Source organism: Flavobacterium sinopsychrotolerans (genome assembly GCF_900110375.1).
GTDB classification, from domain to species: Bacteria; Bacteroidota; Bacteroidia; order Flavobacteriales; family Flavobacteriaceae; genus Flavobacterium; species Flavobacterium sinopsychrotolerans.
The window spans coordinates 500,429-615,771 of sequence record NZ_FODN01000002.1 but is presented as its reverse complement, the minus strand read 5'-3'; the positions used below and the strand labels follow the sequence as shown (position 1 = coordinate 615,771).

Here is a 115,343-nt window from a genome sequence, read left to right as displayed (position 1 = left end):
TTGTAAAATTGAATTAAAAACGTTTCATTGTGAAATTGTCATTAACCATGATGCGCTAAAAAAAGAAGAAAATCATTATAAAGATATTGCCATTATTAGAAAGATTGATACTGCAATGGTTCAGCGTAATTACCTGCAGGTAAAACAGGATGTTCTAGAAATCATGCAGTCTGAAATGGAACGTTTGTTAGGTGATCCCAGTCTGACTTATTTGATGTTAAAGAAGTAACTTTTCCAAAGAATAGAATTGCCTAAAATAATGTTTTACATAGACAGAAAAATACGTACAAAAGCATAGTGCAACTTCCGTCAAGAAGGCAAAAATACTGCTGCATTAGCTGTCACAATAAATATTTTAAAGTCACTTTCTTTGGAAAAGGAAATTTTATAGCTTTAGTACTCTTGCAGGAAGTTATATACTAAAGGTATCTACTATTTTTAATTGTGATTCTATGGCTTAATAATCAAGACCGACGGTGTATTGTTGAGCCATATACTTTGAGAATCGATCAGTTTTTTCCAACTGCCTAAACTGATAATCATCAAATCCTGATTTTCTAAAAACTCTTTTTTAATTGTTCTTTCCTGCATCATCATAATGTGGTTTGGCGCTATTTGTTCTATAGAGCGCACAACTTCTTGGATCTCCCTATTGTTTCGCTTTTGTCCAATGACATCCAAAACTGTAATTTGAGAACCATTATTATGAATCAATTTTTGGGCAAATTCGATCAAAAAAGCATCCTCATCACTGAAAATAGGGATAAAAACCCGATTGATTTCCTCCAATTTTTTATCGACTAGAATTCCAACAGGCATTTTACTTTTGGCGATAATTTGTCTGGTTCTTTCATCAAAAGGAGAATTTTCAAACAACCCTTCTTTTCCGGTGAATTTATCAATCAAGCGATCCGGATTAATAATTCTGGTTGTGAAACCAAGGACTTTCCCCAGCAAGGTACCTTCGAAAATAGATTGTCCCAAACCTACGAGCAACAAATCATATTCCCCGTGGTTAGCTGTATCCGTGATGTCAGAATCAATATCATTTGAGGCTTTAAAAAGGGTTAATATTTTTTGATTCAAATTTTCCGATTCGGAAATAATTGGCAAAAATGTTTCTCTTTCGTAATCTTTAATACCAAAGAAATGCATCTCTGAACTTAATGATAAATGCATTGCAGTAACCACCGTATTCCCGCTTTGTTTTTTGACAAAACTATTGGCAACTTTCAATAATGTTTTTCCTTTTTCGGGAGTAGAAAAAGAAATCAGCACCTTATACTTACTTTTATTGCTAATTTCTTCCGGTACAATACTGTCTTTGGTTTTGAAAATATAATTGATTAAATCCAAAGCCGGACCCGTCATAAAGGTTGTCGCCAATGCCATAATAACCATCATGGTGAAAATTTCGGTGGACAAAACCCCTAAATCGTATCCAATATTCAGCACCACCAATTCCATCAAACCCCTTGTATTCATCAGTGTTCCAATGGAAAGACTGTCTTTCCAATTATGTCCTACGAACTTTGCTGCAAGTGCGCTACCAAAAAACTTACCCACAACGGCAACTAAAATAATCAAACCAGTAATTTTCCATAAATTAGGATCGTCAATCAATCCTATTTGAGTTCTTAAGCCTGTAAAAACAAAAAATAAAGGAAGCAAAATTACTACAGAAACATCTTCAACCTTTTCGATAAAAATGGAACGGAATTTATTATTTTCGGGCATAATTGCTCCTGCCAAAAATGCGCCAAATAAAGCATGAATCCCAATTAATTCAGCTACATAAGAAGATAATAACAATGTCAAAAAGAAAATAGCGACAACCGGTTTGTTCAGACTTTCTTTTGTAGCATTTAAATCCCCAACTCTTTTTAGGAAAGGCCGAACCAATTTTAGCATCAGCATTACATAAAATACTGCCAATGCCATAACATACAGGGAACTGGTGAATGAACCAGCTTTTACAATGGCAATTACTGCTGCCAAAATACACCAAGCCGTTATATCATCAGCAGCGGCGCAGGTAATTACAATTGCCCCTAATTTTGTTTTATGAATTCCGCGTTCCCTGACTATCCCAGCCAAAACCGGAAAAGCAGTGATGCTCATCGCAATTCCCAGAAACAATCCAAAAGAAAGAAATTCAACCCCAGGAGGCGCAAAAGAATGGTATATAAAATAAGCAAGCCCTAAACCTAAGGTAAAGGGGATTATTATACTGGCATGACTAATAACCACAGCATCGTGCGCTTTATTTTTAAGCACTTTCAAATCGAGTTCCATTCCAATAACGAACATAAAAAAGATTAACCCTATTTGGCTTAAAAACTGCAGATTACCTAAGGAATCTTTTGGGAACAACATTGTTGAAAATTCAGGAAAATACATCCCGATCAAAGAAGGACCTAAAACAATTCCAGCTATCATCTCTCCAATTACGGTAGGTTGTCCAATTCTTCTGCAAACCCACCCAAAAAATCTTGCAACTAGAATAATGGTAACAATTTGCGCCAGAAGAATGGCTAAAGGATGTTGCAAATTGTGACTCATCGCCGTTATAAAATCATTCCAATGTCCGTTCTCTTTTTGGTGAGAGACAATATTTTGTCCTACTTCCAACATTTTCCCCTTCAGAATAATCCAATACATTAAAGCTGAAGAGACCCCTATAATTATCAAATAAAAAAATGAATTTTTAATACTTCTCATGTACCCTTTTTTAAATTATCATTGCTGTACGATGCAAATATGGGAAGTGATTTTTTAGAAATAAAGAGAAACACACGCTAATTTTCGTCGAATGTAACAAGATGGGAAAACTTTGTAATAAGTTAGATTTTCACTTTTATCAAAAAATCAGAGCGATAGGTTTCGCTCAAAATTAATATCGTGAATTTCCCATCCTTTTCCTGATGACTGAGTGTGATTTCATTGTGGTTGAAAAACTTTACCGCTGTTATTGCGATGATTTCTTTTTTATTCACCCTACAAAAATCAGTATGAGGAAGCTGGCTTAAAAGGGTATCGAAATTAATATTTTTCAAAATCATAGAAGTACCATCAACCAGAAATACTTCTTTATCTCTACTGTCTGTCATGGCAGTTTTGATATATTGAATCTGATGAAAATACAGTAAGGCCCTCCCTTTACCGGTATTTAAATGAATAAATTTTTTAGTAGGTATAGCAATATTAAATCGTTCCAAAGCCTTTGCAACAGCTTTTTGCAGACGCTCTTTTGTAACTGGTTTTGTAATGTAATCGATGGCGTTTATATTAAATGCCTCGGCAGCGTAATCTCTATATGCTGTAGTAAAAATGATTAATTTATGCTGTAGTAGACCCGCAAGAGTCAAACCGTCTATGCCGGGCATTTCGATATCTGAAATACACAAGTCAAAATCGAGCTCCGAGAGTTCAGCCAGTAATTTTTGCGGATTATTGAATGCTTTTACGATTTCTAATTCCGGAATTTGCTCACAAAGCATTTTCAGGTACGTCAAGCCTGGTAATTCATCGTCCAGTAGCAAGCATTTGAGTTTTGTATTCAAGTAGATTGATTTTTAAGTGCGCAATATATACGTCATTTTCGACAAATTTATCCAGTTTGAATTGATTTTTATAGATAATTTTCAAACGTTGCTCTAATGTAGCTGCTCCTATGCCGCTACGTTCTTTCTTTAGTATTTTTTTATCTGATATTTTGTTCGAAACCGTCAAATAAAAACAATTCTCTTTGAATTCAAATAGCACCGAAATAAAGGCGTCGGCACTTTGTAAATCAGCATGCTTAAAAGCATTTTCTATTAAATCTATTGAAATCAAAGGAGCAAGGAGCCTTTGTTCATAGAGCATTTCGTCTTCGTTGATTTTAGTTTTTACTTTCAATTCAAAAAGCGGACTTAGTTTAATTTTATTTATTTCAATGAGATTCAGTGCAAATTCAATTTCTTCTTTTGGAGAAACAAACTTTTTTTGACTTTCATATAAAATGTAATCCAGCACATTCGCCAATTTATCCAAAGCAAAATACGTTTGGTAGGCGTGTGACTGAATTGAATTGAGAATATTTTTGAAGAGGTGCGGATTGAGTTTTGATTCTAAGGTTTCCAACTGCAAATTATTTACTTTCATTTCAAGAAAATGAAACTTTTCTTCAACCTTCTTTTTGCTCTTTCCTAATTTGATCAAAAGATATACAAGATAGCAAAGTACTACTATGAGGATTAAAATAATACCTAGAAACATATAAATCATAGTATTGTTATCTTGAATTTGATTCATCTTTTAGATTTGATTCAAAAGTACTGAAAAATAATTATTACAATATCTTAATTCTTTTATTAAACACTATGTTGAAATTGACCAAATAATTATGTCCGTTATTTAATTGAAAAGGAATCCTTGCAAAAAACACAAGCATCCTTATTTATAAAAAACATACACAGTACCTCTGTTTAAAACTCTTTCAAATTCACCATTCATTAAAAAATTTTCCTTTGCAACTCTCACTAAATTTTTACCAATATAAATGGTGGCAAGACCAAACAGTGATCAGAACGATTTGGAAAAATGATGCAAGACCAAGAAAGCCTATCGATAAATAGTCTGGCACCTCGATCAGCTGTTCCAAACAATTAGAGTCGGCCGTCCCTCCTTCTAAAATTTCCTCTTTAAGTTCCGGTGAATTTGTAGGCATGGTTGCCGATGATCCTAACTGCAAAATTGAATTAAAAACGTTTCATTGTGAAATTATCAACGACCACGAAGGGCTAAAAAAAGAGGAAGATCATTATAAAGATATTGCCATTATTAGAAAGATTGATACTGCAATGGTTCAGCGTAATTACCTGCAGGTAAAACAGGATGTTCAAGAAATCATGCAATCTAAAATCGAACGTTTGTTAGGTGATCCGGGGTTGTTGCACCTTGTGTTAAAAAAATGAAATACGCTTGCGTTTATTTATAGTAGCATTTTTAAGATTTAAACGTAAAAGCCATGGGTTTTAAATGCTTCAAGCATCTAACTGCTTGAAACAAGTTTAATTTTTTAAATTTACCTATACGACTACTTATCAGTATAATACTGTATTTAAAATTGATTTTATGCTGATACTTTACTTTAAGAGAATCATTTTAATATTATTTAATAGTGCATCATAATGCACTTAGTTACAAACAAAAGCTGTCTGTAGAGTAAAAAACATCGAATAGTGCATTTTAATGCTCTTTTTATTGAATTTAATAAAATATAGTTTATATATACATAAAAAAGAGCCGTATAATGCACTTTGAAGAGTTAATAAAAACAATAAAAGAACGTAGAGAAGTACTGCAGGTAACGCAAGAGCTTTGCAGAATTATCTGGCGTTGGCTTAAGAACCCTAAAACAGTTTGAAAGCGGAAAAGGAAATCCTACTCTACTTACTTTATCAAAGTTAGCGGATGTCCTTGGCATGGAAGTTAATCTAAATGTTAAAAAACTATCCCGTAACGAATGAGAAAGGCAAAAATAGTATACAAGAATGAAGAAGCTGGTGTGCTAACCCAACACTATGATGGTTCTTTTACATTTCAGTATCATGATTCTTGGATGGCTGACAGTACTAAACCAGACATAAGTCTTACTTTGCCTAAAACCACGCAAGAATTTCATTCAAAATTCCTATTTCCATTTTTTTTCAACATGCTACCGGAAGGCTCTAACAAACAAGTAGTCTGTAAATACAATAAAATTGACCGAGATGATTATTTTGGATTACTGATGACTACCGCAAAAAACGATAGTATTGGTGCCGTTAGAGTTAGGCTCCCACTTCTGTACCACCTTATCCATATGATTCCACAGTAAGGAATGATTTTATAGTTCTTCCAAAACCTTCAAAAGACTGCATTCATAGAGGTGCTACCTGATAACGCCATTAGATGAACAGATTTTATACAGCAGCGTGATACCAGCCACTATAGAGGCATCACTATTAACGGATTTATTGCTGAAAATTTCAACCACAGATTAAGGGCCGTCGCCCCGAAATCTCACCGTACTTCGTCGGACTCTTTTCGGGGCGCTTTTGCTTGAATCAATTTCTATTATATCAGAGATTATTGTAAAATAAGCCGCAGACTGCTACAATATCATGATTTCTAAATCTCATCATTTTTTTCAGAATATTTACTTTTTACATTTACAAAATTAATGGAGCGTCTGACGCTTTAAAGTGAAGACCAGACAAAAGTTTAAAACCGTCCGAAAGTTTGCTATGGGATTTTACTATATTGATACTACTAAAATCTGAATAAGAATTTCAAACAAATGAGAATAATAAATTGCATTAAACAGATCAAAAACTTATTTTTAAAAATTTATATTATGTATTAAAGTAAGTATTATACACCCCCTACTCTGCTACAAAATCAATACATAATTCCTGATATAAAGGAATAATTGTGATTATAAAAGAAAGCTAAAGGAGCGATTTTAAGAAACTTATTTTCGAGAAAAACAACCAGAAAAAAAAGATAAAATTTATACCTAGATACTACATGAATTCAATTGCTGTTTTATAAAAAAGACCGCCAAAAAGAACTAAATTTGAAACACATTATTAAAAAATACTGTTATGAAAATTTTTTTGATGCTCTTAATATCAATTTTCTTTTTTTCTTGTCATCAAAAAGAAAAGGAGAATGCTGCTGATGCTGCCCCATATCCAATTGTAAAAAAGAAAAAGAAAGAAGAGAACAAACAAATTGGCGACACCATTCACATGAATTTTAGAAATAAAAAAGGCTCCTTTACAGGGGAAGGTTCCTTAGATTCTATTCATTCAAGAGTATACATCAAATTTAAAAATGAAGATTTAGGCGCGTTGCAAGCAAGGATTGTTCCAACTACAGGTCAAGGAAACATCCGTTTCAACCAAATTATTTTTCCCGATAATTCCTCAGATGGCCCCTTTGGAATGGATTTAAAAATCCCACTCAAGCAAAAAGGAGATTATATTTTAGTAATTGGACACTCGCTAATGGCGGACAATCCTTATTGGGGTAAATTCAAGGTGGAGCTTGAGAATAAAAAAGAATAATTTGTGTCTATTCCTAATGGGTCTAAATCATTAGCTATAAAAAACTATTGATTGTACTAATGCAATAAATGACGCTGCAAATAAAAACCTTGTTGATGCTGTAAATTACATGTATTAAAATGATAATGGTAAATTATTATTTTTTAATTTTTAAGATAAGGCAAAATGTAGTTCTCAAAAATTATTTCTGGCTGTTGTGTTTTTCCATTTCTATAATTTCCTGAGGTTATAACAATCACGCTTTTTAAACTTGGGATAACAAAAATATATTGGCCGCCAGCGCCTCTTGCTTCAATAGATTCTACACCTCTTCCGTTAACGTGATAGGTATTGTGCCACCATAAATAACCGTAGCCATTTTTGTCTTTAGTGTTTTCTAAAACACGATAATTTTTAAAGGAATCCATTATCCACTTTTTAGACAGAATACGATTTGATTTCCATCTTCCATTGTTCAGATAGAGTTCACCAAATTTCAACATATCCCTGGAATTCAGGTACATTCCTCCTCCAAAATAGGGTTTTCCTTTAAAATCAGTAAACATAACGTAATTTGAAATGGCTAATTTTTGAAATAGATTCCCGTCTATAAATAATTCTAAAGGCTCCGAAATAACTGAATCCATTGCAACTCCAAGCAAATAAGGATTTGCCGAACCATAATTAGCTGTTCTGTTTGGATTGTTGATCATTGGAGTATTCAATATTGTTGCTATCCAATCCTTTGACTTTTGATAGTTATCTTCAACTGCTGGAGATTTCAGATTTGCATTACTTCCATAATCAATAGCATCTAATCCTGAACTCATAGTCAATAGACTTTGAATATCAATTTTAGATTTCAGACTGTCTTTTAAAACCTGATAATTTATTGGCAAAAAATCAAATATAGATTGCTCCACACTTTTAAACAATGCCTTATCTTCTGCAATTCCAACAATAGCCGATGAAATACTTTTGGATGCTGAACGCAAATCGTGTGGAACATTCTCGGTGTAACCATCAAAATAATTTTCATAAATTAATTTGCCATTTCTGGAAATTAAAACAGAATGGGTATTGGGTAATGAATCTTTAGAAATGAGGTTTTCTAATTGGCTTAGTTCTAGAATTGATCGTTTATTATCTGATTTAAAACCTCCAATCTTCCAATCTATTGTAGATTTTTTCAGCGCTATTTCCGTAATTAAAAGATTTTCAAGATATATTTCTAATTGAATATTATCTGATTCTAATTTTCCTTTAAATTGTAATCCGGTCTTAAAATCAGAAAAGGATATAAAATCATTTTCTTTTTTAAAATTATAGCACCATGTACCTGTAAATCGATTGTCTCCCAAAATTGGATATGCCTCAAAATTGTCATTTGAACCATTTTCTACACTTAAATAGAAGTCGTTTGATTTTAATTCATCTACCATCAAAATATTCCAAAATCCTGTAAAGGAAGTATTTTTGGATTTCAATAGTTTTACATGATAAAACAGCAATCCAGATTTAATAAAACCATTAATCTCGTTTTGATTTTTAGAAAGAACTCCTTCAAAAAATGAATTATCACCAAAAGGTATTTTTATAAAATTACTATTTTTTCCATTAAAGGGAAAATCAAGGCTTTCTTTAGAGCTATAAATTTTGAAGACTGCATTTTCTAATCCTGCATTTTCAATTGCTACTTTTAGGCTAAATATTTTGGAATTTTCTATTTTCCCTTCCCAATTGTCTGTGTAATCTGCCATATTTTGAGCTTTAACAGCAAATGAAAAGAGAAGCAGTAATGCGATTTTGATTTTTTGAAGTTTCATTTTTTTGATCGATTTATGATGAGTAGCAAAGATGAGATTTCGAATCTTCTCAAAATTGTATAAAATTAACATCATCCTATTTTTCTAATTAATTTTGTTGGTGTAGTATTATAAAATCGTTTGAAACTAGAAATAAAATGACTTTGGTCGTAAAATCCGCATTGATAACAGATTTTAGTCATCGAAATTGTATTGGAAGCGATTAAACAAAAAGCTTTATTGACTTTTAATAGTCTAATATAATTACCCAGATTTGTTCCAAAATATCTATTAAATTCTCTGGATAAATGAATCGGATGAATTCCTAAGATGGAACTTAAAGTATTTAAAGAGTAATCAATTTGTTCTTCCAATAAAAGCTCTTGAAGTTTATTAACCCAATCGGGTTTAGCAGTACTTATTTTCTTATTTTCTTTTATGGTACTAAAAATATCAATAAGTAACGACTCTATTGCCAAATTAGAATAGTCATCATTAATTTTAGATTCAATAAACACTTTATTCATTAAGTTTTTAGTCAATGGATTTTTGATATGGATGCTACCTTCAAAATCTAGTATTTGAATATCATTATTCAAAAACCAATTTTCATTGAGTTCAATATGAAATCCTCTTGTATATTCAGGTGGTTTTATGTTGTAATGAGCATCTTGCCAATTGTGAAACAACAAACTTCCGGGTTCTAAATAATAAGATTCTTTTTTGTTCGATTCCAAGAGCTTTCCCTGAAGTAAATAGGTAAAATAGGGATTTTCGTGATAATGCCAATCTACTTTACTGTGGGTATATTCAGTATCGGTGATAATGATATCTTCAAAAGCAGTTTTTTGGTAATGGGTTCCGTAAAATTCTCCTGTATTAAGTTTTTTCATTGGATTCTTTGATTTCTGCTCAAAATTAATCACCAAGTTTAAAGTGTTGAATCACTGTTTAGTATAAGACGGCAAATTAGTATTGTTGTTACTGTATTGGTTGTTCAATTTCTATTACTATTAGAGTTTTGTGGTTTTAAACTGTACTTACTTTTGTACATTAAGATTGATTCTTAGCTTTCTGTGATTACTAAGTTAGCATGTCCAACTACAAAAAGTAGTGAATTATATAAAAAATAAATAGAATTATACAACACGTTCAGCGATGAAAAAAAGAAATTTGCACCTACAATATACATACCCTATTTTATAAATCCAAAGAAATGTCTACATCAAAAACTTCGAAAGATCTTAAAGAGCAATACGTTCCTACTGCAGAATTTTACAGCCAAATAATTGATAGTTTACAGGACTATTCCATTTTTACGGTTGATATAGATTTAAATATAAATAGCTGGAATTCAGGAGCAACAAATATATTTCAATATGAAACAGATGAAATTATAGGAAAGCCATTTGAGACCATTTTTACGAAAGAAGATAAAGAGAAAGGAATTCCACAAGATGAAATTGATCTTGCTTTAAAAAATGGAAGATCTGTAGATGTGAGGTGGCATGTATGTAAGGACGGGAAAACATTTTATGCAGATGGATTAGTATTTCCATTAAAGGACATAGCTAATAAAGTTATCGGATATGTAAAAATATTACGCGACATTACCGCCAAAAAAGTGTCGGAGGACGCACTAAAAAAAAATGCAAAAGAACTTGAAGAACTTAACACACATAAGGAAAATGTACTTGCGATTTTATCTCACGATTTAAGAAGCCCACTTGCAGGTATTATTCAGGGTGCTGATTATTTAAGATCAAATTTCGATACAATAGATCCCACTTTTGCAAAAGATTTGCTAAAAGAATTTCATACTGCAGTTATAAATGAAATGAACATGTTGGACTATCTAGTAGAATGGGCAAGGATTAAGTATGCTTCCGAAGCGTTTAAACCTACTGATATGGAACTTATAAACTGCGTGAAAAAAGTTTTTGAATCTTTAAAAGAAACTGCAGCGATCAATACCATAAATCTTCTCAATGAAATAGAAGAAAATTGTAGTGTGTTTGCCGATGAGAAAATGCTGCTTTCTATTCTGCAAAACATAGTTTCAAATGCGATTAAACATTCGCATAAGGGAGGCCAAATTACGTTATCAGCCAGGCAAAGTGATGACCTGATGATTGTAGCTATCAAAGATTCAGGGAAGGGCATGTCAAAAGAAATAATGGATACGCTCTTTGCCCCACAAGTAAAATCACTTTCTAAAGCGGTTGAAGAAAATAAAGGAGCAGGAATCGGTCTATTATTGGTGAAAGGATTTTTAGAAAAAAATAATGGTGAAATATGGGTTGAAAGTGAAGAAGGTAAAGGATCTTCTTTTTATTTTTCATTACCCATCAAACAACCCGAAAATAGTACTGCTCTTTCGGAAAAAGAAGCTTATGTTTAGCGGATCAACAGGTAAATTACAGTAAAGAAATAGGCATTACATTTTTCTGCTAGACAACCCAGCAGGTGTAATTCATTTTTTTTTTGTGCCTGAAAACATATTTTTATAACCATTTCGGGTAATTAAATTTAAGTGTAAAAAGTTAAACATTGCATCATTAATTTGTAATGATTTTGTCATTTTAAGCAACGAGAGTTGAGCGGCAACCAACAGAAAAAGTAAATTTTATTTTATGAATTATTCATTTGAGTCTCCTTTATGGCAATGAAATAGTACTGAATGCAGTAAGGTTCTCAACCATAAATGCACTTCGATCTGCGCAGATGTAAACATAAAAAGAATTAAATTACCGCATCCTTGGGCTCATGTAATTTTGATTTTCTATAAAAAAGTAAGCCTTCTCAAATTTTACAAAACGTATTTCGGTATTTTAAAATAGTAAACGTATAACTAATATTCAATGTTTTATTATGCTGTATTACTATTTTTCAAAAAAAAGATTTGTCAAAGATTAGCAACGATTAATTTGTCACCTAGCTCTAAAATCTTTTTTTTTCTCTTGCTAATCAATACTAAAACTAATTTAATAATTGCTACGCTACAGCTTTTTTTTGCGCTTCATCTGTTTGTCGACTTATTTTTTAACGTTACCCAAATCAAAACGATAAATAGCTTCCAACTTCAAAAGAAGTGTATTTGATTTATTTTTTTAATACTTAGGTTCGGTTATCCCCTAAATTTTAATGCCAGAATTTGTAAATCAAGTTTTTGATCTATTGGATACACATTAAACTAATTTAAAAAGTATCCCATTATTAGTCGCAAAAATATTTTTTTGTCCAGGACGCTTCGTTGTAAATCGATCGAATTATTTTCGACATAATTAGCACGAACGCCATCGGTATTCAGTTTGTAACTGTTTCCATGATCCAGAAAATCCACGTCTACACTTGTTTTTATCAGTCAAACTATAATTGATATCAGCTTCATTTGGCATAAAGAAATTTATTTCAAAACGTTTATTGGGACTACGATAATAGAAAACAACAATGGGAACTATGGAGATGCCGTAAGCTTCACTACTGCCGTAAAGCCCCAAACCACAGCCAAATTTTTTGTTTCTTTTATATCTTAATAAAGTCAATTCGCCCAAGTAAATAACTTCATTGCTGAGATTGACATGAACAGATGCCACTTTTGGGAGAAAAAAGGTAGACTCCACTCCAATGTCGGAATGGTTGATACTTTAACCCGCTCTTAAATTCGTGGAGTATAAGTGATTGTTATCAGAATCAGTAAATAATTGTAAGTTGTAGCTGCTGAAATTTACATTGGTAACAAAAATATATTTTTCATTTAAAACAATGGGTAAAATAAGATTGGTTTGAAACGTGGTTATGGTGTTAATCGATGAATTTTCGAAAGTTTCTTTTTACGATTTCCCTCAATTGATGGAAAATAGATCGCTGTATTCTTGCGCGCTACATAAAAAAGGCAGTAATAAAAATTATAATAGTATTTTATTTTTTTTACAAAGTTGATCAATTATTTAAAAATATTTTGGAATGCGCTTTTCATTTTTGACAACGATTTAAAGCAATCTATTTTAAAGCTAAACAACAGCACAAATGTATTTGCATCACTAGCACTTGATGGCGCAGACGCAAAAGTTGCTGTTGATTTACTTGTACTCCCAGTTGCACTCGCTAGCATGCGATACGCTACTACTCTTATTCGGATTGCAGAACTAAATCATGCTGTATTTTCTTTTTCTATTTGTTGTTCCACATAAGCAATCGTATTTTGAATGTCATCAACACACACAAAAATAAATTCTCCTCTTTGCGCATGATCGATAGCATATTGGATAGATTCTATTTCATTAGAGACGATAGTTACTTTTACATTGCTATTAATTTCACGAATACCTTCAGAAAGCAACCTGCTTAGTTCTTCTTCAGTTCTGCCTCTGTTATCTCCGTGTCTTATTATTATCTCATCAAACATTAGCGCAGCATAACGGCCAATATTTTTTATATCTTCTACCCGACGGTCGCCGGTAGCTGAAATAATTCCTGTTTTTTTTATTGCATCAACTTGTTCCATGAATTTCTTCATCTGAATGTAGCCATCCGTATTATGAACATAGTCAATCATCAATCGGAAATTTTTAAATTCGAAAATATTCATTCTTCCAGGTGTCAATTCTGGCGAGGGGATAAAAGATTGAAGCGCAGCCGCAGTTGTTTCGACTGGAAAATTACTTATTGAAGCTGCTAATAAAGCCGGTAAAATATTTTTAATCATAAACTCACAGGTACCGGAAAAGGTAAGAGGCACTTGATTTACGGCTGCTATTTTCGTTTTCCATTCCCCTTTTCTGAGGATAAAATAATTATCTTCAACAAAAGCCGCTAATCCGCCTTCACTACAATGTTTTTTTATCCGTGCATTATTGGCATCCATGCTGAATAATGCGATAGAACAAGTAAGCGTATCTTTCATTTGATAAACCAAATCGTCATCCGCATTTAGAATTGCAGTTCCGGTATCAAAAGTGCTTCGCGGAACCACTGCTTTGACCCTTGCCAATTGTTCTATGGTGTCAATGTCGTTTAAGCCCAAATGATCCTCCGTAACATTGGTTACCACGCTGATGTTGCATTTATCAAACCCTAAGCCGGCCCTGAGTATTCCGCCTCTGGCACATTCGAGCACGGCAAAATCAACAAGTGGGTCACGAAGCACGGTAGCTGAACCGCCGGGTCCGCTGCAATCTCCTAAACGAATTGTAGTTCCATCGATATAGATTCCATCCGTTGTCGTATATCCTGTATGATGGCCGGCTGCTTGAGCCAAATGGGCAATCAATCGAGTAACCGTAGTTTTGCCATTGGTACCGGTTACGGCAACTACCGGAATACGCCCGCTGGCATTATTAGGGAAGAGCATATCTACCAAAGGGGCAACCACGTTTCTGGGTGTACCTTCGGTAGGAGAAAGATGCATTCTCAAACCGGGACCAGCATTTACTTCAATCACAGCTCCATTTTCTTGGGTGATGGAACCAGCAACATCTTCTGCCATGATATCGATACCACAGATGTCTAAATTCATCAGACGCGCAATACGTTCTGCCATGAAAATATTCTGCGGATGCACCATATCCGTTACATCTGTTGCTGTTCCGCCCGAGCTTAGGTTGGCAGTATCTTTTAAAAATAAAATTTCTCCAATAGATAAAACCGAATCCAATCTAAGTTCCTTTGCCGCTAAAATGGATAATGTTGCCGCGTCAATTGATATTTTGGTAAGTACTTTTTGATGACCTTCTCCTCTTTTTGGATCACTATTAGTTTCATGAATCAGTTCTTCAATAGTGCTCCTACCATTGCCCGTCACTAAAGCCGGTGTTCGTTTGGCTACCGCTGCCAGTTTGTAATTGATAACTAGAAAACGATAGTCATTACCTGGTATAAAACGCTCGATTATTACGTCTTCGGAAATTTTTTGAGCAGCATAAAACCCCTTTCGTGCTTGGTCTAAAGTTGTTATTTGAGTAGTAATTCCTCGGCCGTGATTGCCATTTACAGGCTTGGTTACTAGCGGAAATCCAATATTTTTTACAGCTTCTTCCAGTTCATTTATATCGTCGATTAGCATACCTTTAGGTACAGGAATGTACGACCGGGATAATAAGTTGCGGGTAGCATCTTTATCAGAAGCCAAATCAACGGCGATGCTGCTTGTAGTTGATGCAACAGATGCACGGATAATTTTTTGACTGCGTCCTTGTCCCAGCATTAATAAAGAATCATTGTTTAGTCTGGTGTAAGGAATGTTTCTACTTTGCGCTTCTTTTACAATGGCAAACGTACTAGGACCCAATTTTTCGCTATTGTACAGGCGTTGCAACTCTTGTATAGCAACATCCAAATTATAATCTAATCCGATCAGCAGATTCTCCACTAAATCAACTGCAGCTTTGGCAGCATATTTCCCAGCTCTTTCAGTACTATACGAAAATACAACGTGATAAATACCCTTTACATTAGTAGAACGCGTTCGTCCGAAACCACATTCCATGCCCGCAAGGCTTTGCAATTCAAGGGCAATGTGTTCTATCACGTGGCCCAGCCAAGTGCCTATTCGTACATGCTCAAGAAACCCGCCTTCAACTCCTTGTGAGCATCGGTGACTTTTCAAAGATGGCATTAGACGTTCCAACGCTCCACCAAAACCATTAATTGTGTTAGTTGGCCGTTGCTCCCAATCTCCAATGTCAAGTTTCATGACAATAAGTTTTTCCCTGTTCCCAGACCAGTAATTGGCCCCTCGCATCACCTTAATCTCTATTATTTCCATTGTCTTTTACTATTTTTTAAAACGTATTGTATTATTAAAATCAATGCGATGCTACTATGATCTGCTTTCAATTTCCCTGCTATAAAAAAAGCGAATTGCATTTAATCCACTGATAAATAGCTTCAGTTATCTCTTCCAATTTTATTTTTTCTTGACTGATAATTTTCGTACTCAATTATTTTTGTTTTTAGCCTGCATAGCTCTTCGAAGTATTTATGGTTTTAAAACAACGTTAACGTAAAACTATTGGTTTATATGGCAATGATATTTATATAATAATGTAAAATATTTATACAATTCATTCATTTTAAAGCAAGATCTGCACGCATACCTATTTTTTTGTATCAATCATTACGTTGTTTTTCAAAGTGCATTTCGGTATTAGAATAACGGTGGAAATCTTAGCATATATTCGTTAACGAACGTCTCAGGAATTTCTGTCCCAAAAATCCTGAAGGCGGTCCACATGATTCTGCCTTCAAGCAACAAGACACAAGTGATTACCGAGCTGTCTTTTGTTGATTTTATTTTATGGATATTGTAGGTCTGTGGAAAATCGGCACCAGTGGCGATAGCAGCACCGACCAAACCCAGTATCTTTCCATACTCCACAAATTGCCAACTAAGATTTAAATAGTCTGCGCAGTTCTAATGCATTTAAAACTCCGGCTGCACTTGCGGTATTATTGAAGTAAATAAAGACTTCTTCGAACAAGTGTTTATTAACAATAGTTTCATGTAGATTCATTAGATCGGTGTGGCTGTATTCAGAATAAAACATTTTTGGATTTCCGTGAAGCCTGAGGCAGCCAACGAAAGTGTTGGCAATAATATCGGATGGCATCGTCGGATGGCTGACGCTGCAAAAGATGATGTTGTTTTTTGCCAGCTGGTCATACACGTCTTTAGACCACCAACTTTGGTGTCGGAATTCGACCGCTGTTTTAAAATTGGGATTGAGGGATTCTATTATAAGATTGAGCTTTTCAGGGCTGTAATGAAAACTCGGAGGAAGTTGGAATAGGATACAGCCCAGTTTATCGCTAAGTCCTTGTTTGCAAAGCGCATACAATTTATCGATTTCGGGTCTGCATTCAAGGAATTTTTTGATGTGCGTTATCACTTTTGGGGCTTTAACGGAATAGATAAAACCATCGGGGCTTTTCTTATACCAGTTTTCCAGAACTCGCAAGGTTGGGAACTTATAAAATGTAGCGTTGATTTCGAAAGTGTTGAAATGTTGGCAATAAAATTCAAACCATTTGGCCGAAGGTATATTCTCGGGATAAAAAATATTTTTCCATTTGGCATTGTAGAAGGAGGAACAACCAATATGTATGTTTTTTGCGGACATAAAAATAAGGATTGCGTTTATAAAAAGAAAGAGGTCGCCGTTGCAAAGTTGAATTTGTACCATCTCTTAACATCAAGTATAAAAAAGATAATAATTCCAAAAAAAGACTAAAAACACAAGCGCCCAAATCTTTGATCCGGGCGCTTTGATATCAAGATAAAGCTGTGCTGGAGAACTACTATTTATTTATGGCCTTCTTGAGCAGCATCAACATTGATATGGGCCATAGCGATTTCGGTTAACTTTACGTCAGCGTTTTTCTCTTCTTCAAGTGTTTTTGCAAAAAGCAAGGCTGCTTTTGTTTCACCAAGAGTAACTGCATAAACACGCAAAGTGCCATAAGTGGCTATCTCATAATGCTCTACTTTTTGCGCTGCGGCAATCATAGCTGCATCACGTACATCCCCAACTTTAGTTTCTTCGATTATTCCGTTCGCCTCATCAAGTAATCCTGCCATGGCGTCGCATTTCTTGCCAACAGCTTTAAGACCCAAAGATTCAAATACTTTTTCCAGTCGAATAACGTGTTCTTCAGTTTCTTTCAAATGATGCTCAAACGCATGAATTAATTGTGAAGCCGTTGCATTTTTGGCCATTTTAGGCAGAGCTTTTGTTAATGCCTTTTCTGCCCAGTAAATGTCTTTTAATCCATCTTCAAAAAAATCTCTTAAGTCTTTCGCAGCATCAGGTTTTGCCTTTACCACACCTTTTTTAGGCTCTGCGGTTTGTTTCTTAGCTGCTGTTCCTACTGTTTTTTGGGACGGCACGCCCGCTTTTGTTGGCTGATCTTTTGTCGTTTTCATAACTTTTGATTTTAGAAATTAATTATGTTATTAAATGAAAAACAAATTTAAAAATTAGTAAAATCTATTACATACAAAATTATTATAAATATTTATAAAATTCACACATATCTATATTTAATTAACTTAAACTTTACAAGTATGATTATCTTTTCGATATAATTAGCAAATATGCTAAATGATAAAAAAGAGTAAATCATGCAAAAAAAATCAAAAACAGCCTTACTTTTAAGAGTAAAGATAACAATGTGCAGTTGTTCACTAGATATGTCCGCTGTGGTTCTTTCGGTGGTCTACAACAACAATAAAAATACCGCTTTATTACATTTAAATGCTCCATTCCAGAACTAACTCGTCTGCGATTCTTAGGATTTTCCCCTTTGTCCCAAATCAAGGAGTGCAAAAGGTTCAACTAGTATTTACATGCGCTTAACTCTTTTTCTTCCTTGATAATTTTTACTTTTTTTTCTGATTAAGCTTTTGTAAATAGCTACGCTTTAAAATAAATTTTACGCCATAATTACTTTGTTCCGCTATAAAATAAATAATTTTAAGGTAGTTCCGGTTTCGTAAAAATGAACTTAAAATTTTATTTTTAAGATATTTATGATTCTAAAAAAGGGAAAGAAAATTCAGTAGACAAATGCATTTTATCAACTTTTGACCGTGAATAAAATCTAAATTGTATTTTTAATTTATGCCTTGGTCAAGATGAATTGATATTAAAATTCCATTTCATTTGGAACTAATTATTTGTAGCTATTAATACAGTTTTGTAATCAATACATTACATATCATGTACTCAATAGCGTTAATTCCCTTTCCTTCTTGTCATGATAAATTTTATATCTAAAATACTTTTAATACAAAAACATCTGCACTGGGTACAGATGTTTTATTACATTAGAAATCAGTAGTAAAAATAGGAACGATGACCCATGATAATTACTATTCAGCCGCTTCAATATTAACGATATTGAGTGCAATGTTATTGAGCAGACAGTCTGCCTCTTTTTCTTCAGCCAGCGTTTGTGTTAATAATTTTGCAGCATCATTTTCGCCAAGTGTTTTTGCAAAGGCAGACAAGGTACCATAAGTTGCAATTTCATAGTGTTCAATTTTTTGCGAAGCAGCAATTATACCAGCATCCCTTACAGGCCCTAACTCGGTTTCTTCAAGAATACTGTTGCCTTCTTTTAACAGTCCAACCATAGCCTCGCATTTTTTTCCTTCTGCTTTTTCTCCAAGAATATCGAAAACTTTTTCAAGTCTTGTAACTTGATTTTTTGTTATTGTAAGATGTTCTAAAATTGCACTCGCAAGGCTGGCCGATGTAGCATTTTCAGCCATTTTAGGCAAGGTATCAACAAGTGCGTTTTCTGCCCAATAAATATCCTTAAGACTATCAATAAAAAAGTTTCTTAAATCAGTAGCAGCGTTTGACGAAGGCGTTACGGTATTATTTTTATTGTCCTTCGCACTAGGTTTACTTTCAATATTTTTTTCTGAATTTTTCATCTATCTAATTTTTTGAGGGTTAATTGTATAAGTTTATCTCACGCTCCCAAAAACGATGATCGCCCATAGCAGCTATAAAATCTTTAGCAAAAGTTTCGTTTGCCACATCGTTCGTTAATAGAATACCGCCATCATCCTTGCTTATTTTCGAAGCAAATGGTGCTGTTAATATCAATTCTGTTGCTTTTCCATCAGCACCAATAACTTTACAATGTTTATAGGCATCGCTCAGGAATTCCATAACATCATCATTTTTCATTAGGGTACTAAATCCCAATCCATGCGGAATGTAAACAGCGTCAAATAGAACTGATGATGCGGTCAGAAAACTAAAGTCAGCAGCAATCGCCCCTTCTGTATCAGTGAGAACTGATCCTAGATGTGGTGCAATTATTAACCCTACGGCATCTTCTTTTACAAGAGCATTTTTCATATTCATAACAGCTGCTTCCGAAACTCCATGGGCACAAATAATTGCCACTTTTCTCGAAGCAATTGTAGCTGAATTGGTTGGGTTTTTAAGCATTGAAAGGGCGTCAGAAGATACAACTGACGACTCCACAATACGTGGCTCCTGCTGACCTTTTATTTCATTTTCTGGTGAAACTCCTCTGTTTAAAGGGGTTTCAAGTACAGTCGGGACAGTAGCGCCAAGACCAATAGCAACTTTTTCTGCCAGTTGAGTGTCTACTTGAGATAGAAGCCCCAACATTCGGATTCTGATGGCGGTCGTTTCAACTTTACCGAGTTCAAAGCGCAAAGCTTTTACGATATGGCTTTTTTCTGTTGGTGTCTGACTGTTAAAAAATAATTTAGCCTGACCAAAATGGTCAGCAAAACTTTCGCTTCTTTCTCTAACTTTATGCGAATCGACACGCTCGTTGAAACTTGAAAATCCTCCTTCACTAATTTTGGCTTGGTAAGGACATCCTCCACCAAGTGAATTAGGATGATAACTGACACGCCCTACATTGATTTCCTGACGCATATGTCCATCACGTTGATTGTTATAAACTGGCGCTATACTTCTATTGATTGGTATCTCATGAAAATTAGGACTACCCAATCGGGATAGTTGTGTATCAGTGTAAGAAAACAATCTTCCCTGAAGCAACGGATCATTGGAGAAATCAATTCCTGGCACAACATGTCCCGGATGAAAAGCAATTTGTTCTGTCTCGGCAAAGAAATTATCAGGATTTTTATTTAGCACCATTCGACCAACAACAGTAACTGGTACAAGTTCTTCAGGAACGATTTTCGTTGGGTCAAGTAAATCAAATTCATATTTGTGTTCATCTTCCGCTGGAATTATTTGTATCCCTAATTCCCATTCAGGAAAATTACCCTTTTCAATCGCTTCCCATAAATCCTCTCTGTGAAAATCAGGATTCTTCCCTGAAATTTTTTGTGCTTCGTCCCATGCTACTGCATGAGTTCCTAATTTAGGTTTCCAATGAAATTTTACGAAACTAGACGTTCCAGCTTCATTGATTAATCTAAAAGTATGAACTCCAAACCCTTCCATCATGCGATAGCTTCTAGGAATCGCACGGTCAGACATGACCCACATAATCATGTGCATGGATTCTGGCATGAGAGAGATAAAATCCCAAAAAGTATCGTGAGCAGAGGCCGCCTGTGGCATTTCATTATGAGGTTCCGGTTTTACTGCATGAACAAGATCTGGGAATTTTGAGGCATCTTGAATAAAAAATACTGGAATGTTATTGGCCACAAGATCATAGATTCCATCCTGCGTATAAAACTTAACAGCGAATCCTCGGGCATCTCGGGCAAGATCAGTAGAACCTCGGGAACCCGCAACTGTTGAAAATCTTGCAAAAACCGGAGTTCTTAATCCTGCCTCTTGCAAAAATCCAGCTTTCGTTAATTCAGGTATCGGATTACTTACTTCAAAGAAACCATGTGCTCCAGAACCACGCGCATGCACTATTCTTTCAGGAATTCGTTCATGGTCAAAATGTGTGATTTTTTCTCTAAGAATAAAATCTTCAAGCAGAGAAGGTCCGCGTTCGCCCACTTTGAGTGAATTGTTATCGTCATTAATACGGACACCTTGATCGGTAGTCAGGAACTTATTGGTCCCATCTGATTTGTTAATGGACAAATCGCGCTGTTTTTCATCTTGCAAATTTTTCATTTAATAAAATTTATTAGTTAAAATACTTTGAACCTGCCAGAACATTTCATGATTATTAATTTATTACTAACACATTTAGAGTAAGTTACAGTCTTGAAATCATCTGGAATATCAAAGTTAATTAATATTTAATTATCGCTCTTGCATAATTATTTTATAATATTGCACAATTGCCACTTTTATCTACAATTTTTATAGTAAACTATTTTAAAAATTAACTTCGTGATGGTGTATCCGTCTTTTCTCTTATTTCACGTAGACGAATTTTGCTCGTGAAGACCCAATCTTCGTAGAGAAATAGAAAAAAGGCGCTTTTCCAGTTTGGAAAAGATTCACAATCAGACTCCCCTATCACATATAAAATCATACACGGATTCCATAGCCACTCCCTTTCGCGATAATTACTCCTTTTTATCCTATATGCTGCCATAAAATGAGCTTTAAAGGAGATCATTAATAACAGCACAACGGTGAGGAAATATTTTTAAACTGCGGAATCTCATCTACTTTTTTTACACCCCAAGGCACTCTTTTTTGCGTAGCGTTTAGCGCTCTGTCGACTTCTTTTTCTTTGCCTAAATTGTTTAATTCTGAAGAACCTTTTAGTATTAAGAAAATGGTACATATTACGAGAAACGCCATTTTAAGGAATTCACTTTTCGACTTGGTGGTAAAATGTTATATAATTTTTCTGTTATTTACCGCTTTTAAACGATGCGCGATAGCCAAGGTTATCAAATTTATCGGTATGTTTAGAATGTATCTGCCTATGTTATTCATGGACAGAAAACAAATACTATCCAGCCAAAAAACGATAGGTATTTTTGTCGTAGCCGTTGCGGTGAACGTACTCATAACCTGGCCTTGAGCAAGGGTAAACAAATAATTTATGTTTGTTGCAGCCAAATGATAATACATCTAGCCTTTCTTTGAGATAGTTAACAATTATATTTTGAAAGTCAGGAAACCCCCATTTGTAAATATCATTTTATATATCCTTTCATTTAGTAGCATTATCACAAAGGCAAAGGGGGATCTTCTCCATTGAAATTTAAACCTCTGATAAGTATTGGGAGTTTCATGATTTTATATAATATGTGTTATATCAGACACTTATGATATTTAAAGACAGTGCTTAAGCTAAAAAATTTAAAAAAACAGAAGTATTTAAAAGATATAATATCCCTTCTCAAGGAGAAAAAACATATATCATAAGGCAAAGTGACGCTATTATTTTTCTAAAATTGTGTTAATTGATTTAATAATAGAATTAGAAGATGAAGCCTATTAACAATCAACAATTATTTTGTTGCAAAAATTTCATAAAAAAGACTAATTATCTGTCTCTGTGGATGATAAAACTTTGCTTATTCACAAAGAGTTAATAGGCAAGATTTTACGAAGTAATGATCCAATCTTTTCCGGTAAATAGATAATATTAGCATGCAGCACTTGAACATTTATTCCATAACAACTTAATAATATGTAAATTACATAACTTTTTAACAAAGTTTTGTAACATATTTTAACATTATAAATCGAACTTTACATTTCAATAACAAAGACATTAGCTTAATTTATTATCGTATGCTCTTGTTTTTAAAAAAAATTTAAAACATGAAATCGTAATTGCTTGTAAAAAATAAATAATAATATCTTTTTTCTTGCAGAACAGTCATTGGTTTTACAAAAACCAATAAAAAAAATTGCGCAATTATCTTAACCTACATTTAAACTCAGATTGCTATGGGAATGGAAAGAAAAAGTAATCGATGTATTTTTCGCTGTTATTACAGCAGTATGTAGGAAATGCATTTTACCTCTATTATAGCCATGCCAACGAATGATTAGGCTGTGCATCTGTTGATTGATTTTAATTTCTAAAAGAGTGACTACTTAATACTAAAAAAATGAGAAATAGAATCACCTGTAAAAGTTCAAATACACCAACCAAAGGAAGTCAAAAAAAAAGGTCTTCTGCTGTGTCAAATACTAAATATCTCCCCGAAACTAAAGATAAGTTGCCCGAAATTTTATTTATCACTTCGCATCCTCCTCGCGAATGTGGCATTGCCACTTATTCTCAGGATTTAATTAAGGAATTAAATAATAAATTCAAACATTCGTTCACGATAAAAATATGTCCGCTGGAATCAAACAATGAACAACATGTTTACTCCTCACCGACACAATATATTCTGAATACTGACCATATAAATGCTTTCCGCAGTTTAGCAACCAAAATTAATCAGAACGATGCTATTGAGATTGTATTGTTACAACACGAATTTGGACTTTTTAGAAAAACTGAGGCCGATCTTATACTGTTTTTAAATACGGTAAAAAAACCTGTCATCATTGTTTTTCACACCGTACTGCCTAATCCAAATGAATTATTAAAAGAAAACGTAAAAAAAATAACCGGATCGGCACATTCAATTATTGTAATGACCCATTCGTCCGCAAAAATTTTAATAAATGATTATGGAGTTACTCAGGAAAAAATTACCCTTATTGCGCATGGAACGCATTTAGTTCCTCACGCTGACAAAACAGTTTTGAAAGAAAAATATAAATTTACGGGTAGGAATGTACTTTCGACTTTTGGTTTACTAAGCTCCGGAAAAAGTATTGAAACGACCTTGGATGCATTACCGAGTATAATCAAAGAAAATCATGATGTACTGTTTTTAATTATTGGAAAGACACACCCATCAGTCCTTAAAGAAGAAGGAGAAAAATACCGGTTGATGCTTGAAACAAAAATTGAAACCTTGAAACTGCAAAATCACGTACAATTTATAAATTGTTATTTATCCTTATCCGATCTACTGGAATATTTACAGCTTACCGATGTTTATTTGTTTACTTCCAAAGATCCAAACCAAGCTGTGAGTGGTACTTTTTCTTACGCCATGAGTTGCGGTTGCCCTATCGTCTCCACTCCTATTCCGCATGCCTGCGAAGTATTGCGTGGTGAGTCCGGAATTATTATAGATTTTGGAAACGTTCAACAATTAGGCGAAAAAGTAAACCATTTGTTACTTAACGAGCAGTTGAGAAAAAAAATCCGTGCCAATACGCTGCACAAAATAGCACCAACCGCATGGGAAAATGCCGCAATTGCTCACGCTTTATTATTCGAAAAAATTGCGAACGATACGCTTTCTTTACATTATGAAATCCCCAAAATTAATTTGGATCATATAAAAAAATTAACTACCTCTTTTGGAATGATTCAGTTTTCAAATATCAATCAACCAGATATAGGTTCCGGTTACACATTAGATGACAATGCAAGAGCCATGGTTGCAATGTGCCAACATTTTGAACTGACAAAAGATATAACCGATTTAGAATACATCAATATCTATTTTTATTTTATCAAATACTGTATGCAGCCCGCAGGAAATTTTTTGAATTACATAGATGAATACCAAGAATTTACAGATCAAAATAATACAACAAACCTATCTGATTCCAATGGAAGAGCAATATGGGCTGTGGGTTATTTGATCGCAATAAGTGATTTGATCCCCGCAGATTTAGCGAAAGAGGCACATAAAATAATGAATACTGCTTTGTTGAATGTAAATAAAATTCATTCTACAAGAGCGATGGCTTTTGCAATTAAAGGCATTTATTATAGCAATACAAAAAATAAATCAGAACAAAACATAGGTTTAATAAAAGAATTGGCTAACCGATTGGTTCAAATGTACAGACACGAATCCGACAAAGATTGGAATTGGTTTGAGAGCTATCTTACTTATGGAAACAGTATTTTGCCCGAAGCCTTATTGTGTGCTTGGTTAACAACAGGAGATCTTATTTATAGAAATATTGCGAAATCTTCATTTGACTTTCTTTTGTCAAAAATATTTAGGGAAAATACCATAAAAGTAATATCAAACAAAGGATGGCTGCAAAAAGAAAATGAGTCTATTAAGACACCAATAGGCGGCGAACAACCAATCGATGTAGCTTACACAATTATAGCACTGAGCAAATTTTATGAAGACTTTAAAGAACATGCGTATTTAGAAAAAATACAAATTGCCTTCAGCTGGTTTTTAGGAAATAATCATTTGCACCAAATTATATATAACCCATGTACTGGAGGATGTTATGATGGGCTGGAAGACACTTACGTCAATTTGAATCAAGGAGCAGAATCTACCGTCAGTTATTTAATGGCAAGACTAACAGTTAAAAAAAACATTCACAAAAAACCCTAGACATTCCAGAACTCCAAAAAGTCAAATGAAACTTCATTTGAAATTGCATTGCAAAAATCAATTTTCATAATATATTTTTGATATCAGAATAATGACTACACTTATCGTGTAGTTTACACATAATCAAATAATTGTATTAAAACATACCTTCTCAATATATTGAGATGGCTCTATCTTTCTAGTGTTTGAGCCTGTAAGTACTCGAAATCAATATTTGAAATTCAATTCCTATCAATTACCAGTTCTAAAAAAGCATTGCTATTGTAATCCGAATAGAAACATTTTATTATTTTTTATATTTTTGAAACAGTAGCTTATCTAAAGTTTTAGCTTATAAAACTAACACCTTTTAATGTGATTCTTCAAGAAATAGGTCAAGATTGAAAACAGTAACGAAATCGTTTCAGAATAAAAAATAAAATTTTGCTATTTAAGAATTTTATAATTTAATTTTCTAAATTAAACAAATGAATTGGTCGTGAACTCTCTTTTAACAAGTGGGGAAATCAAAGTAACTCGAAACGAGAATCAATGGTTTTCAAACAAATGTCCTTGCGGATTTATCTAAAACATAAATTAGGGAGGAAGTAACATCCCTAAACGATTTTTTATCATTATATAAAAAATCGCACTTATTTTATTATAATTTAAAAATAAAGCTATGCGAGTTCCTGTAATCCGAAAAAAAATAACATTTATCCCTGATTCAAAGAGAGTTGTCGCTCGGTATTTTATCAATGGCGATCAGAGGACACAAAAAATGGTCAGCCATATTATGTTGTTGAATGAAAAACAAGTCATAAATACCTTAGAAAATACACTTCGTGAGTTTGCCAGAAGACATCGAAATATTTCAAACATATTTTTTAGGCATTGCGAAAAAATTAAGGGCATAATAGAAGGGATGCAAATCAATTATGATGACTTGTCACAGGAACGAAAAATGCTTATCGGTTCCTACTGTACAATGGAGTATGCAATCGAATCCGCCGCCATTTTTAATCCTTCTATTGTGGAAGATTTCGATCAATCAGGTCTCGAAAAAGGCGAAAAACGGGTCATCCTTTCTTTCCGTGCCACCGGTGAAGGTCACATCTCGTCAATTGTATTTAGAAGGGGAATCCTAGATATGAATAACAATCTCCAAGTGATGAAAATTGGTAATAACATTGATAAAGCAGAAATAGTACACAAAACATTATACAACAAAGAACGATTTTTGATGAAATTGGCAGAAATGCATACTTCTGACAAATACTCAACCCGCATTATGCAGGACCTGCCGCAGGAATTTGAATATGCCATATTAAAAAATATGGTAAATAAAGCTTTATGCGATCCAATGATTCGTCAGGAGAGGAGAACGGCGCTGGAAGAAGTGATTTGGTTGGCGGATTCATTTTATGATTTACAATTCAAACATGATTCTGATATCACCGAACGTGTTATATTTCCAATATCAGATTCTGAAAGCCGTGGTATTGAAGATGCTCGTTTTGTACGCTTTGTGGATGATGATAAATCAGAAAAAATATTTGCAACTTATACAGCTTACAATGGTCATGTTATACTTCCGAAGCTTATTTCTACTGAAGACTTTTATACGTTCCGTGTAATGCCCTTATATGGAACTGGTGCTCAAAATAAAAATTTGGCATTATTCCCAAAAAAAATCAAAGGCAAATATGCCATGCTTTCCAGAATTGATGGGGTTAACAATTACCTAATGTATTCCGATAGACCTACCCAATGGAATAATCCCGTTATCATTCAAGAGCCCCGTTATCCGTGGGAATTTACACAAATTGGAAATTGTGGATCGCCTCTTTGGACCGAGGAAGGCTGGTTAGTAATTACTCATGGTGTAGGTGCCATGAGACGATATTGCATCGGTGCTTCGCTTTTTGATCTTGATGATCCTTCAAAGGAAATTGGAAGACTTAAAGAGCCCTTGCTTTCACCGCTCGAAGATGAACGAGAAGGCTATGTACCTAATGTAGTGTATTCTTGTGGTTCGATTATTCACAACAACAGCCTTATATTACCTTATGCCGTATCAGACTACTCCTCTACTTATGGTGTGGTAGATATGGTAGAATTAATCGAAACTTTGAAGAAAAGTAAATGATAACTTAGAGAGTTAATCTCGTTCTTATTTCATTGAGTAGAGGTGAAATTATTTTAATCATCGTATAAAAACTTACGAAATTAAAATCATTTATTGCTAAATACGATTTTTAGAGATTTTATAGTACCAGCTTCCATTAAGAACCTAAAAAGCTTCAAATTCAAAGAACTTTGAAGATCAATACTTTTTGTTAGACCAAGGGAACTATTTACCTAATTTTTCTTTTAAGATTTAAAGAAGCGAGGTATACCTATTACCGAGTCAGTGTTATAATTATATCCGTTTCCTACAATGTCAATTCAAATAATTTACTTTGAAAGAAAAATAAATTAAAATTCAAAGTACGAGATTAGTTTATCAGGAATTTTATTTCCTTAAGAAATACTACCACTGATAATTCACAATAAGCATACGCTGCTTTTGCTTTAAAAGTAGACTCAATTTGTAATTAAGGGAATAAGATTAACTCTGAATTATTCTATTATATTTTAATATTCAAATAATTCTATCATCCAATATGTAATTTAAAATAAAAAGTACTACCCAGACCCAATTCACTTTCTACTCCAATAGTTCCGTTTTGCGCTTCTATAAATTCTTTACTTATAGCTAAACCGAGTCCAGTGCCAGACTTATGACTTCCTGGAACCTGAAAATATTTATCAAAAACTTTAGTTTTATAACGGTTATCAATCCCTTTTCCGGTATCAATTACTTGAAAAATAACCTGATTATTTTCATTTTTAAGTTTTACAATTACCTTGCTGTTTTCTGATGAATACGCAATTGCATTGGTTAAAAAATTAATCAAAACCCAAGCACTTTTTTCACTATCCGATTTTATAGCAGGTAAATTTTGTTCGGTCTCGGTAACTAGCTCAATTTGTTTTTGTTCTGCTTGCACTTTTACCGCTTCTATAGCGTAATTAATAATTTCATAGGGATTACTCTTCTCCATATTCAGCTTAATATTCCCTGTTTCTAACTGCGACAATTCCAACAACTCCCCAGTAATTTTTAATAACCGCTGACTATCGTCTTTTATACTTTCGATTAATTGCTGTTGGTCTTCATTAATGTTGCCTGTTTGTGCTTTTTCAAGCAATTGTAAACTTAATTTTATGGATGAAATTGGGGTTTTTAATTCGTGTGAAACAGTAGCAATAAAATTAGTTTTAGCAAAATCCAGTTCTTTGAAAACAGTAATATTTCTCAAAATAATAACATCGCCAATGTCAATAGTTTGTTCTTCTCCTGTTGGTTTTATCGTAATATTTACTGTTTCTTTTTCGAAATAACTTTCTTTTCCATCAGCAAAAATTTTCATAGGAAGCGATTTCTGTTTTTCGTTAGACAAATCATTTATTACAAGCGATTTCATCAAATCATTTGTCAGAGCAAGAGTTGTTGCCAATTTTCCAATTACTTCTTCCGTTTTTAATCCAATGATTTTCAATGCTTCATCATTTGCAAATAAAACCAATCCTTGATTATCCAACCCAATGATTGGATCATGCATATTATTGATTAAGGTTTCTAGTCTTTTCTTTTCAAATGACAGTTTATAAAGATTACTATTGTTATACTCCTGCAGTTTTTCTGTCATGATATTGAATGATTTGGCCAAATCCCCAAATTCATTGTGATTCATAAAATTCACACGTTGCGAATAGTTTTTGTTGGCAATTTGCTTGATACTGTCTGTGAGTTCTTTTATTGGATTGGCAATATTGTTGGGCAAATTCACTAATAAATTGAATGCAATCAAAAAGCAAAGTGTTCCTGTTACTGCAATCCAAAAATTAGCGGTCTCTGCTGTGTGTTTTGCAATATCACTTTTTTCTTTTATTGCATTCATATTCAATTTCATAATCTTGAAAATGTCTTGACGGATTTGGCTTTTCAAGGTTTCATCTGTTCTATTTTTTTTCAAGAAATCAAAATTTTTCTGTAAATTATAGGTCGCTTTATCTTCGCCAGCCTCCGTAATATTGGCAATTTGTTTGGTAATATTAGTTTCAAATATAGTAATTGCCTTTTCTTCATTCCCATTAATTTCATCTAACGAAAGAAGCATATTACGAGAATATTCCAGCGTGTTGTAATTAGCTTTCAGAATATTTTCCGTGTCTTTTTTTATGGAGAATATATAAAATGCCGCTACTAATGAAAGAATGATTATCATTAGAAAAAGCAATCCAACGCCCAGGTTTAATTTGGTTTTAATTTTCATTTTAAGAAAGTATTACAAGGTCAATATTGGATGACGTTAAGTTGTTAAGCAATTTATTGAAAATAGTTGTCGATAAAATTACTTTAAATAAACTCAAATGCGGTTTCCCAATACAAACGGTGGTGATTTGTTTTTGCGAGACGACCTCTAAAATTGCATCTGTAATATGAGTATTCTCTACTTTAATTACTTCGGCACCCAGCTGTGTAGCTAATTTAAAATTATTAATCAGATGTCGTTGTTTGTCGAGCGCAATTTTGTCGCTGCTTTCTTTTGGCGTTTCTACATACAAAACATACCATTTGCTATTGTAATAACTCGCTAACCGAGCCGTTTTTCTTATGATTGCCTTGGCAATTTTGTCGTTACTGCTGATACAAGCCAATAATTTTTCATGTTTTGTTGTGACGTTTTTGGGTACTTCACTTTCCACTTTCCGATTCACCTGACTAGCCACTTCCTTTAAAGCCAATTCGCGCAATTGCAATATTTGATCGGATTTAAAAAAATTATTCAGCGCCGTAGGGATTTTATCTGCAGTATAGATTTTACCTTCTTTCAAACGGGCAATCAATTCATCTGAAGTCAAATCAATATTGACCACCTCATCTGCTAATTTCAAAACGCTGTCCGGAATACGTTCCTGAACGTCAATATTCGTAATGCTTTTGACGTTTTCATTTAAACTTTCAATATGCTGAATATTTACTGCCGAAATCACATTTATTCCCGCTTCCAGAATCTCCAGAACATCCTGCCACCTTTTTTCGTTTTTGCTTCCTTCTATATTCGTGTGCGCTAGTTCATCTACAATAACTACTTCAGGACGCAAATTGATAATGGCTTGTAAATCCATTTCTTCAAGCAGTTTCCCTTTATAAAAAAGGGTTCGCCTTGGAATCACAGGCAAACCATCCAACAATTCATGTGTTTCCTTGCGAAAATGCGTTTCAATATACCCAATCTTGACGTCGATACCGGTTTTCAACAACGTATGCGCTTCCTGCAACATACGAAAAGTTTTGCCTACACCGGCACTCATACCGATGTAGACTTTAAACTTTCCTTTACGTGATTTCTGAATTAAATCAAGAAAGTGTTTGACATTATTTTCTTTTTCGTTGTCCAATTTAGTTTTAGGATTTTATATTTTAGAAAAAATTAAAATGAAATAGCTAATGACGTAGTTAAAAATACATTTTGATTGCTTGGCAAATTGTCTTTCAAAAAGATCTCGTCTTTACTATTTAAAGTTCTTGCCTCTATTCTGAACATGACATTATCAGTCGTTAAATAATCGAAATTAGCTGAAAAACCGTAGGTTTTAAATCCATTTGGAGTTCCTGTTGCAATAATAACTCCTTTTTCATCACCATAATATTCACCTCTTGCTGCCAATTGGATTTTACTTGTTGGTTTGTATTGCGCTATTAAAATCGGTGAAAACCAAACATCATACTCCTCACTTTCTGTTACTTTTTGTTGCGCTCCAATATCAAAACCAGCTGTTAAACTTGTCTTTTCGGATACTTTAAATTGTCCGTAAAAATTGTTGAAATAACGCCATTTTTTTAAATTATCCGGTTGTTCATTCCCTACATAGGTACTCCAGTTTAATGTGGTTTTTGCAGTAGGTTTATAGGTTACTTGAGTACCAAAAGCCGGTGTTTGGTTGCCATCAATTTTCTGAATGCGTTGCCATCCGTTTAAATACATGGCAGCTAAATACCATTTTTCATTTTTTGACGTAAATCCAATTTTCACTCCTGCTTCATAATACGGGGAATTATCAGCCAAAATACTTCTAGTCAAAGTGGCACAATCTTTACCAATCGCGCTTTCAAAACCAATATGTGATGGCATAATTCCCGCATCAATCCACAGATTGTAGTTTTTAGAAATTTTCACACCTACATTAGCTTCATATACGTTTTTCAGTAAATCCTGTTCTGCTGCCAAATTGTATTCGGCATACGTTCCGGCCATTAGGGCAAAATTCCCGCGAACATTGTCCTTGACATAATTTACTTTCGCCAATCCTAGATTCAAATTGATTTCATTATGCTTGTTATGACTGTAAATAAATCCAGGTCTTACATGATTGTCGGGTTCGCCAAAATCATAACTGTAATATGTTTCTATATAACCCGAAAACGTGAAGGGACTTTGTGTTTTTTCAGTTTCTTGTGCACTAACTGTTGTTATCCCAAAAGCTATTAAAGCTGTAACTATTATTTTTTTCATTTTTTCAATTATTACAACCCTATCAGGGTTTGAAACCCTGATAGGGTCAAATTTTTAAATATTATTTTTATTTCAACTCATCCAAAGCCGCATTCAGCTCTAAAACATTTACTGTTGCGGTTCCTATTACTGCTGGTGAATTGATTTTGGTTTCCACCAAAGCTTTTACTTTACTTTCAGACAAGTTTCTCGCTACAGCTACTCGTTTAACCTGAATCAAAGCTCCTTGCGGTGAAATATTAGGATCTAAACCACTTCCAGAAGCCGTCACCATATCCGAAGGAATCTCTGATTTTTTCAGATATGCATGCACAATCAAAAACGTATCAATTCTTTTTTGAACCAAAGCCAGATAATCCGGATTGCTCGGCCCTTTGTTGCTTCCTCCACTTCCCGCAGCGTTATAATCTACAGCGGAAGGTCTTCCCCAAAAGTAGTTGGATTTGTCGAATTTTTGTCCGATTTTTTGATAGCCCACCACTTTTCCGTTTACGGTAATTGTTTCTCCTTTTCCTTTATTGGGAGCCAATTGTGCTATCCCAAAAATTGCCATTGGATAAATAACTGCTAATAAAACGACCATAAATAAGGTCAATTTTAATATTGAAAATATATTTTTCATTTCTTTATTTTTTAGACCTAACCCATTTTAAAAGCGGTTTAGGTATTATTTTACATGAATAATGCTACAAACAAATCGATTAATTTAATACCGATAAATGGAACAATCAATCCTCCTAAACCATAAATCAATAGGTTTCTTTTCAAAATGGCACTGGCACCGATTGGTTTATAATCAACTCCTTTTAGCGCAAGCGGAATCAATATCGGAATGATAATCGCATTGAAAATCACAGCTGATAAAATGGCACTCTCCGGACTGTGCAATCGCATAATGTTCAAACCTTCAAGAGCAGGAATTGCCGTAATGAAAAGCGCAGGAACAATCGCAAAATATTTGGCCACATCATTCGCAATTGAGAACGTGGTGAGCGTTCCTCTGGTCATCAATAATTGTTTCCCTATTTCTATGATTTCAATTAACTTGGTGGGATCATTGTCAAGATCGACCATGTTTCCGGCTTCTTTAGCCGCTTGTGTTCCGCTGTTCATGGCCACACCAACATTGGCTTGTGCCAAAGCGGGTGCATCATTAGTTCCGTCACCCATCATCGCTACTAGCTTGCCTTGTTCTTGTTCATTTTTGATGTAATTCATTTTATCTTCCGGTTTGGCTTCGGCAATAAAATCATCTACACCAGCCGCTTCAGCAATAAATTTGGCTGTCAACGGATTATCTCCGGTTACCATCACCGTTTTTACTCCCATTTTTCTCAAACGGTCAAAACGTTCTTTCATTCCCGTTTTGATAATGTCCTGCAATTCAATAACACCTTGAACCTGGCCATTTTTAACGACCACCAATGGCGTTCCACCTTTTGATGAGATATCAATCACTGCTTGTGCAATATCCTCCGGGAAAATTGTTCCCGCTTGCAGTGCAATATTTTTTGCTGCATCCTGAGCACCTTTTCTAATATCTGTTCCGTCTTTCAAAACAACACCGCTGGTCCTCGTTTCGGCAGTAAACTTGATTAAAGTGGCTCCTTCAATAGATAATTTGTTCGCTACTCCAATTCCTGCCAGCTCCACAATACTTTTGCCTTCGGGCGTGTCATCGGCAAGTGAACTTAAAACTGCTGACTTGATAAAATCGTCTTGCGAGATTCCTTTTGCTGGATAAAAATTGGTTGCTTTTCTGTTTCCAATCGTGATTGTTCCTGTTTTGTCCAAAAGCAATACATCAATATCTCCGGCAGTTTCGACCGCTTTTCCTGATTTGGTAATAACGTTAGCTCGCAAAGCCCTATCCATTCCAGCAATTCCAATGGCTGATAACAAACCACCAATTGTCGTTGGAATCAAACAAACAAAAAGAGAGATGAAGGCAGCAATGGTTATCGGAGCATTCGCATAATCGGCAAAAGGTTTCAAGGTCACACAAACAATCACGAAGATTAAAGTAAACGCTGCCAACAAAATAGTTAAGGCAATTTCATTAGGCGTTTTTTGGCGGCTTGCTCCTTCTACCAAAGCAATCATTTTATCCAGAAAACTTTCTCCTGGTTCATTAGTCACAATCACTTTGATTTTGTCTGATAATACTTTTGTTCCTCCAGTTACCGATGATTTATCACCTCCAGATTCCCGAATAACAGGAGCACTCTCACCGGTAATCGCACTTTCATCTATAGTCGCCAATCCTTCGATGATTTCACCATCAGTGGCAATTAAATCCCCTGCTTCACAGATGAAAACATCACCTTTCTTCAATTCAGAAGAACTGATATTTTTGATTTCACCATTAGCTAAAACCTGTCTAGCCGGAGTTTCTTCACGTGTTTTCCTTAAACTGTCCGCTTGTGCTTTTCCTCTGGCTTCGGCAATAGCCTCGGCAAAATTCGCAAACAAAAGCGTTGCTAACAAAATTAAAAATACTATGAAATTATAAGTAAAACTGCCTTGGTCTTGTGCTCCAAATAAAATGGCGATACACACCGCAAGCATAATAGCAGTTCCGATTTCAACGGTAAACATTACCGGATTCTTGAACATTATTTTCGGATTAAGCTTCACAAAAGACTGCACTAAAGCGTCTTTGACTTGCTTACTTTCGAATAATGAATTGGATTTATTGTTATTCATTTTTATTATTATTTTAATGTAAAGTACTCCGCTAAAGGTCCAAGTGCTAATGCCGGGAAGAAAGACAAGGCGGCAATAATGGCAATTACGGCAAAAACCATAACTCCAAAAATGGTTGTATCTGTTTTTAAAGTACCCGCACTTTCAGGAATGTATTTTTTATTGGCTAATAATCCTGCGATAGCCAAAGGCCCAATGATAGGAAGGAAACGACTCAATAACAACACGATTCCTGTGGTAATATTCCAAAAAGGATTATTGTCACCTAAACCTTCAAATCCAGAACCGTTGTTTGCAGCGCTTGAGGTATATTCGTATAACATTTCTGAAAATCCGTGGTGACCAGGATTGTTCAGCCAACCTGAAGCATTACCGCTAAACCAATATCCCATTGCAGTATCATTTGCTGCAAAATAAGAAGCCAATGCGGTGCCTGACAAGATCAATAAAGGATGAAGAATAGCAATGAAAGCAGCTATTTTGACTTCTCTAGCTTCTATTTTCTTCCCTAAAAATTCAGGTGTTCGCCCCACCATTAAACCCGAAATAAAGACGGCTAGAATGATGAAAATATAGAAGTTCAAAAATCCTACTCCGCAACCACCATAAAAGGCGTTGACCATCATAGCCAGCAATTGCATGGAACCAGAAACCGGCATCGCACTATCATGCATACTATTGACCGAACCCGTGGAAATTACCGTGGTAGCAATACTCCAAAATCCGGAAATAGCAGGACCGAAGCGAACTTCCTTACCTTCCATCGCTCCAGTTGCTTGTGTAATTCCCATTTTTTCGATCGCAGGGTTTCCGTTGAGTTCACTGACAACTGTGGGAGTCACTAAAAGTAAAAAACCAATAGTCATAACTCCAAAAACGACATAGGACAACTTTCTTTTTTTGAGGTAAAAACCCAAAGCAAAAATCATTGCAAACGGAATGATTAATTGCGCCCATAGTTCAACCGCATTGGTAAAATAAGTTGGGTTTTCTAATGGATGGGTCGAATTGGCTCCAAAAAATCCTCCGCCATTGGTTCCGATATGTTTAATACCGATAAATGCTGCGGCAGGACCGCGGGAAACTGCAACACTGTCACCCTGTAAAGTGGTGATGCTGTCTTTTCCTTCAAAAGTCATTGGTGTTCCGCTAAATAACAAAGCGATGGCTACAATTGCAGAAAGAGGCAGTAAAATACGGGTACAGCTTTTGATAAAATAATTATAGAAGTTGCCCAATTTATCAGTAGTTCTTTCTTTCATTGCAGTAAAAACCACTGCTGCGGCTGCCATCCCGACACCTGCAGAAACAAATTGCAGGAACATTAAAACCATTTGCGATAGATAGGAAAGACCTGTTTCACCGGAGTAATGCTGCAAATTGCAATTCACCACAAATGAAATAGCCGTATTGAAAGCTAAATCCGGAGACATATTGGGGTTATTATCAGGATTTAAAAATAAAGATCCTTGGAATAATAAAATGAAAAAACAAAGGAAAAACCAAACCATATTCACACTCAAAAGTGCTTTTAAGTGTTGTTTCCAGTTCATTTCTTCGGTGGCGTTTATACCACTTATTTTGAAAATAAATTTTTCAATTGGATTGAAAATCGGGTCAAGTAATGTTTGATCTCCCATAAAAACTTTAGCAATATACCTTCCTAAAGGAATAGCTAAAAGTATAGAGAGGATAAAAATACTGATGACACCAAATAATTCTGTGTTCATAAAAAATTAGTTTATTGAGTTAAAATTTTTCGGGCTTGATTAATACATAAATCAAATAGCCAAAAACGGCAAGTGCAATAATAAATAGTACTGTCATGGTTTAGATTTTTTCAAAAAATTCGACTGCTTTAAAACAAATCGCAAATAACAAAACGGCTAGTGCGATTAAAAGAATAGTTACTATCATGGATTAAAAATTAGGGTTAAACTCCGCTTGCATTAATTTGCTTAATGTATTCTGCCTTCAACGATTTTGGAAACAGATTGGAAATGTTACAGTGACGTAATTCCATAAAAGAGGAAACTGAAAAAAGATAAACATTCGAAATAGCAATTTTTGTTTCGTTGCTTCCCGTTATCAATAATTGTTCAGCAAGTGCCAAGCATTTTTTTGCTCTGGAAATATTTCCCGTAATAATTGCAGTCTTGGTGATTTCAGCAAAGCGTTCTGCTTGTTTGTAAATTGTAGTAACTTGATTTTTCATATGTATTTAATATTTGTTTTTTTTAGGAATATGGTATCGCCATTCTTCGGTTTTATTTCTAATTTGAATCATGGCGATTTCATAAGAATGTTTTTTTATGTTCTTCATCGCTTATGCCAAAATACATTCCAAAAAGTCTTCATGACCATCAAAGGCTTGTCAATTAAAACTTTGTGATTTATCTGTAAAAAAAAGCCATAAAAAAAGCCTATCAAAATGATAGGCTTTTCTCAAAATAATATGATTTTAATGAATGTTGTATTCATCTAATTTCCGATAAAGTGTTGCAATACCTATTTCAAGTAGGCGCGCTGTTTCGGCTTTGTTGCCTTTGGTATAATTCAATACTTTTTGAATATGTAATTTCTCGACACTTCCCATGGAAAAAGCGGATACTATTTTATTGACTTTGTCGGTTTGGTGTTGTATTTCGTAAGGTAGCAACTCTTGTGTTAAAAGTTCCCCATTAACCAAAATAACGGAACGTTCAATCACATTTTTAAGTTCCCGGACATTTCCCGGCCAATGATACGTTTCTAATTTATGAAGAAATTCTGGATCAACAGATAAGGATTGCTTGTTCGTTTTAACTGAAAATTGAGCTGCAAAACTATGAGCCAATGGCGCAATATCTTTTATCCTTTCTCTTAAGGGTGGAATTTTAATTTCAAAAATATTCAACCTGAAATATAGATCCAAACGAAAACGGTGTTCTTCGCTTTCGGTTTTTAAATCGCGATTGGTTGCGGCAATCAGTCTGAAATTGGACTTTCTTGGGGTAGTATCACCAATCTGAATATACTCGCTGGTTTCCAAAACCCTTAATAATTTGGCCTGTAATTCTATTGGCATTTCACCGATTTCATCCAAAAATAAGGTTCCGCCATTAGCTTCTTCAATAAATCCTTTTTTATCTTTTAAAGCACCGGTAAAAGCCCCTTGCTTGTGTCCGAATAATTCACTTTCGAGGATTTCCTTACTAAAAGTGCTACAATTCAATGCTACAAAGGACTTCCCTACCCGATTGCTATTTTCATGAATGGCTTGCGCAAAAACTTCCTTTCCTGTTCCGGTTTCACCCATTAAAAGTACGGTGGAATCTGTTTTGGATACTCTTTTAGCCAAATCAATTACCTGTTCCAATCCCTTTGACTTACCGATAATACCATCGAAGGAATATTTATCAGAGATTCTTTTTTCGAGTTGTTTGACTTTCTTTTGCAACTGCACTTTTTCCAATGCTTTGTATAACAGCGGAATGATTTTATCATTATCATCACCTTTCACGATATAATCAAAAGCCCCGTTTTTCATGGCTTGAACACCATCGGAAATTTTGCCATAAGCGGTTAACAAAATGACTTCTGTTAAAGGAAATACCAGTTTAATTTTTTGTACAAAATCAACGCCGTTGCCATCTGGAAGTTTGACGTCACAAAGAACTACATCAATATCCTTGATTTCCATTTTTTTGAAACCCGATTTTAAATCCGATGCTTCAAAAACTTCATATCCTTCTGATTTTATAATTCTAGCGAGCAGTCCGCGAAGTTTTTCTTCGTCGTCGATGATAAGGATGTTTTTCAAAATGGTAGAAATGAAATTTTATAATACAAAAATACATTTTTACTTAGTTCAAAGTACTTATTTCCGAGATAAATATTAATGTATAAAAAAACTCCTTAAATTCTTTAGGAGTTTTTGAGTTCCTTGTGAATCATGTTAGTGCAATTTAAATTCATTTGCTATTAAAATAGCAATAAGTGCTTTCTATTCTCCTCCAATAAATTAAATCCATTGCTTTTTTATAACTTTATCCTATAATGACGTTAGTACATCAAACTCTTAAAAGCCTCAACACGATACATTGTGCTGAGGCTTTTTTCTGATTTCTAGCAATGGCTGAAAAAGCTGTGTAGTGATAAAACTACAAGCACTTCCAATAACTACTACAAAAGAAACTACAGAGTCAACATACATTTGCAGTGTTCAAAAGGAACAAAAAACAAGATAAAAAAACCCAAATCTATACTATCATGAAAAAACAAATCGTTATCGCAACATTAGCTCTTGCAGCATTCGTATTAGGAACTACTACTATTCAAGCTCAAGCTACTACATCTACAACAGTAAACATTAAATTATCCGACGTTATTTCAATCGATGCAGGAAGTGTTGCTACAAACGGAATTGTAGGTTTCAATTACGCTACTTCAACGGATTATAATTCCCCTCAAAATGTAACGGTAGCCAATAGTTTAATTGTAACTTCATCTAACAATTTTAATGTTAAGGTAAAAGCTGAAGGCGCAAACTTCATGAATGGTTCAAATGTTATTCCAGTAGACGTATTACAAGTAAAAGCAGTAGCTGCTGGAGGAACAATGGTTGGAACTTTTAAAACTATCGCTTTATCTGCAACTGATCAAGAATTAGTTTCTAACGCAACTTTAGGTGCTAAAAAGTCTTTAAGCATTGACTACTCTATTTCTGCTGATAAAGCATCTACGGTGCTTTTAGGAAAAGAGCCTGGAACTTATACTCAAAAAGTAATATATACCGCAACGGCAATATAATCTACAATCAAAACATAAATTTTCACAAAAGCCTCAACACGATACATTGTGTTGAGGCTTTTTTATGTTTTCTAACATTGAATAAAAAAGCGCTGTAGTGATAAAACTACAGGCACTTCCAATAACTACTACAAAAGAAACTTCAGAGTCAACATACATTTGCAGTGTTCAAAAGGAACAAAAAACAAGATAAAAAAACCCAAATCTATACTATCATGAAAAAACAAATCGTTATCGCAACATTAGCTCTTGCAGCATTCGTATTAGGAACTAACACCATTCAAGCTCAAACTACTGCATCTACAACAGTAAACATTATATTATCCGACATTATTTCAATCGATGCAGGGAGTGTTGCTACGAACGGAATTGTAGGTTTCAATTACGCAACTTCAACGGATTATAATTCCCCTCAAAATGTAACGGTAGCCAATAGTTTAATTGTATCTTCATCTAACAATTTTAATGTTAAGGTAAAAGCTGAAGGCGCAAACTTCATGAATGGTTCCAATGTTATTCCAGTAGACGTATTACAAGTAAAAGCAGTACCTGCCGGAGGAACAATGGTTGGAACTTTTAAAACTATCGCTTTATCTGCAACTGATCAAGAATTAGTTTCTAACGCGACTTTAGGAGCTAAAAAGTCTTTAAGTATTGATTACTCTATTTCTGCTGATAAAGCATCTACGGTGCTTTTAGGAAAAGAGCCTGGAACCTATACTCAAAAAGTAACCTATACCGCAACGGCAATATAATCTGTAAGCAAAACATAAATTTTCACAAAAGCTTTCAACACGATACATTGTGTTGAAAGCTTTTTCTTTTATATGATAACTGTGGGGGTTAAACTAGAATCCGTTCTATATAATACTACATAATTACTTTTAAAACGTATTTACATTTGTAGTGATTAAAAGAGCAAACAAATTTACATTACCATGAATAAACAATTCATAATCGTTGCAATAAATTAGGCAACGTTCATTTTAGGAACTAAGAGTATATAAGAGCAAACATAACAAAACGGCGAATACTAGTTCTAGATGACGTCATTTCGATTGACTTTGCAGTGGCTGTGTATATATCAATAGATTTTAAGTGTCAGTTATTCAATTTCTGCTCAAAAAATAGCAACTGTACTTCTTGATAAACCTGTAGGAACTTACGCGTAGAACGCAACTTGTACTGCAACAGCTATTTAGATTGTATTTAAGGTAGATTACTTATTATTTTCTAAATTATCACACTGTGAATTAGGAGATTAATTAAATTATGCATATTTTAGTAATCAATTCACTTTACATTACTCCGGTATCAAAGTAAACACAGTTTCAATTTGTAGAATCACCCAAAACGCCACGACAATTATGAAAAACGATTTGATTGTCCAACTAACAAACTTCCAAAAAAGTTTATCTGTAACGATAGCGTTAAAAACTATCGGAACAAGAATTTTATTAATTATCACACTATTTTTAGCTGCTACTTTTGCTCAGGCCCAAGAAGCATCAACCTCCGTAAATATAAATCTTATGGATGTTTTATCAATAGATACCGAAAGTGCTGCCAATGGAGGAACTGTTGATTTTAGATATGAAACGGTGGAAGATTATAATTCTCAAAAGACCACAACTATTCCAAAAAGTCTTGTTGTTACTTTTAGTAAAGCTTTTGATGTTAAAGTAAAGGCTAATGGAGAATATTTTATAAATGGCAGCAACTTAATTCCAATTAATGTCATCACTATACAAAGAAATCAATCGTCTACATTAGCAGGCAGATCGGCTCCTGTCGTGCTATCTACAAAAGATCAAGTACTAGTAGGTGGTGCTGCTTTAGGCAGTAAATTACAGTTGGATTTGGATTATATAATTCCACAATCAAAATCATCTTCGAATGATATCTTAGGAAAACCTTCAGGAACTTATACTCAAACTGTGACTTATACCGCCAGTGCATTATAATTTATTTTTACAAAAAAGTACATTCAATTACCTACTTAATTAATCTTGCAACATAACAATTTAAACCCCAACGTACAAATGTACAAGTACTTAAATTTTGCCTTAACATTTATATTTTTACAGCTATTTACACCATTTGGATTTGCACAAGGGGTATCAATGTCTCCAACACGCTTATTCTTTACAGGAAAACCTGGTGAAGTTGTAAGTCAAAATGTAGTAATGCATAACGGCTCTGAGAATGATTACATATTTAATATTAACCTTAAGGATTGGAAACGCGAAGAAGATGGCACGAAAGTATATTTTGAACCAGGGATTTTGAAACAATCTAGTTCAGCTTGGATTTCAACTTTAGAAACTAATATTAATTTACCGGCTAAATCAACACAAGAAGTTTTGGTAACCATGAGGATTCCTGCAGATGCGTCCACTGTAGAAATTTCAAATTCAATGTTGTTTTTCACACAAATTGGAAAGCAAAAAGATGAATTAAAGTTAGATAAAGGAATTGGAATTATAGCTTTATTTGAATTTGGACTGCATGTTTATTACACACCTCCCGAGAGTAAAACGATAAGTCTGGATATTATAAGTATTGAAACATTGCCCAAACAAGCCGACAATTCTCAAGCGGTAGCCATTCGTCTTTTTAATGATGGTACTGTTGTCAACGACGCTTCAGTAGAATTGGAGTTGACAAATACGATTTCTGGTGAAGAAATTAAATTAATGCCAATAAACATATCGATGATGCCGGGGACACACCAAACCATCACTCATAGATTACCAGAACACTTAAAAGGTAAATATTCAGGTGTTGTCATTGTCAAAATGGCGGGATCTAATGATTTGCGAGTAGGTGAAAAAGATTTTGAGTTTTAAATTTTTTAGTTGAAAATCTTACAGTATATGCACTTTTTTGTTCTTACAAAAACTACCCTTCTATTTTTTATTCTGTTCCTATTTGTTTCAAATACATATGGTCAAACTACTGTTGAGGATATCGAATTTTACTTTGAAACCGATACAATTCAGGTTACACAAGGCAAAACATTTAATAACTTTCTAATTATAAAAAACCCAACAGATCGTAAATTGACTATTAAAAGTTTGATAGCAAGCGAAAATTACCCTGGAATACTACTTTTGCCTAAAATGCCATCGGATATTGTTCCTGGTGGTCAAGAAAAAGTTTTTGTTAAATTTATTGCAAGTACAGCGTTTCTGAAATTGAAATCTGATGCGATCATTTTCGAATTAGTGTCTGCTTTAGAAGGCGGTAAACAAACAACTGAAAAAGCTGCTTTTTATAGACAAAGAAATGAGGACGAAGATGTAGTTGTATATCCTATTGCCAACGAAAATTTTATTGATCCTTTACTTGCCGAGTCTAGTATTTCTCTGTTTGTAGAAAATACAGGATATGGAAGCCGTTCAATGCAATTGCAGTTTGAGTCCGATTTTGCAGGGTTGAAGGTAATGCCCAGGCAAGTCCTCGTAAATCTAGAAGGTAAAGAAAAACAATTGATCGAACTAAAACTTTCTATGCGTCAGCAAAACATGTATTTTCCTAATTACAACATTCAAGTTAAAGCTATAGACTTAAAAAATAACAAAATAGTGAATGTGAATAATGTAAAGGTGATGGTATTATCCAATAGCACTCAGGTTATGCGCAATTCAAGCATTGCCACCGACAAAAACTATATGGAAATGACTTATAACCAATTAAGCAATGGATTTGATTATACGCAATTCAAGGCTAATTCAGAATTAAAACTAGGTAATGAAATTCGTAGTACTTTTAATACTGCGATTGATTATTATAATAATGACAATACTTTCAGTGTCTATAGCACCTATCTTGATTTAGAACGCAAAGGTTCATCTTTAAGATTAGGAAATATTTATGGAAATGATTATGATTATTCTGTTTTTGGACGAGGGGCAAAAGTTGTGGGAAACTTAGGTTCTAATAGAAATATTGAAGCCCTGGCCATTGATAAAAATTACAATATTTATAGTAATTATACAACTGAATTACAAAGTTCAAAAACCATTGCAACAAAATATAGTTTTGGAGAATTTAAGGCGTTCAACGGGAAAGTATCTTATCTTTTTGATCATGATCCTCGATTATCTATAGATTCTCACATAACCCATTTTAGTTCTGCTTTTCAAGTCGCTAAAAATCATAGTTTTCGAGTAGAAGCTGGCGCGAGCCATGAAGAAAGCTCAGTTAATAATACCAAACAAGATGGATTTATGTCCAGTATTAATTATGATTATAGAAACAAGCATTGGGATTTAAATTCACTTAACAATTTTGCTTCTAGTAATTATGTTGGAATGAATAGAGGCTCTTTTAATTTATACCAAAATATTGGCTATCGCTTAACAGATAGTCAGCGTTTGTTTTTACAATATCAAAATTCCCAATCAAAACCAGAATACCTGTACAATCAGTTTGTTCCGGATTATACTGGACAAGGTTTTGTTAATTCTTATAGTTTTTACAGTACACACGCTCTGAAATCCGGAATTCAAATTTCGAAAAAAAATTGGAATTTCACTTTTTCTCCACAAGTAGAAAAGCAAAAAAACATTAATAATTATATGAATGAGGGTTTACTTTCCTACCGTTTTCGTGCCGATATGGGTACTTCTTTTAAATCACATAAAATAAACCTGACTGGAGAGTATTCTTATTCTGAGTCTTCAAAAAAAATGTATCGATTTTCAAGTTTTAAAACCATGTTAAGCTACAGTTTCAAAAACTTTTCTATGAATGGAACCGCTCAGTACAATCCGAATACAATTTATGATTTGAATTATTTTTCTGAGACAACTAAAAACTTCATTAATTACAATGTGTATTCTTCATATAATTTTAAGGCACTGCAAAACAAAATAACAGGCTATTTATCTGCCGGAGTAAATTATTCCGAGCTTTACAACAATATAAATCAAAACGTTAATGCCAATTTAGAATATAGAATTGCACAAAGTTGGGCTGGTATGGCCTACGCTAACTATTCTAATTATGAGTCCTTAATAGCAAATAGTTTTAAAGGAGAGAATTATCAATTTAAAATTGGAATTAAAAAATACTTTTCCAATGGAGATTCTGGAGCTTATCACACAGTTAATTTACAATTTTTTCAAGATAAAAACTTAAATGGTATTTTAGATAAAGGCGAATCTTTAATGGCTAACGAAATTGTCAAATTAGATACTTACATTGCTAAAACCGATAAAAATGGTAAAGTAAGTTTTAAAAATGTTCCAAATGGAAGTTACAAATTGAGAGTTAACGAAAGTATAGGCGTTCGTTTAATGCAAGATCCTGCTATTTTGGTTAGTAAAAGTATGAACTTAAAGATAGGATTAGGGAAAAACAATAAAGTAAAAGGCAAACTTGCAGAGGTGAAACAAACGTATGACGATTTGGAATCCGATGTTAGAGGAATCGTTGTTTATGCTGAAGACGAGCAGGGCCAGAAAGCCTATACTGCTGTGGATCAAAATAATGAATTTGAGTTTTTTCTAAAAAATGGAACCTACCGTATTTTCATCGAAAACAACACGTACGAATATGTTAAATCGTCACAAATTATACAACTTGACAACGCGGATTATTCTGAAACCTTACTTTTTAAATATATGAAGAAAGATAGGCAGATTAAAGTCAAAAAATTTTAAATAAAATAGTATGAAAATATTTTGTAAGTTTCTTTTAGCACTACTCTTTCTACTTAAAAATGCAAATCCTACCTATGCCCAAGAGGTGTACATCAACCTTCCAACATCTTTTATTTTTAATAGATCTGAGTTTGCAACTGTCCAAAATGTTATGAATACACAGCGTAATACTTCGTGGCGATTTTCCGATAGAGATCCCAGTATCAGATCTAACTCTGGTAATTTTTTTTCGCATACTAGTTTGAATTCAGTCTTTTTACCTACCTCGGTTTTACAATGGCAATTAGCTAGTATTGGAGGAAAAATACCTATATTTAGTAATTACGATATCCTGCCTGGTTATCAATGGTTTACTTCCTCGAACCAAGTTTGGTACAGACCTTATTTTTTCTCATATTACAATGCAGGAAACGTAGACTTTAGTTTTCGCATACCGTCCAGTCAGATTCAAGCGAATGCATTCTATGCAGGAACCTATAAATTACAGGTCACGCAAGATTATGGTCCTAGCTGGTTTTTTTCAGGCTTCACTCCAGAAAATTTTAATGTGCTTATTTCTGTCCCAGAAGATATCAGATGGCTTACAAGTTCCAATACAAAATATGTAATAGTAAACTCTTTAAATCAATTCCGTTCTAGTGGTTCATCATTACAAATAAATTTGGATCCAATGGAGGTTGGTCATACGCTGCCTTTTAATTTATTTGCAAAAAGCGATAAAAAAGAGGTTCTATTTAAATCCTTAAATGGCAAGGATAGAAAAATTAATGTTTCAGTGGTGAAACTCGGCAGCACCAATTCTAAACTAAATACCTTACCATTAGAAAAAAATTGGAAAAATCATTCCACAGCTGGAGAATTTACAGTGGAGCCTGGCAACAGGAGTAATTTAAACCTACAACTGTCAATTACGAGTGAAGATTTTAAAAATTACTTTTTTGAGGCAGGCACTTATACTTTCCAAGTTGATTTAGAAGCAAGAAGCACCAACGGCTCTAAAGATTCGGATCAAGAAATAGATGTAACTATAGTAGTTCCTATATTATCTGAAATCACTATTCCTGGCGGCAATAACGAAGTTAATTTTAACTTCAATACTATGCAGCACTACAATGAGGGACAAAGTAAGAGCATTCCGAATCAATTACGAGTATCTAACAATGAAAACTATGAACTATACGTAAAATCAAATTCGAACTACTTTAATTCCAACGGCATTCAATCAAATATAAACGCATCCATACTTGAAATTGGTATCGAGGGGAATTCCCAAAAGGTAACGCTGTCTACTAATTCACAAAAATTAATGAGTAACGGTGCTCCGGCAATAGACAAAAATTTAAATATAAATTATACTATTTCACCAAATGCAGCACAATCCTTAATACCAAAAGAAAAGAAAACGTACAGTATAAATGTGGTTTATAGTTTTACTGCCCTGTAATCAATACTTTTACATCATGAAAAAAACACAAAATTCCGATAACATAAATATGAAAAATACAATGCATAAATTGCAAGTGTTTCAAAATCGATATGGAGAAGCTTTTGATTTTTTGATTTGTTCAATCGTTACCATAACAGATATTGCACTATGCACCGTCACTCTATTTAATGAAGACAAGGCATATCTTATAGCAAGTAATGACCATACGTTACAGAAAACATGGCCTTTGCGAGAAAAAGTTCATTTATTTGCAGACGACCAAAATCAAATGCTTACTACTCATGAGGCAAACCATTTAGACATAAAATTTAGTGCGTCGTTTCCTATTACTGACTCGAATAATATTATTATAGGAAGTTTAAATATTTTTGACACAAAAGAACGAGTGCTTTCCGCTGAGCACACTATTTATCTTAAAAAAGCGATCGAGCAGTTGAATCGCTGGGTGAAAATAAAAGAAAAAGAACAACGCTTAGCCAATCAGGATCACCTCTTTGAGTTTTCGGATGATTTGATCGGCATATTTTCTATTGATGGAAAATTTATAAAAATCAATCCAGCGTTTGAAAAAACACTAGGATGGACAGACAAGGAATTTACTCAGTCTAATTTCATTGATTTTGTTCATCCAGATGACCGGCAGAAAACGGTAAATGCTCTAAACGCGCTTATCAAGGGCGAAAGTATTCGTAATTTCACCAACAGGTACATTACTAAATTAAATACTATAAAATCGATCGAATGGACAAGTTCGCCGGATCTTGACTCTAATCAAATATACACAATTGGACGGGATGTCACTGAGTATGTCGAAAAAGAAAAACAACTCATTCAAAGCGAATTAAAATTCAGAAAGGTATTTGAAAATGTAAGTGGTATTCTCAGTGTTTTTGACTTAGAAGGAAATTTTATTGACGTAAATAAGGCGGGATTAATTGCTTCCGGATTTTCTAAAGAAGAAATGAGAAACTCATCCATTTTTGATATTATAGAACCACAAAGACACAACAGAATCGCATTGTTTTTAAAAGAAATAAAAAAGCAAGGTTTTGCTAATGGCGAGATGGAAATCATTAAAAAAGATGGCAGTCAATTGACATGGTATTTTATGTGTTCGTTGGATGAAGATCAGGATGGTAATAAACAAATTTTTTCTAATGTAATCGATATTACAGAACGAAAACAAATGGTTGATGAACTAAAAAAAGCAAAGGAAGTTGCGGAAGAAGCATATCTAGCTAAATCCGAATTTGTTGCTAACATGAGTCACGAAATTCGCACACCCCTCAACGGAATCATCGGATTTACAGAACTTACGTTAGCAACCAACTTAGACGAAACCCAAAAACAATACTTAAAAATTATAAATCAATCGGGGATCTCACTCTACAGCATCATTAATGACATTTTAGATTTTTCAAAAATGGAGAAAAATCAAGTAAAATTAGATATTGACAAGATTGATGTTGAAGAAGTTATATCAGAAGCGTTTAATATTGTCTCCTATAGTGTGAACAAGAAAGGGCTTGAAATGTTAATTGATATTGATCAAAATGCACCACGATACATTTGGGGTGATGGTATGCGTCTCAAACAAATCTTCGTCAATTTGCTAAGTAACGCTCTTAAATTCACTGAAAAAGGGGAAATAAAAGTTTATATAAAAGTTCTAAAAGATTACGGGGGTAATAAAATGCGATTACGTTTCGGAGTTCGTGATACAGGAATAGGAATCCATAAAGACAAACAACAAGAAATTTTTAACGAGTTTTGTCAAGAGGATGCTAGTATTACCAAAAGATTTGGTGGTACTGGTTTAGGATTAACAATTTCTAATAAATTATTAGCATTGTCTAATAGCGCTTTGCAACTGGAAAGTGAACAAGGCAAAGGAAGTCACTTCTTTTTTGACAATGATTTTGATACCGAAACGGAAGAATCTGATATGGCACTTGAAGGTATTAAAAGTGTTCTAATTGTTGATGATAATGATAATAACAGAATGATTCTTAGAAGAATGTTAGAAATTAAAGGTATAGCAGTTACTGAAGTTGATAGTGGCTTAAAAGCTTTACTTACCATAATAGAACACAATAAATTTGATGTTATTATTATGGATTATCACATGCCAGTAATGGATGGTATTGAAACGATCAGAAAAATTAAAGATTTGAATAAAAAAGCTCCATTTATTGTATTGTATAGCTCTTCTGATGATGAAACCTTACAAAAAGCGTGCGTAGAACTCGAAGTAGATAATAGGTTAGTTAAACCAATCCGAATGAATTCGATGTACAAGATCTTATCTAAACTTAAAAATGACATAAAAACTCAGCCTGAGAAGATTGACATAGCAAAAATCTATTCAGAAGATATCAATTATAGCATAAAAATATTAGTCGCAGAAGATAATCCTATTAATATGTTTTTGACAAAAAGCTATCTCAATGAGATCATTCCAAACTCTCACATCATTGAAGCTTCAAATGGAAATGAGGCCATAGAACAATATAAAAGAGAAAAACCCAATCTTATTTTTATGGATATTAGAATGCCCGAATTAAATGGAATTGAGGCAACAAAAATAATCAGAAGTTTAGAAAGAGATATTGAGATTCCCATCATTGCATTAACAGCAGGAAGTTTACCCGGTGAGAAAGAAAAATGTGTGCAAGCAGGTATGAATGATTTTCTGGCTAAACCATTATTAAAACTGACTATGGCAAATATGCTTAAGAAATGGATTGGTGACGAGAAAAAAAACTAGATCACCACTTTTACAAATTAACAAAAAACAGGTACAAAAATAACATCTGATGAAAGATAAACTGGAAACATTGCAGCTGGAAAACCAAAGACTTAAAAATGAAAATAATCTTTTAACAAATTGGATGTCTCTTATTTCTCACGATACTAAGCAAATATTTGGAAATATTAAATGGATAATTGAAGCTTACGAGGACAACATGATTAATAAAGATGATTTTTTTAAGTTGTTACCACAAATTAAAAAAGACGCTATAAAAAATTTCAGTACTGCTCAGGAGACCGGTGAATGGCTAAAAACTCAGTATGGTGATTTTAGTCCCAGACAAGATGTTTTAAATGGTTTTGATTTATATGAGCACATTAAAAAAGAACATGAAATTAAACTCCTAAATAAAGATTTATCCTTTGAATTTAGTGGAGATCCTGATCTTTTTTTAATAACGGATAGGATTTTATTACTATTTATTCTAACAAAAATAGTAGATAATGCTATAAAATATTCGCATAAAGAGAGTAAAATACTATTTAGCATTTCAAAAAACAGTACCAATTATATCCTATCGATTATTGACTATGGTATAGGAATCAAAGAAAACAATCTAAGTTCGATTTACTCTTTCGAAAATTCAGTCTATGAGGGGACATCTGGCGAAATAGGTGTGGGGTTAAGTTTGAAGATTGTGCAAAGTTTTGTATCTTTGTTGCACGGTAATATAGAACTCAAATCTTTTGAAGATCAAGGAACAACAGTGTCTATTTACCTCCCCCAAATCTATAAATAACAAAATATGCAAAATGGTGATCGCATTTTAGTTGCGGATGATCATGAAATTGTGCGCATGAGCTTAATTCGGATGATCAAACAACTGAAACCTCAAGCACATTTAAAAGAAGTAAATGATTTTAAAACATTATACAGCGCAGTTTCAAAAGATCCTTATGATTTAGTCATTTTAGATGTTAATATGCCCAACGGTTCTTTTCAAGAAGCCGTCAGTTTCATAAAGCTAAAACAACCAGATATTAAAATTCTTGTTTTCTCTTCACAGGACGAGCATATTTATGCAATACGATATTTAAAGATAGGAGCTGATGGATATTTGACTAAGGAATCTTCAATGGCTAAAATTGATCAGGCTTTGAATGCTATGCTTACTTCTGGAAGATTTATCTCTGAAGAAGTGAAAGATGCGATGATTTCAGATTCATTAAAAGGAACTTCACAAGTTACACCTATAGCTTCTTTATCGAACCGGGAATTACAGATTGCAAATAAGTTAGTCGAAGGTATTCCTCTCAAGGAGCTTTCTCACACTTTGAATCTGCATTCATCCACAATTAGCACATACAAAAATAGATTGTTCGAAAAATTAAATATACAGTCCATACCAGAACTTGTAGAAATTCTAAGACTTTACAAAGAGTAGAACCTCTGGCTTCTAATTGATATTAAATCGGTAATCAGCATAATTTTTAAGAAGTATTAACTGTTATATATACAGTTATATGTAAATAAAAAAGACAAATCAGAAATTTTCAGGTTTGTCTTTTTTTTGATCCTTATGAAGCTCTAGAGTTCATACCTAAAAATGAACCTAGAAGAGAAGACCTTTGGAGTTTAAAACAGGAAAATGCAAAAAAAGCAATCTTATACATTAGAATTCCAGTTCAAGGCTTTATAACTATGTACTGCACACTGAAACTCGATACGGGCTGCTCAGTAACTGGCTAGAAATGCGGAAAATATGAGGAGATAAAAAAAAACAAGTTGACGATAGAAGGCTCGTCAATAAAGTGCAACACACTACATGCAATAAACACCTAGTACTAAAAAAGCTGAGAAAGGAACTTTCAGAAGTAAAGCTGGAAAGGGAGATATTGGAGAACGCCGGCAGCTTCCTCTTCAGTGGCGCAGGTGAAATTTGAATTTATAAGACAGCACAAATACTGTTATCCCGTCGAGAGCATGTGGAAGGTACTTAGCGTGAGCAAGAACTGAAATTAAAATTAGAATGACAGGAAGCCATCGAAAAGAGCACTGAACAATCTTGCCCTGATCCAACAGATAAAAATCATACATTACCGAAGCAAGAAAAGATACGGTACCAGAAAACAGGCTTGACAGGGCATTCACCTTGAGCAGGGAAAATGAGGTCTGGTCATCCGACATAACATATATCAGTACGGCCAAGAGGTAGCTGTACCTGACAGCGGTAATCGACCTGTTCGACAGGAAGGTAATCGCCTGGGCACTGTCCACTACGATTACTGAAAGAAATACCAATATCAGCACCCTCAGGGTGGCCCTTGCCAGCAGGCCAATCACCAAAAATTCTCCCCGAGTTTTCCACTCTGACCACGGAATACAATACGCCTGTGCTGAATTTGTTCGTGAAATAGGAAGTCATAATTCAGTTACCAGAAGCATGTCAGAAAATGGAAACTGCTGGGACAATGTAATGGGCTTATCGCCAAATTACGAAACCCAATTATCCGTATTCAAAACGTAAAATCCAAATTACCAGCCACTAATGACTGTGATTGACAAAATGAATAAAAGTTACGGCACCAACAAAATTAAGTTTTTTTCACAATCACTTGGCAGACAATTGAAAATGAAACAAGAAAAACTATCCCCATCTTTTACTACAAACAATTAGGAAATTATTTTGATTTAATTGTAAAAGTGTACTAAAAGTAATTTATCTTAGGTCGAGAATCTAAGAAAAGAAAACTTCGTTACTCTTCCAATAAAGGTAGAGGGGGCGGTTAATTTACTCTGTTTTATTTCGCCTATATTCAAGATCGTATGCTATTTACTCAAAAAAATCATAAAGAAAATGTTTGATATTCTTGAAAAATTTTTAAAAAGAAAAACTGATCTCGATGATCTTACACTTAAAAAAATAATTTCATACTTTAAAATTATACATACAAAACGCAACCAAATTCTTCTCAACAGCGACGAAATATGTAAAAATTATTATTTTATAAACAAGGGATGTATTCGGCTTTTTACAACTGATAAAGAGGGTAATGAAAATTCAAGATATTTTGCATTTAAAGAAAATTTCGCCACCGCTTTACCAAGTTTTATTGACCAAAAGCCTGCCGAAGAATACCTGCAAACAATTCAAAAATCAGAATTACTTTATATTTCAAGAACTGATTTTTATTATTTGGTTAAAACTGTGCCGCAATTCGCAAAAATATATACTGAAATTTTAGAGAATGGGTTCATAATGGCACAAAAACGAATTTACGGATTTCAAGGATTTGATGCTGCGGAAAAAGTTAAATGGATTATTAAACACCAACCAGAATTATTATTAAATGTTTCCAATAAAATGGTTGCCTCCTATTTGGGTATATCGCCTTCAACTTTGAGCAGAATAAAATCTAGATTATAAAAAACGTTGACATAGAACAACTTTTTTGAAATATGAATAAATTATTTTTGTAAAAAAAACGAATGAAAATTTTATTTATATTTCTTACTCTTATTCCTATAGTAAGTAATGCACAAAAAAACACCGAGATAAAAGAAGTCTTACTTGAAAAAAATAGCTACATCAAAACTATTGATAATTTAACATTAGACGCTGCGTATATTTTGACTAAGCGAGCTACTGAAAAAGCTACTGCACTAGGTAAAAAAGTAACAATAGCAATTCTTGATGCTTCTGGAAATATCATTTTACTAGTTCGAGCAGATGGTGTTGGAATTCATAACACTGAAGCAGCCAGGCGAAAAGCTTATACAGCATTATCAACTAGAACTCCAACACTTGAATTATTACGAAATGCAGAAATAAATCCTGACACTAGAAATTTGAATACAATACCAGAACTACTACTTTTAAGTGGCGGTTCACCAATTTGGTATAAAGGAAACGTGGTTGGAAGCATTGGAGTTGCTGGCGGTGGCGGTCCTGATAACGATGATTTAATAGCTAAATCAGCAATACTTAATGAAATTGGAATTACTACAACAAAATAATTAAAATAAAAAAAAATGAAAAAATTAATCCTTACACTGATTTTAGGGCTATTGACAACTATTATGTTCGCTCAAAAAAACAATTTCCAACTTTCAAGTCATATTTTAGACGTTTCTAAAGGTACACCAGCAACTGGTATATCTATTAAATTAGAAAGGTATAATGAACTAACCAAAATCTGGACATTTGTAGATGAGAAAAAGACTGATTTGAACGGAAGAATAACTGATTTTTTAAATTCAGATAAATCAAATTTAGGTATTTATAAATTAACTTATTTCACAAGTGATTATTTTAAAAAAGATAATATTGAGAGTTTTTACCCTTTTATAGAAGTTGTATTTCAAATTAAAGACCAGAATCATTATCACGTTCCAATTACACTTTCTGCATTTGGATATTCAACTTATAGAGGAAATTAAAATACAAAAAGACATGCAATCGAGTGCGCGGCTCCGCTATAAAACTAACGGAGCTTGACTCTCCCACTACCTTACTTAAGATTTTTCGTCTTCGAAGGAGCAGCGAAAGTTATTATTGAAGAAAATCACAAAAAGAGGCGATATTTAGAATCAGGGAATTTTTTCCTAAGAAAAAAACCTTTGACACAAGCCGTTAAGAGAGATAGTTTTATTATCAGCTACCCCAAAATTCGAAATTTTGTTGATCCCTAGCTGAACCGTCATTATAATATTCACTTCTATCATAATCCATTCCCTATTTTTGATTCTTTCAATTCAAAAAATTCGCTTGTGGAATATCTAATGACTCAAACCTTACAACAACATACGGAAATTTTTTCTTGATTATTTTTTTTTAGCTTCCGTGAAACAAAGAATAAGTTGACGTGCTTAATGCATCAATCAATATAATTCTGATAGCATTTACAACTTCTATTGGCGTTAGTCCATTGCATTATTAGTCCTATTTTTTACAATAGCTTACGCTATTAATTTTCGTCTACCAAAGGGAATCATTTATAATAAATGCGAATATGAATTCGGTTTTCATTTATCGACTTTTTCATTATCAAACTGTTTGTTATGGTCAAAAATGATTTAAATCATTGAGTAAAAAAATTATAGTAAGTTTGTAAATGAATTCCATCGAATTTTTTATAAAAAATAACAATAATGAGTTTAAAAGATTTATTAGACAGTAGTAAAGATAAAAGCCTATCTGGCCAAAAGTGGCATATGCTAAGACAAGCAATCGTAAAACGATTATTGTCAGCTGGTAATGCTACAATAGCAGAATTAAGTTCTGAATTACAATCTAGTGTTCCAACGGTCACTAAGGCTGTTAACGAATTATTGTCAGAAGGATATGTAATAGATCTTGGAAAAATTACCAATAGTGGAGGAAGACGACCTTCTTTATATAGTATCAATCCAACTTGCGCCTACTTTTTAGGGGTCGAAGTTAGTATTGCCAGTATGTCTATTGGTTTACAAAATATTAAAAATGAATTTGTCAGTATTGAATTAGGAACTTCCTTTGCTTTACAAAATACTCAAGAGTCTCTATTGGAATTTTGTACTTTGATAAATTCATTTATAGAAGATAGTGTGGTCGAAAAAAAGATGATTGTAGGTGCTTGCATCAACTTTTCAGGACGCATTAATTCGATGGAAGGATTTAGCTATAATTATTTCTTTAGCGAAAACAGACCTTTAACAGAAATCATTTCAGAGCAATTGGATTTGCCGGTTCATTTAGAAAATGATACCAGAGCGATGACTTTTGGTGAATATTCTGAAGGTGTGGTTGATGATGAACAGAATATAATATTTGTAAATTACAGTTGGGGTGTCGCTATAGGAATGATAACTGATGGTAAACTTTATTATGGAAAATCCGGTTACTCCGGAGAATTTGGTCACAGTACAATCTTTGACAACGGAATTATGTGCCAATGCGGTAAACTTGGATGTCTGGAGACTGAAATTTCAGGATGGTCCTTAGTAAACCAGTTCAAAGCGGCTCTAAAAGAGGGAAAACAATCAAAAGTAGTACTTGATGAAAATTCTTCTGCTTTACAACACCATACTATTATTTCCGGAGCTTTTAATTTAGAAGACACTTTATGTATTGATTTAGTCACTAAGCAGAGTGAAAAAATGGGACGCTACTTGTCTATTCTACTCAATATCTTTAATCCTGATTTATTGGTAATTGGAGGCGATTTTGCTCAATTGGGTGATTACACACTTCTACCTATCCAGTCAGCATTAAAAAAATATTCATTGGGTTTAGTTAACCGCGATATGAAACTTAAAAAATCAACTTTAGGCCGTCGCGCTGGTGTCATTGGCGCCTGTTGTGTCATAAAAGAAAAAATGTTATCCCCATTAATTAATAACTAAAATTACTTCTAAATTTTAGTTATTAAAATAATTTAATAACTATGTTGCATTTATTAAATTAATTTATATATTTACAACGTGATAATAAATCAACGCGGAAAACATTCTATTTAAAATTTTATTTTACACTTCTTGCATTTCTCCAAAAGGGTAAGTAAACCAGTTTATTTCAAAAGAAAAAAACCGTACCAAATTACTATTACAAAAAATAGATTGGATCTTTTAAGAGTACTAATCCTATATGTATTTCAACTGTATTATCTTGTATTACTATGATTTTTAACTTGTTAAAAATGGTTCAGAGAAATTGAAGCAAGAACTTATACTTATAAATTGCAAACAAGGTTTTCACTATTGTTACTATAAAAACAACAAAATTAGGGAATACCCTTTTTTATAAAATATTAATTTGTTATCCATAAAAAAAGCCAGCACATGCTGTAAACATTGCTGGCTGGTTCTTAATAAAAAGAACTGTGGTTGGATAACAAATAAATAAACCAAGAAGGAAGAATTATTATTAACCTAACCATTACAAAAGTATGAATTTATTACCAAAAAGCAAGCCAAAAAATTATTGGCTTACCCCAGACTTCGGGAAAGCTATGAAATTAACATCCTTATTTCTAGTCGCTTTTACCGCACAAGCATCAGCCTCAGCGTTCTCAGGAACAGATGCTTTTTTAGAAAAAAAGGTTACCATTACAAAAGCTACAAACAACTTAACCCTAATCCAAAAACAAATTACCGGAAAGGTAACTGATGAAAAAGGAGAATCTTTACCTGGTGTTAATATTATTGCTAAAGGCACTAATATTAGTACACAAACTGACATAGACGGGAGATTCACTATTGAAGTTCCTGACAATGTTACAACATTAATAGTTTCTTATATAGGTCTGCAGGAACAAGAAGTAACTATTGGAAACACTCCTCTTAATATTGTTCTGAAAGAAGTAGGACAACAAATGAATGAGGTTATCGTTGTTGGTTATGGTTCACAAAACAGGAGAACCTTAAGTACATCAGTTTCTAAATTAGATAAAAAAGTTTTAGAAAACGTTCCTTACTCAAATGTGACGCAATCCTTACAGGGAAATGTAACTGGTTTGGTAGTACGCACGGCATCGGGACAACCAGGAAAAGCATCTAACATTTTGGTGCGTGGTGGTACTTCTATTGACAATCCAGCGGGTGCAACTCCATTATATATTGTTGACGGAGTTCTAAGAACCCAAATTGATGATATCAACTCTTTAGATATAGCCTCTTTACAAGTATTGAAAGACGCTGCTGCGACTTCAATCTATGGAGCCCGCGCATCTAATGGTGTAATTATTATTACAACTTCAACCGGTAAAGCGGGTAAAACCAAAATCACGTACAATGTTTCGACTCAAAACAGTCAAATTGGAAAAAAATATGATTTTCTAGACGGTGGTGACTATATCAGACTACAGCGTTTAGGGTTGTATAATGCTGCCGAAATCGCTGGACTTACAACAACAACAGGTATTGCAAGACTTGGGCAATTAACAGGCGCTACTCCTGCCGGTACCGGAAACAACTTATTGAATAACACGCCATTCGCTACTTTATTAAAATCGAATTTATCCGCAATAACTATTGGAGAATTACAAGCTAAAGGCTGGCAGGAAATGGCAGATCCCCTTAATGCTAACAATACTATTATGTACAAAAGCACTGATTGGAATGATGTTTTATTTCAAAATGCAATTACCCAAAACCACACTTTAGGTATTAGCGGCGGTGGAGATACCGGAGTTTTTGATTTAAGTTTAGGCTATCTAAAAGGGGACGGAATCACTATATTTACTGGTTATCAACGTTTTACCAGTAAACTGAATGCTTCTTTGAAAGTAGCTGATAACTTTACAGTAAACGGTAGAGTATTGTTTTCCAAAGCTAGTAATAACCAAGTAGTTGCCAATAGTGTGGTCTTCAATAGATATTTAGGAAACGCTCCTACAACAAAATTATATTTAGAAGATGGTACTTTGGCTCCAGGGCAAAATAATATTAATGGAAATCCATTATATCAAATGGGTAAAGTAAAAGGGATTAATGAAAATAATAAATTGCAAATGGGTGTGGATGGTGATTTGAAAATCACTAAAGATTTAACTTTTACACCTTCATTATCTCTTTACAATGAAAATGAAAATGGAAATACTTTTCAACAGGCTTTTTTGAGTGGTAGCAATGGTTTGGTTGATAATACCCGTACCGCTACCCGATTAAGCAATCAAACAACGCAAATACAATATGAAGGAGTATTTTCTTTTGACAAATCTTTAGAAAATTTAGGCGATTTTCAAGCAAAATTAGGAGCTTCTAAATTTGACAGAACCATAAAAACATTTAATGCTTCTGGAAAAGGAAGTCCTTCGGATCTTGCGCAAACATTAGATTCATCTCCAATACCAGTTTCTGTATTCAGCAATAATACAAGATTAATATTAAACAGTGTTTTTGGACGTGTAAATTATGATTACAAAAGCAGGTATTTTGCAACAGCCTCTTTCCGTTATGATGGTTCATCTAGTTTAGGCCCGGATAATAAATATGGTTTTTTTCCAGGATTATCAGTAGGTTGGAATGCACATGAAGAAAATTTCTGGTCCGCATTACCCGAAGTTGTTTCCTCTTTTAAACTTCGTGGAAGTTATGGTGTAAACGGAAATTTAGGAACCTTGGGTGATTTTCAAGCCGGAGGATTATATTCTGGAACAACAAATGGATTTGCCAATAGCTACAATGGGCAATCCGCAATTGTAAATTCTCAAATTGCAAATCCAGGTTTGAAATGGGAACAATCACAAACTATAAATGGAGGTTTTGATTTGGGCTTTAATAATGATAGAATTAGGATAATTGGAGATTTCTACAATAAATTAACCTCTGATCTATTAACGAATTTAACGCTTCCTTCTAATAGTGGTTTCTCTACAGTCCTAACAAACTTAGGCGGATTAAGAAGTAAAGGTTTTGAATTAGAATTAAATGCAAATGTGTACAACAATAATGATTTAAAAATTAATGTAGGTGCCAATGTTTCGCACAATACTAATGTGATTGAAAAATTACCTTCAAATGGGAATTTAAACAATCGAATTGGAGGGACTGAAATCTGGGATGCCAGCAGTGGTTCTTATAAATTTGTAGGAGGTTTACAGGAAGGTCAAAAAATTGGAGATTTTTATGCTCACAAACAATTGTATATCCTTTCTACACAAGCTGAAGCAGATGCTTACAATCTAACCACACATGATAACTATGTAAGTAAAACTGGTGCAACAGGTGGTAATCCAACTGGTAAGAAATTTGCTGGAGATGCCGTTTTCTTAGATGCTGATAACAATGGAATTATTGACAGCAGAGACAGAACTTTCATGGGTAATATGTTTCCTAAATTTGTAGGCGGATTTAATTTTGATGCTAATTATAAAGGATTCTCTTTAACTGTACGAACAGATTACTCTTTAGGAGCTACCATTTACAATGAATCAAGAGCACGTTTTGTTGGTCAATTCCAAGGAAATTATGGACTATTGGCAGAAAGCTTACAATCTTGGCAAAAAGAAGGTGACATAACTGATGTACCAAGATACCGCTGGGCTGACCAGACCAACCAAAATAACTTATTCCGTTCTGAAGCTAGTGGTGCGGCTTATAATACCAATATGTTTCAAGGAAATAGCCGATATTATGAAAGTGGAGATTATTTATGTCTGAGAGAAGTTACGATCAGTTATACAATTCCTGAATCAATAGTTAGCAGAATAAAATTATCTTCTGTACGCGTTTATTTGACAGGAAGCAATTTACATTATTTTACTAAATACAGTGGCTTAAGCCCCGAAGTACAAGGTATTGATGGAGGTTCAAGTCTTGGATTAAATGATGCAGGGGCAAAAGGTACCTATCCTGTTCCAAAAAACTTTATCCTTGGTTTAAACATTGGTTTATAATTTTTAATAATAAATATCATGAAAAAGAAAATTCTTTTATTCACTATACTTTTTACAGGACTTTCACTATTCAGCTCCTGTGAAGATGATTTAAACTTACAATCTGAAAGCGTAATTACTTCTGCCAGTTTTTGGAAAACAGAAGATGATGCGAAAGCAGGTGTAAACGGTATGTACTTCAATTTTAGAACCCAAACCCAACAAAATTATTATTTATTGGGTGGTGCTAGAAGTGCTGAAATAACAAGCGGTGTTCAATCACCTCTGAATTTGGCAAATTATTACAATAACAACTTAACAGCACAAAACATTGATGTGGATTGGGCTGGTTTGTACACCGTAATTCATCAAGCGAATTTAGTTTTGAAATATGTACCTACTATTCCATTTAGTCCAACAACTGTGAATGAGCAAAAGAGGTACATCGCGCAAGCGCATTCTATGCGTGCTTTAGCTTATTTCATTATGGCCCGTTCTTGGGGTGGGGTGCCAATTGTAACTGCACCAACGGAAAATACAAATCAATCCGAATATATTGTTCCTCGTAATACAATTGAAGAAACTTTTGCCTTTATTAAATCTGATATTGAATTGGCAATTGCTAATTATCCGGATGCAACAAATAATAAAGCACAATTATCTTTAGCATCAACTTATGCTTTAAAAGCAGATGTGAATTTATGGACTGCGAAACAATTAGGTGGTGGAAATACCGATTTAAATATAGCTTTGGCAGCAATTGATGCCATTCCTACTGCACCAGTATTATTAGCCAATTTCAAAGATGTTTTTGGTTACACGAATAAAGGTAATGCTGAGGTTCTTTTTGCAGTTCGTTATTCATTAGCAGATGTTCCTTCATCGTTATCAGACAATTGGAATTCTTTCATGTTTGTGGGACCAAGTGACTTTGCACCGCTAACGGCAGCAACAGCAACAGCAACTTTTGGAACCTTGGGAGTTGGTACAGGAAATGCAGGTATTTCAAGAGTGCAACCAGATATTACCCGTTTCAACTTTAGCAATACAGATACCCGAAAAACAGCTACTTATTTAACTTTATTCAATGGAACTACTCCGGTTGTAACAGGTTTGGTGAAATATAACGGAACAGTAGACGGCGCTACCAGAAGATTTGTTAGCGATATTATTATTTACCGTTGGGCAGATATATTATTAATGAAAGCAGAAATTAAAAATGCTTTAGGTCAGGATCCAACTAATGAAATGAATCAGGTGATGCAAAGAGCCGATGCTTCTTCTTCATTTACAAATGGTTCTCAGGCGGCTAATAATGATGCTATTTTAAATGAACGTTTAAAAGAACTAGCTTTTGAAGGTAAAGCGTGGTGGGATTTAGTTCGTTTCAATAAAACAGATATTGTTCCATCGATGGCAGGTAAAAAGATATTGTTTCCAATATCTCAAAATACTATTAACTTTAATCCTAAAATCACTCAGAATCCATAGTGAAAAACTGGATTTAAGAAGTATAGTTTAAATAATAAGCCGGGAATATTTAAGTTCCCGGTCTATTTAAACAACATAAACAAAAGACAATTTAAAAAAATACCTCATGAAAATTGAACATTTACAAGGGCTTATCTCAGCTCCTTTTACACCCTTTGACTCCAACGGAAAATTAGATGTTAGTCTAATTCCAGCTTACTATACTTTTCTAAAACGAAACGGAATAACTGGTGCTTTTATTAACGGATCTACCGGGGAAGGTGTTTCAATAACATTAGAAGAGAAAAAAGCAGTTGCTCAAGCTTGGGCAGATTGTTCCAATCACGATGCTGATTTTAAAGTAATGGTATTCTTAGGCGGAACTTGTCTTACGGATTGCATTGATTTGGCTAAACATGCATATGAAATCGGGTTGTATGCTGTTTCACTAACGGCTCCATTTTATTTCAAACCTGCAAATGTTGATATGTTGGCGCAAGCCTGTATCGAAGTGGGTGAAAGTGTTCCTAACATGCCTTTTTATTATTACCACATTCCAGTATTGACAGGCGTAAACTTACCTATGTTTGATTTAGTACAGGCCTTAGACGGGAAACTTCCAAATTTTGCAGGAGTGAAATATACGCACGAAGATTTCATGGATTTCCAAAGTTGCATGAGTTATGAAAATGGCAAATTTGATATGCTTTGGGGACGCGATGAGAATATGTTATCTGCATTAGTACTAGGAGCGAAAGGTGCTGTAGGAAGTACTTTCAATTATGCAGCTCCGTTATACTATGATTTAATTGCGGCTTTTAATGCAAATGATTTGGTTACAGCGCGTGCTTTGCAGCAAAAATCAATCAACATGATTCGCTTATTGGGTAAATATGGCGGTATTTCAGTAGGTAAAACCTACATGAAAGTGGTAGGATTGGATTTAGGTGAGTTTAGATTGCCTGTTAAAAACATGAGCGCTGACCAATTTGAATTATTCAAAAAAGATGTCGAAAACCTACATTTTGAAGATTTCAAATCAAAATAACTTCGTTCGTTTTATTTTAAAATAAATACTATGAATAACTATTTTTCTTATCTAATCCTTTGCTTACTTATTATGTCGACAACAGATGCCCTTTCTCAAAAAAAAGCTGTAAACCATATTGAATGGAAAAAAGCAGCACAACTACAAAATGCTGATGGAAGTATATCATTGGGCTTTGCAGGTGCAATTAATGGTATTACTAACGATGTTTTAATTGTTTCAGGAGGTGCTAATTTCCAAGATAAAATGCCTTGGGAAGGTGGAAAAAAACACTATTCAAAAGAAATTCATGTATTGCAGAAATGCAACAATATATATAGCTGGAACAAAGAGGTAAAAAGTACATTACCCGAACCTATCGCCTATTGTGGTTCTACTTCAACCGATTTAGGAGTGGTATATGTAGGTGGTGAAAATGAAAATGGACTTTCCAATAAAGCGTTTATCTTAAAGTGGAATGCATCTAAAAATGAGGTTGAAATAAAATCGCTACCTAATTTTCCGATAGCTATTACAAATATTGGCTTAACACATATTGGCAATGTAGTGTACGCCATTGGTGGTGATGAGGCGACTAAATCTTCTAATGATTTTTTAAGCCTTGATCTAAACAGCAAAAATCCGGAATGGATAACACTACCAAAATTACCTATCGCTCTGGCAAATTCAGTTCCGGTAGTTCAAAAAGACAAAAACGGAATTAATATTTATGTGATTGGCGGAAGAACCAAAACACCTACGGGCATCAGTGATTTACACAAAACCACTTTTGTTTTTAACATTAAAAAACAAATATGGGAAAGTCGTGCAAACATATCTGATGGAAAAAATACAACCAACTTTTCTGCAGGTGCAGGTGTTGCTGTAGGCAATCATTCTATCGTAATTGTTGGTGGTGATAATGGTGAAACTTTTCATAAAATCGAAACCTATTTGTCCCAAATTGCAAAAACTGATTCTCCGGAAGAAAAAGCAAAACTATCCGTAGAGAAGAATAAGTTGAATACAAATCATGATGGTTTTTATAAGGGAATTTTGGTCTACAACACCCTTACAGATTCATGGTCTACCATTGGTGAACTGCCCTTTCTTGCTCATGTAACTACAACAGCCACACTCTGGAATGACGACATTGTTTTATCAAATGGGGAAGTAAAACCAGGCATTCGTACTCCTGATGTTATGTTAGGAACAATAAAATAACGACACAAACAATTGGTTTTAAATTTTTTTGATGTTAAAAAAGAAGATTAAAACTAAAAAAAATAAAATATGAAAAACACAAAGCATTATCCTTGGATTGTAGTTGGTTTACTCTGGCTGGTAGCATTGTTAAACTATATGGACAGACAAATGTTGGCCACGATGCGTCCGTCAATGGAAGCCGACATCCCTGAATTAGTATCCGGTGAAAATTTTGGACGCTTAATGGCTATATTTCTTTGGATATATGCTTTGATGAGTCCAATATCTGGAATTATTGCTGACAAATTAAACAGAAAATGGCTTATTGTAGGCAGTTTATTTGTGTGGTCAGCAGTTACGTATGCTATGGGATATGCAACAACATACAATCAGGTGTATTGGTTAAGAGCACTTATGGGAGTGAGCGAAGCCCTTTATATTCCAGCTGGTTTATCGCTAATAGCCGATTATCATCAGCAAAAAACAAGGTCTCTTGCTATTGGTATTCACATGACTGGACTTTATGTGGGTTCTGCATTAGGAGGTTTTGGAGCTACCATTGCTGCTACCTATTCTTGGCATACCACTTTTCATTATTTTGGAATCGTTGGTGTTTTGTATGCTGTAGTTTTGGTTTTCTTATTAAAAGAGAAAAAAGCTACTGAAATAAAACCTATTGATTTGATAACAACAAATGAAAAAAGTTCACTGTTTAAAGGTTTAGCACTGCTCTTCACAAACATTTCTTTCTGGGTTATCTTATTCTATTTTGCCATAATAAGTTTACCGGGTTGGGCTACAAAAAACTGGTTGCCTACCCTATTTTCAGAAAACCTAGCAATTCCAATGGAACAGGCCGGTCCATTAGCAACCATTGCCATCTCCTTTTCATCCTTATTAGGAGTGATTTTCGGAGGTATTTTATCAGACAAATGGGTACAAAAAAATATAAAAGGCAGGGTTTATACCAGTGCGATTGGTTTGAGTTTAACGATTCCTGCATTATTGTTAATTGGTTTTGGAGATTCATTATTCAATGTCGTCGCTGCTGTACTTTGTTTCGGTATCGGTTACGGAATGTTTGATGCCAATAACATGCCTATTATATGTCAATTTGTTTCTTCAAAATACCGGGGAACGGCCTATGGTGTCCTAAATATGACCGGAGTTGGTTGTGGTGCATTAGTAACTTCATTATTAGGCAAATCATCCGATAGCGGGACTTTAGGCTACGGTTTTGCTTTGATGGCGGGAGTTGTTGTAATTGCTTTAGTAGTTCAAGTCAGTTTTCTGCGTCCAAAAGTGAATGATTTTGTCGATGCCTAAAATACATTAGTATCGTTTACTAAGTTCAAAAAATTGTTTTAAGTTGGTTTTTGGTTTTTATCTGTTAAGGCGGAGCCTTGTGTTCCGCCTTGCGGATAATTTATGCCCATTTTTAATAATTTCTGAAAAAATAAAAACATGAATACAATGAAAAGGAATCTATTCTTAGTGGTCTTTTTGATTTCAATAATCATTCATTTTGAGTCATTTGCACAAAAAACAAAACTCAAAGTAGCTTGCATTGGAGATTCCGTTACAGCTGGTTATCTTCTGTCTGATGCTACAAATGAATCCTATCCTTCGCAACTTCAAATCTTGATGGGCGGACAATATGAGGTAAAAAATTTCGGGCATAGCGGAGCAACACTTTTGAAAAAAGGAAGTACACCCTACTTTAAAACTAAAGAATTTGTCGATGCCATTTCATACAGCCCTGATATAGCCATTATTCATTTGGGCTTAAACGATACCGATCCTAGAAATTGGCCCAATTACAATGCAGAATTTGATGCTGATTACGCTTGGTTAATAGACACTTTAAAAAAACAAAATCCGGCAGTCAAAATTTACATCTGTAGATTGACTCCCATATTTAATGAACATCCTCGTTTTAAATCAGGAACCAGAGATTGGTTTTGGCAAATTCAATCTCATATACCAGATATTGCAAAAGCAAATCAAGTGGGTTTAATTGACTTACATGAAAAATTATACCATCGTCCCGATCTTTTTCCCGATGCTTTGCACCCTACAAAAGAAGGAGCAACTATTCTTGCCAAAACCGTTTATAAAAACATCACTCAAGACTTTGGCGGATTAAAATTAGCAGCAGTTTTCACGGATAATATGGTTTTACAGCGCAATCAACCCATTTCAGTTTATGGAACGGCCAATGGAGGCGATACCATAGAAGTGACTTTTAAACAACAAAAAAAGAACGTCATTGCCGACAAATATGGAAAATGGAAAATTACTTTTCCTGCTATGACACAAGGTGGGCCTTATGAAATGACTATTCAATCTAAGGAAACAAAAATTATTTTAAAGAATATTCTGGTTGGCGATGTTTGGTTTTGTTCCGGACAGTCGAATATGGCATTTCAACTTCAAAATTCAGAAAATGGTGCAGCAGAAGTAAAAAAGGCAATCGCAAATTCTACTATTCGATTATTCAATGCTAAAGCGATACGGGAGACTGATGAAACGGCTTGGGATTCTATAACATTAGTTAAAACCAATCAGCTGCAATTCTTTTCCGGAAGTTGGTCCGTATGTGATTCGATAAGTGCCAAAGATTTCTCGGCCATTGCCTATTACTTTGGTAAAAACATCGCACACGAAGAAAATGTACCTGTGGGATTAATTCAAGTTGCCGTTGGAGGATCACCAATAGAATCTTGGATAGACCGAAATACCTTGGAACATGACGACAAAGTAGTTGATGTATTGACCAACTGGCGCAAATCTGATTTTATCATGCCTTGGGTTAGAGAACGTGCCAATTTAAATTTGAAGAATGCTAAAAATTTAAAACAACGCCATCCCTATGATCCTTCCTATAATTTTGAAGCTGGAATGGAAGCTTTTACAAAATTTCCAATAAAAGGTGTGATTTGGTACCAAGGCGAAAGCAATGCACACAACGTTGAATTATACGAGCATCTCATGCCAAAATTAGTCGAAAGTTGGCGCAAAGCTTGGGACGCTAACCTACCCTTCTATTATGTGCAATTATCAAGTATTGAGCGACCAACTTGGCCGGCCTTCAGAGCTATGCAAAACAGATTGCAAAATAAGATTCCTAACAGCGGTATGGCAATTAGCATGGATTATGGTGATGCGCTAAATGTGCATCCTATTAAGAAAAAAGAAGTGGCCGATCGTTTGGCGCTTTTAGCCTTGCGCTACACCTATGGAAAAGCTGTAATTGCAAATGGTCCTTCCGCTGTGAAAGCCATACAAAAAGACGACAACATTCTAGTTTCGTTTGCATTTGCAAAACAATTAACTACGTCAGACAAAAAGGAGTTAATTGGTTTTGAATTAGTAAACGATAAGGGAAATCGCTTTCAAAGTAAAGCCGCAATTGTAAAAAATCAAGTCATTATTACTATCCCTAAAGGAGAAAAAATAAAGACTGTTTTATATGCATGGAAACCTTTTACTACAGCCAATTTAGTGAATGAAGCTGGCTTGCCTTGTTCGACTTTTAAACTTGAACTCCATGCAATTACCAAAAATTAAAAGAGATTCCATAGATACAGTCAAATGTGTTTGACTGTATGATATACAAATTAACCCTAGTACAAAATAAAATATAGTAGTTACATAACATATAGTAAAGAAAATGAGTTATTCAAAAATAGATCTTCAAAACCTCAGAAACTTTTATCAGAATCAATTGTTAAATGACACCGTTCCCTTTTGGTTTCCACGCTCCATTGATACCGATTTTGGAGGTTATTTATTAATGCGTGATCAAGACGGAAGTTTGATTGATGATGACAAAGCCGTTTGGATACAAGGGCGTGCCGCTTGGTTATTGGCTACACTTTACAATACAGTCGAGCCAAAACAAGAGTGGCTGGAAGGTTCTAAAACTGGTATCGATTTTTTAAACAACCATTGCTTTGATACTGATGGACAGATGTTTTTTCACGTAACACGCGATGGACAACCCATACGCAAACGCCGTTATTTCTTTTCGGAAACCTTTGCGGTTATTGCCATGTCAGCTTACGCCAAAGCTAGCGGAGATGAAACAATAGCTGAAAAAGCACGGTTTTTGTTCGGAAAATGTATAGAATATTCTACTAATCCTGATTTATTAGAACCTAAATTCACCGCAACCCGGCCGTCAAAAGGAATTGGTACACCTATGATTCTCATAAATACAGCGCAACAGTTACGTGACAATATTGGAGATCCGCGTTGTGATGAATGGATTAGCAAATGGATTGCAGAAATTGAAACCTATTTTGTAAAAGACGATATTAAATGCGTGATGGAGCAAGTAGCTCCAGATGGTTCTATTATTGATCATATTGACGGTCGCACCTTGAATCCTGGTCACGCTATTGAAGGTGCTTGGTTTATTTTACATGAAGCAAAATACCGCAACAATGATCCTCATTTAATTGAATTGGGCTGTAAAATGCTGGATTATATGTGGGAACGCGGATGGGATAAGGAACATGGCGGTATCCTCTATTTCCGAGATGTATATGACAAACCTGTACAGGAATACTGGCAGGATATGAAATTTTGGTGGCCACAAAACGAAGTAATTATCGCAACACTGCTCGCCTATACTATGACTGGCAATGAAAAATATGCAACATGGCACAAAATGGTACATGATTATGGGTACAGTAAATTTCATGATGCAGCAAACGGAGAATGGTTTGGTTATTTACATAAAGACGGAACCATAGCTCAAACCGCAAAAGGAAATATGTTCAAAGGACCGTTTCATTTGCCAAGACAGGAATGGTATTGTTTGCAGATTTTAAATGAGTATCTAAAAGAGAACAAGAACGTTGTCGGTAGCGAACTAGATTAAATACACTTAAACTATAAGAAATGAAAAAAGCTATTATTAACGGGATCGTACATACAGGCGAAGAAATAAATAATGATGTCATTATTATAGAAAATGAAATAATTATTTCTGTCCAAAAAGAAATTCCTACTGATATTCCGTTGATTGATTTGAAGGGAAGTCATATTTCAGCAGGTTTTATTGACATACAAATAAACGGTGGAGAGCGACTTTATTTTAGCCAAAATCCAACAGAAGAAACCATTCAGGACATATATGAAACCAGTTTAAAATATGGTACAACACATACACTTCCCTGTCTGATATCATCTTCTAAGGAAACCATTCTTCAAGGAATTGAAGCCATTCGCAATTATAAAGCAAAATACAATAATGGAGTATTGGGAATGCATCTGGAAGGGCCATTTTTAAATTCTTTAAAACGCGGTGCACATAGCATTAATCAGGTTCGTAAACCTACTAATTCCGAGCTGGGAGAAATTATCCGTTATGGCAAAGACGTGATAAAGGTAATCACAATTGCCCCGGAATGTTTTACCGATGAACAGTTGGATATGCTCTTAGAAAGTGGTATTGTTATTTCTGCGGGACATTCGACGATGACCTACAAAGAAGCCCAATATTATTTTTCTAAAGGGATTAAACTCGTCACCCATTTGTTTAATGCGATGACGCAATTTGGGCATCGGGAACCGGGTTTAGTCGGAGCAACATTTGAAAATGAAAGCGTTTATGCTCCTGTTATTTTAGATGGTGCGCATTGTGATTATGCCGCAGCAAAATTGGCATATAAATTAAAGCAGGATAAATTCTTTTTAATTAGTGATGCTGCCTTTTTAGGACGAAAAGTTTCCAGTTTTAGGTGGGAAAATTTTGATGCTCATCTGGAGAATGGTTTTTACAGAAATGACGAAGGTAATCTAGCCGGCGCCAGCATTTCGATGAAAGAAGCGGTTCAAAATGCGTTCACTCATTTGAATGTTTCGGCTGATGAAGCCATTAAAATGGCTACTTGCCGAGTAGCAGCAGCTATAAAAATGGAAAATCAATTGGGCAAAATAAAACCCGGATTTCCGGCAAGTTTTGTCACTTTCAATGATGATCTATCAAGAATAGAAACTGTAAATTATAATCCGATCTAAAGAATCAATATTAAAAAACAACTACACAAATAACTCTAATAAAAATTAAAATGAAAAGTGTTTTAGAAATTAAACCTGACATCAGTTATAAAAGTGCCGGCAAATTTGAAGAAACGAGATTCGAAAAAATTCACAATGAAATTTTCAAAAATTCGGTTGAAGGTTCAAAAATTGTTGCTCAAGAAATAGCCACATTAATTAGATCCAAACAAGCCAAAAATAAATCTTGTGTTCTTGGTTTAGCCACTGGTTCTTCACCTATAAAGGTCTATGAAGAATTAGTTCGAATGCATAAAGAAGAAGGATTGAGCTTTAGTAATGTAGTCACTTTCAATTTGGATGAATACTATCCAATGACAAAAGAAAACAACCAAAGCTATCACTATTTCATGCATCAGCATCTTTTTAATCATATCGATATTAAACCGGAAAATATAAATGTTCCAGACGGAACAGTAGCAATTAATGAGCTAAATCAATATTGCGTTGATTATGAACTGAAAATAAAAAATGCCGGCGGACTTGATTTCCAATTATTGGGAATTGGTCGTACCGGACACGTAGGTTTCAATGAACCAGGCTCCCACATCAATTCAGGAACCCGAATTATCACTTTGGATCATATTACCAGAGTAGATGCATCTTCGGATTTTAACGGAATTGATAATGTTCCAAAAAGAGCCATTACCATGGGAGTTTCTACCATTCTAAGGTCTAAAAGAATTGTATTAATGGCTTGGGGCCAAAATAAAGCTTCCATTATCAAGAGAACTATTCAAGGAGAAATAAGCTCTGAAGTTCCTGCTACTTTTTTACAAAATCATACCAACGCTACTTTCGTTTTAGACCAATCTGCCGCTTCCGAATTAACTCGTTTTGAAACACCATGGTTGGTAGGAGAATGCATTTGGACTAAGGAATTAAAAAATAAAGCTATTGTTTGGCTTTGCCAAGAAACAAAACAATCGATATTAAAGCTGACCGACAGGGATTACAACAATAACGGAATGTCAGATCTTTTGGCACAAGAAGGTTCTGCTTATGATCTGAATATAACTATGTTCAATCTATTGCAACATACCATAACAGGATGGCCGGGAGGAAAACCCAATACCGCTGATTCCCACAGACCTGAAAGAGCAAATCCTGCAAAGAAAAGAATTATCCTTTTTAGTCCGCATCCAGATGATGACGTGATTTCTATGGGAGGAACTTTTTCGAAATTAATCAAACAAGGACATGATGTTCATGTAGTATATCAAACTTCTGGAAACATTGCCGTTACAGACGATGAAGCCTTGAAATTTGCCGAAGTCTGTAATGATTTTATTGGAGAAACAGAATGTGATGTAGATTTTCCTGCAGTAATCAATTTCATTAACAATAAAACAGAAAATCAAATTGATTCTCTTGAAGTTCGAAAATTAAAAGGATTAATTAGACGTCGCGAATCGTATGCTGCAACAAGATATATTGGGCTAAAAGATGAAAACACACACTTTTTAGACCTTCCTTTTTATGAAACGGGCCGAGTAAAGAAAAATCCATTAGGTGCAGATGATATCGCCATAGTTGCAGCTATTATTTCAAAAATAAAACCGCATCAAGTTTTTGCCGCAGGAGATTTAGCAGATCCACACGGTACGCATGAAGTTTGCCTGAATGCAATATTTGCCGCTATGAAACAACTCAAACCGGAACCTTATATGAACGATTGTTGGTTATGGTTGTACAGAGGTGCTTGGCACGAATGGGATATCCACGAAATAGATATGGCTGTTCCCTTAAGTCCTGATGAGGTTTTGTTAAAAAGACATGCGATTTTATACCACCAATCCCAAAAAGACAGAGTAATGTTTCAAGGGAATGATTCTAGAGAATTTTGGGTACGAGCCGAAGATCGTAACAAAAATACAGCAAAACTGTACGACGATCTAGGATTAGCAGAATATGAAGCGATTGAAGCTTTTAAACGATTTGATTACTAACCCTATAATCCTATTCATTAAATTTTTTAAAAAACTATCAATGACATAAGGATTTAATAAGGATATTGATAGTTTTGCATTTTATAAATAACCCCCAATTTTACTTTCAAACCTACATGATAAAAAAACATTATTTATTCGTATTAACACTTTTAGCCAGTATCACTATTGGATGTAGTCATGACGAAAACCAAGGCACTGCATACCAACCTAATTATTTACCTAGTCTTGACGCTACAAATTTACCCGTAGGAAATCGACCTATAACAATGTTTGAAGATGACGAGAATCCGTCAAAAATGTATGATAAAACAGATCGTTGGTTTCGAGTAAATCAACCACTTCAAATAATCCAAAAAGGAAAAGATTCGGTACAAATATCGCTATATTCCCCTGTCGGACTGAGTGATGTAAAAATCTATGCTAAATTACCCAACTATGAAAAGCGATTTCTAATTTACAATTTTACAAAAATACCTGCTTTTCATCGTTCATCGCACCAAATTCCATTAGTAACTGGGAAAAATGATTATTTACTTGAAACAGGTAATACTGTTACGATTGATAAAATTGAAGGTTTTTCTACTGGTGCTATTGAATTTTCAGTAGAATCAACAGATCCCTTATTCGCTAAATTAAAAAAAATAAAATCTTCGCGATTGGTTCAGTTTAATGATGCCTATCATGTGAATGAACTCGGCAAATTTTTACCAATGAATCCCGTTTTAGCCAAAGAAGCCATAACAATGATTATAAATTATTCTTATGCATTGAGTCATCCTATATATTATGATACTTTCACAAATTTTGACAAATACAAACAAGAGCAAGCTACTCTGGCTGGTACTGCTGTAGATGGTGCATTAAATTGGCATGGTAATGCTGAAGATGTTGATGGGGTTTATGATTATTTTTCCAAAGCAGTAATTGAAAAAACATACATAAATTACATCGACAATAGAACGGTTTATTTGGCAATGGTAGGTGGAGCGGCAGCTTTAGGAGGCGGACCTTTGGCTTCTCAATGGGAATCCGGATATGTAGCTGGACATTGGAGAGGAGATATGTCGGTTTGGTCACACGAATATTCACATCACAGTGGTTACGGTCATAGCAGCAATTTAGCAAATAGTGGTCAAGGTGGTGGTCAGCAAGAAATGCTAACTCAATTTTATAAATACTTAATACACTTAGACGATCTTCCTTTTACTAATCCGGATGTACTTAAAGGCTGGACCAAAACAAAATATCTGACAGGGACTTATAGTAAACCTATTTTTACTATTAACCCCAAAAACCCTTTTTTATTAAAATATAAAGGAACAGGAAAATGGAATTAACAAATATAATCAAAATGAATAAACTCCCTTTTTTCATAGTACTACTTTGCCTCTTTACAAATTGTAGCAAGGACACTTACGATACAGAACCAACAAATTATATTTATCACTACCCAACTGAAGAAGCAACAATCACAGCTAGCCAAATCGGAACAGGAAACGGAACATTAGAACCTAAAGGAATCGCGATTTCGAACGAAAAATTATATGTATGTAATGGTGATGTCCTTGAAGTTTTCAATGCCATAACTTTGGAATACATAAAAACAATTACGAACTACACAAAAGGAAATACGATAATCCCGCTAACTAATCTTTCGTCAGTATGCATTGATAAAGGACGCATCTACCTTGGAAGTGTTGATTCAAGACTTTTTGTAATTGATGAAAACACCAGCGCAGGAATAAGTACCGTTGGAAATGGACAATGGTGGAATACATTTGTACACGTTTTTGGAGTTGTTGTAAAAGATGGTTTGGTATTTGTCAAAGAAAAAAATACCACAATTAAAGTTTTCGAAACAGCCCAAATTACCGACACCAGCAATTGGAATTTAGCACCTATTGCCAAATTAAATACCTTAAATGGCGGTACTGAAATCTATTCCATGGATATCGATTTTGGAAATTTAGTGGTAGCGGGAAGAGACGCAAAAAGCTTTTTGTATTATAAAATCGATGATATTCGCGCCAATGCCACAAATTCACTCACAACCCCTATAAAACCTGTAACATATATATTTTCAGATAGTAAGCCTATTTCTATCAGTTTTAGTACTGATTGGGCTATCACAACGGAAAACACCGGAAGTTTATATTACTTGCGTCTTTATCCTAAAGAAGAGTTTAGTACTAAAAATTACAATTCACGAGTTAATGCTTCTGACATTATGGGGCAAAATCCTTTTGGAAACATTATTAGTGCAGCACAACTTAACAATCGTATTTTTTTAGCAGACAATACAAATAAAAAAATAAGAGTTATTAAAATTAATCAATCTACAATCGCTGAGCAGAAAAATTAATAATTTAACTCCAATGACAACATTGAAAAGAAACTCCATTCAGTAAGTCTAGACTGCCCTCCAAAAGTTTAAACGATTTTAATAATAATGAGCTCTAATATATCATCGGGCTCATTATTTTTACATTTAGAGGATTCTTTCGTTATTGTAATATTCTTTACTTTCTGGTTTCAAATCGTTTATACCCTTAAAATGGATATCCTAATTTAGCGAGTAGGTATAATTCAGAAAAAAATCTGCAGATACAAACAAAAATACTGCCTAACAGTTTCTCTACTTTTTGTTTGCACATCCAATAGGAATAAATAACCTAAATTAGTAGAATTATGTTATGAACAAGAAGAACGTTCGGGAAGGATTTCGATAAATAAAATATAGGAGATGAACCGCATTATTCAACAAAATAATGCGGTGTAAAAAAAGCCATTAAAATTGGTTAATCAAACAATTCATTTAACCAATGTTTTTTCTTGTGTTCCTTATAGTAGCCATGCTGTGGCTGGCTATCAGGAGCTTGTCTACTGAATTGAGGATTGTTCTGCGTTTCAATTCCCGACCTTTCTATTATTTTATCAAGCTCACCTCGATCTAGCCATATTCCACGACATTGCGGACAATAATCAATCTCAATTCCTTGTCTATCAGACATAACAAGCGGAACTTTACAACTTGGACAATTCATAGTATTCAATTTTAGTTATTTATTAAATCTTTATTTTTTGGAAAAGCAACAGAAAGTAAAACAGAAATAAGCAATATACCAGATATTACCATTAAAGAGTGGACAATTGGTATTTTATAGAAACCAACAATTGTCATTTTTACTCCAACAAAAACTAATATTACCGATAAACCATATTTTAAATAGTAAAAATATTTTGTAATTCCAGCCAAAGCAAAATACAACGCTCTTAAACCCAATATTGCAAAAACATTAGAGGTAAAAATGATAAACGTATCATTTGTAATCGCAAGTACCGCAGGTATTGAATCGACAGCAAAAATCAAATCAGTAAATTCTACAATAAGAAGCACAATAAATAATGGTGTTGCAAATCTTTGATCTTTTAATTTTACAAAGAATTTACCTCCATGTATTTCTTCTGTAACGGGAAAGAATTTTTTAAATAACCTTACTAATGGATTTTTATCCGGTTCAATCTCTTTGTCTTTATGAAAAATCATTTTAATACCCGTATAAATAAGTATCGCCCCGAAAACGTATATAATCCAATGAAACTTACTAATGAGAGCCACCCCTGCGAAAATAAAAATGCCGCGCATTACCAAAGCTCCTAAAATCCCCCAAAATAATATTTTGTGCTGGTACTTTCTATCTACATTGAAATAGGTAAACAGCACGATAAAGACAAATAAATTATCAATACTCAATGATTTTTCAATCACATAAGCTGTTAAAAACTCAATTGCTTTTTCTTTGCCCATGAAAATATAAACACCATAATTGAAAATTATGGCAAGGGATATCCATACAGCGCTCCAAATAAGAGCTTCTTTAATTTTTACTTCATGAGATTTTCGATGAAAAACACCTAAATCTAATGCTAACATTGCTAGGACAAACCCTAAAAAACAAATCCATACAAAACTATCTATTATCATTTATTTTTAAATTACGTATTTAATTAAAACAAAACTATCAACTAATAAAACATCTACCTTATCTCTCCACTTTCGCAAATTAATACAACCTATTCTTTGCCATTCCATAGTTTGTTTAGAAAATTAATCGCCTCATCTAACACTCCTGAAAGCCCATTTTGAGCAATAGTATCGGTCATAGATGAAATTAAAGAAAAGAAAATGGTAATTATCCCAATTACGAGAACTATTGCGAGAATCAAAACAACAAGGAAAACGATCTTGAGTTTCTTATTGTTTCTTAAACTATTGATAAATGCAATTGCGTTAAAACTTCCATGACCACTGGAATAGGTCTCGTATCTATAATCATCATTTTGATAATAATTATGCAATGCATGTTTTTTATGAGGCTTGCCTTTTTTTTTCAAAAAGTATTCAAAATCCATATTGATGTATTTTAGTTAATAAACATATTTTTTTGGCATTACTGCATAGGATAGTAATGCTGTTTGAGTGGATGAACAATTTTCAAACACTAAACAAGAGATTATGGAATATTAACTAAGCTTTGGCGGTTGCCAAACGGAGTAAAATGGTTGAGATGATCTACTGGTAAAATAAAAATGGTTGTGTTGGGTATACTTTTCAACCATTAAGAAAATTTCCAATCCGTAAATAATTTGGTCTTCTTCGTTTATTTCCAAATCAAAGTCTACAAAATTAGGAGATACACTTTTTTCAGAGTTTAACTCCACTAATGAAGAAGTATCACTTTGTTGAAAACAAATATTATAACACAATAACATGCTCACGAAGAGCAAAATGCTATTGACTAAATTTTTTCGACAAAGATTCATGCGGCAAAAGTAATTAAAAACTAATGTATATGCATTTCGAGATAAATAATTTAGATTAATTTAACACCAAAGAAGCATACAGCAGAATTGTTACCAAAATTAAATTGGCATGTGCAGTATTAATGAAAATTTAACACTTATAGAAAAGCTACAGATACTGTACTTTATAACTTTGTAACTGGACATACTAAGTTAAAGTGGATATGGGCTTATGAATAATTTTAATGTTTCTCATTGACTTTATTAAATGGCAGACAGCATACTCAAATGCATTGAATCTAGCAGAAAATAGTTCAAAAATCATCCCGACAGGGTCACTCTTAAAATCATCAAAAACAATGTTAATCAATAGTTTAATGGTTTTATATTTGTAAATTTGTACGATTTTCGTACGGTAGCTTTAAAGTTGTATTTTTAAAGTACATTTCTACAATAATAAATGTTTTGTTTTCAAGTGTATACTTTACACACTTTACATTATCAAATTAGATAGTGGTTTTAATTTTTACAACTTCTTTAGGTTCTCCTCCGTACTTTTCAAACTATGGCACTGTTAAGCCCCAAAACATCTAAATAGACAAATTTTATACGATACGCAGTACGAATAGATTTTAACTATATTTCTGCGTACTTTTTGCAATGCCTGTAAAATTACTGATAAAGAAAAAAATTCTTAAGTTTGGTTTAAATTTTTCTTAACTCGCCATTCAGTATTTATTTCTATATCCACTATTTCCAAGATAAATATTAATGCATAAAAAAATTCCTTAATTCTTTAGGAGTTTTTGAGTTCCTTGTGGATCATGTTAGTGGATCAGGAATTAATTATCTGAAATATTTTTCAAAAACTTTCAAAAAAAATGCGGGGAGTATGCAACAGGAACATAAATCACTGAAGTAGCTTTGATTCCCTACAACAATTAATCGGCATCAATAATTAAAATTTGTTCGTAGTAAATAATCAGACTATTTTTTTTAACACTGAAAAACAAACACTTACAATTATTTCATTGTTTTTTTGTAATTTTGAATATAACGTTTTATTGAAGTTTCAGCTTCCAAAATTTCGAATTTTTTAAAGTGTTTCGTCCTAAATTGTAGGTTCATCTAAAATAGAGCCTAGCTGTGAAGCGACAGTACCGAACGGCTTTTATCACTACATAAAAAAGCGTATTTATTTTATTATAATTTAAAAATAAAGCTATGCGAGTTCCTGTAATCCGAAAAAAAATAACATTTATCCCTGATTCAAAGAGAGTTGTCGCCCGATATTTTATGAATGGTGATCAGAGGACACAAAAAATGGTCAGCCATATTATGTTGTTGAATGAAAAACAAGTCGTAGATACCTTAGAACATACACTTCGTGAGTTTGCAAGAAGACATCGAAATATTTCAAGCATATTTTTTCGGCATTGCGAAAAAATTAAAGGCATAATCGAAGGAATGCAAATTAACTATGACAAGCTCTCATTGGAACGAAAGATGCTTATCGGATCTTACTGTACTATGGAGTATGCAATAGAATCCGCAGCCATTTTTAATCCTTCTATTGTGGAAGATTTCGATCAATCGGGTCTCGAAAAAGGCGAAAAAAGGATTATCCTTTCTTTCCGTGCCACCGGTGAAGGTCATATCTCGTCAATTGTATTTAGAAGGGGAATCCTAGATATGAATAACGATCTCCAAGTGATGAAAATTGGCAATAACATTGATAAAGCAGAAATAGTACACAAAACCTTATACAACAAAGAACGATTTTTGATAAAATTGGCAGAAATGCACACTTCTGACAAATACTCAACCCGTATTATGCAGGATCTGCCACAAGAATTTGAATATGCCATATTAAAAAGTATAGTAAATAAAGCTTTATGTGATCCAATGATTCGTCAGGAGAGGAGAACAGCACTCGAAGAAGTGATTTGGCTAGCGGATTCATTTTATGATTTACAATTCAAACACGATTCTGATATCACCGAACGTGTTATATTTCCAATATCAGATTCTGAAAGCCGTGGTATTGAAGATGCTCGTTTTGTCCGTTTTGTTGACGATGATAAATCAGATAGAGTAATGGCTACCTACACGGCCTATAATGGTCATGCCATACTTCCGAAGCTTATTTCTACTGAAGACTTTTATACGTTCCGCGTAATGCCCTTATATGGAACTGGTGCTCAAAATAAAAACCTGGCATTATTCCCTAGAAAAATTAAAGGCAAGTATGCTATGCTATCTAGAATTGATGGTGTTAACAATTACCTTATGTATTCCGATAGACCGAACCAATGGAACAATCCCGTTATCATCCAAGAGCCGCGTTATCCATGGGAATATACACAAATTGGAAATTGTGGATCGCCACTTTGGACCGATGAAGGCTGGTTAGTAATTACTCATGGTGTAGGTGCCATGAGACGATATTGCATTGGTGCTTCGCTTTTTGATCTTGATGACCCTTCAAAGGAAATTGGAAGACTTAGTGAACCCTTACTCTCACCACTGGAGGATGAACGGGAAGGCTATGTTCCTAATGTAGTGTATTCATGCGGTTCGATTATTCATAACAGCAGCCTAATATTACCTTATGCAGTCTCAGACTATTCATCTACTTATGGTGTAGTCGATTTAGTAGAATTAATCGAAGCTTTGAAGAAAAGTAAATCCTAACTTAAAGCTAAGGCGTTAATCTTGTTACTGATTTCATTGACAAGAGGTGAAATTATTTGAATAATCGTATAAAAACTTATAAAATAGCTTGTCGGTTTATAAATTTTTGGTGAGCATTACAAAAATATTCTCAATCTTTCCTACAATAATTAAATAATTTAGCCATAAAATTTAGTCTTTATTTTTAGAACCGATTCTTTCTCAACAGATTTATTTTCAAGTCAATGTATTGTAATTGAAGATCATTTTTCAACACTTCATACTCAGCTGAAAGAGATTGATTTTTAACTGAGGAATATAAAATGGCTTCCACTTTACCGCTTATAAATTTAGCTTGCGTAGTGGCTAGAGAAGCCTTAGCATACTTTTCTTTCTCCATCAATTTATGCTGAAGTTGTAAATAATTCTTTTTATTTTGTTCTTCCAATGCGACTTGTTTGTCTAACAGTTGTTTTTCCTTTTCTATGGCGAGTTTTGTCTGATCACCTGCTATTTTTGATGCACTGATTTTTTTGCTATTTCTAAAGCCATTGAAAATTGGAACGCTCAATTGCATACCAACTTGTTGGCTTTTATTATCTTCTAATTGATTGAAAAAAGAATCTGTGTTGGCATTTGCTTGTTTTATATTTTTATAATAAAAAGTAGAATACCCATAATAGGCTGACAGTACCGGATAATTACTAGCTCTTTCTAAACGAATCGACTTTAAACTGTTTTGATGATTGAGCTCGGCAAGTTTTATTTTAGGACTATACAACTCATTATCAGAATCTATAGTTCGTTCATTTAAATAAGGTTCTAATACCACTTCATCGGTCGCCACATCCGTAATATTCATCAATTGGAATAACTGTATTTTTTTAATAGCATACAATTGTTCGGTTTCCAGATTTCGGTTTTCTTCCTCCGAAAAGCTCAATTGCATATCATACAAATCACTTTGAGGTTTACTGCCAATAGTCACTTCTTTAGTTATTCTGTCCAGGTTGAATGAAGCTTGCTTGAATTGCTCTTTTTGGATTTTCAACAATTCCTGTGCGTAAAGTACTTGATAATAGCTTTCCAAAATCTGCAATTTATATTCGTTTTCTACTACTTCTTTCTCTGCTTTTACTTGCTCAATATTGATTTTATCTTTTTGAGCATTCGCAAAAGCACTAAAATCAATCAGATTCGTTCTTGCATTCAGGTAGAAATTATCATTCTGAATATTGGAACTTACTCTTCCATTAGTCGAAGGATCAATGGTGGAACCAAAATTATAGCCTTGTTCACCATATAAATTAATAACCGGTAACATTCGATTTAAAACCGAATTTTGTGATTTCTGGATTCTTTTTATTTCAAGTTGCCTAATTTTTATTTCGATATTATTTTGCAAAGCCATTTCCATACACTTTGTAAGCGACCAAGGGTTTTCTTGGCCGCTTGCTAAAGCACAAAACATTAAAAATAAAACTGTTATAACTATTTTTCTATTCATATTTTAAATATTTCAAAACATCTGTTTTTGTTGCCTGATAAGCTTTTGAAAGTACAATTACCAATGTCAAAATTAATAGTATGATGAATCCAAAAATGAATGGAAATACAGTCATGTCAATCCTAAAGGCAAAATTTTCGAGCCATTTGTTCAACAAATAATAGACCGGAAACAAAGCGATTAAAAACCCGATTGCGCAATACAAAATATACTGTTTTGATAATTCTTTCAACAAAGTATTGGTTTCAGCACCCAAAGTTTTCCGGATGGCAATTTCTTTCATACGACTTTGAATAGAATAAGAAGCCAAAGCAAACAGCCCGAAAAGCGCAATACCAATTACAACAATATTTAACAATGAAAAGAGGTTCTTTTGTTTGACGTAAGTTTCATATGTTCTAGCATACTCTTTATCAACGAAATCATATTTGAAAGGGTATTCCGTATTCACTTTAGAAGCCCATAATTTCTCGATATCGGCAATGGTATTTTCCATATCATCCCCTTTTAGTTTTACGTACACTCGACGAATGGCCGAGTAAGACATATTGAAGGAAGTAGCATGAAAAATTGTCATTGGCGGAACTTGGTCTTCTGGACTAAATAGATTGAAATCTTTTACGACTCCAACTATTTTTAATTTTTTCCCAAGCAATTCAATTTCTTTTCCTAACGGATTTTTCTCTTTCATCATTTTGAGAGCCGTTTCATTTATGATAACTGAATTAATTGTGTCACTAGCAAATTTTTCGTCAAGACCTCTGCCCTTTATGACTTTAATTTTCATCATGTCAAGCATACCAAAATCAACGGCCATATTTTGTCCTTGAAAGTTTACCTCTTTATATGCAACGTTTGAAGACATTGCACCATCACCAAACTTAACTATACCTGTCGAAGCCTGTTCAACACCTTTAATCTTAGATAATTCCCGTTTGATAGTAATATATCTATTGAATATATTTTGTAATAAAGGCGCTTCCTGATAATAGTCTGAAGCAGGAGGAGTAAATGTTATAGACATTACTTGATCTCCCTTAAATCCAAGATCTTTATTGCTTAAATAGTTGACTTGCTGATAGACAATATGAGATCCAATAATAAAAAATGTCGCAATAGAAAATTGTAAAACCAGCATACCATTGCGTAACCAAACGCCACTTTTACTTCTTCCGAAATTCCCTTTCAATACTTTTAAGGTTTCAAAATTGGAAACATAAACCGCTGGAAATATCCCTGCAACCATAACTGTAATCATAAAAATCACAAGTAATTGCAAATAAAATTCACTTCCTTTTATTATTAGTTCTTTTTCTAAAAATTCATTGTAATAAGGCAATCCTAATTCTACAATTACCAATCCCAATAAAATTGAAAACGAACTCATAAGGATCGTTTCGAAAATGAATTGACTAATAATATTGCCTCTTGATGCACCAACTATTTTACGCACACCCACTTCTTTGGCTCGTTTTATGGCATTGGCCGTAGCCATATTGACATAATTGACAATGGATAAGATGAGAATTAAAACAGATAAACCAGCCATTATCAGTAGAAACTGATAGTTGCCTCTCCCCTCTGGATAGCCATCAACAACGGAGTGTAATCTGGCTCTAGAGAGCGGTTCCAAAATAATTTTAATACGCCCATCTCTTTTAATTACTTCATCGGGGGTAATTCCTTGTTCTTTCGCATTGTTTAACGTTAACTCATTGTAATATATTTGTTCAATCTTCTTTTTGATGTCCTCTGCTTTAGAAGGATCTTTTAGTTTTAAAAACACTTTAAAATTAAAAATATCTCTTTGAACTTTATTTGAATCAAAATCCCTCCCTATCCTGTCAATCAACAGCTCTGGAGCAATAGATGAATTCCCAGGAATCTGGTAGACTGCGCGAACAACAAACATCCCATAAAATACTTTTACTTGTTTACCAATAGGGTTTTCGTCACCAAAAACTCTCTTGGCAATATCTTCCGAAATGGCAATACTAGTTTCATCTTTTAAAGCTGAAATAGCGTCTCCTTTGATAATTTTAAAAGGAAAAAACGAAAAGAAAGTACTTTGTACATTAATGATTTTATCAAGCTCTACACTCTTTTCGTTATAGTAAATCCGGTCATTTACATAATCCCCTTTCGAAAATAAAATAGTTTCAATTTCAGGATCTTGTTCTAACAAAGATTTTAATATTGGTGGTTGATTAGCTAAGACTTTACCATCAGCCATTTCAACCAATACTTGAAATATTTTTTCTTTTTCAGGATTCCAAGCGTTATAACTTTGCTCATCGTTCCAATACAGCAAAGCAAAAATCAATCCCGCAATTCCTATTGCCAATCCTAAAACATTCAAGGCAGCAAATAGCTTATTATTTTTGAGGTGGTATAAAAATATAGTTATCCAATTTTTTAGCATTATTTTAGTTTTTAGATTCCGTTACTAATACATCCACGTTCCTGTTATTAACTTTTTCTGAAAGTATCATTCCATCTTTCATCAAAATGGTTTTTTGAGAAAAAGACGCATCATAATCAGAGTGCGTTACCATCAGGATTGTGGCTCCATTGGCATGTAAATCGGTTAAAAGTTCCATGACTTCATTTCCGTTTTTGCTGTCTAGATTTCCTGTAGGTTCATCGGCAAGGATGATTTTCGGATCGTTAATTAAGGCTCTTGCCACGGCTACACGCTGTTGTTGTCCTCCGGAAAGCTGTTGTGGATAATGTTTTAATCGGTGTAAAATCCCTAATTTATCGGCAATTGCTAAAACCTTTTCCTTTCTTACAGAAGAAGAAACCTTATTGTAAATCAATGGCAATTCAATATTATCATAAACCGATAATTCGTCAATCAAATTGAAATTCTGAAAAATAAAGCCAATGTTCTCTTTTCTGGCTTTCGATTTTTCTTTCTCTTTTAGCCCAATCATTTCTTGGTTTAGCAATTGATAACTTCCATTGGAAGCGCTGTCGAGCAATCCAACTATATTCAATAAAGTAGATTTTCCGCTTCCCGAAGGTCCCATGATGGACACAAAATCACCTTGATTAATGGTTAAAGAAACTTCACTTAATGCTTTGGTCTCCAATTCTTCGGTTCTGAATACTCTTGAAAGATTTTTAATTTGAATCATACTATTATTCATTTTTTGATTGATGCTATTTTTATCTAGTTATTTATTGCTATTTCTTATTCTAAATTTAATATTTCCGCCTGTTTATAATCTTTGTACGATGACGTGATTACTTTTTCGCCAGCTTTCAATCCGCCAAGGACTTCATAATATAACGGATTTTCTCTCCCCAGTTTGACTGGTCTTCTTTCTGCCTTATTTCCGTTCGCCACAAAAATCCATTTCCCATTGGTTTCTTCATAAAAACTTCCTTTGGAAAGCACTACCGTCTTTATTTTTTCCGATAGATTTAATTTAACTCCAAAACTCAATCCTTGTTTTAAATCCAGTTTTTCAGAGGAAACAAAATCCAATTCCACTTGAAACCTTCCGTTTTTGATTTCGGGAATTACTTTGGTTATTTGAACTTCGATGACTTTGTTTTCAAAATCCACCGTTCCTTTTTGTTTCTCTGCAATTCTGTCCAAATAAAACTCATCTATATCAGCTATCAATTTATAGCCTTTCCTGTCATCAATAGAACCAATACTTGTATTTTGCGCATAGGTTTTCCCGAGTATAGGTTCAAAGGACGAAAGTCTTCCGGAAATTGGTGCTGTGATTAGGAAATTCTTTTTATTCATTCTCAAAATTCCCAAACTTTTATTGATGATGCCAATGGATTGGTTGAGTTGCACGATCTGAATTTGATTCGCCAGTTTTTCTTTTTTGACACTTTGTTTGATGATATTCATCCGCTCCTTTTGAAAACGATAGTTCTCTAGGGTCTTTTCCCATTCGTTTTTAGAAAGTATTTCTTGTTCAAAAAGTTTTTTATTTAAATCGAATAAATTTTTAGCATCAAGATAATCGTGTTCTATTGCGATCAAATCTTTTTCTAAATTTAATTCCTGATTTCTCAGATCGAGTTTGGCTTTGTTCAAATTATTAATTTGTTCGATAATCGCTGTTTCCTGTTGCATATACGCTAGCTCTGCATTAGGATTGTATAATCTAGCGAGTGGTTGGCCTTTTATAACCATATCTCCATTTTCCACAAATATTTCCTGAACGGCTCCACCTTCAATGATATTAATTAACATTGAATTTAAAGGAACGGCTTTTGCCTGAAAAGACATAAAATCTTCAAAAAAACTATTTTCAACCGTCTTAATCGTAATTTCAACTTTTTTTACATTCAAACTTCTTTTTTTGGTCGCAGAAGTAAAGACAAAATACCCGATGACTAAGATAATTGGCAAAGCGATTAAAAGATACTTATTTTTGTTAGTTTTACCTTTGATTACGGTGTCCATTGTTGATGATTTGTCTACCATAAAGGGATTTTTATGCCAATAATTTAAACTTTGTAACAGCCTTATTTTTAAGTTTTTATTTTTAATGAAATTTTAAAGGTGTTCATTATCGAACACCTTTTGTCCGAAACCGAACAGTCATGAAATCATTTGGATTCCAAATTAAAATTCAAAATGAAGAAAAATGATTCCATTTTCCAAAAAAAAACAAATATTAGCCTCGAATGAAAAAGACCAACGCCTCAATTTTAATCATAGACGACCAAGAAGACATTCTTTTTGCTTCCAAAATGCTCCTTAAAAAACATTTTGAAAACATATATACGCTCAATAATCCGAAAAATGTAGTTGAATTATTAGCAAAAAAGACCATTGATGTGGTTTTACTCGACATGAATTACAGAATTGGGTTTGAGGATGGTAAAGAGGGTTTGTATTTATTAAGAGAAATAAAAACGCTTTCACCAAAGACTGTAGTCATTTTGATGACTGCTTTTGGCAAGGTTGAAACGGCCGTGGAAGGTTTAAAAGCAGGTGCTTTTGATTATATTTTAAAGCCTTGGGAAAACGAAAAATTACTTAGCATTGTTAAGCAAGCTGTTGATAAAAGCAGGAAAGAGCGTAAGAAATCAAATGATATTGGGATTGTAGACGAATTCTTTGTTGGTAATTCAGACGTTATAAAAAAGGCGTATTCATTGGCAGATAAAGTTGCCAAAACCGATGCTAATGTTTTAATCCTTGGCGAGAACGGAACCGGTAAATTCGTGTTGTCACATCATATTTATTGCCAATCGGAGCGGAAAAATAATCCTTTTATTCATGTTGATTTGGGTTCTTTGAATTCCAATATTTTTGAAAGCGAATTATTTGGTTATGCCAAAGGCGCTTTTACAGATGCCAAGATCGATACTCCCGGACGTTTTGAGATGGCTCAAAACGGAACTATTTTTTTGGATGAAATAGGAAATGTCCCATTGCATTTACAATCTAAACTCTTGCAGGTTATTCAAACCAAAACAGTAACCCGATTAGGAGAATCAAAAGCGAGACCTTTAAATGTCCGCATTATCACGGCTACAAACGCGGATTTAAAACAAGAAGTTACCGATAAAAATTTTCGTGAAGATTTGTATTATCGCATCAACACTATGGAAATCATCTTGCCTCCATTGCGAGAACGAGACGAAGATAAAATCCCATTGGCACACTATCTCTTGCAAAAAATGATGGCTAAATACGGACGGGATGAAATCACTTTTGACGAAAAAGCATTGGAACAAATCGAAAAACATGCTTGGAACGGAAACATCCGGGAAATGGAGAACCGAATAGAGCGTGCGGTGATTCTTTGCGAGAACAATCGAATTACTGTATCGGACTTGGATTTGGAGCAAATAACAACTTACGAAGAAAACCAAGACGATATTCAACTTTCGGCTGTCGAAAAAACAGCCATCGAAAAAATATTGTTCAAGAACAACAACAATATCAGTAAAACCGCTGAGGAATTGGGATTGTCCAGAGGCGCATTATACCGACGTTTAGAAAAATATAACATCAACTAATATGTTTAAATTCTTGAAAATCTACCAACTTCTTTTTCTTAGATTAATTTTTATTCTTTCCGTTGCTGGAATTTCCATCTTTCTTTTTCAAAAAGGATTGGTGTTCACAGCTGTATTTGGTCTTTTTATGGTTTTCTTACTTATAGTAGAAATGTATTTTTATGTTAAAAATGCCTTTCTGCTTTACGACAGAACAATTGCTTCCATTTTGCAAAATGATTTCACCTCGGATTTTTCCAAACATAAATCGTATCAAAATTATTCTAACTTATTCAAGTTGTATGAAACGCTGAAAAGTAAAGAAAACGAACAGGTTTCAAAAGATATTGTGTATCGTTCTATTCTAAATAATATCGAAACGGGAATTATTATTCTGCAAAAAGATAGAAACGACTGGAATATTTTTTTGATGAATGACTATTTTTCTAAACATTTTGATGTACCAAAAGTTTCTAAATGGAAATACTTGAGAAATCAGTTGCCTTCTCTATGTGAAATTATTGAACAGCAGGATTTTCAAGAAATTAAAACGTCATTAGAAATACGTGTTAATCAGCAAGACACACAAACATTTCTGATGCAGACTTCCAGAAGTGAAATTTACAATCAGGATTATTTTATTGTTTCACTGGATTCAATTCAGAATGTAATTGAGAAAAAAGAGAAAGAAGCCTGGAGCAATTTGATGAAGGTGATCTCGCATGAGCTTTTAAATTCGATTACTCCTATTCGATCACTTTCTCAAAATTTACAAGATTTAGTTCAACAGGAAACCATTTCAGCGGAAGATTTAGATGATATGAAAAGCAGTGTTACCACAATGTTGAGACGAAGCGACCATTTACAGCAATTTGTAGAAAGTTATCGCAAACTGGCCATGTTACCTTCTCCTAAAAAAGAAAAAACAGAATTATCAAAATGGATTGAAAACAGTTTTCAAATCATGGCTTCAATCTTCAAAAAAGAACAAATACAAGTTATAAACACGATTTCTTTCGACCGCTGGCTAAATGTTGACATGCAACAAATGGAACAAGTATTGATTAATCTTTTGACTAATTGCATTCATGCCTTGACAGATACAGAAAAAAAACAGATTGTTATTTCGGCAGAAGCCAAAGAAAAGAGAATTTTTATTATGATTACCGATAATGGAAAAGGCATCGAAAAAGAAATAGAAAATAAAATATTCTTACCCTTTTTCACCACTCGTAAAGAGGGTGCCGGAATTGGTTTGACTTTATCCAAAAGCATTATAGAAGCTCATGGCGGTTATCTAGCCTACAGAAAGGAAGATGGAAAAACCACTTTCCTAATTTGTCTCGTTGATGATTAATCTAAAAACAGAAAAAATATAGGGCCACAAAACTCCATTAGAACTAATAGCGTTTTTTGTGGTCCTTACGAACCTGTTTACAAAACATTTTTCTACAGGATTTGAAGAAAATTTCAATAAAATAGCGCTTAGAAATCCTTTCTATTTCAATTTGAAAAAAGTAGTCTTGCGTTGCTAATCTTTTGTCTTAAACTTGCCCAACTGCCACAAGTGCCAAAATGCTAAAAAAAATACGGATTATGGATAACAAAACAGCTGATCTGAGTAAAATTAGAAAAGCAATTAAATTCTTTTGTAACGGAAAAAGTAAGGCATTTATAAGTCCTAACTTATCTCTTTCAAGAAATACGTTAGAGAAGTATTATTTTTATTTTGAAGTTTAAAAAATCCACCTCCATTGAAATAATTAATAAAAACTACTTTTTTATTAATTATTTCAATGGAGGTGGTCATTTTGAATTGGAATTGGGTGGTCAATATCATTGCAATTTACACACTGGCTGCGGAATTAAACGAAATTCCTGTGCGCAAATTGGTAAATAAAAATAAGAATAATAAAAAGAGGAGTAATATTTTTTCATGTTCATCTCTTTTTAATTTTCTTTATAAATTAGATACTGCTTTCTTATTTTTTTGAAGCTTTCTAAACCTTCTTTCCAGCTGTTTCTAATCTCTTCTTCAGAAATTCCTAACTCAATTTGCTGTTGTAATTTTTCATTTCCAGCTCGTATGGAAAACTTTCTTTTGTCGAAAAATTTTGATTTATCCGCAGTTGTTTGATACGCTTTAATGAGCCATTTAATTTCCAGTTTGTTAATTCTGGGTATTTCGGATAAATCCTCACCATTACATTCTACATTATTATACAAAGGCGCTTTGTCTCCAAAATTGGGTTTGGGAGTAAATGCAAAATCGCTTTTTGGTAAATAGGGCGAGCCATAAATTTGAAATTGTTTTTCAGTTCCACGCCCCATACTTACATTAGTACCTTCAAAAAGACATAGGCTAACATATAAATTGATCGATTGATCATTGGGCAAATTAGGAGAAGGCCTAACAGGTAAACTATAACTCATGCTTCTGTTGTAGTTCAGACATGGAATAACAGTCAATTTACATTGAATTCCATCTTTTAGCCATTTTTCTCCATTAATCATTTTAGCTTCTTCGCCTAGAGTCATTCCATGAAGCAAAGGAGTTCGGTGCATACCAATTCCACTTTGAAAAGCAATATCCAAAACCGGACCGTCCACAATAGCAATATTTGGATTAGGGCGGTCCATTATAATTAGCGGAATATTATTTTCAGCACACGCTTCCATTATTCTATGCATTGTAGAAACGTAGGTAAATAACCTTGTTCCTACATCTTGTAGATCAAAAACCATGACATCAATATTTTTCAATTGTTCTGGACTTGGTTTATTGTTTTTTCCATAAAGGGAAACAATCGACAGACCTGTTTTTGTATCGATTTCATCAGATACTTGCTCCCCAGCATCGGCAGTACCCCTAAATCCGTGCTCTGGAGCAAAAATGGTTTTTATCTTTATTTTTTTTTCGATCAAAAAATCAACCAAATGGGTATTATTGTCAATAATACCAGTCTGATTGGTTACAACACCAATGTTTTTACCTTTCAAAAAAGGCAAATATTGGGTATAATTCTCTGCTCCTGTTTTTATTTTTTGTGCAAAAGAAACTGTTGTAATTAATACGCAAATTAATATTAGTTTTTTCATAGAGTCAATCCTTTTATTTGTTTATTCTCCCTCATTATACTTTTTTAATTGTTTATTTGTTTCCAAATTTTTGAAGAAAAATCATCTTTATACATTAGCCTGTTGGTTCGAGAAGGATTTACACGATTGGTAAGAATAATCAAAAACTTATTGTTATTGGGATTCAAAAAGAAAAAAGTCCCTGTATACCCCGTATGCCCAAAATCACTTTTTTTATAAAAGGCATCTGGTTTTCGTTTATCAAAACCAAGCCCTCGATAAATTCCTTTTTTGGCAAGAGGAGATTTTGTAAACGCTGCAACAACCTTTGCTTTTAGAATTTGTTTTCCATGATACTTCCCATTGTTAAGTAACATCTGGCAAATTACCGAGATTGATGCTGCGTTTGCAAATAAGCCTGCGTTTCCAGAAACTCCTCCTAAAATGGCAGCAGCCTCATCGTGTACAAATCCCTTAATGGTATCTTTCCTAAAAAAATTGTCAATTTCGGTTGGTATTACATTTTCCTCAGAAGTCCATTTCAACGGATTGTATCCAATTTTTGAAATGCCTAATTCGCTATAAATTTCTTTCGCCAGTTGATCCAGTGTTATACCAGTTTTTGCCTCCATCATTTGTTGTACAAGAATCAAATTCAAATCACTATACAAGTAGTTGCCGCGAGGATTGTTATTAGCCAAAGCTATTCTTCCATAAACCGTTTTATAAAACTCAGGATTTAACCACATATTTTTATAAATCTGAACATAATTCTCCTTTGGTTCAAAAGCAAGGTATTTTGTATCGTAAACAATGTTTTTATTTACATACATAGCATCAAATGAATTAGGATAACCAGCCGATTGTTGATTGCTTAACAAAGGTGACCCATCGGTTGTAGACAGCAAGCTTTGATAAAAAGTAATCCCAGATTTTAGTCCACTAGTATGGGTTAGTAATTCAAAAAGGGTTAAATCGGCAATAGCCGTATTTTTGTAAACAGCAACTACCTCTCCTAATTTATCTTCTAAATTTATTTTATCCTCTCCAACCAAACGCATTGCTACAAGGGTGGCTCCTAAAACTTTAGACATAGAAGCCAAATCATATACGTTATCTGTTTTAACTAATTGCTTTTTTGAGGTGTCATGATAGCCATAATTTTTTAATATAAAAACAGAATCTTTACTCCCCACAACAATCTGAGCTCCCGGAAAAAATCCTTTTTCCAGCGCATTATTCATCATTGAATCGATGTAAACTTCCTTTTGTTTGGTATCGAAATATTTTTTTGAATTCTTTAGGGAGCGACAACCGATTCCCAAAGAAATCAAAAAAACAAGTGTGAGTCTAACTGTTATCTTTTTCATTTTTTTTAAGGATTAATTCTCAAATCTTGGGCAGCCATAAGAGATTCGTTGTTTGTCCCTGTGATCATGATCCTAACTGCCTTTACTGGTTGTTTTGGATAAATTGATGCGTTTCCGTAATCAAAAATATCTCCTTTTTCAAAATCTACACCGTTATATGAATATTCAACATAACCATCATTAACAATAAATCTTGGGTGGTGGGGAATTCCAGTTAACACATCAATTTTAGAAGAAGCAACAGGTTTTGTGAAAGTGTATAAAATCCAGTCACCACTTACACATGGAACATCGGTACGCAAATAAGTCTCTATGTTATAATCCTCTAATCTTGAAAGTGGAAATTTAGGGTTTTCAGCCATCGATGAGGTAACTTTCACTTCAGGTTCCTGATACGGTGAACAATTGAAATTTACCTTAGCAGAAGATTCTTTTGCTTCTTTATTATCAACAATAAAATCCAAACGATAGTTATTTTTTTCGTTGTAATTTTCAATCAAAAACCGCAGGCGTGGTTTTGATTTCAGTGTTTTTTCTTCTGGATATGTTTGTATCAATTTATCATTTTCAAAAAGTGAAACTGTTCTAACGATCCCACTAGTGGCTGCATCAGTTGTAGGATTAAAAGTTAGGTACCAAATCCCATTTTTATCAACATTTTCGGAAATATTCTCCGAAATAGTCAACGTTTCAACTTGAGATGTATTCCAACTTGCAACTGGTAGTTTCTCTACTTTTACAGCAGGACTTGCTGAATCTTCATTAAAAAAAGTACGGAATCGGTATTGCTCGTAACTCTTTGTTTGAATTGGGTTTGTATATAAAGGCGATAGTATTGTAGGTTCATTTCCTTGCGCATCATAGCGTACAACAGCCCCTTCATAAGGCTGTGTCACTGTAATGATCCCGCTTTTATAAGTTGCGGAAGGTGGAAAATCCCTGAAAGCAATTCCCATATTAACCAAACGCTGTAAATGACTATTTGTTAATCTTCCATAAAAATCATCCCAGTTTTTATCTTCTTTTTTAGACCAAGCAATTTCTGATAAGGCACTAATTCTTGGATAACTTTGGTATTCCATAAATCGTGTTGGACGGTCAAGATACTCGCTCCATAAAGCACCTTGAACTCCTTTTATCAATTTTTGCTGCTCGGATGTTAGATCGTTTTCAGGAATGGGTTCAAACGAATAAACTCTTTTTGTATCTGTAATGGCAGCCCAGCGATGACCACGTTCATTTTCAGATTGTGCCATATCAAAATAAGTATATTGCCCAGGAATCATAACTGTTGGATGTCCTTTTTTAGCAGATTCTATTCCGTAACCTATGCCTTGCCATGCAAAAATTTCTATATTTGGATTCATCTCTCCTCCTTTAAGTATTTCGTTCCAACCCGCAGTTTTTCTGTTGTATTTTTCTACGATTTTTTCAACACGCTTAAAGAAATAATTCTGAAGTTGAAAAGTATCTGTATACCCTTCTTTTTCCATCAAAGCTTTACATTTTGCGCATTGTTCCCAATTAGCTCTATTAACCTCGTCTCCTGCAACATGGATGTATTCAAAAGGAAACATTTCCGTAAACTCTCTAATAATAGAATCTAAAATTTGATAATTTTCTTCACGACCTACACACCATACATTTTTTACTTCTCCTTGAACACTTTTTGTTTCCTGAGTTGTAACACAACCAATTTCTGGATAAGCGGCCGTTACTGCACGAGAATGTCCCGGGATTTCAATTTCGGGCATAATAGAAACTCCACGATCTGAGGCATAGGCCACCACTTCTTTGATGTCGTCTTGAGTATAATAACCACCATACCGCTTATTTCCGGAACCGTATGATGGTAACAATACTTCTCCTGGGCCTCTCCAAGCTCCTTTTAAAGTCAAATCTGGCATTGATTTGATTTCGGCTCTCCAACCATTATCATCTGTAAGATGCCAATGAAAAATATTCATTTTATGTGCTGCCAGCCAGTCAATATAATTTTTGACCGTTTGTTTATCAAAAAACTGTCTTGAAACGTCAAGCATCATTCCTCGCCATTCAAAACGAGGATAATCTTCTATTTTCACGACTGGAATTGTTCCTTTTTGCACCTCTTTTGCGGAGCAGATTTGTAATAAGGTTTGAAAACCATTCAGAACTCCGTTTGGAGATTTCCCTTTTACACGAACTCCTTTTTTAGTTACAATCAATTCATAACCATCATTTGGAAGATCTATTTTTTCATCTACCAGAAATAATATTGCATTTTTTTTATGCTTGTTTCCAATAGAGAGTATCGGAACAATACCTGTATTTTTTAAAAAATTGCTTCCTATATAATCGGTACTTTTCTGTAATTTTTTATCAACAATAATTTGCACCGATGAAGGAATTACAAACACTTCTTCTTTTTGTTCTATTTTTACGGGCTTTGGAATTATATCCAGTTTCTGAGCTTGTAACGCATTCAAGGAAATCAAGAAAACTGCAAGTAGTAGTATACTTTTTTTCATCTTTTTATCTTTATTATTTTGTTATAAATTCTATTGGGATGCTTTCGGTTTGTGTTTGACTCAAAGCTGTAATGGCATAAGTGTAATTCTTAAAATTAGCATCGGTCACTTCAAATGTTTTAGCTGTTGTTACATAATAAATATTCTCAGAATTGGAAAAATCAGTTATTTTTCCTTTAGTAAATCTATAAATCACGAATTTCTTATTGTTCAATCTTGCCTTCCAGGTCAGATATGCTTTGTCTCCTTTTTGGGTAATTAAAGCGTTTATTGGCGGCTGTGGTGTTATCCTTGTAATTCTATTTGCTTCAGGTGTTAATGCGATATATTTATATTGTTTTCCAATAAGAGGTTTTCTAAGCGTATCTCCTTTTTTTAATAAAGTAGAAGCTGTAAAATGCATAGAACCGTCTATTAAAGGTAAGGACCGTATCATTTCTATTTGCTTGACAATTTGGTCCGGACTCCTCCATTCTACTTCTTTAGCGGTTTTCGAAATCTTATAATCACCATGACCAACATAAACATTTGCTCCGTATTTATGTGTTGCCCACCATTTTGCCAAAACTTCAAAATTGGCTCTGTCAAAACCAATATGCCAATACAGTTGTGGAGTTACATAGTCTATCCAGTTTTCTTTTTGCCATTTCAAAATATTAGCATACAAATCATCATAATTTGTAACTCCTGCCACAGTATTTGAACCTTCCGAATCCTTAGATTTATTTCGCCACACTCCAAAAGGTGAAATTCCAAATTCGACCTCTGGTTTATTTGCAATTATGGTGTCTCTTATTTGTTTGATTATCAAATCGACATTGTCTCTTCTCCACTCCTCTTTGTCTTTAAATTGGCGTGGTTCTTTGTCAAACGCTATTTGGTCGGGAAATTCTTGTCCTGTAATTTTATAAGGATAAAAATAATCGTCCATGTGTATCGCCTGAATGTCATAATTTCGAACTATTTCGCCCACTACAGATGAAACAAAATTCCTAGTTTCTTTATAACCAGGGTTAAAATATCTGGTTTTTCCATACGTAACAAATAGCTCTGGTTGCTTAAAATACAAATGTGTTTTTGCAAGCACTTCTTTGGTCGTATCTTTTTGTACACGATAAGGATTGAGCCAAACATGAACATTCATTCCTCTTTTTCCGGCTTCATCAATCATTAATTGGAGCGGGTCAAAACTAGGAGCAACTCCCTGAATTCCGGTGATCCAATGTGATGCAGGTTCTTTAGTCGATTTGTAATAGGCATCGGCAGTAGGACGGATTTGAAAAATTACGGTGTTCAAATTATAAGACCGCATATTATCCAAAAGCGTTATCATCTCATCCTTCATTTCTTGGTCTGATAAGCCTTGTTTTGAAGGCCAATCCATATTGTCTACGGTAGATATCCAAACTGCCCGCATTTCTCTTTTTGGCGATTGCTGGCTAAAAAGATTCGTTTGAAACAATAACAATAGAATTAAAATTTTTACACTATTCATAAATACTATTTTTGGTTATTTAATACTCTTTAAAATTATCATAAACTGTGACTAAAAAACAATTTGACATATAAAAACAGGATTTTCGTCTTTTTCACACTTTTTAAGCTAGGTTTCTATCTATTAAAATATACTACCAAATTACTCTAATAAATAAATTCCTCCTTCTATAAGCGACGTCCACACGTTGCCTTTATCATCCACCGAAAATCCATTTACACTGGAACTTCCTATACGAATTTCTTTTATAACCTGAAATTTTTCAGAATCAACAATAACAACCTCCCCTTTTCGACTTCCAATATATATCTTGCCGTTATTTTCTAATATTGCTGCAGGATTATGTTCATATCCAAGTTTTAAATCCAAAAGCTTACTTTGGTTAATCAAATTTTCTTCGGTCAATTCTAACTCATCATTAAGGGGCAATCTCAAAAGTTCCCCATTCATTGTTTTAGCATAAAACCACTTTCCGTCCTGACTTTTCCCCATGGATTCTCTGACTTTCCATTTAGAGGTTCTCAAAAGTGTTTTACCCGTTACTATTTCTAAAATTGTCAAGAACCGTTCGGGAGTAACAAAATAAAGTCTGCTCTTTGATGAAACTACATTTACGTTTCCAGCCGAATACAAGACTTGCTTATCATTACCGTTATTCCACTTCCAAATAAGTTCTCCCGTATTTTTATCCAAGCAATAAAGATTGGTGTCCCATGTTCCAAAAATAATTTTATCGCCTTCTATCAAAGGGGTTCCTTGTGAATATGACAACGGCAATTTATTTTGCCAAATAACTTGTCCACTACCGGCATCGATGCAAATAAACGCTGTAGAACTCGCTGTATAAAGTGTATTGTTTTCGACAATTGGCGAACCTACCAAAACTCCACCTACAGGAATCTTCCATTTTTGCTTGCCCGAATCTTTATTAAATCCTAGCAAATTTCCTTCTATTGTTCCAATAACAAGGGTATTCTTTACAATTATTGGTGAAAAATAAATTGAATTCACTGTTTCTATTTTCCAATTTAAGGTCTTCTTTTTTAAATTAACTGATTGTATCTCCCCAATAGAATTAGTAAAATAAACATTCTTTTTATCAAAATAGGGAACATTATAAATTGACGCAATATCTTTTATAAAAGGAGGGAAATCAGTTCTTAAATTATCATTTATAATTTCAATTTTTGAAGGTTTAGATGGAACTGAAAATTTAAAAACACTTGGTTTTTCTATTTCTTTTTGATAAATACTAATACTATCGTTACTTATGATAACCTCATTATAACTTTTTGTCTTTCCATCACGCGAAGTAATAGATGCTCCCATAATACCGCTCAAACCAGAGAAATCATATTTTTTCAACGTGTGCCCATGACCACAAAAACTAGCAACAGTAGGGTGTTTTTCTAAAACAGAAAGTACCTCTTTATAATTACTGACACTATTGTCCAATGGGTAATGTGCAAAATTCAAGACTTTTTTATTGCTATTTGTAAGGCTGTCTTTTAATGTTTTATCGAGCCAAAGTACATCTTCATGCTTTACAAAACCATCTCCCATTTTCATGTAAGGCCCACACGGAAATCCTATAAAAAGATACTCACCTTTTGAGAAAACAAATCTATCGTTACCCCATAGTTTTTTATACGTCAAACCAGCGCTTTCGCTCCAATTCGTCTCGTGATTTCCAGAAATTACATAATATGGGATTTTTAAATTTGCAAGAATGGAATGAACCTGTTTTAGTTCATCATCAGCACCACGATTAGTCAAATCCCCAGTTACTACAATAAATTCATGATCCGAATTATTGATTTCTTTTACAATATTTTGCAACAAAAAATCATTTTCGTTCCCCACAGAAACATGCAAATCAGTAAGTTGTACAAACTTGATATTTCCAGATTTTTCTATTTTTTGAGAAAATCCAGATGCGATTATGAAAATCAATAATATTTTGGAATATAGATATTTCATGAGTACTTATTTAGTTTGTTTTTACCGTATCGTTAAAATAGTTATAAAAAAATAGCATTTGAAACTTTAAAGCGTTTTCCCAATATTCAATATTGTGTTTTCCTGGACGTTCTATATAATCATGATTTATTTTTAAAGCAAGCATCTTTGTATGAAGTTCCCTGTTTACATCAATAAAAAAATCATCAACACCACAATCAATAATAAGTTTTAGATTGTTGCTTTCTAATAACCCAAGCATATTAACAACTGTGTTTTTGTCCCAATTTTCAGGGAACTTAGTTATTGTACCCAGACGCTTTTTTATATCCCACTTTTCAGGAAACGGACGAATATCAACACCTCCGCTCATACTACCTGCCGCTCCAAATACATCTTGATGCTTGAGCGATAGATACAGCGCTCCATGACCACCCATACTAAGTCCTGATATTGCTCTACCTTCTCGATTAGCAATGGTTTTGTATTTTTGATCAATAAAAGGAATTAATTCATCAATTACGTACGTTTCATATTTAAAAGTGGGATCAATTGGACTGTCAAAATACCAACTGGAGTAATTTCCGTCCACACCAATGGCTATAAAACCATATTTATCAACCTGTATCGAAACGTCTTTAAAACTTTTTACCCAAGTTGCATAATTTCCGCTATAGCCATGAAGAAGGTAAACCACTGGAAACTTTTTCTTGTTTTTTTTATAATTATCGGGAACTATTACGCAGGTCTTTATGTTTTTTTTCATCGAAGCGCTAAAAACTTGTATGGTGTCAACCTTAGCAGCTTTGGCAGAAAAAAATACTAAGAATAAGAGTACTATACAGATTGTTTTTTTCATAGAATCAGGGTAACTTTTGTTTAAATAAGGTAATAAACTCTCCTCAAAATGCATGAAAAAATAAAATTTATAATACATTTTGAAAGAAAAAATGAAATGAAATTCAAAAAAATTATTTCAAACAGCTCCTCAAAATTGTCACCGGATGCAAGGCTTTTCTGTTGGTTCCATCAAAAATCTGGTGGCGACAACTCGTTCCTGCTGCTGCAATAGCCGTTGTGGGTTCAGTGGCTCTAATTTTTGGAAACAACGTATCTTCTCCCATTTGCATGCTGATTTCATAATGTTCTTTTTCATATCCAAAAGAACCTGCCATGCCGCAACATCCCGAATTATAAATAGTAACCGAACTGTTTTTCGGTACATTCAACATCGCAAAAGTCGCTTCCATCGTACTCAATGACTTTTGGTGGCAATGTCCGTGAATTTTTATTGTTTTCGCCTCCTCAGAAAATTGTTCTGCATGAATTTTTCCTTTTGTAATCTCATTTTTGAAAAACTCTTCAATCGTAAATACATTTTTGGCTAATTTTTCAGCACTTTCTTTATCGTCAGCCAATCGAATGTATTCGTCTCTAAAGGTCAATATTGCCGAAGGTTCTATTCCTATCAAAGGAAAATCTGCAGTAATGTAATCCGAAAAAACAGCCACATTTGTATTCGCAATTGCTTTTGCTTCTTCGAGAAAACCTTTCGTAATAAAAGCTCTTCCACTTTCTTCATGGTCCACCAGAATTACTTCGTATCCTAAGGCTGTCAATAATTCATACACATCGATTCCAACAGAAACATCATAGAAATTAGTGAATTCATCACAAAACAAACATACTTTTCCGTTTACAAATGAATCACCTGGCGCCTGATTCCAATTTTTCTCGTACCATTTCCTGAACGTCTTTGAAGCCAAAAGCGGCACTTCTCTTTTGGATGCAATTCCCATGCTTTTTTTTACCAAAGGCAAATTCACCATGAAATTCGTGAACCTTGGAGTGATACTTCCCAGACCATTCAATTTCGCATTAAAAGCAAATATTTTATTGCGCCATGAAAATCCATTTGCTTTTTGATATTGGTACAAAAACTCCGATTTTAAGGCAGCCACATCCACATTACTGGGACATTCGCTGGCGCAAGCTTTGCAACTCACACACAATTCAAAGACTTTATACAATTCTTCGTGGTCGAATTTATTATCTTTCTCTGAATGTGTCAGATATTCTCGCAGCGCATTGGCTCTGGCACGCGTCGTATCTTTTTCATTTCGGGTCGCACGATAACTTGGACATAAAGTCCCACCTGCCGAAGGTAATTTTCTGCAGTCACCAGAACCATTGCATTTCTCCGCGGCACGCAAAATCCCCATACTATCGGAGAAATCCTGAATTGTTTGTATATTTGGTTCCACTCTGCCCGCTTCCACTCTCAGATTTTCATCCATTTTGAAAGCGTTTACGATTTTCCCAACGTTCAAGATGGTATTGGGATCAAAAGCATGTTTGATTCGTTTCAACAATTCATAATTCTGGTCTCCAATCATGAAAGGCAAAAACTCGCCACGCACAATTCCGTCGCCATGTTCTCCGCTCAGCGAACCTCTGTATTTTTTGACCAAAATAGCCACTTCAGTTGCGATGTTTCTAAATTGATGCAGCCCTTCTTTTGTTTTTAAATTTAAAACCGGACGCAAATGCAATTCTCCAGCTCCGGCATGTGCGTAATAAATCGCCTCTTGTCCGTGTTTTTTCATCATCGCTGAAAATTCGGCAATATAATTGGGCAAATCACTCAATTCAACAGCCGTATCTTCAATAGAATCCGCCGCTTTATTATCGCCAACAATACTTCCTAAAAGTCCGAGACCTGCTTTTCGCAACTCATTTATTTTATCAATATCAGCGCCGTAAATTTTAGGTAAAGCATAGCCGAAATTATTTTTTTCAAGATCTTCAATCAACTCATTTGCTTGCACTTCGGCATCTTCCATACTATAATGAGAGGCCACTTCGAGCATGATAACCGCTTTTGGTTCGCCTTGAATGAAAAATCGGTTTTTGGCTTGCTCTCGGTTGGTTTTGGTACAATTCAGAATCGTATCATCCATCATTTCGCAGGTGTACAGATGATGTTTCATCGCAGTCACAACCGCTTCAAGACTTTCTTGAATGGTATGAAAATGCGCTACCACCATCACACTGTTGGTTGGCGGTGTTTTATCTACTTTCAGTGTGATTTCGGTGGTAAATGCCAGTGTTCCTTCGCTTCCGCAAAGGAGTTCCCCTAAATTTATAGTATTTTCCGTTCCTCCAAAAAGTTCCGATTTCAATAATAAATCAATCGCGTAACCCGTGTTTCGTCTGTGAATTTCAGGTTTCGGAAATTCCTTTATAATCTCCTTTTGGTTTTCTGTATTCGAAAGTTCCTCATAAATCGTTTTGTAAATAGAACTTTCGAGCGTGTTTCCTTTTGTTTTTTCAATGAATTCGGCCGACGTCATTTCTTTAAATACTGCCGAAGTCCCATCACTCAAAACCGCTTTGATTTCCACTATTTTATCTCGGGTAACTCCGTACCGAATTGATGTGGTTCCCGATGAATTATTACCTATCATTCCTCCTATCATACAGCGATTTGAGGTCGAAGTATTAGGTCCAAAAAATAATCCGTGTTCTTTTAAGTACAAATTCAGTTCGTCCCGAATTACTCCCGGCTGCACGGTAACCGTTTTTTTCAAGGAATCAAAAACGACAATCTTGGTAAAATGTTTCGAAACATCCACAATTATTCCATTCCCTACTGTTTGACCGGCTAACGAAGTTCCGGCAGTTCTGGGCGTGATTGAAATCTTGTTTTTTGCTGCAAAGCGAATAATTTTCACAATATCATCCTCTGATTTTGGAATCGCTACAGCTACAGGCATAATTCGATACGCGGAAGCATCTGTGGCATACAATGTTTTATGAAGATCATCAAAAAAAAGTGTTCCTTCTAATGACTGGGATAATTGTTCTAGTTGAGGCGTGATTGACATGTAGTGGCGTAAATTGCTGTTATTTCTAAAAATATAAAATATCTCACATTCTGATTGATACTTTTCGCAAAAAACTTAGTCTACTATTAATTTCAATCAGCTGACGGTTCTTGCGAAAAGTAATATCTAAAATTAAATTCATCCTTTTAAACATTTAGGACTTTTAATTTTTCTAATAATCAAAACGTTTAAAAGCCTCAATCGCCTCATATTCTGCAAGACCTAAATCATCATATAGTTTTGCTGTATTTTTATTACGCTCCTCAGCTCTTACCCAAAATTCTCTGGAATCGTTTCCTTGAAACATCACTCTGTCTTTTTGAGATTGATGGTACAAAATGGCATGTCTTTTAATCGTTACTTCGTCTGGACTCAAAGGTACAGCCATATCTATCTCGTGAATATCCCATTCATGCCAAGCACCTCTATACAACCACAACCAACAATCATTCATGTAAGATTCTGATTTTAACTGTTTCATTGCCTCGAATATAGCATTCAAACATACTTCATGAGTGCCATGCGGATCTGCCAAATCTCCAGCAGCAAAAACTTGATGAGGCTTTATTTTGGCAATAATATCTTTCACGATAGCAATATCATCCAAACCTAAAGGGTTTTTCTTTATTTGCCCGGTTTCGTAAAAAGGTAGGTCTAAAAAATGTGTTTTTTCATCTTTTAAACCGATGTATCTGGTAGCAGCATACGATTCACGTCGTCTTATAAGACCTTTTAATTTTCGAACTTCCAAAGAATCAACTTGGTTTTCGGTCTTATTATTTAGAAAATTAATAACCGATGAAAAATTAATTTCACTGTTTTCCTTACCGATAAAATCACGACATACTTCAGCAAATTTTAATGCTTCATCATCCGTAACTGCTATGTTTCCGGAAGTTTGATACACAACATGTACGTCATGTCCTTGTTTTATTAATTTAGAAAATGTCCCTCCCATTGAAATTACATCATCATCTGGATGTGGACTAAAAAGAATAACTCTTTTTTTTGCAGGATTAGCTCTTTCGGGTCTGTGAGAATCATCAGTATTAGGTTTTCCTCCCGGCCAACCCGTTATGGTGTGCTGTAAAACATTAAACATATTAATATTCAAATCATATGCAGAACCTTCTTGTGCTAAAAGATCTGACATACCATTATTATTGTAATCCCTGTCGGTAAGTTTCAATATGGATTGTTTGGTTTCTTTGCAAAGCCAAATAATTGCTTTACTTTTTAATTCTTGTGTCCAAATACATTGACCAACGAGCCATGGTGTTTCAAATCTTGTTAATTCGGAAGCCGCAAATTGGTCTAAAACAAAAGTAGCATTAGAATGATTCTGTAAAAAAGTAGCAGGAACTTCTGACGTTATTTCGCCTTGAATTGTTCTTTTAATAACAGCCGCTTTATTTTGTCCCCAAGCCATCAAAACAATTCTTTTAGACCTAAGAATCGTTGAAACTCCCATTGTAATCGCTCTTTTAGGAACGTTATCAATACCATTAAAATCCGAAGAAGCATCGACTCTGGTAATGTGGTCTAATGTTATGATTCTGGTTCCGGAGTTAATGTGAGAACCCGGCTCATTGAAACCTACGTGTCCTGTACGACCAATTCCTAAAAGCTGAAAATCAATTCCTCCTGCATTTTTAATTTTTGTTTCATAATCCATGCAATATTGATTCAGTTCCTCTAATACAACTGTTCCATCTGGAATATTTATATTTTCAGGTTTAATATCGATATGATTAAACAGATGCTGATGCATAAAATAATGATAGCTCTGGCGGTTTTCTTTAGTCATCGGATAATATTCATCCAGATTGAAAGTGATAACATTATGAAAACTAAGTCCACCCTCTTTATGCATTCTAACCAATTCTTCATATACTTTTATAGGTGAAGAACCTGTAGCTAAGCCAAGGATACAAGATTTATTTTCGGCTTGTTTAGATTTGATTAATGTTGCTATTTCCTGAGCAACAACCTTTGAAGCTTCAACAGAACTTTTAAAAATCACATTATGATTTTTTTCAAATCGAGTTTCTTCAAATTTTCCAGGTATGTCGTAAGCCAAAGAAGTATTCGTTTTCATAATATATCTCTTAATTAAAAAAATTAGTTTAACAAATATATACAAAAAACAAAACAAATATTTTATTTTGCATTATTTAACAAAAATAAATTTAAATAACGCAAAATAACGCAAATTTTTAACTGAAATTAAAGTTACAATATAAAAACTCCTAGCTTTCTATATTCTTCCAACCTTAAATCTTCTGGATCTAAATCCGTAACAATAGTATCTAACTGATTGAGATCACAAACTATATGTGGCATTTTAGTATTCAATTTACTAGAAGCAAACATAGAAACCACTTTATCAGATGACTCTATCATTGCTTTTTTGACGATAGAAACCTCATATCCTACTTCCGTCAACCCTTGTTTTACATTAATACTGCTCGCTCCTATAAAGCAAATATCCGCTTTAATCTTTGATAAAACTTGAATTACATCCATTCCTATAGTAACCATTGCATTTTTCTGCATTTTTCCGCCTATAAATATTAAATCTATATTGGGATGCTGAGACAACTGCATCGCTATAGGTAAACTATAGGTATAAATAGTAGCCTTTAAATCCGAAGGGATTAACTTAGCAAAAACCAAATTAGTACTCCCTCCACTCATTATAATAACCTGTCCATCATGCAACAAAGACAATGCTTTAGTAACAATTTTTTTCTTTTCCTCCTCAGCCGCTATGACAATATCGAAAACATCAGCAGGCTTTTCTGCACTTTGTATGGCTCCACCATAAACTTTTTCAAGAAGATTCTTGTTATCTAACTCATTTAAATCCCTTCTTATTGTATCTTCTGACAAATCTAAAGCCAAAGCCAAATCAGTTGTAACAACCTTCTGATCCTCAATAAGTCTAGTCATTATATATTTATGTCTTTCGGCTTTCAGCATTTTTTAAAATTAAAAATTCAGGACAAATATATCAAATATTTCAATTCAAAAGCAGAGACATCCCACCAACTGCAATAGAACACCTCATTAAAATCATTAATCTACAAACACAAAGCCTGTTTTTAAACAAAAAATGCATTTTATTGCGTTATTTAGTTTGTTTTAAAAAAAATAATACTAAATGTTGCATTTATATGCAATAAATAAATATATTTGTTCAATAACCATAAAACCAAAATAATTATGAAGAAATTATTCCTTATTTCATTATTGGTTTTGTTCGTTCAAGTTACATTTGGACAAACGAAAACAATTACTGGAACTGTTAAAAACAAAGCGGACGGAATTCCTATACCAGGGGTTTCTGTGCTTATTCGAGGAACTGCTAATGGAAGCACGACTGACTTTGATGGTAATTACAGCATCGCTGCATCATCAGGACAAATGCTTAGTTTCAGTTATATTGGTTTTGAAACCAAAGAAATAAAAGTTACAGGACAGCAAACACTCAATATTGAACTTTCAGAAAATACTTTAAAATTAGACGAAGTTGTTGTTGTGGGCTTTGCTTCTCAGAAAAAAGCGAATCTAACAGGCGCTGTCGCCTCTATTGATGTTAGTAAAACAATTGGAAGCAGACCTTTGACAGACATCAGTAAAGCACTACAAGGTACTACGCCAGGTGTAAATGTTAGTTTTAATTCTGGAAATATTAACCGTTCAGCAAATCTAAATATACGTGGATCTGGAACTGTTAATGGTTCAGATTCTCCTCTCGTTTTGGTTGATGGGGTTCCAACGGATTTAGCACTTATTAATCCAAATGATGTGGCAACGATGTCTGTACTTAAAGATGCGGCCTCTGCTTCTATTTATGGAGCTCGTGCAGCCTTTGGTGTAATACTCATTACTACAAAAGGAGGAAAAACAGGAGAAGGAAAAGTTAGATTTTCTTATACAGGAAATGCGGCTTTCTATAATCCAATCTCTACACTACAATTCTTAGACCCAACAGATGAAATTCCTGGGTTGATTGCTGCAGGAACACGTACTGATGGTGCCGTGCCAGAATTTTTTGGTGCAAATTATAATACTATGCTAACCGGAATTCAAAACTGGAAAGAAAAATATGCTAATAATCGTACCAGTAATGAGATGGTTTATGGTGAGGATTGGGAAATTAAAAACGGTACACCCTATTTCTACAGAGTTTGGGATACTAATAAAGAATTGTATGCAAATGATGCACTTCAAACTTATCACAATTTTTCCGCACAAGGTAATCTAGGAAATAACAGTTCTTTCTTCGCTTCATTTGCACTTACAGAACAAGAAGGAATGCTGAGAGTTAATCAAGAAACAAAACAAAGAACAAATGTAAATTTAGGATTTACAACAAAATTAGCTGATTGGCTTACTGGTGATTTCAAAGTAATGTCAATTCTGAGTAATTATAAACAACCGTTTAATTATTATGGTGGTGCTGGTACTGATGATTCAGGTTATGGCGGGTATCTTGGTTATGCTCTTCGTTGGGGTCAATATACTCCAAATTTTGGAACCTATAAAGGATATAATTTCCGTAGCGCTGGAGGATATTTATCTAATGCTTCTACGAATGAAAATGAGCAATATAATAATAGGTTAAGTGCAAAATTTACAGCAGAAATTACAAAAGATTTTAATTTAATAGGTGAAATAAGTAATGTAACTGATTATTATTCCAGAAAACAAAATGGAGGCAAATTTCAAGCTTGGGATAGTTGGTCAGCTATGCCTTATGATGCTACCACAATTCAAACAGCAGTGCCCACTATTCTTGAAGCGGGAAATGATTATGTAGCTCAATCAAAGGCGGAATCAACAACAAAAGTTGTCAATATCTATGCAAACTATAAAAAGCAATTTGATAAACACAACATCAAAGTTTTGGGAGGTTTCAACTCGGAATGGCAAGATTTTTCACGTACTTACGCAAGAAGAAATACTCTTTTGGACAAATCAAAACCAGAATTTAATCTTGCTGTAGGTGAGCAATTTGTTTCAGGAGCTGCTAATAGTTCTTTAAATCCAGCAGTAACCTCCTATTCAATTGCAGGTTTCTTTGGACGTATAAATTATGATTATGACGGAATTTATCTATTAGAAGTGAATGCCCGTTATGACGGTTCTTCAAAATTTCCTACTGCCCAACAATGGGGATTCTTCCCTTCAGCTTCTGTGGGATATAAGATTTCTAATGAGAAATTTATGGAAAGCACACGTGGCTGGCTGAATGAGCTTAAATTGCGTGCTTCTATTGGGGCGATTGGAAATCAAAACGTAGGAAATAATGCTTTCTTATCCGTTTTAAATTCTTCAAATCCTTGGTGGATAAACAGCGGATCTACACTGCCTCCTTCTACCGGTTTACCAACTAATGTTGATCCTACATTAACTTGGGAGAAAGTTTATACAAATGATATTGGTTTGGATGTGAGAATATTCAAGATGTTTGGCGCTTCATTTGACTGGTATCAACGTGAGACAAAAGGAATGTTAGCTCCAGGCATTACTCTTCCTGGTTCGTTTGGTCAAGCTGCTGCACAAACAAACTCAGGAAATATGAGAACAAGAGGATGGGAATTGTCATTGAATTTTAATAAAGAAATAAATGAAAATGCTTCGGTATTTCTAGATGTTGCTTTATCAGATTACACCTCAGTGATAACCAAATGGAATAATACTTCAAAATTATTAAGCACTTATTATGACGGGTATGAAATTGGTCAAATTTGGGGTTTAACAAGTGATAGGCTTCTTCAAGCAGATGACGTAATAACAAATAACGGTAAAACTGTAAATGGAATTGACTACTCAAAAGCAATGGGCGGTAATTTTAAATTTGGAGCTGGAGATGTACATTATGTGGATACAAATGGCGATGGCGCTATATCTCGCGGCGCTGGAACCGCTGACGATCACGGAGATTTAACTAAAATTGGTAATTCAACTCCTCGTTATAAATACGGAATAACATTAGGCGGAAAGTTTCATGGATTTGATGTTTCTGCTTTCTTTCAAGGAGTTGCTAAACGTGATTACTGGGCGGCTTCAGACGCTGTATTACCTTTCTATCGTGCACCTCAACAAATGTATGCAAACCAATTAGACTATTGGACACCTGATAATACAGATGCATATTGGCCAAATCCAAATTATGGTGATGAAGCAGGTGGTTTTGGAGGAAGCACTACTGGTAGAAATAACTTCATTACACAAACAAGATATTTGCTTGATATGTCGTATTTACGTCTTAAAAACTTTAGTCTTGGATATTCTTTATCTAAAGAACTTGTAAAAAAAGCTGGATTAGAAAAAGTTAGACTTTACACCTCAGGTGAAAACTTATTGACTTGGGCTGATAGCCGTCTTCCTGTTGACCCAGAAATTAATGAAACTGAAATTTTCTGGGGAAGAGCTTATCCATATACTAAATCATGGTCTTTTGGAGTTGAGCTATCGTTCTAATATTAACAATTCAAAAATTTTAAAATGAAAAAATCAATTATAAAATCTAAATTACTACTGATGTTTACTGTTGCTACTTTAGCAATCTCTTCAGTTAGTTGTGAGGACTACTTAACAGAAGATCCTGCGGATAAATTTACAAACGATAACTTTTGGCAAACAGAAGATAATGTAAAAACATTTTCATGGATTAATTATGATACGTTTTACGGCTACGGAAATGGTACAACAATTGGACTTTCCTTTTTCTATTATCATGGTAGTGATAACAGAGTAGATGATAACTTATCGGCTTTCTCTTTTTATCAGATGCCGATAACCCCAACTACTACTAATGTTAATTCTTGGAATGAATATCATACACTAATTCGCCGTTGTAATTTGATGCTAGAAAAAGTGCCTAATGTTACTATGTCTGAGGCAAAAAAGAATCATTATATTGGAGTAGCTAAATTTTTTAGAGCCTATACTTATTTTCGTTTAGTGCAAAAATTTGGAGACGTACCTTATTCTGATAAATATTTATCTCAAAATGATCCTTTAGTTTATGCACCAGCAACACCGAGGGCAGAAATCGTAGATAAAGTTATCGCTGATTTAGAAGAAGCAACCAACTTGCTACTTGCAATTGATGATAAAAATGTTACTATCAATAAATACACGGCTTATGCTGCTTTGAGCAATGTTTGTCTTTATGAAGGGACTTACAGAAAATATCATTTAGGTCAAGACGGAAGTACTTATCTTAACAAAGCCAAAACAGCTTCGTTAGCCATAATGAATAATTCAAGCTATAAGTTAAATTCAGATTGGAAATCTCTTTATAATTCTGTTGAATTAGGTGGTAACTCAGAGGTGATACTTGCAAAACGTTATCTGACAAACGTATTAATGCATTCTCTTCAGAACTATACCAATACTTCTACTACTCAATACGGTTTAACAAAATGGGCTGCCGATAGCTACGTAACGACAAATGGCTTACCGATACAACAAGCCGGAAATGCCCAATATACAGGCGATAATAACGTTACAGAAACATTTACAAATAGAGATCCACGTTTTGCAAAAACTGTAAACCCAACTACTTACGGCTATAAAGGAAAACCTTTTGGTACTGCTGCATTGACTTCAATGTCTGGATATGTATTTGAATTATACAACAATCCTGCAACATCAGGTCCAGATGTCACAACAGGAGGACGAAATTATACTGACAGTCCGTTATTTACACTCAGCGAGGTTTATTTGAACTACGCGGAGGCTTGTGCCGAGCTTGGTACCGCTACAAATATTGACCTTGATATGTCCATCAATAAAGTACGTACTCGTGCAGGTATAGCACCTTTAACTACTGACGGAAATAATGTTTTTGCTGCAGGTGTGCAGATTAATGATCCAAGAAGAACAGCTGCTTTAGAACAAATCTCCGGTAGCGTTAATCCACTAATTTGGGAAATTCGTCGTGAGCGTCAAATTGAATTTATGAGCTGGACAACACTAAGACAAATGGATATTTACCGTTGGAAAAAAGGAGATTATTTAGATACTACAAAAAATCCAGATGTAAATCTTGGAGCAAGAGTTGGTACTCCTGTTGGAACGCAAATTAAAGTAGACGCTAACGGATATGTAAAGATTTACCCAACAAGTACAAGAAACTTTGAAGCCAAACACTATTTATTAAATATCCCTACAAATGATATTGATTTATATAAAGCTCAAGGTGTAGAATTAAAACAAAACCCAGGTTGGTAATTCAGAAACTCAAAAACTGAATACTGATAAGATTATAAACTACCTCCGGGCATGGATTGCCCAGAGGTAGTATTGTAATTTTCTTTGTCATAAGCATAGCTTCCCAAAAAACTACCAAATTAAAAGTCCTATCTGATAAATTCAGAGAAACTCTTCTATAGTAAATCAAATTCAAATTGATATTAATATAGAAAAATTGAATATTAATTAAATAAAATCTAAAATTTTATTTAGTCGATATCACCATTCTAACTATTAAACTTTAATTTAAAATGATCAAATTCCTAATAAAAAGTGCTCTTCTTGTATTATTTATATTTTACACTCCATGTTATTCCAATTCATTTCAGATAGTTACAAAAAAAAATACGTTAGAAAACAATATTATCACAATTAAAACAGGCGCTGATAATTATGAAAAATACCTGCCTTTATTACAAAACAAAAAGGTTGGAATTGTTACCAATCAGACTGGGATTCTGACAAACAAAATACATCTGGTAGATTTTTTATTAGAAAAAAAAATAGCCATCCAAACCATTTTTGCTCCTGAACACGGGTTTAGAGGAACTGCTGATGCCGGTGAACATGTCGTTGATGGAAAAGATGCCAAAACCGGACTCTCAATTATTTCTCTTTATGGTGATAACAAAAAGCCAAAAGCAACTCAATTAGTTGGAATTGACATCATGTTATTTGATTTACAAGATGTTGGAGCACGTTTCTACACCTACATTTCATCTTTGCATTATGTCATGGAAGCCTGCGCAGAAAACGGAATTCCTCTTGTAATTCTAGACAGACCAAACCCTAATGGGAGTATCATAGATGGTCCACTTTTAGAAAAAGAATTTACCAGTTTTGTAGGCATGCACCCTATTCCACTCCTTCACGGCATGACTATCGGGGAATATGCAAAAATGATAAATGGAGAAAAATGGCTTAAAAACGCGGCACAATGTAAATTGACCGTTATTCCTTGTCTTGATTATAATCGAAAAATGGAATATAGTTTACCCCAAAAACCATCTCCAAATTTACCAAATGACCAATCCATAAATCTGTACGCGAGTTTGTGCTTGTTTGAAGGGACTAATGTGAGTGTGGGCCGCGGAACCGAAAAACAATTTCAAATTTATGGTTCTCCTTTTTTAACGGTAAGCACTTTTACTTTTACTCCAAAACCAAATTTCGGAGCCAAAGACCCACTTTATAATGGAAAAGAGTGTTTTGGTGAAGATTTAACTTCTTACCCTAAACTAACTCGATTAGAACTAAAATGGTTAATTAAAGCCTATCAAAATACCAGTGACAAAACTAAATTCTTCAATCCTTTTTTCACAAAACTTGCTGGGACAAAAAAATTACAGCAGCAAATTGAAAGCGGAATTTCAGAAAATAAAATAAGAAAAAGTTGGAAAAATGGATTAACAGCATTTAAAAAAATGCGTATGAACTATGTAATCTATTAAATAAATGCTTGTTTATTGTCAAATAGAACTAGGACACTGTTTTAATAAAATACAAACATTGAATCTACCCTACAAAAAATAAAAAATCTCTAATCAGTAAAAAATAAGAAATGGCAAAAATTAATCCCGATACAGAACAAGAGTCGCTCTATTCGAACTTAGATAAAATGAGTACTAATGAACTACTCTCTAATATTAATAATGAAGATAAAAAAGTAGCGGATATAATAGAAAAACAAATTCCCAATATTGAAAAATTGGTTGATATTATTGTGTCTAAAATGAAACTTGGTGGAAGACTATTTTATATCGGCGCGGGTACATCCGGAAGAATCGGTATTCTTGATGCTTCAGAATGTCCGCCTACTTTTGGAGTTCCAGACAATTGGATTATTGGCATCATTGCAGGTGGCGACTCAGCTATTAGAAAAGCAGTAGAAAATGCCGAGGATGACATTGATCAAGCCTGGAGAGATTTATCAGCCTACGACATTTCGAGTTTAGATGTGGTTATAGGAATTGCTGCTTCGGGAAATACTCCTTATGTTATTGGAGGATTGAAAAAAGCGAAAGAAAACAATATCGCAACTGGAAGTATTTCCTGTAATAGTGAAAGTCTGATTTCAAAACAAGCTGATTATCCTATAGAATTGATTGTAGGTCCAGAATTTCTTACCGGAAGCACGAGAATGAAAGCTGGAACATCACAAAAATTAGTTTTAAACATGATTTCAACATCTGTTATGATTAAACTAGGGCGCATTTATGGCAACAAAATGATCGACATGCAATTGTCTAATAAAAAACTAGTACAAAGAGGTGTTGAAATGATTGTAGAAGAACTACACATTGACGAGAAATTAGCTTCTGAATTACTAAAAAAACACAAAAGTGTCAGAGCCGTTTTACTGGCTGAAAATAAAAATCTAGAAATTTAATAAACAAACTATTTTAAAGTCTGTTACATATTCATAAAAAACAATAAACCTATAAAGATACAAAATGACTCCAAGTGCAATCCTAATCCTTATCATCGTTTATTTCGCAACATTATTCTACATCTCACATAGAGTCAGCAAAAAAGATGATGGGAATGATGCTTTTTTCACCGCCAATAAAAATTCAAAATGGTATTTAGTTGCTTTTGGGATGATAGGAACCGCTCTTTCGGGAGTAACTTTTATATCTGTTCCGGGAGAAGTAGGCGCCGCGAGTGGCGAACAATTCAAATATTTTCAGTTTGTATTGGGTAATGCTATCGGATTTATAATAATTACAAAATTATTATTACCGCTATATTACAGAATGAATCTAACCTCGATTTATGGATATATAGAACAGAGAATGGGGCTTTATAGCTATAAAACAGCAGCCAGTATCTTCTTGATTAGCAGAACGGTAAGTTCTGCATTCAGACTCTATTTAGTGGTAATAGTATTACAGCGTTTCGTATTTGATTATTATAATATTCCGTTTGCATTAACTGTATTAATCTCCTTGCTGCTCATTTTTTCTTACACCTACAGAGGTGGATTGAAAACAATTATTATTACGGATACCTTGCAGACTTTTTTCCTTGTGACATCGGTTTTCCTTACCATCTATTTTATTTGCGACAGTATGAATTTAAGTGCCGTTAGTGCTTTCAATGAAGTTAAAAACAGTAATTATTCACAAATATTTTTCTTTGATGATTTCCTAGGAAGTAAATTTCATTTTGTAAAACAAATATTAGGAGGAATGTTTGTAACTATAGCTATGACTGGGCTAGATCAAGATTTAATGCAAAAAAATCTGAGCTGCAAAAACATTGGTGATGCACAAAAAAACATGTTTACCTTTACAGGAATCTTCGTTATAATCAATATTTTCTTTTTAAGTGTTGGTGCTTTACTTTATATTTATGCTGATAAAAACGGAATTGCAATCCCTGTTGATTTAATTACAAATAAACCCAGAACCGATTTGCTTTTTCCTGAAATCGCATTGAATCATTTATCAACAATTCCCGCAATTATATTTTTATTGGGGATTATTGCAGCCACTTTTGCCACTACCGATTCTGCTCTGACGGCTTTAACGACCTCTTTTTGTGTCGATTTTTTGGGAATGGGCAAAGCCGAAAACAGCCATAAACAAAATACCGTACGTAAAAGGCATATTGTTCATATCAGTTTTTCAGCATTAATATTCTTAGTAATACTCATTTTTAATTCAATCAATGATAGTTCTGTTGTTGGGATGATATTCAAGGTTGCTTCTTATACTTATGGCCCATTATTAGGATTATATGCTTTTGGTCTGTTTCAAAAATCAAGAAACGTAAATGATAAATTAGTCCCATTTATATGCCTATTAGCTCCTTTCTTAACGTATATAATAAATGAAAACTCTAAAATATTATTTTCGGGTTATGTATTTGATAATGAATTAATAGTACTAAACGGACTATTAACTTACTTAGGATTGTTCCTGACAAGTTCCCATAGCATTAAAAAAATTAGTTTTTAAATCACATTAAAAACACAAATAATTGACCAATCAATTGTCCAAAAAAATAATTAGATGAAAAATTACTTTATAAAGATTAGCCTCTACGCCGCATTTATATTTTTGATTACCAATTGTGCTGTTTCTAAAAAAACCAATACAATTACCGCTTTAAAAAAAGCTTCCTTTTCAGAAGAAATAGACATTTATGTTCCTAAAAGTAAATCAGAAAGAAAGACTTTTTTTAAAAATTCTGAAAGTGAAACGAATTGGGTTGACAGTATTTACAACAAAATGTCGAGTCGAGAAAAAATAGGCCAATTGTATATGATTTCAGCTTATTCTAATAAAGATTCTGTTCACGAAAATGAAGTTAAAGCCCTAATCGAAGAATACAAAGTTGGTGGAATCCTTTTTTTTCAAGGTGGACCAATGCGTCAAGCGAAATTAACTAATGCGTATCAGTCTAAATCTAATGTCCCATTATTTATTGCAATAGATGCCGAATGGGGATTGAGCATGCGATTAGATTCTACCTATCGATATCCTTGGAACATGACTTTGGGAGCGATTGAAGATCTAAATTTAATTGAGAAAGTTGGTAAAAACATGGGGAATGAGAACAAGCGAATGGGAATCCATTTTAATTTTGCTCCAGTTCTTGACATCAACACCAATCCAAAAAACCCAATTATTGGCAACCGTTCTTTTGGTGAAGATAAAACTAATGTTAGCGACAAAGCCATCGCCTACATGAAAGGCGTTCAAGGTCAAGGTGTTTTCAGTACCGGAAAACATTTTCCAGGACACGGAGATACGGCTGCCGATTCGCATCATACATTGCCTTTGGTTGATTTTTCAAAAGAACGAATCGATTTGGTGGAACTGTATCCTTACAAAAGAATATTCGATGAAGGTTTGGTCTCTGTTATGGTTGGACACCTTGAAATTCCTAGCTTAGATCCTAGAAAAAATCTGCCTTCTTCCGCTTCGTATAATGTAGTAACCAACTTGCTTCAAAAGCAACTGGGTTTTGAAGGATTGATTTTTACAGATGGTTTAGCCATGAAAGGCGCCACAGATTTCCTAGGTCCTGGTGATCTTGAATTAGCTGTCATTCTTGCTGGAAATGATATTTTACTTGGTCCAGTAGACGTACCGGCAGGTTTCGAAAAACTAGAAACAGCCTACAAAAATGGAATTCTTACCGAAGAACGTTTGGCTTATTCGGTAAAAAAAATATTGCGTTATAAGTACAAAGCGGGATTGAATAAATACAAGCCTATTGCTTTAGAAAACTTAGTTCAAGACATCAATCCTTCAGAAAATGATGCTTTACATTATAAATTGTATGAAAATGCAATCACTGTTTTAAAAAATGAAAAGAAAATACTTCCTATCAAAAATTTAGATCAGAAAATTGCATACGTAAAACTGGGAGATGATGTCAACAGCACTTTTGTCACTACATTAAAAAAATATACCGAAGTGACGGAAATATATAACACTAATATTGATAGTCTAAACAGCGAATTAAAAAAATACAATACTGTTATCATTAGTTTCCATAAATTAAACAAAACTTGGGAAAAACAGAATTTTACGGAAACTGAATTACTTTGGTTACAAAAAATTGCAAAGCACAACAAAGTGATTTTGGATATTTTTACAAAGCCTTATTCCCTATTGCCAATCAATAATTTTGATGATATTGAAGGATTAGTAGTTTCCTACCAAAACTCTGATATAAGTCAGGTGGTTTCAGCAGAATTACTATTTGGAGCTATAGAAGCCAAAGGAAAATTACCCGTATCCATTAATTCATCCTTCCATATAAATGAGGGTTTATCAACCAAAAAATTAAACCGTTTGGGTTTTACAACCCCAGAAAATGAAGGAATGAATCCATTGATTTTATCTAAAATCGATACTATAGCCCAAAAAGCAATTGATGGTAAAATGACTCCTGGAATGCAGGTACTTGTCGCTCGAAAAGGAAATGTGATTTTCCAGAAATCCTATGGTTACCATACCTATGATAATACCACGAAAGTTTTAAATTCAGACTTATATGATGTAGCCTCGATTTCAAAA

At 34.0% G+C, this 115,343-nt stretch carries 80 protein-coding genes and 2 pseudogenes (2 of these 82 running past the window's edge); 43 read left to right on the top strand and 39 right to left on the bottom strand.

Features of this window, described 5'->3' with window-relative positions; translation table 11 throughout:
* A protein-coding gene (locus BMX64_RS15945) for a hypothetical protein (RefSeq protein WP_317614710.1) crosses the window boundary here: on the top strand, window positions 1–229 show its 3' portion. Its footprint begins 20 nt before the window's first position; 229 of the gene's 249 nt are visible here — the last part of the coding sequence; the start codon falls outside the window, past its left edge; the stop codon is at window positions 227–229.
* Window positions 230–450: 221 nt separating this feature from the next.
* On the opposite strand, the gene BMX64_RS06790 is transcribed toward BMX64_RS15945, so the two are convergent.
* The 3 genes from BMX64_RS06790 to BMX64_RS06780 all read right to left on the bottom strand — a co-directional run bounded on the left by BMX64_RS06790 (window position 451) and on the right by BMX64_RS06780 (window position 4,287).
* On the bottom strand, window positions 451–2,721 hold the full coding sequence (locus BMX64_RS06790) for a cation:proton antiporter (protein ID WP_091168900.1): 2,271 nt from the start codon (window positions 2,719–2,721) through the stop codon (window positions 451–453).
* Between the two features lie 122 nt (window positions 2,722–2,843).
* Window positions 2,844–3,563, bottom strand: coding sequence for a LytR/AlgR family response regulator transcription factor (locus BMX64_RS06785; RefSeq protein ID WP_091168897.1), 720 nt, complete (start codon window positions 3,561–3,563; stop codon window positions 2,844–2,846).
* Window positions 3,526–4,287: a sensor histidine kinase gene (locus tag BMX64_RS06780; protein ID WP_396180371.1), complete on the bottom strand. Its 762-nt coding sequence runs from the start codon at window positions 4,285–4,287 to the stop codon at window positions 3,526–3,528. The genes BMX64_RS06785 and BMX64_RS06780 overlap by 38 nt, the downstream gene beginning before the upstream one ends.
* A gap of 422 nt (window positions 4,288–4,709) precedes the next feature.
* On the opposite strand from BMX64_RS06780, the gene BMX64_RS15940 reads away from it, so the two are divergent.
* From BMX64_RS15940 to BMX64_RS06760, 4 genes and pseudogenes are all read left to right on the top strand, one after another.
* Entirely contained in the window at window positions 4,710–4,958 is a 249-nt protein-coding gene (locus tag BMX64_RS15940) for a hypothetical protein (protein WP_317614709.1), read from the top strand.
* Window positions 4,959–5,411: 453 nt separating this feature from the next.
* Window positions 5,412–5,513 (top strand): annotated as a pseudogene (locus BMX64_RS15995) (transcriptional regulator); the annotation flags it as partial.
* Complete coding sequence (locus BMX64_RS06765; protein WP_091168893.1) at window positions 5,510–5,863, top strand: HipA N-terminal domain-containing protein; 354 nt, start codon at window positions 5,510–5,512, stop codon at window positions 5,861–5,863. The pseudogene BMX64_RS15995 and the gene BMX64_RS06765, both read left to right, overlap by 4 nt.
* 769 nt (window positions 5,864–6,632) lie before the next feature.
* Window positions 6,633–7,097: a hypothetical protein gene (locus BMX64_RS06760; protein WP_091168891.1), complete on the top strand. Its 465-nt coding sequence runs from the start codon at window positions 6,633–6,635 to the stop codon at window positions 7,095–7,097.
* A gap of 143 nt (window positions 7,098–7,240) precedes the next feature.
* On the opposite strand, the gene BMX64_RS06755 is transcribed toward BMX64_RS06760, so the two are convergent.
* Window positions 7,241–8,902 carry a serine hydrolase domain-containing protein gene (locus BMX64_RS06755; RefSeq protein WP_167543031.1) on the bottom strand — a complete coding sequence of 554 codons (1,662 nt, stop codon included), beginning with the start codon at window positions 8,900–8,902 and terminating at the stop codon, window positions 7,241–7,243.
* A 71-nt stretch (window positions 8,903–8,973) separates the two neighbouring features.
* Complete coding sequence (locus BMX64_RS06750) at window positions 8,974–9,774, bottom strand: AraC family transcriptional regulator (RefSeq protein ID WP_091168884.1); 801 nt, start codon at window positions 9,772–9,774, stop codon at window positions 8,974–8,976.
* A gap of 323 nt (window positions 9,775–10,097) precedes the next feature.
* Between BMX64_RS06750 and BMX64_RS06745 the strand changes: the two genes are divergently transcribed.
* Window positions 10,098–11,282: a PAS domain-containing sensor histidine kinase gene (locus BMX64_RS06745; RefSeq protein WP_091168881.1), complete on the top strand. Its 1,185-nt coding sequence runs from the start codon at window positions 10,098–10,100 to the stop codon at window positions 11,280–11,282.
* An 883-nt stretch (window positions 11,283–12,165) separates the two neighbouring features.
* Here BMX64_RS06745 and BMX64_RS15560 read toward each other — a convergent pair.
* From BMX64_RS15560 to BMX64_RS15555, 9 genes and pseudogenes are all read right to left on the bottom strand, one after another.
* Window positions 12,166–12,477: a hypothetical protein gene (locus tag BMX64_RS15560; protein WP_143056060.1), complete on the bottom strand. Its 312-nt coding sequence runs from the start codon at window positions 12,475–12,477 to the stop codon at window positions 12,166–12,168.
* A 557-nt stretch (window positions 12,478–13,034) separates the two neighbouring features.
* Window positions 13,035–15,647, bottom strand: a complete 2,613-nt coding sequence (cphA, locus tag BMX64_RS06740) for a cyanophycin synthetase (protein ID WP_091168877.1) — start codon at window positions 15,645–15,647, stop codon at window positions 13,035–13,037.
* A 381-nt stretch (window positions 15,648–16,028) separates the two neighbouring features.
* Window positions 16,029–16,259, bottom strand: a complete 231-nt coding sequence (locus tag BMX64_RS15990) for a PQ-loop domain-containing transporter (RefSeq protein WP_091168873.1) — start codon at window positions 16,257–16,259, stop codon at window positions 16,029–16,031.
* A 10-nt stretch (window positions 16,260–16,269) separates the two neighbouring features.
* Window positions 16,270–17,001: a DUF72 domain-containing protein gene (locus BMX64_RS06730; protein ID WP_091168870.1), complete on the bottom strand. Its 732-nt coding sequence runs from the start codon at window positions 16,999–17,001 to the stop codon at window positions 16,270–16,272.
* A 182-nt stretch (window positions 17,002–17,183) separates the two neighbouring features.
* On the bottom strand, window positions 17,184–17,804 hold the full coding sequence (locus tag BMX64_RS06725) for a YciE/YciF ferroxidase family protein (protein ID WP_091168866.1): 621 nt from the start codon (window positions 17,802–17,804) through the stop codon (window positions 17,184–17,186).
* A 948-nt stretch (window positions 17,805–18,752) separates the two neighbouring features.
* Window positions 18,753–19,322 (bottom strand): YciE/YciF ferroxidase family protein, encoded by a 570-nt coding sequence (locus tag BMX64_RS06720; RefSeq protein WP_091168863.1) that lies wholly within the window; start codon window positions 19,320–19,322, stop codon window positions 18,753–18,755.
* Between the two features lie 19 nt (window positions 19,323–19,341).
* Complete coding sequence (locus tag BMX64_RS06715; protein ID WP_091168860.1) at window positions 19,342–21,486, bottom strand: catalase; 2,145 nt, start codon at window positions 21,484–21,486, stop codon at window positions 19,342–19,344.
* Window positions 21,487–21,939: 453 nt separating this feature from the next.
* Window positions 21,940–22,134, bottom strand: a pseudogene (locus BMX64_RS06705) (hypothetical protein); the annotation flags it as partial.
* A 30-nt stretch (window positions 22,135–22,164) separates the two neighbouring features.
* Window positions 22,165–22,404 (bottom strand): hypothetical protein, encoded by a 240-nt coding sequence (locus BMX64_RS15555; RefSeq protein WP_143056059.1) that lies wholly within the window; start codon window positions 22,402–22,404, stop codon window positions 22,165–22,167.
* Window positions 22,405–23,396: 992 nt separating this feature from the next.
* On the opposite strand from BMX64_RS15555, the gene BMX64_RS06700 reads away from it, so the two are divergent.
* Both BMX64_RS06700 and BMX64_RS06695 read left to right on the top strand, forming a co-directional pair.
* Window positions 23,397–25,724 carry a glycosyltransferase gene (locus BMX64_RS06700; RefSeq protein WP_091168849.1) on the top strand — a complete coding sequence of 776 codons (2,328 nt, stop codon included), beginning with the start codon at window positions 23,397–23,399 and terminating at the stop codon, window positions 25,722–25,724.
* Between the two features lie 661 nt (window positions 25,725–26,385).
* Window positions 26,386–27,852, top strand: a complete 1,467-nt coding sequence (locus BMX64_RS06695; protein WP_091168846.1) for a glycoside hydrolase family 130 protein — start codon at window positions 26,386–26,388, stop codon at window positions 27,850–27,852.
* Between the two features lie 508 nt (window positions 27,853–28,360).
* On the opposite strand, the gene BMX64_RS06690 is transcribed toward BMX64_RS06695, so the two are convergent.
* From BMX64_RS06690 to BMX64_RS06650, 9 genes are all read right to left on the bottom strand, one after another.
* Entirely contained in the window at window positions 28,361–30,085 is a 1,725-nt protein-coding gene (locus BMX64_RS06690; protein ID WP_091168842.1) for an ATP-binding protein, read from the bottom strand.
* A 1-nt stretch (window position 30,086) separates the two neighbouring features.
* On the bottom strand, window positions 30,087–31,214 hold the full coding sequence (locus tag BMX64_RS06685; protein WP_091168838.1) for a histidine kinase: 1,128 nt from the start codon (window positions 31,212–31,214) through the stop codon (window positions 30,087–30,089).
* A gap of 32 nt (window positions 31,215–31,246) precedes the next feature.
* Window positions 31,247–32,329, bottom strand: coding sequence for a porin (locus BMX64_RS06680; RefSeq protein WP_091168833.1), 1,083 nt, complete (start codon window positions 32,327–32,329; stop codon window positions 31,247–31,249).
* Between the two features lie 67 nt (window positions 32,330–32,396).
* Entirely contained in the window at window positions 32,397–32,951 is a 555-nt protein-coding gene (locus BMX64_RS06675; RefSeq protein ID WP_091168829.1) for a K(+)-transporting ATPase subunit C, read from the bottom strand.
* 50 nt (window positions 32,952–33,001) lie between these two features.
* The gene (gene kdpB, locus BMX64_RS06670) at window positions 33,002–35,035 is read right to left on the bottom strand and encodes a potassium-transporting ATPase subunit KdpB (RefSeq protein WP_091168825.1); all 2,034 of its coding nucleotides are present in this window, start codon (window positions 35,033–35,035) and stop codon (window positions 33,002–33,004) included.
* An 8-nt stretch (window positions 35,036–35,043) separates the two neighbouring features.
* Window positions 35,044–36,765: a potassium-transporting ATPase subunit KdpA gene (kdpA, locus tag BMX64_RS06665; protein ID WP_091168823.1), complete on the bottom strand. Its 1,722-nt coding sequence runs from the start codon at window positions 36,763–36,765 to the stop codon at window positions 35,044–35,046.
* A 19-nt stretch (window positions 36,766–36,784) separates the two neighbouring features.
* Window positions 36,785–36,862, bottom strand: coding sequence for a K(+)-transporting ATPase subunit F (kdpF, locus tag BMX64_RS06660; RefSeq protein ID WP_091169075.1), 78 nt, complete (start codon window positions 36,860–36,862; stop codon window positions 36,785–36,787).
* 106 nt (window positions 36,863–36,968) lie between these two features.
* Window positions 36,969–37,250 (bottom strand): DUF7674 family protein, encoded by a 282-nt coding sequence (locus BMX64_RS06655; protein ID WP_091168820.1) that lies wholly within the window; start codon window positions 37,248–37,250, stop codon window positions 36,969–36,971.
* Between the two features lie 246 nt (window positions 37,251–37,496).
* Window positions 37,497–38,840, bottom strand: a complete 1,344-nt coding sequence (locus BMX64_RS06650) for a sigma-54-dependent transcriptional regulator (RefSeq protein ID WP_167543035.1) — start codon at window positions 38,838–38,840, stop codon at window positions 37,497–37,499.
* Between the two features lie 446 nt (window positions 38,841–39,286).
* Between BMX64_RS06650 and BMX64_RS06645 the strand changes: the two genes are divergently transcribed.
* The 26 genes from BMX64_RS06645 (at window position 39,287) to BMX64_RS06525 (ending at window position 74,135) form a co-directional block, all read left to right on the top strand.
* A complete protein-coding gene (locus BMX64_RS06645; protein ID WP_091169071.1) occupies window positions 39,287–39,826 on the top strand; it encodes a peptidoglycan-binding protein LysM in 540 nt (179 codons plus the stop codon).
* Between the two features lie 215 nt (window positions 39,827–40,041).
* Entirely contained in the window at window positions 40,042–40,581 is a 540-nt protein-coding gene (locus BMX64_RS06640; protein ID WP_091169068.1) for a peptidoglycan-binding protein LysM, read from the top strand.
* Window positions 40,582–41,193: 612 nt separating this feature from the next.
* Window positions 41,194–41,790, top strand: coding sequence for a peptidoglycan-binding protein LysM (locus tag BMX64_RS06635; protein WP_244273250.1), 597 nt, complete (start codon window positions 41,194–41,196; stop codon window positions 41,788–41,790).
* Between the two features lie 78 nt (window positions 41,791–41,868).
* A complete protein-coding gene (locus BMX64_RS06630; RefSeq protein WP_244273248.1) occupies window positions 41,869–42,675 on the top strand; it encodes a COG1470 family protein in 807 nt (268 codons plus the stop codon).
* Window positions 42,676–42,702: 27 nt separating this feature from the next.
* Entirely contained in the window at window positions 42,703–45,495 is a 2,793-nt protein-coding gene (locus BMX64_RS06625) for a hypothetical protein (protein WP_091168806.1), read from the top strand.
* 10 nt (window positions 45,496–45,505) lie between these two features.
* Window positions 45,506–46,939 carry a hypothetical protein gene (locus tag BMX64_RS06620; protein ID WP_143056058.1) on the top strand — a complete coding sequence of 478 codons (1,434 nt, stop codon included), beginning with the start codon at window positions 45,506–45,508 and terminating at the stop codon, window positions 46,937–46,939.
* Window positions 46,940–46,955: 16 nt separating this feature from the next.
* The gene (locus tag BMX64_RS06615) at window positions 46,956–49,709 is read left to right on the top strand and encodes a PAS domain-containing hybrid sensor histidine kinase/response regulator (protein WP_244273246.1); all 2,754 of its coding nucleotides are present in this window, start codon (window positions 46,956–46,958) and stop codon (window positions 49,707–49,709) included.
* Window positions 49,710–49,758: 49 nt separating this feature from the next.
* Entirely contained in the window at window positions 49,759–50,493 is a 735-nt protein-coding gene (locus BMX64_RS06610; RefSeq protein ID WP_091168799.1) for a sensor histidine kinase, read from the top strand.
* Window positions 50,494–50,499: 6 nt separating this feature from the next.
* Complete coding sequence (locus tag BMX64_RS06605) at window positions 50,500–51,138, top strand: response regulator (RefSeq protein ID WP_091168796.1); 639 nt, start codon at window positions 50,500–50,502, stop codon at window positions 51,136–51,138.
* Between the two features lie 771 nt (window positions 51,139–51,909).
* Window positions 51,910–52,221 (top strand): DDE-type integrase/transposase/recombinase, encoded by a 312-nt coding sequence (locus BMX64_RS15985; protein ID WP_396180370.1) that lies wholly within the window; start codon window positions 51,910–51,912, stop codon window positions 52,219–52,221.
* A 21-nt stretch (window positions 52,222–52,242) separates the two neighbouring features.
* Complete coding sequence (locus BMX64_RS15820) at window positions 52,243–52,371, top strand: DUF4113 domain-containing protein (protein ID WP_262987361.1); 129 nt, start codon at window positions 52,243–52,245, stop codon at window positions 52,369–52,371.
* Window positions 52,372–52,551: 180 nt separating this feature from the next.
* Window positions 52,552–53,121 carry a Crp/Fnr family transcriptional regulator gene (locus tag BMX64_RS06595; protein WP_091168793.1) on the top strand — a complete coding sequence of 190 codons (570 nt, stop codon included), beginning with the start codon at window positions 52,552–52,554 and terminating at the stop codon, window positions 53,119–53,121.
* A 62-nt stretch (window positions 53,122–53,183) separates the two neighbouring features.
* Window positions 53,184–53,711, top strand: a complete 528-nt coding sequence (locus tag BMX64_RS06590; protein WP_091168789.1) for a GlcG/HbpS family heme-binding protein — start codon at window positions 53,184–53,186, stop codon at window positions 53,709–53,711.
* 15 nt (window positions 53,712–53,726) lie between these two features.
* Window positions 53,727–54,134: a hydroxyisourate hydrolase gene (gene uraH / locus BMX64_RS06585; RefSeq protein ID WP_091168786.1), complete on the top strand. Its 408-nt coding sequence runs from the start codon at window positions 53,727–53,729 to the stop codon at window positions 54,132–54,134.
* A gap of 711 nt (window positions 54,135–54,845) precedes the next feature.
* Window positions 54,846–56,078, top strand: a complete 1,233-nt coding sequence (locus tag BMX64_RS06580) for an ROK family transcriptional regulator (RefSeq protein ID WP_091168782.1) — start codon at window positions 54,846–54,848, stop codon at window positions 56,076–56,078.
* A gap of 542 nt (window positions 56,079–56,620) precedes the next feature.
* The gene (locus tag BMX64_RS06575; RefSeq protein ID WP_091168779.1) at window positions 56,621–60,070 is read left to right on the top strand and encodes a SusC/RagA family TonB-linked outer membrane protein; all 3,450 of its coding nucleotides are present in this window, start codon (window positions 56,621–56,623) and stop codon (window positions 60,068–60,070) included.
* Window positions 60,071–60,088: 18 nt separating this feature from the next.
* Window positions 60,089–61,540 carry a RagB/SusD family nutrient uptake outer membrane protein gene (locus tag BMX64_RS06570; RefSeq protein ID WP_091168774.1) on the top strand — a complete coding sequence of 484 codons (1,452 nt, stop codon included), beginning with the start codon at window positions 60,089–60,091 and terminating at the stop codon, window positions 61,538–61,540.
* A gap of 106 nt (window positions 61,541–61,646) precedes the next feature.
* Window positions 61,647–62,567, top strand: a complete 921-nt coding sequence (locus tag BMX64_RS06565; protein WP_091168771.1) for a dihydrodipicolinate synthase family protein — start codon at window positions 61,647–61,649, stop codon at window positions 62,565–62,567.
* Between the two features lie 30 nt (window positions 62,568–62,597).
* Window positions 62,598–63,770, top strand: coding sequence for a kelch repeat-containing protein (locus BMX64_RS06560; RefSeq protein ID WP_091168768.1), 1,173 nt, complete (start codon window positions 62,598–62,600; stop codon window positions 63,768–63,770).
* A gap of 69 nt (window positions 63,771–63,839) precedes the next feature.
* The gene (locus BMX64_RS06555) at window positions 63,840–65,078 is read left to right on the top strand and encodes an MFS transporter (RefSeq protein ID WP_091168764.1); all 1,239 of its coding nucleotides are present in this window, start codon (window positions 63,840–63,842) and stop codon (window positions 65,076–65,078) included.
* A gap of 147 nt (window positions 65,079–65,225) precedes the next feature.
* Window positions 65,226–67,322, top strand: a complete 2,097-nt coding sequence (locus BMX64_RS06550; protein WP_091169058.1) for a GDSL-type esterase/lipase family protein — start codon at window positions 65,226–65,228, stop codon at window positions 67,320–67,322.
* 103 nt (window positions 67,323–67,425) lie between these two features.
* Window positions 67,426–68,640 carry an AGE family epimerase/isomerase gene (locus BMX64_RS06545; protein ID WP_091168761.1) on the top strand — a complete coding sequence of 405 codons (1,215 nt, stop codon included), beginning with the start codon at window positions 67,426–67,428 and terminating at the stop codon, window positions 68,638–68,640.
* 20 nt (window positions 68,641–68,660) lie between these two features.
* A complete protein-coding gene (nagA, locus tag BMX64_RS06540; RefSeq protein ID WP_091168758.1) occupies window positions 68,661–69,782 on the top strand; it encodes an N-acetylglucosamine-6-phosphate deacetylase in 1,122 nt (373 codons plus the stop codon).
* A 50-nt stretch (window positions 69,783–69,832) separates the two neighbouring features.
* A complete protein-coding gene (gene nagB, locus BMX64_RS06535; protein ID WP_091168754.1) occupies window positions 69,833–71,770 on the top strand; it encodes a glucosamine-6-phosphate deaminase in 1,938 nt (645 codons plus the stop codon).
* A gap of 116 nt (window positions 71,771–71,886) precedes the next feature.
* Window positions 71,887–73,110 carry a hypothetical protein gene (locus BMX64_RS06530; RefSeq protein WP_091168751.1) on the top strand — a complete coding sequence of 408 codons (1,224 nt, stop codon included), beginning with the start codon at window positions 71,887–71,889 and terminating at the stop codon, window positions 73,108–73,110.
* Between the two features lie 14 nt (window positions 73,111–73,124).
* The gene (locus tag BMX64_RS06525) at window positions 73,125–74,135 is read left to right on the top strand and encodes an NHL repeat-containing protein (protein WP_244273242.1); all 1,011 of its coding nucleotides are present in this window, start codon (window positions 73,125–73,127) and stop codon (window positions 74,133–74,135) included.
* Window positions 74,136–74,571: 436 nt separating this feature from the next.
* On the opposite strand, the gene BMX64_RS06520 is transcribed toward BMX64_RS06525, so the two are convergent.
* The 3 genes from BMX64_RS06520 to BMX64_RS06510 form a co-directional block, all read right to left on the bottom strand.
* The gene (locus tag BMX64_RS06520) at window positions 74,572–74,784 is read right to left on the bottom strand and encodes a TFIIB-type zinc ribbon-containing protein (RefSeq protein ID WP_244273264.1); all 213 of its coding nucleotides are present in this window, start codon (window positions 74,782–74,784) and stop codon (window positions 74,572–74,574) included.
* 44 nt (window positions 74,785–74,828) lie between these two features.
* Complete coding sequence (locus BMX64_RS06515) at window positions 74,829–75,758, bottom strand: TerC family protein (RefSeq protein ID WP_091168739.1); 930 nt, start codon at window positions 75,756–75,758, stop codon at window positions 74,829–74,831.
* 89 nt (window positions 75,759–75,847) lie between these two features.
* Window positions 75,848–76,186: a hypothetical protein gene (locus BMX64_RS06510; RefSeq protein WP_091168736.1), complete on the bottom strand. Its 339-nt coding sequence runs from the start codon at window positions 76,184–76,186 to the stop codon at window positions 75,848–75,850.
* A 1,614-nt stretch (window positions 76,187–77,800) separates the two neighbouring features.
* On the opposite strand from BMX64_RS06510, the gene BMX64_RS06500 reads away from it, so the two are divergent.
* Complete coding sequence (locus BMX64_RS06500; RefSeq protein ID WP_091168729.1) at window positions 77,801–79,270, top strand: glycoside hydrolase family 130 protein; 1,470 nt, start codon at window positions 77,801–77,803, stop codon at window positions 79,268–79,270.
* Window positions 79,271–79,454: 184 nt separating this feature from the next.
* On the opposite strand, the gene BMX64_RS06495 is transcribed toward BMX64_RS06500, so the two are convergent.
* The 4 genes from BMX64_RS06495 to BMX64_RS06480 are packed head-to-tail and all read right to left on the bottom strand — an operon-like array spanning window position 79,455 to window position 85,212.
* On the bottom strand, window positions 79,455–80,756 hold the full coding sequence (locus BMX64_RS06495) for a TolC family protein (RefSeq protein ID WP_091168725.1): 1,302 nt from the start codon (window positions 80,754–80,756) through the stop codon (window positions 79,455–79,457).
* On the bottom strand, window positions 80,749–83,178 hold the full coding sequence (locus BMX64_RS06490; RefSeq protein ID WP_091168721.1) for an ABC transporter permease: 2,430 nt from the start codon (window positions 83,176–83,178) through the stop codon (window positions 80,749–80,751). Before BMX64_RS06490 ends, BMX64_RS06495 begins: the two co-directional genes overlap by 8 nt.
* Before the next feature lie 4 nt (window positions 83,179–83,182).
* On the bottom strand, window positions 83,183–83,896 hold the full coding sequence (locus BMX64_RS06485; protein ID WP_091168717.1) for an ABC transporter ATP-binding protein: 714 nt from the start codon (window positions 83,894–83,896) through the stop codon (window positions 83,183–83,185).
* A 56-nt stretch (window positions 83,897–83,952) separates the two neighbouring features.
* Window positions 83,953–85,212 carry an efflux RND transporter periplasmic adaptor subunit gene (locus BMX64_RS06480; RefSeq protein WP_244273240.1) on the bottom strand — a complete coding sequence of 420 codons (1,260 nt, stop codon included), beginning with the start codon at window positions 85,210–85,212 and terminating at the stop codon, window positions 83,953–83,955.
* Between the two features lie 203 nt (window positions 85,213–85,415).
* Here BMX64_RS06480 and BMX64_RS06475 point away from each other — a divergent pair, with 203 nt between their 5' ends.
* Both BMX64_RS06475 and BMX64_RS06470 read left to right on the top strand, forming a co-directional pair.
* Entirely contained in the window at window positions 85,416–86,759 is a 1,344-nt protein-coding gene (locus BMX64_RS06475) for a sigma-54-dependent transcriptional regulator (RefSeq protein WP_091168712.1), read from the top strand.
* Between the two features lies 1 nt (window position 86,760).
* Complete coding sequence (locus BMX64_RS06470) at window positions 86,761–88,095, top strand: sensor histidine kinase (protein ID WP_091168708.1); 1,335 nt, start codon at window positions 86,761–86,763, stop codon at window positions 88,093–88,095.
* Window positions 88,096–88,688: 593 nt separating this feature from the next.
* On the opposite strand, the gene BMX64_RS06465 is transcribed toward BMX64_RS06470, so the two are convergent.
* The 9 genes from BMX64_RS06465 to BMX64_RS06425 all read right to left on the bottom strand — a co-directional run bounded on the left by BMX64_RS06465 (window position 88,689) and on the right by BMX64_RS06425 (window position 104,019).
* Entirely contained in the window at window positions 88,689–89,837 is a 1,149-nt protein-coding gene (locus BMX64_RS06465; RefSeq protein ID WP_091168705.1) for an exo-beta-N-acetylmuramidase NamZ family protein, read from the bottom strand.
* A gap of 44 nt (window positions 89,838–89,881) precedes the next feature.
* Complete coding sequence (locus tag BMX64_RS06460; protein WP_091168701.1) at window positions 89,882–91,186, bottom strand: serine hydrolase domain-containing protein; 1,305 nt, start codon at window positions 91,184–91,186, stop codon at window positions 89,882–89,884.
* Window positions 91,187–91,191: 5 nt separating this feature from the next.
* Window positions 91,192–93,696 carry a beta-N-acetylhexosaminidase gene (locus BMX64_RS06455; RefSeq protein ID WP_091168697.1) on the bottom strand — a complete coding sequence of 835 codons (2,505 nt, stop codon included), beginning with the start codon at window positions 93,694–93,696 and terminating at the stop codon, window positions 91,192–91,194.
* 13 nt (window positions 93,697–93,709) lie between these two features.
* A complete protein-coding gene (locus tag BMX64_RS06450) occupies window positions 93,710–95,191 on the bottom strand; it encodes a glycoside hydrolase family 10-like protein (protein WP_091168693.1) in 1,482 nt (493 codons plus the stop codon).
* Between the two features lie 141 nt (window positions 95,192–95,332).
* Complete coding sequence (locus tag BMX64_RS06445; RefSeq protein WP_091168689.1) at window positions 95,333–97,171, bottom strand: outer membrane protein assembly factor BamB family protein; 1,839 nt, start codon at window positions 97,169–97,171, stop codon at window positions 95,333–95,335.
* A 10-nt stretch (window positions 97,172–97,181) separates the two neighbouring features.
* Window positions 97,182–98,009, bottom strand: a complete 828-nt coding sequence (locus tag BMX64_RS06440) for an alpha/beta hydrolase (RefSeq protein WP_091169051.1) — start codon at window positions 98,007–98,009, stop codon at window positions 97,182–97,184.
* 112 nt (window positions 98,010–98,121) lie between these two features.
* Entirely contained in the window at window positions 98,122–101,037 is a 2,916-nt protein-coding gene (locus BMX64_RS06435; protein WP_091168685.1) for an FAD-binding and (Fe-S)-binding domain-containing protein, read from the bottom strand.
* A gap of 172 nt (window positions 101,038–101,209) precedes the next feature.
* Window positions 101,210–103,135, bottom strand: a complete 1,926-nt coding sequence (gene nagB / locus BMX64_RS06430) for a glucosamine-6-phosphate deaminase (RefSeq protein WP_091168680.1) — start codon at window positions 103,133–103,135, stop codon at window positions 101,210–101,212.
* Between the two features lie 134 nt (window positions 103,136–103,269).
* Window positions 103,270–104,019, bottom strand: coding sequence for a DeoR/GlpR family DNA-binding transcription regulator (locus BMX64_RS06425; protein ID WP_091168676.1), 750 nt, complete (start codon window positions 104,017–104,019; stop codon window positions 103,270–103,272).
* 243 nt (window positions 104,020–104,262) lie between these two features.
* Between BMX64_RS06425 and BMX64_RS06420 the strand changes: the two genes are divergently transcribed.
* From BMX64_RS06420 to BMX64_RS06395, 6 genes are all read left to right on the top strand, one after another.
* Window positions 104,263–107,529, top strand: a complete 3,267-nt coding sequence (locus BMX64_RS06420; protein ID WP_091168673.1) for a SusC/RagA family TonB-linked outer membrane protein — start codon at window positions 104,263–104,265, stop codon at window positions 107,527–107,529.
* A 24-nt stretch (window positions 107,530–107,553) separates the two neighbouring features.
* The gene (locus tag BMX64_RS06415; RefSeq protein WP_091168668.1) at window positions 107,554–109,287 is read left to right on the top strand and encodes a RagB/SusD family nutrient uptake outer membrane protein; all 1,734 of its coding nucleotides are present in this window, start codon (window positions 107,554–107,556) and stop codon (window positions 109,285–109,287) included.
* A 272-nt stretch (window positions 109,288–109,559) separates the two neighbouring features.
* Entirely contained in the window at window positions 109,560–110,759 is a 1,200-nt protein-coding gene (locus tag BMX64_RS06410; RefSeq protein ID WP_091168663.1) for an exo-beta-N-acetylmuramidase NamZ family protein, read from the top strand.
* A 110-nt stretch (window positions 110,760–110,869) separates the two neighbouring features.
* Window positions 110,870–111,697, top strand: a complete 828-nt coding sequence (gene murQ, locus BMX64_RS06405) for an N-acetylmuramic acid 6-phosphate etherase (protein WP_091168659.1) — start codon at window positions 110,870–110,872, stop codon at window positions 111,695–111,697.
* A gap of 64 nt (window positions 111,698–111,761) precedes the next feature.
* On the top strand, window positions 111,762–113,270 hold the full coding sequence (locus BMX64_RS06400) for a sodium:solute symporter (protein ID WP_091168655.1): 1,509 nt from the start codon (window positions 111,762–111,764) through the stop codon (window positions 113,268–113,270).
* Window positions 113,271–113,324: 54 nt separating this feature from the next.
* Window positions 113,325–115,343: the 5' portion of a serine hydrolase domain-containing protein gene (locus BMX64_RS06395; protein ID WP_091168650.1), read on the top strand. The gene runs 981 nt beyond the window's last position; 2,019 of the gene's 3,000 nt are visible here — the first part of the coding sequence; the start codon lies at window positions 113,325–113,327; the stop codon falls past the right edge of the window.

What these genes read in the sequence shown, in the direction of transcription:
- cphA (WP_091168877.1), bottom strand. Translation starts at nt 15,647, where the DNA reads ATGGAAATAATAGAGATTAAGGTGATGCGAGGGGCCAATTACTGGTCT.
- BMX64_RS06605 (WP_091168796.1), top strand. Translation starts at nt 50,500, where the DNA reads ATGCAAAATGGTGATCGCATTTTAGTTGCGGATGATCATGAAATTGTG.
- uraH (WP_091168786.1), top strand. Translation starts at nt 53,727, where the DNA reads ATGAAAAAATTAATCCTTACACTGATTTTAGGGCTATTGACAACTATT.
- BMX64_RS06655 (WP_091168820.1), bottom strand. Translation starts at nt 37,250, where the DNA reads ATGAAAAATCAAGTTACTACAATTTACAAACAAGCAGAACGCTTTGCT.
- kdpA (WP_091168823.1), bottom strand. Translation starts at nt 36,765, where the DNA reads ATGAACACAGAATTATTTGGTGTCATCAGTATTTTTATCCTCTCTATA.
- BMX64_RS06420 (WP_091168673.1), top strand. Translation starts at nt 104,263, where the DNA reads ATGAAGAAATTATTCCTTATTTCATTATTGGTTTTGTTCGTTCAAGTT.
- BMX64_RS06720 (WP_091168863.1), bottom strand. Translation starts at nt 19,322, where the DNA reads ATGAAAAATTCAGAAAAAAATATTGAAAGTAAACCTAGTGCGAAGGAC.
- BMX64_RS06700 (WP_091168849.1), top strand. Translation starts at nt 23,397, where the DNA reads ATGAGAAATAGAATCACCTGTAAAAGTTCAAATACACCAACCAAAGGA.
- BMX64_RS06620 (WP_143056058.1), top strand. Translation starts at nt 45,506, where the DNA reads ATGAAAATATTTTGTAAGTTTCTTTTAGCACTACTCTTTCTACTTAAA.
- nagB (WP_091168754.1), top strand. Translation starts at nt 69,833, where the DNA reads ATGAAAAGTGTTTTAGAAATTAAACCTGACATCAGTTATAAAAGTGCC.
- BMX64_RS06510 (WP_091168736.1), bottom strand. Translation starts at nt 76,186, where the DNA reads ATGGATTTTGAATACTTTTTGAAAAAAAAAGGCAAGCCTCATAAAAAA.
- BMX64_RS06680 (WP_091168833.1), bottom strand. Translation starts at nt 32,329, where the DNA reads ATGAAAAAAATAATAGTTACAGCTTTAATAGCTTTTGGGATAACAACA.
- BMX64_RS06645 (WP_091169071.1), top strand. Translation starts at nt 39,287, where the DNA reads ATGAAAAAACAAATCGTTATCGCAACATTAGCTCTTGCAGCATTCGTA.
- BMX64_RS06435 (WP_091168685.1), bottom strand. Translation starts at nt 101,037, where the DNA reads ATGTCAATCACGCCTCAACTAGAACAATTATCCCAGTCATTAGAAGGA.
- BMX64_RS06495 (WP_091168725.1), bottom strand. Translation starts at nt 80,756, where the DNA reads ATGAATAGAAAAATAGTTATAACAGTTTTATTTTTAATGTTTTGTGCT.
- BMX64_RS06755 (WP_167543031.1), bottom strand. Translation starts at nt 8,902, where the DNA reads ATGAAACTTCAAAAAATCAAAATCGCATTACTGCTTCTCTTTTCATTT.
- BMX64_RS06690 (WP_091168842.1), bottom strand. Translation starts at nt 30,085, where the DNA reads ATGAAAATTAAAACCAAATTAAACCTGGGCGTTGGATTGCTTTTTCTA.
- BMX64_RS06530 (WP_091168751.1), top strand. Translation starts at nt 71,887, where the DNA reads ATGATAAAAAAACATTATTTATTCGTATTAACACTTTTAGCCAGTATC.
- BMX64_RS06450 (WP_091168693.1), bottom strand. Translation starts at nt 95,191, where the DNA reads ATGAATAGTGTAAAAATTTTAATTCTATTGTTATTGTTTCAAACGAAT.
- BMX64_RS06630 (WP_244273248.1), top strand. Translation starts at nt 41,869, where the DNA reads ATGTACAAGTACTTAAATTTTGCCTTAACATTTATATTTTTACAGCTA.
- BMX64_RS06570 (WP_091168774.1), top strand. Translation starts at nt 60,089, where the DNA reads ATGAAAAAGAAAATTCTTTTATTCACTATACTTTTTACAGGACTTTCA.
- nagB (WP_091168680.1), bottom strand. Translation starts at nt 103,135, where the DNA reads ATGAAAACGAATACTTCTTTGGCTTACGACATACCTGGAAAATTTGAA.
- BMX64_RS06695 (WP_091168846.1), top strand. Translation starts at nt 26,386, where the DNA reads ATGCGAGTTCCTGTAATCCGAAAAAAAATAACATTTATCCCTGATTCA.
- BMX64_RS06610 (WP_091168799.1), top strand. Translation starts at nt 49,759, where the DNA reads ATGAAAGATAAACTGGAAACATTGCAGCTGGAAAACCAAAGACTTAAA.
- BMX64_RS06745 (WP_091168881.1), top strand. Translation starts at nt 10,098, where the DNA reads ATGTCTACATCAAAAACTTCGAAAGATCTTAAAGAGCAATACGTTCCT.
- BMX64_RS06415 (WP_091168668.1), top strand. Translation starts at nt 107,554, where the DNA reads ATGAAAAAATCAATTATAAAATCTAAATTACTACTGATGTTTACTGTT.
- BMX64_RS06750 (WP_091168884.1), bottom strand. Translation starts at nt 9,774, where the DNA reads ATGAAAAAACTTAATACAGGAGAATTTTACGGAACCCATTACCAAAAA.
- BMX64_RS06730 (WP_091168870.1), bottom strand. Translation starts at nt 17,001, where the DNA reads ATGTCCGCAAAAAACATACATATTGGTTGTTCCTCCTTCTACAATGCC.
- BMX64_RS06590 (WP_091168789.1), top strand. Translation starts at nt 53,184, where the DNA reads ATGAAAATTTTATTTATATTTCTTACTCTTATTCCTATAGTAAGTAAT.
- BMX64_RS06525 (WP_244273242.1), top strand. Translation starts at nt 73,125, where the DNA reads ATGAATAAACTCCCTTTTTTCATAGTACTACTTTGCCTCTTTACAAAT.
- BMX64_RS06550 (WP_091169058.1), top strand. Translation starts at nt 65,226, where the DNA reads ATGAAAAGGAATCTATTCTTAGTGGTCTTTTTGATTTCAATAATCATT.
- BMX64_RS06565 (WP_091168771.1), top strand. Translation starts at nt 61,647, where the DNA reads ATGAAAATTGAACATTTACAAGGGCTTATCTCAGCTCCTTTTACACCC.
- BMX64_RS06445 (WP_091168689.1), bottom strand. Translation starts at nt 97,171, where the DNA reads ATGAAATATCTATATTCCAAAATATTATTGATTTTCATAATCGCATCT.
- murQ (WP_091168659.1), top strand. Translation starts at nt 110,870, where the DNA reads ATGGCAAAAATTAATCCCGATACAGAACAAGAGTCGCTCTATTCGAAC.
- BMX64_RS06490 (WP_091168721.1), bottom strand. Translation starts at nt 83,178, where the DNA reads ATGCTAAAAAATTGGATAACTATATTTTTATACCACCTCAAAAATAAT.
- BMX64_RS06560 (WP_091168768.1), top strand. Translation starts at nt 62,598, where the DNA reads ATGAATAACTATTTTTCTTATCTAATCCTTTGCTTACTTATTATGTCG.
- BMX64_RS06425 (WP_091168676.1), bottom strand. Translation starts at nt 104,019, where the DNA reads ATGCTGAAAGCCGAAAGACATAAATATATAATGACTAGACTTATTGAG.
- BMX64_RS06790 (WP_091168900.1), bottom strand. Translation starts at nt 2,721, where the DNA reads ATGAGAAGTATTAAAAATTCATTTTTTTATTTGATAATTATAGGGGTC.
- BMX64_RS06615 (WP_244273246.1), top strand. Translation starts at nt 46,956, where the DNA reads ATGAAAAAAACACAAAATTCCGATAACATAAATATGAAAAATACAATG.
- BMX64_RS06500 (WP_091168729.1), top strand. Translation starts at nt 77,801, where the DNA reads ATGCGAGTTCCTGTAATCCGAAAAAAAATAACATTTATCCCTGATTCA.
- BMX64_RS06460 (WP_091168701.1), bottom strand. Translation starts at nt 91,186, where the DNA reads ATGAAAAAGATAACAGTTAGACTCACACTTGTTTTTTTGATTTCTTTG.
- BMX64_RS06760 (WP_091168891.1), top strand. Translation starts at nt 6,633, where the DNA reads ATGAAAATTTTTTTGATGCTCTTAATATCAATTTTCTTTTTTTCTTGT.
- kdpB (WP_091168825.1), bottom strand. Translation starts at nt 35,035, where the DNA reads ATGAATAACAATAAATCCAATTCATTATTCGAAAGTAAGCAAGTCAAA.
- BMX64_RS15820 (WP_262987361.1), top strand. Translation starts at nt 52,243, where the DNA reads ATGACTGTGATTGACAAAATGAATAAAAGTTACGGCACCAACAAAATT.
- BMX64_RS06545 (WP_091168761.1), top strand. Translation starts at nt 67,426, where the DNA reads ATGAGTTATTCAAAAATAGATCTTCAAAACCTCAGAAACTTTTATCAG.
- nagA (WP_091168758.1), top strand. Translation starts at nt 68,661, where the DNA reads ATGAAAAAAGCTATTATTAACGGGATCGTACATACAGGCGAAGAAATA.
- BMX64_RS06485 (WP_091168717.1), bottom strand. Translation starts at nt 83,896, where the DNA reads ATGATTCAAATTAAAAATCTTTCAAGAGTATTCAGAACCGAAGAATTG.
- BMX64_RS06470 (WP_091168708.1), top strand. Translation starts at nt 86,761, where the DNA reads ATGTTTAAATTCTTGAAAATCTACCAACTTCTTTTTCTTAGATTAATT.
- BMX64_RS06575 (WP_091168779.1), top strand. Translation starts at nt 56,621, where the DNA reads ATGAATTTATTACCAAAAAGCAAGCCAAAAAATTATTGGCTTACCCCA.
- BMX64_RS06715 (WP_091168860.1), bottom strand. Translation starts at nt 21,486, where the DNA reads ATGAAAAATTTGCAAGATGAAAAACAGCGCGATTTGTCCATTAACAAA.
- BMX64_RS06410 (WP_091168663.1), top strand. Translation starts at nt 109,560, where the DNA reads ATGATCAAATTCCTAATAAAAAGTGCTCTTCTTGTATTATTTATATTT.
- BMX64_RS15555 (WP_143056059.1), bottom strand. Translation starts at nt 22,404, where the DNA reads ATGTATTATCATTTGGCTGCAACAAACATAAATTATTTGTTTACCCTT.
- BMX64_RS15940 (WP_317614709.1), top strand. Translation starts at nt 4,710, where the DNA reads ATGGTTGCCGATGATCCTAACTGCAAAATTGAATTAAAAACGTTTCAT.
- BMX64_RS06555 (WP_091168764.1), top strand. Translation starts at nt 63,840, where the DNA reads ATGAAAAACACAAAGCATTATCCTTGGATTGTAGTTGGTTTACTCTGG.
- BMX64_RS06765 (WP_091168893.1), top strand. Translation starts at nt 5,510, where the DNA reads ATGAGAAAGGCAAAAATAGTATACAAGAATGAAGAAGCTGGTGTGCTA.
- BMX64_RS06595 (WP_091168793.1), top strand. Translation starts at nt 52,552, where the DNA reads ATGTTTGATATTCTTGAAAAATTTTTAAAAAGAAAAACTGATCTCGAT.
- BMX64_RS06475 (WP_091168712.1), top strand. Translation starts at nt 85,416, where the DNA reads ATGAAAAAGACCAACGCCTCAATTTTAATCATAGACGACCAAGAAGAC.
- BMX64_RS06640 (WP_091169068.1), top strand. Translation starts at nt 40,042, where the DNA reads ATGAAAAAACAAATCGTTATCGCAACATTAGCTCTTGCAGCATTCGTA.
- BMX64_RS06455 (WP_091168697.1), bottom strand. Translation starts at nt 93,696, where the DNA reads ATGAAAAAAAGTATACTACTACTTGCAGTTTTCTTGATTTCCTTGAAT.
- BMX64_RS06520 (WP_244273264.1), bottom strand. Translation starts at nt 74,784, where the DNA reads ATGTCTGATAGACAAGGAATTGAGATTGATTATTGTCCGCAATGTCGT.
- BMX64_RS06515 (WP_091168739.1), bottom strand. Translation starts at nt 75,758, where the DNA reads ATGATAATAGATAGTTTTGTATGGATTTGTTTTTTAGGGTTTGTCCTA.
- BMX64_RS06675 (WP_091168829.1), bottom strand. Translation starts at nt 32,951, where the DNA reads ATGAAAAATATATTTTCAATATTAAAATTGACCTTATTTATGGTCGTT.
- BMX64_RS06400 (WP_091168655.1), top strand. Translation starts at nt 111,762, where the DNA reads ATGACTCCAAGTGCAATCCTAATCCTTATCATCGTTTATTTCGCAACA.
- BMX64_RS06580 (WP_091168782.1), top strand. Translation starts at nt 54,846, where the DNA reads ATGAGTTTAAAAGATTTATTAGACAGTAGTAAAGATAAAAGCCTATCT.
- BMX64_RS06725 (WP_091168866.1), bottom strand. Translation starts at nt 17,804, where the DNA reads ATGAAAACGACAAAAGATCAGCCAACAAAAGCGGGCGTGCCGTCCCAA.
- BMX64_RS06635 (WP_244273250.1), top strand. Translation starts at nt 41,194, where the DNA reads ATGAAAAACGATTTGATTGTCCAACTAACAAACTTCCAAAAAAGTTTA.
- kdpF (WP_091169075.1), bottom strand. Translation starts at nt 36,862, where the DNA reads ATGACAGTACTATTTATTATTGCACTTGCCGTTTTTGGCTATTTGATT.
- BMX64_RS06625 (WP_091168806.1), top strand. Translation starts at nt 42,703, where the DNA reads ATGCACTTTTTTGTTCTTACAAAAACTACCCTTCTATTTTTTATTCTG.
- BMX64_RS06465 (WP_091168705.1), bottom strand. Translation starts at nt 89,837, where the DNA reads ATGAAAAAACTAATATTAATTTGCGTATTAATTACAACAGTTTCTTTT.
- BMX64_RS06440 (WP_091169051.1), bottom strand. Translation starts at nt 98,009, where the DNA reads ATGAAAAAAACAATCTGTATAGTACTCTTATTCTTAGTATTTTTTTCT.
- BMX64_RS06480 (WP_244273240.1), bottom strand. Translation starts at nt 85,212, where the DNA reads ATGGTAGACAAATCATCAACAATGGACACCGTAATCAAAGGTAAAACT.